Below are 115343 nucleotides of genomic sequence, written 5' to 3'. Positions count from 1 at the left end.
GACGGATCCATCCCGCGGCTGCCTGGCGGCCGGGTGCCACGCCGTCGTCAGGGCGCAGGCACGGACGTGTCAGTCGAGGACGAGGCCGCTGCCGGTCCCGCGGGCCAGCGTGACGGGCTGGACCTCCCCGAAGCCGCGGACCTGCCGCGGTTCGTGCGGGGTGAGGACGAACTTCTCGTTCTGTCCGAGGGTCGCCGCGGTGATCGAGTCCACGAGGACCTCCCCCGGATCGGCGAGAGCGGTGAGGCGTGCGGCGAGGTTCACGGTGGGCCCGTAGATGTCGCCGAGCCGGGAGAGCACGCGGCCCCAGACCAGGGAGCAACGCGCGGAGGGCAGGAACTCGTCCTCCGTGAAGGCCTTCGCGAGCGCGAGGGAGATCTCCGCGCCGGCCTCGGGCGACTCCGCGATGTACAGCACCTCGTCGCCGATGGTCTTGACGAGGCGGCCGCCGCCGACCGAGATGATCTCGGCGCTCTTGTTCTCGAACCGCTGGACGAGCTGTGCCAGGGTGCGCTCGTTCATCTGCCGGGAGAGGCTCGTGTAGGAGACGAGGTCCGCGAACCCGACGGCGCGGGCGAGCGGTAGCGGGGCGTCCTGCTCGTCGCCGTCGCGCCCGGCCTCGCTGGAGCGGAGCCCCGATTCCGCGCGCAGGGCCAGGCGCTGCACGGCGGCGTTCATCTGCCGGCGCCACGCGTAGACCAGGGTCTTCTCGAGCGGATCGATCAGGTCGGGGAGTTCGGACACGAGGGTCTTCCGCGCCTCGGCGTCCGCGAGCCCACGCTGCGCCACCATCTCCTCGACGATCGCCTCGATCTGCCACACCACCATGCGGTCGGTCATCTGGCCGACGGCGCGCGTGATCGAGATGGCGGCATCCTCGGTGAGCTGTTCGCGGCGCACCATGTCGATGATCGTGATGAGTGCGCCGAGGTCCTTCTCGGTGAACGCGATGTCGTCGTCGCCGATGTTGGGGAAACCCATGGCGCGCCAGAGCTTCCGCGCCGAGAGGAGGGACACCCCGGCGCCCGCGGCGATGTCGCGGCGCTTCAGGGTCCGTTCGGCTCCGAGGAGTTCACGCTCGAGGCGCCGGATGGTCTCCCGGTCGATCTCGATGGGCCGCGCGTCGTCGTCCGCGTCGGTGGAGCCGTGGCGCTGGTGCGACGGCACGCCCGTCGCCATGTCGGGCTGGAGCTGCCAGACCGCCTTCGATGCCGTGGACGCGGCGGCGTCGGGGGCGTCGTCGTCGGCTGCGGCGCTCAGCGCTCCCGCGAGTGCGTCGTCGGTCGGATCGGTGTCCGTGTCACTGTCAGCGGGGGTGTCAGCAGCGGTGTCGCCGCTGGGGTGGGCGCCGGCGTCAGCAGGGGTGTCAGCGGCGGTGTCGCCGCTGGGGTGGGCGCCGGCGTGCGTGTCCGTGTCCGCATCCTCTGGACGTGGGGCGTCCTCCTCGGTGGCGGGCCGGCCCGCGTCGTGGCGGTCATCGACTGTCACGGTCGCTCGCCCCTCCATTCCTGCTGCATCCACTCCTGCCGCGTCCTGGACGCCCCGCCCCGGGCGTACTGCGGGTCTGTTTCCATGTCTACACCATCGAACATGCGGGTCAGCGGCAGTTCACCGATGGCCTGCACCACGAATTCCCTGAACGTTGCAATCTGCGGGACGTCACAGTACCGGTGGGCGCGGTCGTAGCCGAGGTCCACGATCAGGGTCCCGCTGCCGACGAGGCGCTGCACGAGCCTCTGCTCCGTCTGCAGCTGGTTGATCGCGGCGAGGTTGAGCTGGTGTTCGGTGCGCTTCGTGGCCCCGCGCCGGTGGATGATCCGCATGCTCGTGAGGACGTAGCGGTTGCCGGCCCAGCGCAGGAGCGGGACCACGAGGACGCGGAGCAGGAGAAGGACGACGGCGACGGCCACCGCGACGACGAACACCGGCTGCCAATCGGTGAGGTCGCCGGGCAGTTCGCGGTGCACGAGGTAGCCGAGGCCGAAGGCACCGACGGCGAGGAGCACGAAACCGAGGGCGAGCGGCAGGACCAGCGGCAGCGGATTGGGGCGCGTCCGCACCAGCACGCGCTCCCCCGGCAGGAGCCTGATGCGCACCGCTACGCCTGCGGGCGGAGGTGCACGACGTCCCCGGCGGTGACGGTGTGCCGTTCGCCGTCGTCGTCGCGCACGATCAGGGCGCCGCTGGGATCCAGGGCGAGGGCACGTCCGCTCAGCGCCGCGCCTCCGGGCAGCTCGGCCCGCACGTCCTGCCCGAGCGTCGCCGTCCGGGCGGCGACGCGCTCGTGGAGGGAGAGCCCCGCGGCCCAGGGAGCGGAGGCATCGCCGTCGACGTCGCAGAATGCGCGGTAGTGATCCGCGAAGGTCCGCAGGAAGGATTTGAGGAGGATGTTGCGATCGGTGGTGCCTGCGTACTCGAGCAGCAGGCTCGTGGCCGTCCGCACGGGGAGCTCGGCGTCGGTGAGGCTGACGTTCAGGCCCACCCCGACGACGACGGCGGGCGGTTCGGCGCCCGGTCCGGGCACGAACTGGCCGAGCACACCGGCGAGCTTCCGCCCGTCCACCGTGATGTCGTTCGGCCACTTCAGCTGGGGCGCTATCTCCGTGCGCTCCTCGATGCTCTCCGCGAGCGCAAGGGCTGCGAGGAGCGTGAACCACGAGTAGGAGGTGGTGGGCAGCGGTCGGCCCTGCCGGTTGAAGGGCCGCAGCAGCACGCTGACGAAGAGGGAGGACCGTTCCGGTGCCACCCACACCCGTTCCAGCCGCCCACGGCCTGCCGTCTGGTCCTCGGTGGCGAGCACGCTGAGGTCCGGCCATCCGGCGGGTTCCTCGACGGCGTGCCCGGCGAGGTCCGTGTTGGTGGAGCCGGTCCGTGGCAGCACGTCGAGTCGCGGGAACGGGCCGGAGGGCATGCAGAGCGCGGTCCTCAGGGCACCCAGATCGAGGCCGGGGCGCTCGAGATTGGAGTAGCGGGAGGACATGCTCCCGATCCTATCCGGCACGCGCGCCTGACTCCTGACCGCGTTCGCTTGACCTCGTTCGCCGCGGCGGCCGGAGGAGAGGCCGGTCTCGTCGATCTCGCCGGTCCCGTCGGTCTCGCCGGTCTCGCCGGTCTCGCCGGTCTCGCCGGTCTCGCCGGTCTCGCCGGTCTCGTCGGTCTCGTCGGTCTCGTCGGTCTCGTCGGTCTAATCGCTCAGAGGAAGATGTCGGGGACGAGCTGGTCCTCGGGGGCGCCCAGGCTGTAGGGCGTGAGGTCGGTGATGCCCTCCTCCCTCAGCACCTGCTCATCGGTGTAGAAGTTGCCCGTGCAGCTCCTCGAGGGCCGCACGAGCACGGCGTGCGCGGCGTCGGCCACGATGTCGGCCTTCCTCGCGGCCTGCACCATGCGGCTGCCGCCCGGCATGTTGCGGATGGCGGCGGTGTCGATCAACGTGGCGGGCCAGAGCGAGTTCACCGCTACGCCCTCCTCCTTCAGTTCCTCGGCGAGGCCCAGGGTGGTGAGGCTCATGCCGTACTTCGCCATGGTGTAGGCGAGGTGCACGCCGGCCCACCGGGGCTCGAGGTTGAGCGGCGGCGAGAGCGTGAGAATGTGCGGGTTCGAGGAGCGCTGCAGTGCCTCGAGCGCGAACTTGCTCAGCATGAAGGTGCCGCGCACGTTGATGTCCGCCATGAGGTCGTAGCGCTTCATGTCCACGTCCGGCGTCTTCGACAGGTCGATCGCGGAGGCGTTGTTCACCACGATGTCGATACCCCCGAACGCGGCGGCGGTCGCCTCGACCGCGCCGCGGACGTCGTCGTCGTTCCGGACGTCGCCGACGATCGGGAGGGCGCGGCCGCCTGCCGCCTCGATCTGCTCAGCCGCGGTGAATACCGTGCCCTCGAGCTTGGGGTGCGGCTCGCCCGTCTTGGCCATCAGCGCGACGTTCGCGCCGTCGCGCGCCGCCCTGAGTGCTATCGCCAGACCGATCCCCCGGCTGCCGCCGGACATGATCATGGTGCGGCCCGCAAGCGTTCCGGACGCTGCGGCGTGGTCTTCGGTACGTTCAGTCATGCCCTCAGCGTAGACAGCGGTCGACGGCGTGGCGCCGTGCGACGCACCGGTGGTTACCGGTCGGTAACATCCTGTGGTCGGCCAAGTCGCTGCGGGGGAAACTGTAGGGCCTCTACAACCGCATGCCGGAGGGCGCTCACTAGACTGGGGGAATTGCGCCGTTCGTTGTCGGAAACCTCCAGTCAGGTCCTTCGGGCCGAGCGTGCGTCCCCGTTCCCCGCCGACCGGAGTATCGATGCACCAGGATCTGCAGACCAGCCTCACCACGACGGCCGGGAAGCTCGCCGACTTCCGGAGGCGCCAGGCGCTCTCGGAGCAGCCCTCGGGTCCTGAGGCCGTCGAGAAGCAGCACGCGCGCGGCAAGAACACGGCGCGCGAGCGCATCGACATGCTCGTGGACGAGGACTCGTTCGTCGAGTTCGACGCCCTCGCGGTGCACCGCTCCACCGCCTTCGGCATGGAGAAGAAGAAACCCCTGGGCGACGGCGTCGTCTCCGGGTACGCGACGGTCGACGGCCGGCTGATCGCCATCTACAGCCAGGACTTCACCGTCTACGGCGGATCGCTGAGCCAGGTCAACGGCGAGAAGATCGTCAAGGTGCAGGAGTTCGCGTTGCGGAACGGGTGCCCCGTGGTGGGCATCAACGACGGCGGCGGTGCGCGCATCCAGGAGGGCGTCGCGTCGCTCGCGATGTTCGCGGACATCTTCCGGAACAACGTGCACGCCTCGGGCGTGATCCCGCAGATCTCCCTCATCATGGGCCCCTGCGCGGGCGGCGCCGCTTACTCCCCCGCGCTGACGGACTTCGTGGTGATGGTGGACAAGACCTCGCACATGTTCATCACCGGCCCGGACGTCATCAAGACCGTCACGGGCGAGGACGTCGACATGGAGACCCTGGGAGGCGCACGCCAGCACAACACGACCACCGGCACCTCGGCCTACCTTGCCACCGATGAGGCCGACGCCGTCGGTTTCGTCCGTGAACTCCTCGACTTCCTGCCCTCGAACAACCTTGCGGAGGCGCCCCTCACCGAGTTCGTCGAGGAGCTTTCGCTGAACGACGACGACCTCGCGCTCGACGTCCTCATTCCCGACGCCGCGAGCCAGCCGTACGACATGCACGCGGTGATCGACGCCATCGTGGACGACAGCCACTTCCTCGAGATGCAGGCGCTGTACGCGCCGAACGTCGTCACCGGGTACGCCCGCGTGGAGGGCCACACCATCGGGATCGTGGCCAACCAGCCGCTGCAGTTCGCCGGGACGCTGGACATCAGTGCGTCCGAGAAGGCCGCGCGCTTCGTGCGGCACTGCGACGCCTTCAACATCCCGATCCTCACCCTCGTGGACGTGCCCGGCTTCCTGCCGGGCAAGGACCAGGAGTTCCAGGGCATCATCCGCCGCGGCGCGAAGCTGCTGTACGCCTACGCCGAGGCCACGGTGCCCAAGCTCACGGTCATCACCCGCAAGGCCTACGGCGGCGCGTACATCGTGATGGGGTCCAAGAAGCTCGGCGCGGACCTCAACCTCGCGTGGCCCACAGCGCAGATCGGCGTGATGGGTGCCCAGGGCGCCGTCAATATCCTGTATCGCGGGCAGCTCAAGGCCGTGTCCGACGCCGGCGGGGACGTCGAGGGGGCGCGCGCCGAGGTGGTGCAGCAGTACGAGGAGGAGTTGCTGAACCCGTACCAGGCGGCTGAGCTCGGGTACGTGGACGCCGTGATCGCGCCGTCCGACACACGTCTGCAGATCGTCCGCGGGCTGCGCGCCCTGCGGGACAAGCGGGCCACGAACCCGGTCAAGAAGCACGGGAACATCCCGCTGTGAGTGGCGTTCCTCGTGAGGTTGCTGCCGCGTCCGAGGATGGCGGCACGTCCAGCCCCGGGGATGACTCGAGTACCGGCGCATCCGAGGGTGCTGGCGGCAAGACCGGCGGGGTGTCCGGCGTCGCGGGCGGAGCGAGCGGCGGAGTGTCAACGGCTGCTGATGGCAAAACCCGCGGGGCATCGGGCGTCTCGGGCGGAGCAAGCGGCGGGGTGTCCACGGCTGCTGACGGCAAGACCGGCAGGGTTGCCGGCGTCTCGGGCGGAGCAAGCACCGCGGCATCCGCGACTACTGACGGCAAAACCGGCGGGGCATCGGGCGTCTCGGGCGGAGCAAGCACCGCGGCATCCGCGACTACTGACGGCAAAACCCGCGGCGTGTCCGGCGTGTTGAGCGGCGTAGGCGCCGGAGTATCCGAAGTAGTGAGGGGCGTGACCGGCGGTGTGGCAGGAGTTGTGGGTGGCGTGAACGCCGCAGTGTCCGGGCTCTCGGGGGGACTGTCCGGCGCCGCCGGCGGTGGGAGCGCCGGGAGATCCGGCAAGGCCGGGGCGGCTCCCGGTGCCGATCATCATGCCGCCGCTGGCTACGAAGCTGCATTGGCTGACGGCGAATCCGACGCTCCGATCCTCACCGTGGTGTCCGGTCGGCCCACCGACGAGGAACTGGCGGCACTCACCGCCGTCGTCGTCGCGCTTCAGGCGGAAGCCGCCGAGGACGACTCCGCCGGTCAGGCGCGGTCCTGGGTGCGGCGTGCCCTTCTCCGACTCGGCCCGACACCCGGCCCGGGATCCTGGCGTCGCAGCTCGCGCTGACCAGCGCTCCGGCTTTTCAGGACACGTTGCTTCGACGGAAGACCGGCCAGGGCGGGGCGCCCGGCAGGCGCAGAACACAGTAGCGCGCGTGATGCAGCAGACCCTGGGTGATGGACGTCGTCGTGCGCGTAGAGAAACCATCTCCACTCCAACACGGTCAGCGCCTTCATTCTCCTTCGCACATAATCGCTGATTTCGCCGTATCCCTCTATGCCTGAATACACACGCAGCGCCGGTTTGAGTGTGACGCACGAATACGTCCTGTGGCCGCAGATACCGTCGCGAGTCATTTGCTCAGCTCGAATGCTACGAGCCTCTCTCGTGGTGCCGCCTGGGAATTTTCGACTCCCTAGAATGTCAGTGGTGTCGGGGAGAATCATTGTATGAACAGCGTCCCGGAAGTCGATGAGTATGAACTCATCGCTGACCGCATCAGGGCACTGAATTCCGAGAAAGCCCGTATCGAGTCCGAGATCGCGACGAACACCGAGCAACTGCGTGAATTGTTCGAGAACCGACTGATCAACCGCGGCCACCTGCCCCGACCCCGCTCCGGGCGGACACGCACCAACTTCGCCGACACCGTCACCGCAACCGAGATCGCGGGCCTGCTGCGCATTCCTGAACGCTCCGCCCACCGCCTCGTGCAACACGCAGCGGTCCTGGTCAACCATCACCCCAAAACCCTCGACGCCCTCCGACAAGGCGTCATCTCCTGGTCACACGCAACAGCCCTCGTGCACGAATACGCAGGCCTACCCGAGGCCACCTCCCACCTGCTCGAAGAACAACTCCTCCCCATCGCCGCCGACACGACCGCGCCTCGCATGGCCTACCGCGCCCGGAAACTCAGAGCCGACCTGCATCCCGTCACCCTCGAAGAACGAGCCCGCACCGCAACCCTCGAGCGACGGGTCACCCTCGAACCCGCCGACGACGCCATGGCCTGGCTCCACATCCTCCTCGACGCCACCAACGCCACCGCCATCGACGCTCGCCTCACCCACGCCGCCCGCGCCCTCCAGAGCCCACAGGAGCACCGGGACCTGGCGCAGCTACGCACGGACGTCCTCACAGACCTCCTACTCACCGACGCCCACCACGCCCAACACACCCACCTCACGGACGCCCAACTCACCGACACGCAGCTCCCAAACCAGGAGATCGGACAACAGGTCGGGCAGCACCAGGTCGGACAACAGGTCGGGCAGCCGGGTGGGCATCCGGTCGGGCATCCGGTCGGGCATCCGGCTGGGCATCCGGCTGGACAGGCCTCCAACCGGCCCTCGGTCCGCGCGCATATCAACGTCACTGTTCCCGTGCTCACCCTGCTCGGCGTCGATGACGCACCAGCGGACCTTGAAGGCTACGGACCCATCCCCGCGGAAATCGCCCGCCGGCTCGCCGCTCACGCACCGTCCTTCACCCGGCTACTCACCCACCCCGAGACAGGCACCGTCCTCAGCGTCGGCCGCACCACCTACGCCGTCCCCTCCGACCTGAGAAGGTGGCTGCGCGTCCGCGACCGAACCTGCCGACACCCCGGATGCTCCGTCGCCGCCTCACGCTGCGAACTCGACCACACCACACCCTGGTCCCACGCCGGCAACACCTCCCACGACAACCTCGCGCATCTATGCCGCAAACACCACATGCTCAAAACCGAAGGCATATGGCACTACCAACACCACCCCAACGGAACACTCACCGCCACCTCCCCCGGCGGAGCAACCTACGCCAGCGCCCTGGAACCACGAACCGACTGACTCGCTATCCGGTCGTCACTGCGCGTGAACTGGGGCTTGATGGTGGCCTACCGGCCAACCACCAGTCCGGTGGGCGCGGTCAGCGGGTGGGTGGTTCGCAGCCGATACCGGTCGGGTTCTCGATGCAGTTCTCACTCACGCTATGACCCTCGGTCCGCCAGATACTCATCACATGAGGCTCCGAGACCACCGCCGCTTCCCCCGCGACCGGCTGGAACGGACCCCCGTCCACCGAGTAATCCCCCGCGAAGAACGTCGTCAACGTCACCTCGTAATCACCGGTCTCCGACCACTGATGACTCGTCGCCGTCTGCGTATCGAACGCACCCTCCGGAACAGGGCCACCCGGCGTCGACGTCGTCGCACCCGACCCGTCCCCGTACCCCCACACGAACGACACCGGGCGGGCCTTCAACACGATCGTCGCGTCCTGGAACTCGAACGTGAACTCCTGCTCCACAGCCTGCGCGAACACATTCGAATGCGCGTTCCGCAACCCGAAATTCGACGGCTCAGACACGATCGTCGCCGCCAGCACCGGCTGCTTCTGGAACTCCTCAAGAGTCAACACAACCGGCAGATCCTCCACGGCGACCTCACCCTCCACCGGAGGCTCCGGCGGCTGATTCGGATACATACACGACGACCGACCCGTCGGAGTCTCCGACGTCGGCTGAACATTGCTGTTCACCTCAATCCAATTCACCACCACCCCACCCGGCTCCGCATCACACCGCGCATCCACCCGAGGACACTGACCAGGATCCAGCGCATCACCCGCGTCAGCAACACACGCCCGCTCATACCGGTACGAAATGCCATCATCCTGAGGAAGTGGCACCGGATCAGAATCATTCGGAATAGCGGTCAAGGCTTGGTCGGCATCAACTGGCTGACGACCCGCAGTTGTATTTGAGGCTTCAGCTGTATTTCCCGAAAAGCGAATACCTGCCCCCTCAGCCAATGCTTGCGTGGCTCCAATTGCTAACAGTGAGGTGGTAAGAAGTACGCAGGCATATGAACGAAGGCGTTGCATTACTGCGTTCCTTCCGGGGCACCGAAGTCGAGCATGATCCATCTGCCATTTTCGTACACCGAGAAGATTGCATTGAAAACTGGTTCTTCATCTGGTTCATCGGTCAGCAAAGCGCCCGTGTTCGAGTAGGTCCTAGATGCACCTTGAGCCACCTCAACAAGAGAACCGACAGACCCTTGAGTATTCACGCGGAAGTCAGGTCGAAAGGCGGTCACCATCGACTCTGCTCCTTCAACCCAACCGCCATCTTTGTATATTTGGCTCACTGCCGTCTTTACATTCGCGCAAGTGGCACAGTCTGGATCTGTAACAGCGTCAAACGGAGCCCAGTCATTGGTCTCGTAACCATAGGAGAAGAGTTCGAACCAGTATTCGGTGAACGCCTCCAGCCCCTCGGCGGTGTTCTCGTCCGCGAGCGCGGGCTTCACGGGAACAGGGATGTTGGCGGCTGGGCCCAAGGACGAAGCAGGAGACGGCTCGGGCGTCGACGCCGCAGTTGGAGTTGCTGACCCGGAAGCGGCAGCGGACGCTGAGGCAGACTGCGACGGAGCATCCGACGTCTCGGTGGCGGAAGGATCGTCAGAGCCCTGGCAGCCGGTCAACGCCATCAACACCACAGCACTACCGGCCACCACCGGACCGAACCGGCGACGCACCATCGAGAACGCGAACGACATACAACTCCCCCACTCGTGACCGGCCACCCGAAATCGCCCTCAGCATAGCCCGAAGCACCTGATCCGGTCCCGGTTGTCCACAGGCCATTGCGCACGCGAAGTCCGCCGCCGTCGAGCGACCGTCGGGAGCCCGCCGAGAGCCTGAGAGCTCGTTAGCCGTCGAACTAAACGTGGGATCAAAGGAGGAAAACAGGCCCGGACGGGACACGAGAACGAAGCGACGAGAAGACGAGAAGCAGCCGCCGAAGAGCCGGCAATAAGGACCAGCGGTCGAGAGCGCTCACACCACAGCCGACCCACATGATGGCTCGCGGCAACGGTCCGGCGATAGGCTTCCCCCGTGACTTACACCACTGATGACACCGAGCAGCCCACCCGCGCATCCACAGCGATCGACGCCGTCGCCACCTCCTACTACGAGACCCTGCTGGAGTTGATGCCGAACTTCGCGACCGAACTGGGCATCCCCGGCCACGAGACGGAATACCAGGACTACTCCCCTGCCGGACTGGAGGCACTCGCCGAAGCGACCCGCGAGACGCTGCAGCGGCTCGAGGACCTCGAACCGACCGACGACGTCGACGCCGTGACCCTCGACGCGATGCGCGAACGCCTGGGCCTCGAACTCGAGATCCACGACGCCGGGCTCGACTACTCCGAACTCAACAACATCGCGTGCCCTGCACAGAGCATCCGCGCCATCTTCGACCTCATGCCCACTGCGACCGCAACCGACTGGACGCACATCGCTGGCCGGATGGCGAACATCCCCGCAGCCATCGACGGGTACATCTCCTCCCTCCGGGCCGGGCGCGAGCGCGGTCTGGTCGCCGCCCGCCGGCAGGTCGCCATCGTGGTGGAACAGTCCACGAAATACGCGGAGGACGGCGGCTTCTTCGACACCCTGGGCGCCACCACCAGCGCGGACGACGGAGACCTGTCGGAGTCGCTACGCGCCGACCTCAGGGCGGGTGCGGACGCCGCGCGGACCGCCTACCGGCACCTCGCCGCCTTCCTGCAGGACGACCTCATGTCCACCGCTCCGGAGAAGGACGCCGTCGGCCGTGAGCACTACGCGCTGATGTCGCGACGCTTCCTCGGGTCCGCCGTTGATCTCGAGGAGACCTACCAGTGGGGCGTCGAGGAGCTCGACCGCGTGATCGCCGAACAGGAGGCCGTGGCGAACGAGATCCGCGAGGGCGCGAGCATCGAGGAGGCCATGCGCCTCCTCGACGAGGACCCCGCCCGCCAGCTCCAGGGCACGAATGCATTGCAGGCGTGGATGCAGGAACTCTCGGACAAGGCCGTGGACGCCATGGCCGGCGTCCACTTCGACATCCCCGACATCATGCGCAGGCTCGAATGCAAGATCGCCCCGACCAACGAGGGCGGCATCTACTACACCGGACCCAGCGACGACTTCTCCCGCCCGGGCCGCATGTGGTGGTCCGTGCCCGAGGGCGAGGACTCCTTCACCACGTGGAAGGAGACGACGACGGTCTACCACGAGGGCGTTCCCGGTCACCACTTGCAGATCGCGACCGCCACCTACCAGCGCGCCCTCCTGAACCCCTGGCGTCGCAATGCCATCTGGGTCTCGGGCCAGGGCGAGGGCTGGGCCCTGTACGCCGAGCGGCTCATGGAGGAGCTCGGTTTCCTCGCGGATCCGGGCGACCGCCTCGGCATGCTCGACGCCCAGCGCATGCGTGCCGCCCGCGTGGTCTTCGACATCGGCGTGCACCTCGAGCTCAACGTCCCGGAGCGTTGGGGCGAGGGGACCTGGACGCCAGACAAGGGGTACGAGTTCCTGAAGCGCAACATCGCCATTAGCGAGGGGCAGCTGAACTTCGAGTTCACGCGCTACCTCGGCTGGCCCGGACAGGCGCCGTCCTACAAGATCGGCCAGCGGCTCTGGGAGCAGATCCGCGACGAGGTTCGTGCGTCGGAGGGCGACGCCTTCGACCTCCGCGCCTTCCACACGCGCTCCCTCAACCTGGGCTCGGTGGGCCTCGACACGCTGCGGCGTGCGCTCACGGGCCACACCGGCTGAGTAGACATTCGTCACGGGCGGGGCGGGAATACTTCCCGACCCGCCCGCCGCGGCCCGGAATGACGCGGAAGTGCGCGGACGGACGTCGACCGCGACGACGACGGCGGTCGGTGCCGACGTAACATTTCGCAACTCGGGCTTCGCTCGTGTAAGGGCTGGCCCCTAGTGTTTCGGCCGTGCCTACTGAAACGACCTCCCCCACCTCCCGCCGGAGGCTGCCCCGCTGGGCGACCTCGTTCGGCCCCCAGATCATCGCCGCCCTCGTCGTCGGGCTCGGCCTCGGATTGCTGGCCAAGGACACCGGCCACACCAGCGAGACACCCACGCCCCTCGGCACGACGCTCGCCACCATCGGCTCGAGCTACGTCGCCCTGCTGCGCGCCGCCGTCGTGCCCCTCATCTTCACGGCCGTCGTCAGCTCCATCGCCAACCTCCGCGCGGTCAACAACGCCGCACGCCTCGCCGGCCAGACGCTTCTCTGGTTCGCGATCACGGCCCTGATCTCCGTGGTGATCGGTATCGCGCTCGGTGTCATCCTCCAGCCCGGCGCCGGCACCGAAGCCACCGAGCCCGCCGAGTACACCGGAAGCACGGGCAGCTGGTGGGCCTTCCTCACCGGGCTGATCCCCGCGAACTTCCTCGGCCTCCAGGCCTCCTCGAACGTCGCCGAGTCGGGCGCCGTCACGACGGCCCTGAACTTCAACGTGCTGCAGGTCCTCGTCGTCGCCGTCGCCGTCGGCATCGCGGCGCTCAAGGTCGGCAAGCAGGCCGAGCCGTTCCTGACCTTCAACGCCTCCGCGCTGGCCGTCATCCAGAAGGTGCTCTGGTGGATCATCCGGATCGCGCCCATCGGCACCATCGGCCTCATCGGCAACGCCGTCGCGGTGTACGGGTGGGACACCATCGGATCGCTGGGCAAGTTCACGCTGGCCATCTACGTGGGCCTCGCGCTCGTGCTGTTCGCCGTCTACCCGGTGCTCATCAAGGCGCACGGCCTGTCCGTCCGGCAGTACTTCTCCGGCGCGTGGCCCGCCATCCAGCTCGCTTTCGTCTCGCGCTCCTCGGTGGGCACGCTCCCCCTCACGCAGCGCGTCACCGAGCGGAACCTCGGTGTTCCCCGCGGCTACGCCTCGTTCGCCGTGCCGCTGGGCGCGACGACGAAGATGGACGGCTGCGCCGCGATCTACCCGGCGATCGCCGCGATCTTCGTCGCCCAGTTCTTCGGGATCGAGCTGACCCTCACGCAGTACCTCCTGATCGCGCTGGTGTCCGTGCTCGGTTCGGCGGCGACCGCCGGCACCACCGGCGCCGTGGTCATGCTGACCCTCACCCTCTCGACCCTGGGGCTGCCCCTCGCGGGCGTCGGCCTGCTGCTCGCCGTCGATCCCATCCTCGACATGGGCCGCACGGCCGTGAACGTGGCCGGTCAGGCGCTCATCCCCACGATCGTCGCCAAGCGCGAAGGCATCCTGGACCGCGACCTGTACGACGCCGAGCGCACGGGTGACCCCTTCGCCGATGACAGCGTCTCCGAGACCGCCGCATCCGACGACGTCGCCGATGCCCCGAACGACGGCATCTCGACCGCCGTCACCCGCTGACCGGACGCCGTCACTCGCTGACCGAGCAGCGCTGATCGAACTCCGCTGTTCGGACCCCGCTGATCGACACGGCGGCCCGCCCACCCAGGGCGGGCCGCCGTCGTCGTTAACGATTCGGCGGCGTTCCTCGCCCATCCGGCGCTTTCGCCAGTGAGCGGGCGCATCATGGACGCACCTCTCCAGCTCGACAAGGTGGTGCATCATGAATCGACCGCACCTGACGGGGAAAGTCCCCGCCACACTCGCCGCCCTCGCCCTCGCCGGAGGCCTCGGCCTCGCAGGGGCACCGCCTGCATCCGCCGCCTCCTGCGGCATCACGTGGGGCTCCACCGCCAAGGCCTCCCCCACCTACTCCTCCGCTCCCATCACCGACGTCCGATCCGGCAGGCACTCCTGTTTCGACCGACTCGTCATCGACGCGCGCGGACCCGTCTCCGGGTACCGCGTCGGCTACGTGGACCAGGTGACCCAGCCGGGCTCCGGCGCCTCCGTGCCGCTCCGGGGAGGAGCGCGGCTCTCGGTCACGGTTCTCGCTCCCGCGTACGACGCCGCAGGTCGGGCCACGTACTCGCCCGGAAACCGTGCGGAACTCGTGGACGTCGCAGGCTACTCGACCTTCCGCCAGGTGGCCCTCGCGGGCAGCTACGAGGGCCAGACGACGCTCGGACTCGGCGTGCGGGCGCGCCTTCCGGTCCGTGTCACGGTCCTTCCCGGACCGGGTACCGGTTCCAGGGTGGTGATCGACGTCGCTCACCGCTGGTGAAGGTTCCCGCCCGGTCCCGGCGCAGCGTCGCCCCGGGACTTGGCGGGTGACTCCGCGCAATCACCTTCCAACCCGCCCGCCCTACGCTATGAGCATGACCCTCCGCCTGATCCTCGCGTCGAAGTCCCCCGCCCGCACGAAGCTCCTCCGCGAGGCGGGCATCCGGCACGATGTCCTGGTGTCCGAGGTCGACGAGCCGGCCGTCGCCGCCTCCTACGGACCGCTCGACCCGTACGACACCGCACTGCTCCTCGCGCGCGCGAAGGCCGAGGCGGTCGCCTCGCTCGACGCCGCCGAGGAGTCCCTCGTGATCGGCTGCGATTCCGTGCTCGAGTTCGACGGCGAGGCGCACGGCAAGCCCTACGAGCCCGCCGTCGCCATCGAACGCATCAGCCGGATGCGCGGGCGCTCCGGCGTCCTGCACACCGGGCACTGGCTGGTGGACACGCGCGACGACGGTTCCGGCGCGACGATCGGCGCGGTGTCCTCCGCGACCGTGCACTTCGGGGACATGACCGACGCCGAGGTGCACGCGTACGTCGCCACGGGCGAACCTCTCCAGTGCGCCGGATCCTTCACCATCGACGGGCTCGGTGGTGCCTTCATCGACCGCGTGGACGGCGACCCCCACGCCGTCGTCGGTCTGAGCATCGCCACCCTCCGCGGCCTCCTACAGGCGGCAGGGGTGTCCGTGACCGCGTTCTGGCCGGATGGAGGCTCCTTGTAGGTTCCCTACAAGACACGGGGTGCCAACACTCCTTCTCAGCACGATTCATGGGCGGAAGCCACAAGACCGGGCTAGGCTCCGAGCTGAGAAGAAGGAGCCACACGCCTCATGAGTCAGCACCCCCACGTCCCGTCCGAGGTCACTGCCCACCCCAGCGCGAACGGCACCGGTGACGCCGGTACGGCCACCACCGCCGGGACGCGGAGGACGATCACGAAGGTCCTCGTGGCCAATCGCGGCGAGATCGCCGTCCGGGTCATCCGGGCGGCCCGCGACGAAGGCATCGCATCGGTGGCCGTCTACGCCGAGCCCGACCGCGAGGCGCTCCACGTCCGCATGGCCGACGAGGCGTTCGCGCTCGGTGGCTCGACCGCCGCGGACTCCTACCTCGTGATGGAGCGCATCCTCGACGCGGCCGCCCGCAGCGGGGCGGACGCGATCCACCCCGGGTACGGCTTCCTGTCCGAGAACGCCGAGTTCGCGCAGCGCGTCATCGACGCCGGCATCACCTGGATCGGACCGTCACCCAGCTCGATCTCGCAGCTGGGCGACAAGGTGCAGGCGCGCCACATCGCCGAGCGGGTCGGCGCCCCGCTGGTCCCCGGCACCAAGGACCCCGTGGCCTCCGTCCAGGAGGTCATCGACTTCGCGGACGAGTTCGGGCTGCCCCTCGCGATCAAGGCGGCCTTCGGTGGTGGCGGGCGCGGCATCAAGGTGGTCCGCAACCACGAGGAGATCCCCGAGCTGTTCGACTCCGCGGTCCGGGAGGCGACGGCGGCCTTCGGTCGCGGGGAATGCTTCGTGGAGCGCTTCCTCGATGCCCCCCGCCACGTCGAGACCCAGTGCCTCGCCGACGCGCACGGCAACGTCGTCGTCGTCTCCACCCGCGACTGCTCCCTGCAGCGCCGCAACCAGAAGCTCGTCGAGGAGGCTCCCGCGCCGTTCCTCACCGACGAGCAGAACACGCGCCTCTACGAGTCCTCGAAGGCGATCCTCACAGCAGCCGACTACCAGGGTGCAGGCACGTGCGAGTTCCTCGTGGGCCAGGACGGCACCATCTCGTTCCTCGAGGTCAACACCCGCCTCCAGGTGGAGCACCCCGTCTCCGAGGAGGTCACCGGCCTGGACCTCGTGCGCGAGCAGTTCCGCATCGCCCGCGGCGAGGCCCTCGGGTACAGCGACCCCGTGGTCCGCGGCCACTCCTTCGAGTTCCGGATCAACGGTGAGGACGCCGGCCGGGGCTTCATGCCCGCACCCGGAACCGTGCAGACCCTGACCCTGCCGAGCGGACCCGGCGTCCGGGTGGACTCCGGCATCGAGGCGGGCGAGGTCATCGGGGGCACCTTCGACTCCATGCTCGCCAAGCTCATCGTCAGCGGAGCCACCCGCGAGCAGGCTCTGCAGCGGGCCCGTCGTGCCATCGGTGAGATGGTCGTCGAGGGCATGCCCACCGTCCTCCCCTTCCACGCGGCCGTCGTCGTCGACCCGGCGTTCGCCCCGACGGACGGCCCGTTCTCCGTCCACACCCGGTGGATCGAGACCGAGTTCGCCAACACCATCGAGCCGTGGTCGGGACCTGCCGAGGCGGGCGCGGAGGAGGACTCCCGACAGCGGGTGACCGTCGAGGTGGGCGGGCGTCGCCTCGAAGTGGTGCTGCCCTCCGGTCTCGGAGCGGCATCCAACGGCAAGTCCGGCGCACCGGTCAAGTCCAAGAAGTCGTCGCGGGCGAGGGCCGGCAAGGCCGCCGTCAGCGGGGACGAGCTCACCTCACCCATGCAGGGGACCATCGTGAAGGTGGCCGTCACCGACGGTGACGTGGTGTCCGAGGGCGATCTCGTGGTGGTGCTCGAAGCCATGAAGATGGAGCAGCCCCTCACGGCGCACCGGAGCGGCACCGTGACGGGACTCGCCGCGGCGGCCGGGGACACCGTCTCCGCGGGATCGGTCATCGCCAGCATCAAGGACTGACAAGGGCAGGCACCGCTGCCTCCTGCCCACGGGCCCTCGCTGCACTCCGCATGGCTCACCCATGAGCACGCATCACCGACGACGACGGCGCCGCCCCCGGTGAGGAGGCGGCGCCGTCGTCGTCTGTCGTCAGCAGGCCGGGAAGGCCGTCAGGCGACGTCGTTCTCGTAGTCGTGATCGCGCGTCTCACGGGAGAGGAACAGTGCGACGAACGTCACGACGGCCGCGACGCTCAGGTACAGGCCGACGAGCACGGTGCTGCCACCCGCGCGCTGCCAGAGGGCGACGGCGATGAACGAGGCCGGGGCGGCACCGATCATGCTCGAGACGTTGTAGGCGACGGCGGAGCCCGTGTAGCGGACGTTCGCCGGGAACAACTCGGGCAGCACGGCGGCCATCGGCCCGAACGTGAGTCCCATGAGGGTGAAGCCGATGATCAGCAGCGCCATCGCGCCGACCGTCCCGGCCCCGAACAACGGAGCCCACAGCAAGCCGAAGACTGCGATGCCGACGGTGGTGGCGAGAAGCATCTTGCGGCGGCCGAAGCGCTCGGCCAGTGGACCGGAGACGACGGTGAAGATACCGAAGAACACCACGCCGATGATCAACATCCACAGGAAGTCGGGGCGATCGAAGCCGAGGCCCGGCACGAACGCTGCCTCCTGAGCGGGGCTGAAGGTTCCGCCAGCCTTGGCGGCTCGTTCGCGGGCCTGCTCCACGCTCGACGGCGCCGTGCCGTAGGTCAGGGTGAAGGCGGTCATGAAGTAGAACAGCACGTAGATGGCGAACATGATGAAGGTGCCGAGGATGAGGCGCCGCCAGTGACGCGCGAACGTCGTGCCGAGCGGCATCTTCACGACCTTGCCCTCGCTCTGGACCTTCTGGAAGGACGCGCTCTCGATCAGCTTGAGGCGCACGTACAGCCCGATGATGACCATGACGGCGCTCAGGAGGAACGGCACGCGCCAGCCCCAGGCGAGGAACTGCTCCGGCGTCAAGGTGGTGCTGAGCAGCACGAACAGCAGGTTCGCGAGGATGAAGCCGATCGGGGCGCCGAGCTGCGGGAAGGTACCGAAGATGGCGCGCTTGCCCTCGGGGGCGTTCTCCGTGGCCAGCAGCGCGGCACCGCTCCATTCACCGCCGAGTGCGAGGCCCTGCAGGAAGCGGAGCACCACGAGCAGCAGCGGGGCGAGGAACACCCAGCCGGGTGTGGTGGCCGCGGGCAGCAGGCCGATCAGGAACGTGGCCACACCCATGGTCAGCAGTGACGCGACGAGGGTGGCCTTCCGTCCGATCTTGTCGCCGAAGTGACCGAAGACGATGGAGCCCAGCGGCCGCGCCACAAAGGCGACGCCGAAGACGGCGAACGAGCTGAGCAGCTGGTTCGCCTCGGTCTGGTTGGGGAAGAAGAGAGCCGGGAAGACGAGGACCGCGGCCGTCGCATAGATGTAGAAGTCGTAGAACTCGATGGTCGTGCCGATGAGGCTGGCGAAGATCACCCGACCCCTGGAGTTCAGTGGCGCAGTGGTTCCGCTGGTGCCAGCGGAGGTGGAGGAGGTCATGGCGTCGGCTTTCTCGGGTGGGCGCCGGGCCGTGGCACCTCGCGGCGCAGCCCGTCCCGGGACCGGTGCTTCTGATCGATCCTGATATCAGACCACCGGCGTCCACCAGACGGATAAGAGTGTCCACAGTGTGGACACTGGGAACTCTTCCGCGACATGAGGCCGCCGGCCCTCCGCCTGCCGGTAGGGACGCCCTACAGAAGCACCAACTCTCCTGGTGGATGTGGTTCCACCCGGCCGTGACCTACAGGTGGACGTGCAGGCGCCGGGCCGCTTCCGAGATGGACCCCGTGAGCGAGGGGTAGACCGTGAAGGTGTTCGCGACGTCGTCGACGTGAAGCTTCTTCGTGACCGCGAGCGCCAGCGGGAAGATCAGCTCGGAGGCGCGCGGACCCACCACCACTCCGCCGATCACGGTTCCCGAACCCTTCCGGGAGATCACCTTCACGAAGCCGTCCTTGACGTTCATCATCTTCGCCCGGGCGTTGGTGTGCAGCGAGAGCTTGACGACGTCGCCCTGGTACCTGCCGGACGCGATGTCCTCCTCCGTGACGCCGACCGTCGCGATCTCCGGCGAGGTGAAGATGTTGGAGGCGACCTGCTTGAGCTTGATCGGGCTCACGGAATCGCCCATGAGGTGCGCGATCGCGATGCGGCCCTGCATCGCGGCAACCGATGCCAGGGCGAAGACGCCCGTGCAGTCGCCCGCCGCGTAGACGTTCGGCGCGGTGGTGCGGGAGACGCCGTCCACCTGGATGTGGCCGGATTCGCCGACCGCCACCCCGACCTCCTCGAGGCCGATGTCCGAGGTGTTGGGTACGGCACCCACCGCGACGAGGCAGTGACTGCCCTCGACGGTGCGCCCGTCCGCCAGCCGGACGATCACGCCGTCCTCCGTGCGGTCCACGGCCTCGGCGCGGGACCTCGACAGGACCGTCATGCCGCGGTCGGTGAAGACGCCTTCCAGCACCTCTGCGGCGTCGGCGTCCTCGCCGGGCAGCACGCGGTCGCGGCTCGAGATGAGCGTCACCTTGGATCCGAGGCCGTTGTAGGCGCTCGCGAATTCGGCACCCGTGACGCCCGATCCGACGACGATGAGGTGCTCGGGGATCCGGCGGAGGTTGTAGAGCTGGGTCCAGTTGAAGATGCGTTCGCCGTCGGGCATGGCACTGGGCAGTTCGCGGGGCGTGGAGCCGACGGCGAGCAGCACGGCGTCGGCCTCGACGATGGTCGTCTCACCCTCGGAGACCACTTCGAGTCGGTGGTTGTCGAGCAGCTTGCCGGTCCCGATGATGATCTGCACCCCGAGGCGCTCCAGGGTGGCCCGGATGTCGGAGGACTGCTCGACCGCGAGCTTCAGCAGACGCTGGTTCACCTTGTCGAGGTCCGCGTACACCGCGCTGTCGGCGGAGAAGTGCACGCCGAGGCCGCTGGCGTCGGTGAAGCGCGTCATGGTGTCCGCGGTCGCGATCAACGTCTTGGACGGCACCACGTCCGTGAGCACGGCCGATCCGCCGAGGCCCTGCCGCTCCACGATGGTGACCTTCGCCCCGAGGGAGGACGCCACCATCGCGGCTTCGTACCCGCCGGGTCCGCCGCCCAGGATGGCAAGGCGCAGTGAACTGAGATCGAGTTGATTGGTCACGTGTCAATCATCGCCCATGCCACTGACACCGCGGAAACAAGCCCCTCGGAGGCGAGCGGCGGCGTCGCGCCCGTTCGGGCCAGGAGGTAGGTTGATGCGGTGACTTCTGATCCTTTCGACCTGGCCCGCGACGCCGCCGACCACATCATCCGTGCCACCGGGATCGCCCGACACGACACCGCGCTCGTCCTCGGCTCCGGCTGGGGCGAGGCGGCCGAACTTATCGGCGAGACCACGCACACGCTCGATGCCGCGGACATCCCCGGCTTCTCGGCCCCCGCCGTCGTCGGCCACACCGGGACCATCCGCTCCGTCCTCACACCGAACGGGAAGCGCGCCCTCGTCCTGGGTGCCCGCACGCACTACTACGAGGGCAAGGGAGTGCGCGCCGTGGTGCACGGCGTCCGGACGGCCGCTGCGGCCGGCGCGTCGACGATGATCCTCACCAACGGCTGTGGAGGGCTGCAGGAGCACTGGCAGCCCGGCACCCCGGTGCTCATCAGCGACCACCTGAACCTCACGGCGACCTCACCGCTCGAGGGCGCCACCTTCGTGGACCTGACGGACCTGTACTCCTCCCGGCTGCGCGACGTCGCGCGCCAGGTGGATCCCACGCTCGAGGAGGGCGTGTACGCGCAGTTCACGGGCCCCCACTACGAGACCCCCGCCGAGGTGCGGTACGCCCAGCGCATCGGCGCGGACCTCGTCGGGATGTCCACCGCGCTCGAAGCCATCGCCGCGCGTCATGCGGGCATGGAGGTGTTCGGGATCTCCCTGGTCACGAACCTCGCGGCGGGCATCAGCCCCGTGCCGCTCAGCCACGCGGAGGTCATCGAGGCGGGCCAGGCCGCCGGCCCGCGGATCTCCCGCCTGCTCGCGGACATCGTCGCCGCGATCTGACCACGCCCGCCTACGCCGGGATCCGCCCCGGACCCCGCTGCACCCCACACGACGGCAGGCCACCGACGGCCGCCTCCGATCCACGATTGGGACTCCCATGATCACGACGGACCTCAGTGCCCTCCTCGACACGGCCGGGGAGTGGGCGGACACCGACCCCGATCCCCGGACGCAGGTGGAGCTGCGCGACCTCATCCTCCGCGTCCGTTCCGGCGACGCGGCGTCCGCGGCCGCCGAGCAGGATCTCCGCGACCGCTTCTCCGGGCAGCTCGCCTTCGGCACCGCTGGCCTCCGCGCGGAACTCGGCGCGGGCCCGCAGCGCATGAACCGCGTCGTCGTCCGGCGGGCCGCCGCCGGCGTCGCCGCACACGTCCTCGAGCTCGCCGCGGGCGCGTACGCACCCCGCGCCGTCGTCGGCTTCGATGCCCGCCACAACTCGCGGATCTTCGCGGAGGAGACCGCGGCCATCTTCACGGCGGCCGGGATCGAGACGTTCCTCCTGCCGCGCGAACTGCCGACGCCGGTGCTCGCCTACGCCCTCCGCGCCCTCGAGTGCGAGGCGGGCATCATGGTCACCGCGAGCCACAACCCGCCGCAGGACAACGGGTACAAGGTGTACCTCGGAGGGCGCGCGGTCGAGGAGGAGGCGCGGGGCGTGCAGATCGTCGCGCCGCACGACGCCCGGATCGCGGCACACATCGCTTCCGTCGGCGCACTCGCCACTGTGAAGCTGGCCGACTCGGGCTGGCAGGTGCTGCCCGAGAGCATCGAGACCGACTACATCGCCTCGGTGTCCGCCCTGACGGATCCGGCGATGACGCACCGCGACCTGCGGATCGTCCTCACCCCGCTGCACGGCGTGGGCGGCCGGACGGCCTCGGCGGTCCTCGCTGCGGCAGGATTCGACGACGTCACCCTCGTGGAGCGCCAGGCGGAGCCCGACCCGGACTTCCCCACCGTCGCCTTCCCCAACCCGGAGGAACCGGGCGCGCTCGACCTCGCATTGGAGACCGCCGGGCAGCTGGACGCGGATCTCGTCATCGCCAACGATCCCGACGCCGACCGCGTGGCCCTCGCGGCACGGGAACCGTCGACGAGCGCTTGGCGCATGCTGCGCGGCGACGAGGTGGGCACGCTCCTCGGCTTGCATCTCGCGGCCCGCCACACGGCCACACCCCACGACGACGCCGGTGGCGGCACCGCTGGCGACACCGCCCTCCGCCCCGTCTTCGCCAACTCCATCGTGTCCTCGCGGATGCTCGGGCGCATCGCGGCAGTCGCGGGCGTCGAGCACGTCCAGACGTTGACCGGATTCAAGTGGATCGCCCGCGTGCCGCACCTCTCCTACGGGTACGAGGAGGCACTGGGTTACTGCGTGGCCCCGGAGGTCGTGCGCGACAAGGACGGCATCTCCGCCGGCCTGCTGCTCGCCGAACTCGCTGCCGCGACGAAGGCCGCCGGCCGTACGCTCTTCGACCTGCTCGACGATGCCTTCCTGGTGCACGGCCTGCATGCCTCGGACCAGGTCTCCGTCCGCGTCGGGAGCCTCGGACTGCTCGGCGCGATGATGAACCGCCTGCGGGAGAATCCGCCGACGTCCTTCGCCGACTCCCCCGTCACGGTCACCGAGGACCTCGCCCAGGGTTCGGCGCAGTTGCCGCCGACCGACGGGCTGCTGTACCTAACGCAGGACGAGACCCGCGTGATCATCCGCCCGAGCGGCACCGAGCCGAAGCTCAAGTGCTACCTCGAGGTGGTGGAACCCGTCGGTTCGGCCGCGGAGCTCGACGCCGCCAAGCTCGCCACCCGGGCCCGCCTCGATGCCGTGAAGCGCGACGTCGGCGAGGCGCTCGGGCTCTGACCCGTCGGGCCGGGCAATCGCAGTTCCGGCCGGACGCCGTGTCAGGACCAGGTGAGAGCCGGGCCACCAGTATCCGGGCTCATGGAAGGATGGTCCGCATGTCTACCGAAGCATCCCTCGCCTCCTACATCGACCACACCCTCCTCAAGCCCGAGGCAAGCCGTGAGCAGATCCTCACGGTGTGCCGCGAGGCCGTGGAGCACTCCTTCAAGTCCGTCTGCGTGAATCCCGTCTGGGTGAGCACCGTGCGCACCGCCGTCAAGGACACCGGCGTCCTCACCTGCTCGGTCATCGGCTTCCCGCTGGGCGCCTCCACCACGGAGGTCAAGGTCATCGAGGCACAGGGCGCCGTGGCGGATGGCGCCGACGAGATCGACATGGTGATCAACATCGCCGCCGCACGCGCGAATGACAGGGACGCGCTGGTGCTGGACATCCGCGCCGTCGCCGAAGCGGTGCACGCCCACGGTGCCGTGCTGAAGGTGATCATCGAGACCGCACTGCTCGACGACGCGCAGAAGGTGCTCGCCTGCGAGGCGGCCGTCGAGGCGGGAGCCGATTTCGTGAAGACCTCCACGGGTTTCAACGGTGGCGGGGCCACCGTCGAGGACATCGCGCTCATGCGCCGGACGGTGGGGCCCGACCTCGGGGTCAAGGCATCCGGCGGCGTTCGCACACTCGAGGACGCCCGCGCAATGATCGGCGCCGGTGCCACGCGTATCGGGGCGAGCTCGGGAGTCGCTATCGTTAGAGGTGAACAGGGCGCCTCGGGCTACTGATGCACAACCGGTAGGACCACCGACACGCCGATCGCAGGAACACGAAGGAGATCCCCGATGTCACACGAAGTCGGCGCCGCCCCCGACCGCGACAAGCACTCCAAGCCGGCTTCCGCGCCCGAACGGCAGCCCTCCCACGCCGGCAAGGGCCACCTCGTCGAGAACATCATCGTGTTCGCGATCATCTTCGGCGGTTTCTGCGCCGGGATCTACCTCCTGACCTGGTTCACGCCCCAGAACATCTGGCCCATGGGCGCGATCGTGGTCATCGCCTTCCTCGTCTTCTACATCCCGCAGGGCATCCTCGGCCGCGCCGACACCGGCTACAACCTGGCCGAGGGCAACAGCACGGACGAGAAGGAAGTCTCCACGACCGTCAGCTCGTAGCGAAGGCAGCCCGCCGCGCACCGCGCCCGGGCATCGTCCGCACAGCATCGAAGAGGCCGTCCCCGGAGGGGGCGGTCTCTTCGCGTCGGTGGGTCGGCCCGGCTCAGGGCGTGAAGACGGCGTCCAGCACGTTCTTCGCCCAGCTGAGCATCTCGGCGTCCACGAGGTCCCGGCCGCCGATCTTCGCGGTCTTCGGTTTGGGGACAAGCACCGCGTTCATGGCCGGTTTGATCGCCGATCCCGGGTACATGCGCGTGAGCCGCATCTGCTTGGACTCCGGCAGGTCCGCCGGGGCGAACTTGATGAAGTTGCCCTGCAGGGCCACATCGGTGAGCCCGAGGGCGCGGGCAGCGACCCGGAAGCGCGCCACGGCGATGAGGTTCACCACCGCTGCCGGCGGCTCGCCGTAGCGGTCCTTGAGCTCGGCGACGACGGCGTCGATGGCCTCGTCGGTCACGGCGGAGGCGAGCTTGCGGTACGCCTCGAGGCGCAGCCGCTCCCCCGGCACGTACTCGTGCGGCAGGTGCGCGTTGATCGGGAGCTCGATCTTCATCTCGGCGGCCTTCTCCTCGGCCTCGCCACGGAAGTTCGCCACGGCCTCGCCGACGAGGCGGATGTAGAGGTCGAACCCGACACCCTGGATGTGGCCCGACTGCTCCCCGCCCAGCATGTTGCCCGCCCCGCGGATCTCGAGGTCCTTCAGGGCGAGCTGCATACCGGCGCCCAGTTCGTTGTGGGACGCGACGGCCTTGAGACGTTCGAGAGCCACCTCGCCGAGGGGCTTCTCCGACGGGTACAGGAAGTAGGCGTACGCCCGCTCACGCCCGCGACCCACACGGCCACGGAGCTGGTGCAGCTGTGAGAGACCGTAGGAATCCGCGCGGTCCACGATCAGCGTGTTCGCGTTGGAGATGTCGAGGCCCGTCTCGATGATCGTGGTGCACACGAGGACGTCGAACCGCTTCTCCCAGAAATCCACGATGATCTGCTCGAGCCGTGACTCCGTCATCTGCCCGTGCGCCACCGCGACCCGCGCCTCGGGCACGAGCTCCTTGAGGTGCGCGGCCGTGCGGTCGATCGAGGACACGCGGTTGTGCACGAAGAACACCTGCCCCTCGCGCATGAGCTCACGGCGGATGGCGGCGGACGCCTGCTTGTCCGTGTACGGGCCCACGTAGGTGAGCACGGGGTGGCGCTCCTCGGGCGGCGTCGCCAGCGTCGAGGTCTCGCGGATACCCGTGAGGGACATCTCGAGCGTGCGCGGGATGGGCGTGGCGCTCATCGCGAGGACGTCCACGTTGGTGCGCATCTTCTTCAGCGCCTCCTTGTGCTCCACGCCGAACCGCTGCTCCTCGTCCACGATCACGAGCCCGAGGTCCTTGAAGGAGATCTCCTTCGACAGGAGCCGGTGCGTGCCGATCACGACGTCGACGGCGCCCGAGGTGAGCCCGTCCGCCGTCTCGCGCGATTCCTTCGCTGTCTGGAAGCGGGACAGGGCCTTCACGCGCACGGGGAAGCCGGAGAAGCGCTCGGAGAACGTCTCGAAGTGCTGCTGCACCAGCAGAGTGGTGGGCACGAGCACGGCCACCTGCTTGCCGTCCTGCACGGCCTTGAAGGCGGCACGGACCGCGATCTCGGTCTTGCCGTAGCCGACGTCGCCGGAGACGAGCCGGTCCATGGGGACCTCGCGCTCCATGTCCGCCTTGACCTCGTTGATGGTGGTCAGCTGGTCGGGGGTCTCCACGTAGGGGAACGCCTCCTCGAGCTCGCGCTGCCAGGGGGTGTCCGGCGCGAAGGCGTGTCCGCGGGAGGCCATGCGCGCCGAGTACAGGCGGATCAGCTCACCGGCGATCTCCTTGACGGCCTTCCGCGCCTGGTTCTTGGTCTTGCTCCAGTCGGAACCGCCCATCTTGCTCAGCGCGGGGGCATCACCGCCGACGTAGCGGGTCACCTGGTCCAGCTGGTCGGTCGGCACGAAGAGCCGGTCGCCGGGGGCGCCGCGCTTCGAGGGCGCGTACTCGAGCACGAGATACTCGCGGGTGGTCCGCGTGGGGCCCGCGCCGGTGGAGCGCTGCAGGAGTTCCACGAACTTCGCGACGCCGTGCTGCTCGTGGACGACGAAGTCGCCTTCCTTCAACTGCAGGGGGTCGACGGCGTTGCGGCGCCGTGACGGCATCTTCCGCATGTCCCGGGTGCCGGAGGCGCTCGTGCGTCCCAGCAGGTCCGCTTCGGTGAGCAGACCGATCTTCAGGCCGTCCACCACGAAACCTCGCCCCGCGCAGGCCGTGGTGATCTCGATGATGCCGGGCTGCGGCGGCTGCTCGAGCGAGTCCACGCGGCTCGTCGGGATGTCGTTGTCGTGGAACAGTTCCGCGAGTCGCTGCGCCGGACCGGGCCCCTCCGTGGCGACGACGACGCGCCACTGGTCCCGGACGCGGCCGCCGATGAACTCCATCATCTCCGCGACGTCGCCCTGGTAGCCGCGCGGCTCACGGGCGCGCACGGTGAAGCTGTCGACGTCCGCGAGCTCCTCGTCCGCACCGAAACTGGTGATGCCCCACCACGCCACCGAGTTGGCGAGCGCCGTGGAGCGGGTGTCGGTGAGCGAGCGGAAGCTGGCCTCCTGCAAGTCCGTGCCCAGGGCGCCGCCGAGGTCGAGCGGCGCCGCGCCGCCCTCGGACGCCGTCGACCACGCAGCCGCGAGGAACTCCTCGTTGGTGGCCGCGAGGTCGTGGGCGCGCGCCCTGACCTTCTCCGGCTCGATGACGACTGCGATCGACCCCGGTGGCAGCTCGCCGGCGAACGGCACCATGGCGTCGACGAGCACGGGGGCGAGCGATTCCATGCCCTCGACCGCGATCCCGCCGGCGATCTTCTCCAGCATGGACGCCGCGGCAGGGAGGTCCGCCCGCAGCTTCGCGGCCCGCGACATCACCGACGGGGTGATGAGGATCTCCCGGCAGGGAGGCGCGTACAGCGCCACCGGCGGCTCACCGGTGGTGAGCGAGCGCTGGTCGGCGACGGCGAACCAGCGCATCTGGTCCACCTCGTCGCCGAAGAAGTCGACGCGGACTGGGTGGTCCTCCGTGGGCGGGAAGACGTCGATGATCCCGCCGCGCACGGCGAACTCACCGCGGTGCGTCACCATGTCGACGCGGGCGTAGGCGGCGTCCGCGAGCGCGGTGACGACGTCGGTGAAGGCGACCTCGTCGCCGACCGTGAGCGTGACCGGCTCGAGGTCGCCGAGGCCCGCGACCAGTGGCTGCACCACGGCGCGGATGGGAGCCGTGACGACCTTGACCGGGTTGCCCTCGGGATGCGCGAGCCGGCGGAGCACCGAGAGCCGGCGGCCCACGGTGTCGGAGCGCGGCGACAGGCGCTCGTGGGGCAGCGTCTCCCAGCTCGGGAACTCCTCGATGGCGCTGTCCGGGAGGTAGCTCCGCAGCGCCGTCGCGAGGTCCTCGGCCTCACGCCCGGTGGCCGTGATCGCGAGCACCACCGGCGTGGCTTCCCCGCCGTCGGACCCGGAGGAGGATCCCTGAGCGAGGCCGTCCACCATCTCGGCGATCAGCGGCGCACGCAGACCGGCCGGCGCGCCGATCTGCAGGTCGGCACTCCTGTCCTCCACCGGGCGCGACGCGTTGGTGCGCACGCGCGCGAAGGAGGCGTCGTCGGCCAGCGCGGTGCGCAATCCGTTCAGGCTCATGGTGCGGTACTCCTCAGGCGTGGATTGCCGCTGCCCGGGATCACCGGGGCGGCGCAGACAGCACGAAAGCCCGGAAAGGGCGAAGCTCTTCCGGGGAGAATTCCACAGTACCAAGGGGGCCTGACGCTTTCGCCGCCGTCGTGGGGCTTGCCCGAGCCATCGATGATCGGGCGTGACGGTCCGCCCCGCTCATCCCGTCCCGACGGCCGTCCGACCCGCCTGCACCCCACCGGTCCGCGCCACCACCACGCCGTAGGATGGCCGGGAGAACCAGCCCCCGCCCGACGGCGTGGCAGCCCCTACGCACCTGGAGACACCATGGCCCTGAACGCTTCCACCACGCTCCCCTTCGACGCACCGACCGTGCTCGGCGTCTTCACGGACGAGGGTTTCGTCCGCCACATGAGTGAGTACGTGGGCGGCACCCTGGAATCACTGACGGTCGACGGCGACACCGCCGGCGCGTTCACCCTCACCGCCGTGCGCACCATGCCCACCGATCGGCTGCCCGACATGGCACGGAAGTTCGTCGGCGAGACCCTCTCCGTCACGCAGGTCGAGCACTGGAGCGCGCCGGACGCGGACGGCTCACGGCAGGCCGACCTCAGCATGTCCGTCGCCAACGTGCCGCTGTCCGTGACCGCGGTGCAGCGGCTCGTCGCGCAGGGGACGGAGACCGTCGTCGACCTGCAGGGCACCGTCTCGTCCTCGATCCCGTTCCTCGGCGGCAAGATCGCCGGGGCCGCCGAGCCGATGATCGGCAAGGCCCTGAACGTCCAGGCCGTCGAGGCCCGGAAGTGGCTCGAGAGCCGCTGACAACGCAGGCGGTCGTGTCGGCAGACCCGCCCGCCGCTCCCTGAACTCCACCGACCCGCTGACGTCCGAAAGGGACACGATGCAGCTCCCCACACCCCTCGCCCTCATCCTGATCCTCGCCGGGGTCTGGACCCTGATCGTCTGGCCGCCGTTCCTGAAGCGCATCCTCAAGGACCCTCGCGCCCGTGACGCGAACGGCGCCGCCACCCGCTTCCTCACGGTCCACATCATGCTGATCTCCACGTCGATGATCCTCGGGGCGGCCACCGCCGTGATCGGCGTCCGCACGCTGCTCGCGTAGCGGGGCGGACGGCGCACCGATGCTCCACGACGGGCCATCCCTGTCCGCCCTCGTCGATCCCGCGGCCAGGCCACGGCGGACGAGGCGTCGGCGGCGCGTGCTCCTCAGCGAACTCGCGCTGACCATCACCTTCACCCTGACGACGGCGCTCGTCCTCGCGGACAGGCGGGACCTCGCCTCGGTGGAGCTGTTCCTCGTGGGCTGGGCCCTCCACGTCCTGGTGCTCGTCCTGTGCTTCTGCCTGCCGTGGTCGGCCATCGGGACACGCTGGGTCCTGCTCGTTCCCCTCGTCGACTTCGTGGCGATCGGCATCTCGCGCGCAGCAGCCGGGGAGAGCCTCAGCGGGATCGGGCTGCTCGCCGCGTTCCCCGTGGTCTGGATCGCGGCGTCGAGGATCCGGACGAGCACCGCGATCATCATCACCATCCTGGCCTCCCTCGCCATCATCGCGCTGCCCTTCGCCGTCGGCACCGAGGAGATGACGATCGACGCCCTCGTGGATCCCATCCTGCTGCCGATCATGCTGACGGGCCTCGCGGGCTTCGTCAGTGCGCTCACGAAGGAGAACCGGCGGCGGCAGGAGGCGCTCCGGGCGTCCCAGGCGGCGCTGCAGGAGAGCGTGGACGCCGGCCGGTCCCGCGAACGCCTGCTCGGGACCGTGCTCGAGGCCCTCGGTGTCGGGTTGCTCGCCGTCGACGCCCAGGGCAACGACATCCTCATGAACGCACGGCAGCGGGAGGCCCACGCAGCCGCCGCGCCCGCGGGGAACGACGATCCCACGGAGGCCGACCTGCTGATCTTCGGGCCCGACCGCGTGACTCCCGTGCCCGTGGAGCAGCGGCCCGTGCGGCGGGCGATCCGCGGGGAGCAGCTCGAGGCCGAGCAGGTGTGGGTGGGCGCCGGCCGGTCCCAGCGGGCCCTCAGCATCTCCTCGCACGCGATGACGGACGACGACGGCGCGTTCGCGGGCACGATCGTCTCCTTCAACGACGTCACCGAACTGGTCCTCGCCCTGCAGGCCAAGGACGACTTCCTGTCCAACGTGTCCCACGAGTTCAGGACGCCGCTCACGGCCATCCTCGGCTACCTGGACCTGACCCTCGAGCGGGCCGACGCGCTCCCGGACGGCGTACCCGGCCACCTCGAGGTGGCACGGCGGAACGCCCTGAGGCTCGAACAGCTCGTGGAGGACCTGCTCGCGATCAACGCCGGCACCTTCGAGGTCAACCCGGTACCCGCCGACGTCGGCAGGATCCTCACCGACGCCGCCTCCTCCGCCCAGGTCCGAGCGGACCGCGCCGGTGTCGTTCTCCGCAACGAGGCTCCGGCGTCGCTCCAGGCCGTGGCGGATCCGGTACGGCTCGCGCAGGCGGTCGACAACCTGCTGAGCAACGCGATCAAGTACAACCGCAGGGGCGGCAGCATCACCCTGCACGCCTCGGTCGACGAGGCCGAGCTGACCATCGAGGTCGCCGACACGGGGATCGGCATCGAGGCCGACGAGCTGCACCAGGTGTTCGACCGGTTCTTCCGGTCACCGTCCCTGCGGGCCACCGCCGTACCGGGCGTCGGTCTCGGTCTGCTCATCACCCGCAGCATCGTGAGCGAGCACGGAGGAGTCATCACCGTGGTCAGCGACCCGGCGCGCGGCAGCCGGTTCACCCTGTCCATCCCGCAGCCTCAGCGGTGACATCCACGGGCTGACCCCCGTCGCTGACGTTCCGTCGCATGAACGCGCGAACCATCTCGACCGGTCCGGCGCCCGACCGACCGGTCCCTGGGACGGGACGGGAGTATCGACCAGTCAGGCGTTCGCGGCGAGCAGTGACTCCTCGAGAGCGACCCAGGCGAGCATGGCGCACTTCACCCGCGCCGGGAAGCGGGACACCCCGGAGAACGCGGCGGCATCGCCGAGGACCTCCTCGTCCGCCTCGATGCGCCCGCGCGAGCGCATCACCTCGCGGAACGCGTCCACGAGGTTGATGGCGTCGTCGCGGGGCACGCCCGCCATCAGGTCGGTGAGCACGGAGGCCGAGGCCATGGAGATGGCACACCCGTCGCCCTGCCAGCTGACGGATTCCACGACGCCGTCGGTGACGGCCGAGCGCAGCGTGATCTCGTCGCCGCACACGGGATTCAACTGGTGGGACTCCCCCACCCGGCCCGCGCCGTCGTACTCCGCCAGGGGTGCGCCGTGGCGGGCCTTCGCGTGGTCGAGGATGATCTGCTGGTACAACTGCTCGAGGCCAGTGCTCATCTAGTGCGCTCCGAAGTAGGGGCGGACCTCGGCGACCGCGTCGAGGAACGCGTCCACCTCGTCCGTCGTCGTGTACAGGTAGGTGCTCGCCCGGGTGCTCGCGGTGAGGCCGAGGCGGCGGTGCAGGGGTTGCGCGCAGTGGTGACCGACGCGGACGGCGATGCCCTTGTGGTCGAGGTACTGGCCGACGTCGTGCGCGTGGACGCCGAGGACGTCGAAGGCTGCGAGACCGGTGCGAGGGTGGCCCGCGGCGGGTCCGAGCAGTCGGATGCCGTCGATCGCGGCGAGACCCGTGGCGAGCCGCGCGCCGAGCTCGGACTCCCACGCCTCGATGCGCTCCATGCCCGTCTCCGCGAGGTAGTTCGCTGCGGCGCCGAGCGCCACGGCCTGCGAGATGCGCTGCGTGCCCGCCTCGAAGCGGTTGGGCGACGGCAGGTACTCCGCGCGCTCCATGGTGACCGTGGTGATCATCGAGCCGCCCGTGAGGAACGGGGGCATGGCGTTCAGCAACTCCCTGCGGCCGTACAGGGCGCCGATGCCCGTGGGGCCGAGCATCTTGTGGCCGGAGAAGACCAGGAAGTCGACGTCGAGAGCCTTGACGTCCACCGGCAGGTGCGGCACGGACTGGCAGGCGTCGAGGAGCGTGAGGGCGCCGACTTCCTGCGCGAGCCGCACGAGCTCCGCCACCGGGCTGATCGAGCCGAGCACGTTCGAGGCATGCGTGAACGCCACGAGCTTCGTGTCCGGGGTGATGATGCGGGCGGCGTCGTCCATGCGCAGCGCGCCGTCGTCGTCGACCGGAATGAAGCGCAGTTCGGCGCCGGTCCGCGCGGCGAGCTCCTGCCACGGGATGAGGTTGGCGTGATGCTCGAGTTCCGTCACCACGATGCTGTCACCCGGGCCCACGGCGAAGCGGCGGGCTGCTTCTCCCCCGCGTCCGAGCGCCGCGTTGGACATCGCGTAGGCCACCAGGTTGATGCCCTCGGTCGCGTTGGACGTCCAGACGAGCTCGTCGGTCCTCGCGCCGATGAAGCGGGCGACGGCGGCACGGGCGTCCTCGTAGGCGTCGGTCGCGTCGACGGCGAGCGAGTGTGCGCCGCGGTGGACGGCCGCGTTCCGCTGCTCGTAGAACTCCTGCTCCGCCTCCATGACGCTCAGCGGGTTCTGGGAGGTGGCGCCGGAGTCGAGGTAGACGAGCGGTGCGCCATTGATCTCCGTCCCGAGGATGGGGAAGTCGTTCCGGATGCGCCGCACCTCGGCATCGGTGAGCCCGGCCCCTGCCCCCGGGGTGGAGTGCGTGAGTGTGACGGGCGTTTCGACCACGGGCACGTCGGTCTCCTCGGGTGGGTTGGTGCGCCTGACGGCAAATACGTCAGGATTGTCTGCGCTAATCCTCCCACCCGGTGGGTGACACGGCACCGCAGGGGAACCTAAGAAGCTGTTGCCTGTCCTGTGGGTGAACGGTGTGGCCGTGGGGTGTTGCTACACTTGCCCGAGCTTCGGCGCAATGCGCCGCCCGGATGTGTCGTGCACCGGGGGTCTCAGGAGCGGTGCCTTTGACGCACACTCACACCCAAGCCTTGGAGATCACCATGACCCCCACGCGATCCACTGTTGCCTCCCGCCCCTCAACGAGCCGTCGTTGTGCCGTCGCCCTGACGTCGGCCTTCGTTCTCACCTGCCTGTCAGCACCACCAGCCACCGCGGCGCCAGAGGACTTCCGTCCGACCGCGGTGGTCCTGAGTGACGACATGAATCGCGAAGCGTCCGGCTCGTGGGGCTCAGCGGCTACGGGCGCCTCGTACTCCACCTCCCCTGATGGCACCGTCGGCGTGGCGCGAGGGGCCGCTTACGTCGACTTGCAGAGACCGGGCCGCCTGCAGACGGTCACGATGAACGCTGAACCCCTGACCGACATCCGCACCGGCCTCGACGTCTCGGTCGACACTCTGCCGGTCGCCGGAAACGGCGTGTACTCCACCGTGCAGCTTCGAGCCGCTGGTGGTTCCTCCTATCAGGCGACCCTCAGGGTGCTTCCGCAGGGGCGCGCCACCGTGGAGATCTTTCGCTACGACGCATCGACCGGGCAGAAAGTCTCCCTCGGAGCCGCTCAGCCGATGCCGTGGACGGCACAGCCTGGGCAGAATTACCGCTTCGAGTTCGAGGCTGCAGGTTCCGACGTCGTCGAGTTGCGCGCGAGGTCATGGCCTGTCGGCACCACGGTGCCCGCGTGGCAGAGCTCTTCCGCTGACGCAAGTCCGATGCGCCTGACCTCGAAGGGCGCGACGGCCGTCGACAGCTATCTATCGGTGAGAAGCGCACCTACGACTGTCCGATACGACAACCTGCTCGTGCAGCAACTCTCACGGGTTGCACCCGCTTCGCCGATCGCGCCTGCAGCGGGGTATCTGCCGGGTTGGGGGTCGCCCACCTGGAGCGACGAGTTCAATGGGTCGACGACTCAGTGGAACGTCCGCGACCAGGAATCCCTCTCCTACGACAAAGCTCGGATCCTTGCTCGGAACGTCACGGTCTCCGACGGTTTCCTCAATATCACGGCCAAGAGGGAGGACGCCGGCGGGCGTGCTTTCACCACCGGCTATCTGGACACGAACAACAAGTACGAGCAGCAGTACGGGCGCTGGGAGATCCGCGCGCAGATCCCGACCATCCCGGGACAGTCGCGCGGGATCTGGCCCGCGTTCTGGTTGAGGAACAACACCGTCGGCGAGATCGACATCATGGAGGCCTGGGGGGATCCCTTCACCAATCCGACACGTATCGGGACATCCACTTTCACGGCCCACGAATCCACCAACGGAGGCGGCCAAAGAGCCGCCTTCAACTGGGAGCAGCGCGTGGGCGCGACGGAGCACTCCTCACTTGCCTTCCACACCTGGGCCGTGGAGTACACGCCGACCGAGCTGCGAGGCTATTTCGACGGGAAACTCGCTGTGACCATGACCAAGGACCGGTACCCCTGGCTGTGGGGCTCCAGCTTCAACACCCCGCTCGAGATGCGGCTCAACCTCCAGATCGGGTCGCCATACCACGGCTTCCCTGTCGGCCCCGGATACACCGACACCAAAATGCCTGCGACCTTCAAGATCGATTACGTAAGGGCCTGGGCGTTCCGCTGATGCCGCCGTTCCGGGTCAGTGCCGGATATGCCGATATGCTCTCCCTCACGTGTCCGTCGACTGACGGGACGTGGAAGAGCGAACGATGGGGAATGACAAGTGGCTGAACAAGACCGCGACCAGTCTGTTCGGCTGGGCGACGTGCTTCGGCGGATCGTCCGGCGGTGGAAACTCATCGCCCTCGTGACCACGATCCTCGCACTCGCTGGAGGCGCATACTACTTCGTGCAGGACGAGGTCTTCACAGCATCGGCGACCTTGACCGTTTCGCCGATCACCACGAATCCGTTCAATGCGGGAGCCGTGAATCAGCAGATCAACATCACCACCGAGCGGGAGATTCTCAGTTCACGGGAGGTAGCACGCATAGCGGCGGAGAAACTGAACCGGAACGTGAGTCCGGCGCAGCTGTTGGCCGGATCAGAGGTCGCGGCTCCCTCGGGCTCGCAGGTCCTCGAGGTCACGGTGACTGCGTCTTCCCCGACCGACGCAGCCGATTTCGCGAACGCCCTCGCCGAGGCCTACCTGGAATTCAGGGCAGAGGGCGCATCGGAGGTCGCGCTCGGATTCATCGAGGAGCTCGACCGGCGCATCTCGTCCCTCGAGCAGTCGGACACCCTCGATCCGGCCGACCGGTCGGAGCTGTCGTCGCTCAGGGACCAGAGGGCGAGCCTCTCCTTGGTAGCTGAGAATCCGGGCCGCATCATCGGTGAAGCTGCGATCCCCGCATCCCCGTCCTCGCCCGGGCTGCCGGCGTGGACCGCGATCGGCGGTGCTCTCGGCCTCCTGATCGGCATCGCAATCGCCTTTCTTCGTGACAGCTTCGATCCCCTCGTCAGGGACTCGTCAAGGATGCGTGAACGCACCGGAGGTCGGGTGATCGACTTCGAGAATGAACTCGACGAGACGGCGGCCCGCGCCACGCTCAGAGCGGTGATCGAGAGGCGTCGCGCCTCGAATCACACAACCGGGCCGTTCTCGATCATGGTGGTGGGGCCGGACCGGCAGATCATGGACGGGTTGACGCAGACCCTCATGTCCGTGGCACATAAGTCCCGCTTGTCGGCACGATCAGCGCAAGTGGACGGCATTCTTCTCACCCATCAGGACGCCGACAACCTTTTTGACGATGCCGAGACCGATCTCCTGTTCCTCGACGCCTCGAGTGTCACCGAGAGCTCCGCACTGGCCACCGTTGCTCGTGAAGCAGGCTGCGTGATGGTGGTGGCTTTCCGCCGGACACGTGTGAGTGCGCTCGAGGGTTTCCTGCGCGATGTGTCATTCTCGAACGGCGCGCCCGTCTGCATTTTCCTCGAAGGGCACGGCCGGACCCGTGGCGAGACGTCTGATGCGCGGCACGCGAATCTCAGCACGGCCGGGACGCGCCGACCGGAGCTGTCATGAAGGTACTCCTCGTGGCTTCGACAGGAGGACATCTGGCGCAGTTGATTGCACTGCGTGAGGCGTTCCAAGGGTCCGACCTCCACTGGGTGACCTTCGACAAGAAGGATGCCCAGACGGCTCTTGCCGGCGAGGACGTGACGTGGGCCTTTCATCCGACGACGCGGAACCTGCCCAACGCCGTCCGGAACCTGCTCCTCGCATGGCCGACGCTGCGGAAGGTGAGACCTGACGTCATCGTCTCCTCGGGTGCCGGGGTCAGCGTCCCGTTCTTTCTCGTCGCTCGAGTTCTCCGCATCCGGACGATCTACATCGAGGTCATCGACCGCATCGAGCAGAGAACGCTGAGCGGCAGGATGTGTTATCCGATGGCGGACGCGTTCTGCGTTCAATGGGCCGCCCAGCAGGAGCTGTATCCGAACTCGACAGTCATCGGTCCGTCGCTATGACCCCAGGCGCTGCTCCTGTCATCATCGTGTCGCTCGGTACCGACCATCACCGCTTCGATCGCCTCGTCGGCTGGATCGACGACTGGCTCGAGTCCAAGGACGACGCACCTCTCTGCCTCGTGCAGCACGGGGCGACTCCGCCTCCTCGCACTGCCGAGGGCGTGGAACTGTTGTCACGCGACAGCATGCTGGACCTGTACTCGTCCGCTCGCGTTGCCGTGGTCCAAGGCGGCCCCGGCTCGATTTTCGACGCACGAAGCACGGGACTCGTCCCGATCGCCGTCCCACGACTGGCTGCTCTGCACGAAGTTGTCGACGACCATCAGGTGGCATTCTGCCGCCAGCTCGAGAAGGAAGGGGAGGTGGTCCTTGTCGAGACCCGTGAGTCACTCTTCGATACCCTCGACACGATGGTGAACTCCGACCCCGCGCCACGCGTCCGCAGAGTTTCCCCCGCTCCACTGGCAGCCCAGGCACTTCGACAGGCGCTCGACACGGTCCGATCCGAGCCTGTCGGCCTGTTCTCACTGCGCCGGGGCCTGCAATCCGTACGACGTCACGTAAGAGGAACCCATGATCAGTAAGTCTTCTGCAGGCACGGTGGTTCTGTGTGTCCAAGGCGGTCTGGGTAACCAACTGTTCCAATGGGCCTTCGCTCGATCGCTGCAGGCGCAAGGAATACACGTGATTCTCGACGTGGCTCGGTGCAGGGGAGATCGACCCTTGATGCTCGGCGATCTCACACAATCCTTCCCGAGATCCCCGCGGGCGCTCGGTCTCGCACTTGCAGCAGCCGACAAAGCGCCGTGGATCTGGAGGCTGGCCGACAGAGCGGGTATCGGCCGCGTGCGAGAAGCAGGATTCGGCCTCGACCTCGATGTCACTGCACGCCTTCGTCGGTTCTCGATCCTTACCGGTTACTTCCAATCACCCGGGTACTTCTCGACCGTCGAGGATTCGATACGCACCGAAATCAAGGCCCATCTCACGGGAATGCTCACCGCCGAGGGCGAGCGTGTCGCAGGGGAGCTGGAGAGCGCAGAGGACTCGATCGCCGTACATGTCCGCCGTGGTGACTACGTGAGTAATGCTTCCGCAGCATCCCATCATGGGGTACTGGGCAAGGAGTACTACAAGGATGCGCTCGCCCGCCTCGATCCTTCGGGTTCGAGCCGCCGTGTCTGGTTCAGCGATGACCTCGACTGGGTAGGCCGAGAGTTGGCCTCACCCGGAGACACGTTGTGCCCCTCCGGTCTGACCACAGCTGCCGGTGGCGAGATCGCCTTGATGGCAGCGTGCCGCTCCCGAATCATCGCGAACAGCAGCTTCAGTTGGTGGGCTGGATTCCTGGGCCCACAACCGACCGCGACGAGCGGAGTCATAGCGCCTGTGCGATGGTTCGCCGACGAACACGATGATGCCAGACACCTCGTACCCACGACGTGGACGAGGGTCTAGCGTCCAACGGCAAGCGTTGCGACCGCCCCACGTCGATTCTTGAAGCTGTTCCAGCCGAGAGCGCTGCGATTGAGGAAGGCGGTGCCCAGCAGGCAGAGCCCGGCCACCGCGCTCCCCAGGACGTCGAACTGCACGCCGGAGGGCAGAAGCACGTCCAGGGCGATGAGCGGCACGGCGAATCCACCGAGCGCGACCAGGACCGGACGTCCGAGTTGCGCGAGGGGCAGCGGGACGTCCATCTTCCGCGAGACCTGGAACGAGGCGAGCGAGGTGTCCACGAGCACCGCCGCCGCCCATGCGACTGCACCTCCCGCGATCCCGAGGCTCGGAACCAGCGTGATGTTGGCCACGATGGCGACGACCAGTGCGATGGACTTGTTCAGGACCTGCCATGCGCTCTTGCCTCCCATCAGCAACATGCTCTGCACGCCGCCGGCCGTGACCGCGACGAGCAGAGCGCAGCAGATGATCCTCAGCGCTGTCACACCCTCCTCGAACTCCGGGCCGAAGAGCCCCAGGATCGTGGGCGCGTGCACGATCAGCAGTACATAGAAAGGCCATGCGAGGAGCACCAGTACGCGGCCGGAGAGGATGAAGATCGTCGCGGTGCGAGCACGGTCACCGAGCGCGAAGGCGCTGCTGATCAAGGGACTCGATATCGTCCGCACCGCATGATCGACCATCTGGCCCACTCGAACGCAGCGGGTCACGACCGCGTAGACACCGGCGGATTCGGCACCGAGCAGGATCGCCACGGCGAGCACGTCGATCCATTCGAGGATGATTTCCAGCACCGAGGAGACTCCGCGTGCGGACGCGAAGCTCCAGAAGCTCATCGCCGAACCTGCACTTGGTGGCCGTCCCCCGGCCATGGGGCGATCCGGTACGGAAGCCGCGCGAGGAGGCAGGATGCGCCTCATTTCGACAGCGGCGAGGACGGCGACGAGGATCAGTGGGAGGAGCCATGCCACGAGAAGGCCATCGACACCTGCCCCCGCGAGCAGGACGGCCGCGATGGCGACCAACCGAGCGAGAGGCAGGGCGATGTTCTGCAGAGCGGTGAAGGCGACGAGATGCCCGAATCCCCGAAGTGCTCCGAGCATCAGTGCAAGCAACGTCGCAGTCAGCAGTAGCGGTCCAGCGAGCAGCAGACCCGTGCTCGTGAAATAGTCCCTCAGCCAACCCGACGCGGGCAGGAAGGACAGAAGGACGATGGCGCAGGCTACGACTACCCCGATACACACGACAGGACGGGTTGCCGTACGGAGTATGCGGCGCGCATTCACACCGCCGTCCGCTGCCCGATCGGCCGAGAGGAATCTCACCAGTCCGGTGTCCCCGCCAAAGGTGAGCACCGTCGTCGCGACGGAAAAGACGGCGACGAATTGGAAGAATTGACCGACGGCTGCCGCACCCGCTCCACGACTGATGACAACAGTGGTGGCGAAAGCGAGAGAGGCCCCTATCCCAATACCGAGGAACGCGAAGACCGGACCATGCACTCGGGAACTCCCACGGGTCCTCATAGCGCACGACCGTCGATGTACCGGTCCCTCAACAGGACGGCAGCGACCAGAGCGATGGTGGTCATCTGCATGACGTCGAAACTGTAGAACAGCATGATGACCGCGGCAGCGATCAGTGTGCTGTGAAGCCACAGGCCTGGAGCAGTCCGGACCGGTAACGTTCTGATGGTGGTGCCCCAGAGGAACCAGCAGAACAATGCCAGACCGACGATCCCGTACGAGAACATCAGCATCCAGAGGTAGCCCTGAGTCCCCAGCGAGATACCAATGCTCTCGTCCAGCCGCGGTGCGCCGTATCCGACGATCGGTGACCTCGCCACTGCCTCCAACGTTGCTCGGTAGATGGATGCCCGCCCTGACGTACTGTCGCTGTACTGCTGGCGTCCGAGGATCTCGGCCGCAGCCCCCGTCAGGATCATCGCGGCACCACCCACCACGGTCAGCCCCACCAACCCGATCAGCGCACCGAAGCGGCGAAGCGCAGCAAGTCGCAGCGCGACGTACACCACCGCTGCGGCGAGTCCGACGAACATGCCTCGATTGCTGGTGGCGAGCGCCGGATAGAAGGACGCAATGACCACGGCTCCGAGCAGGAGCTGGGACCAGCGTCTCTTCATCGAGGCGATCTGTGCCACGACCACAGGAGTCAGCAGGACGAACGCAACGCCCCAGCTGTTCGCATAGGGAAACGGCGCGGATGGTCGGTTGAAGGGTTCGGGCGCCCCGAATGGCTGCTGGATCTCCGCGAGTCGCGGAAAAACGAGGTCGTAGACGAGTGGGTTGGAAGTGAGCACCGACGGTAGGAGCGTACCGATCGGCGTCATCAACCGGAACGAGGGGAAGAGAGTAGCGACGAAGCCCATGAGAACGATGAACACGTAGAAGCCGGAGAGGGCGCGGATGACCCTCACCGACGTCAATCGCTCGCGCGCGTTGACGTAGTAGAGCATGAATACGCCCACCGACATCAGATTCCCCCATCGTTGCCCGAAACCGACGAAGGCGATCGCCGTCTCCAAGCTGATGGACGTCACACCTATCCAGCCGATGAGCGCGAACCAGGGAAGCAGACCGGGCGTCAGACGTACACCGCCGCGTTGGATCAGCAGAAGAACCATGATCCCCGCAAGCGCCAGAGGCATGAACGGAACAGCCCCTGCCGCCCACCACACCGGGAACCCCCAGAGGAGGATCATCATGGGCCAAGCGGGCAGTTGCGCCCTCAGAGGGCGAGAACGCAGCCCGGAGTTGGCGGCGCCGCGATACCGGAGAGCCTGCGAACTCACAACCCGTGGCCGGTGGTCTGTACGGCCTTGAGCAGTCGGGGTGCTGAAACGAGGCGACTGGCAACGATCAGCGATGCGTACGCCCTCAACTGTGTTCGGTCGTTGCGTAGCGCTTTCTTCGCCCATGCCACCGCCTCACTCCTCCTCCCGAGCGCTGCGTGTGCAAAGGAGATCTGCCCGGCTATACGGGACGAACCCTCCTTGCTTCCCGCGAACTCCGGATACTTGGCGAGGATGTAGGTGAGGCCCGCAGCAATCTTCTCCCACTTGCCGGCGAACTCGGATCCCGCGCTCCAACCCACGGCGGTGAGGGCCTCGGGGATCGCTCGCACAGATCCGAACCGGGTAGCTCGAAGGAGAAGCTCGTAATCCTCTCCATATGCATGGGGAAGGTCTTCGTCCACGAGACCTATCCTCCCGAGGAGGTCCTCACGCCGGTACAGCAGGGACGACGGGTGAATTTCAGTCACGCGAGAGCGCAGGAAATCGGTGAACGAGGTTTCGCGCGGCGCGCGTCGAACGGTCGTCGTGGTGCCATTCTCGATCGCGATGCCCGTCGCATGCGCGATGGCTTGCGGAGCCTGCCGCCAATCCTCGATCTGTCGATCGATCTTCGTCGGCTGCCAATGATCATCGTCGTCGCAGAAGGCAATGACCTGCCCACTCGCCCTGAGGATGCCGGTGTTCCGCGCACCGGCGAGGCCGCTCGCGCGGTTGTTCGGCATCGCGGTGAGGCTGCGCCCCGCCCGCTCCAGCTCGGGCTTGATGTCGTCGAGATCCTCCGGCTGCACCTTGTCGAAGACCACGACGATCTCCAGCTCGCCTCGGTAGTCCTGGTGGGCTGCAGCAAGAACAGCGCGCCTCAGGAGTTGAGGCCGACCACAGGTGGCGATGACACAACTGACTTTGGGATATCGGCCCGCCTCCAGCGTCACGCGACGGCTCCGACGCCCTCGATGAAGCGACGCAACACCGTTGACGACGTGTGTGCGGTGTACGGGAAGTACTCGACGCGCGCTCCGACCTCCGACATCTCGAGCTCGAGCCTCGCTCCCTTCGCTGTTCCCTTCCAATCGTCCCCCTTGAAGAGAACGTCGAACTGGTTCAGCTGCCAGGCAACTCTCTTGTCGATGGAAACGTCGAGAACAACCGCATCGACGAAACGCATACCGGCCACGATCGCCATCCGCTCAGCCTCAGGAATGACCGGGAGCCGCCCCTTCATCGCGTACAGGGAGGCGTCCGACGCGACGCCGACGATCAGCGTCTCGCACCGCGTACGCGCGGTCTGGAGGATGTTTAAGTGACCGACGTGGAACATGTCGAATCCGCCTGGAACGTAACCGGTTGTCATGATTCATCGCTTTCCGCAGAGCCAAGAACGCGTAGTTCGGCGTACTTGCGCCGCATTGAGACCACGGAGATCGCGAGTTGCGCTCCGGCCAGCAGTGCATAGAACAGTGTGAAGAGAGTCGGGAAACCCCAGAGTACGAAGGTCCAGCACAGTACTCCAGTGTCCACGGGGAGAAGCATGAAGGAACGGCCTGGTCCAGGAATCTCCGGAGAGGAGGGCACTGATCCGTTCTTGTGCCTCAACTGCTCCGCCAGGATCTGGGACATGAAATGGCCCACGGAGCTCAAGCAGAAGATGACAGGGACGGCGAGGAACGGCGTCCATCCGTACTGGGCGAGGAGTACCAGAAGCACCGTGAGGTGGAGGGCGGGAGTCCTGATGGCGTCGACCACGTGGTCGAGCCACTCCCCGGCCGGCCCACCCGTGCCGGTCAGACGGGCCAGCTGCCCGTCTGCGGAGTCCAAGGCGAAGCCGAAGGCAAGGAGCACTGCTGCAAGCACCCCTGAAGCAGGCACCGGATCGAGAAAGACCAGAACGGCCAGCCCGCCGGCGGAAGCAAGGGCGCTGGCAGCGGTCATACCGTTCGGCGTCATGCCGAGGACGTAGCCGGCGGCCGCAAGGGGCCTCGCCGCACGCCGATTGACCCAACGCATGTATGCAGGCACTCCGTAGCCCGGCTTCTGTGCTCTCTGCAGGGCGTTCAAGGCCTGCACGAAGGTCAGTGGGCGCCCCCCGGAACTCGTGTGGTGCTCGCTGAGGAGCGAGTCGGAACTCATGGCGCCGTTCCAGTCGACGGCCGAAGTGTGGCTTTCGCGGACAGTTCCATGGTGCTGTTCGGTGTGGACCTGTAGTTCGAGTGGACCTCCGTCGTAATGACGTTCTTTCCGTTCCTGAACGCACTCGCAGGCACGACGACCCGGACGACCGGAGCAGACGCTGTCGAAGGCGCAGAACTCGCGTAGGTCGAGAAAGTCGGCGTTCCGGCCGGCATGTTGGCACGCGCCACCTCGGCGCCGTTCACGAAGACGACTATTCCGTCATCGGCGCGGGTCACGAGTTCCACCTGCTGGATCTGACTGATGTCCGTGATGTCGAAGGACTTCCGGTAGTAGGCGGCCAGAGGTTTGGTGCCGCTCGCGGTGAGAGGCGTACCGACGCTCGGATGACCGAATCCGAGTGGTGCCAATCCACTCGGCCAGGCGGTGTCATCGAAGTCGGGGCTCGACCAATCCGCGGGTGGTGCGGAGTTCTCGAAACGGTACCGCCATGCTGAGCCGTTGACCACGAGCTCAGTCGGCTGCGTAGCAACGGGCGGCTCCGGATCAGGCTCGGGCTCGGGCTCGGGCTCGGGCTCCGGCTGAATCGCCGTAGCGATGACAGCTGCGGTGCTTGCTGACCGATTACCGGAGGATTCCGAAGCTCGAACGAAGTACCGCGTCCCCTGCTCCGCTGCCGGCAGAGCAGTGCCCAACGAGGTCGTCAGTGCAACAACGCGGTCATTCCTCAGCACTTCGAACATGGTGTTCGACGGTCCACTCCACTTCAGCGTGTCATTGATGCCGTCAGTGGTGACGGTCAGAGCACTCGGAGATGCCGGGGCGGATACGTCTCGAGGAGCGAATCGGGTGAATCCGCCCGACCACTGGTTCTGACCATCCACACGCAGCGAACTGACGAAGTCACCACCGATCCACAACACACCGTTGCTATCGGTGAAGAGTCCCCATGCGCCAATGCCCTTCCGACCCTGCATCACAGGAGCGAAGTCAGGAATGTACGCGCCTGTGGCTGCGTCCCACGCGCCGACGAAGCCGATCTTGTCCGCCTGGGTCCAGGTATTTCCGACATTCGACCAGGTGAAGGCATTCGAGTACGACCAGTCGTCACAGTGGCAACCAGCGAAAACGACGCCCTTGCTTGCAGTCATGACCTGGAAGTCGCCTCCGTTGAGCGTGATGTTGCCGCTGAGACGGGCGAAATTCGTCGTGTCGAAGGTGAACAGCGAATGCTCGGACCCTCCCACCCAGACGCGGTCACCGACCTGCTGGATGGCCTGCTGATAGTTGGCGCGGTCTCCCGCGCTGCCGGTGAAGGGCCATGATGCTGCCAGCGCCGCCGGCTGTCCCGGGTTGGCGCGAACTGCGGCGACCCTGTTCGCCGTCTGCCCGTTGGACAGGGTGAAATAACCGGACGCGTAGAGGCGCTGATCTGCTGAAGCGTCCACCGAGATGACCGTCCCGTTGAAGGCCGGGTTCCAATTCTGATCCGGGGTGCCATCGACCACCGAGACTCGTGCGGCTCCCCTGGCGTAGGTCGGGTTCGGCCGCGTCCCACCGCCGAGGTGTGTGAATGCGCCCCCGAGATAGAGGTAATCACCCTCGACGGACAGGCTACGAACCGACACCGAGCCCCCGGTGAGCCTGTTCTCGATCCGCAGGGTCCAGGAAGTGTTGAGTTCGCCGGTCTGAGGGTTCACGGCAGCTACACCCGGGGCAGGTTTGCCGTTGACCGTCGTGAATTCTCCAGCCAGGACGAGAAGCCCGTTGGGCAGGGCAGCCGCGGCCTTCACCTGACCATTGAGAACAGGTCTGAAGGTGGGGATGAACTCTCCCGTATTGACGTCGAACCCTGCCACGTAGGGCTGCTCGACCTGGCCGTCGCCGGCCGCTGATCGTTGCACGTACCGGAAGTTACCGACCGAGAACACCGTCGATCCCACTTGAGCGAAGCCCTGCACCTCCGCGTCGAGTTCGGTTGCCCGCCCGTTGGCCAGGCCAGTGACCCCCCATGAGGTGCGTTCCGCTCCCGACTGCGGCAGCGCTGACTGCTGCGACACGGTCGTGCCGCTCTCAGCGATGACCGGGAAGCTCACAGAGCTCTGGAGGAGCTTCGGTCGGAGGAACATCTGCGTGAACGGTCGCGCGCCGCCCGTAGTCGAGGTCTCGGCCCACAGGTAGCTCGAGGGGTCGCTCGAACCCCGGACTTCACTGCCGAACGCCCAACCAGCCGGTCGGAACACATTGTTGACGTAGTAGCGGGTGTCCACTCGCTCGAACCGGCTGTCGCGTCCGAAATCGCTTGTCGATCCTCCTGATCCGGTGCTCGCACCGAAGCGATAGGCGCCGACCGGATGGGAGGCGGCCGGAGTCCATACCCACCGGTCCCGCTTCGAGTACTTGAAACGACTCTCCTGCCAGGTGCTTCCCGCGGTGTCCGTTGCTCGCCGCAGCCGGACACCGTCCTCCAGCTGATCGACGCGCGTGAAGTTCAGAAGGGCATCGACAGTCCGGGCGGGCAACTGAGCCACGCGGAAGGCGCTCGGTCCGGTCACCGTCTCACGGAGGCTCGTCGCGCTACCGGAGCCGCTGTAGGTCTGGGTCCACCCCTCCCTGCCGCGCCCGACGAGGACCCAGCCGCCGCCGTCGGTTTCCTGGTCGCAGTAGAACTGCTCAGGCGCAGGCATTGCCGGCGTGAGGAGCCAGTAGATGCCACTGGCTGCTTCGGGACGGGTCTGCTTGACCTCCCAGCAGGACGCCGCCGCGCTGCTCGGAGTGGCCCCATCAACCAGGGGTGGAGCGGCGGACGCAGGAACCGCAGGCATGAGCACTCCCACGAGCAGCACTCCCACCATCACGAGGATCTGCAGGACGGTCATGGTGGATCGTTGATTCTTCACAGTCGGGCTTTCGGTCAGCAGTCGGCGTCGTCTGGGAACGAGTGGTCAATGACCACCCATGCCTGATCGCGGGGTTCGAGAGTGTAGATGTTGAGCGAGCGGCGCGATCCGGGTGGGGCGACCGCCTGAATTGTGGCGCCGTCCTCGTCGCTGAGTGAGACATTGGATGAGTCGATGCATGCAAGAACCTGCAGGGTCCCGGGGGTCTCTGTCGGGAGCACCTCGGTTCTGATGACGGTCGCATCGCCTTCGAAGCGCCATGCATTGGCGCTCACTTCCGCAGCCTGAGCCTGCAGCTCCAACAACGCCGGCCCCTCTGCGATACCGTCGAGAGCGGGCGAGTCGCCCGTGATCACACTTGGGTCGGTGGCGAGTTGGAAGGCATTGACGAAACTCACCACAGCATCTTCCACAGGAGGTGCGGGTGGTGCGGCTGGTGCGGAAACCTCGGGCAGTGGCAACACGTTGTCGACGGGTTCGTCGGGAGACTCGACAGCTGGCTCCTCTCCGGCGAGCGGCGTCTGGGTCGCATCCGACGGGGATGGGTCGCCGGCGTCGGGCGCCGGGCGGGCTGCCACGTCGTCCTGAGCCAGAGTTCGTGCCGGGGCCTCGGGCGCAGTGTTCGTGGTCACGGCCCAGCCGGCACCAAGGATCAGCGCGCCCGAGATGACGCAGATGCCGAGCACCTGTACGCGCCGCGTGCGCCGGGCCGGAGTGTTCTCGGCTTCGGTGTCCAGGGGGCGCATCAGTACGCACCGACGGGCTTGAACATCACCTTGAAGGTGCGCCAGACGATGATGAGGTCGCCGGTGACGGACCAGTTCTCCACGTAGTAGAGGTCCAGCCGCACGCTCTCGTCCCAGTCGAGGTCCGAGCGTCCGCTGACCTGCCACAGGCCCGTGAGTCCCGGCTTGATGAGGAGCCTGCGGTGGGTGTGCTCCTGGTAACCCGACACCTCGCTGAACAGCGGAGGCCGCGGCCCCACGAGGGACATGTCGCCCCGCAGCACGTTCCAGAACTGGGGCAACTCGTCGAGGGAGTACTTGCGGATGACCCGGCCGATCCGCGTGACCCGTGGGTCGTCGCGCAGCTTGAAGAGCATGCCGTTGCCCTCGTTCTGCTCCTTGAGCAGCTCGAGCTCGTCCTCGGCCGTCGTGACCATGGACCGGAACTTGTACATGGTGAAGACGCTGGAATCCTTGCCCGCGCGTTCCTGGGCGAAGAACACGGGCCCCGGGGAATCGCGACGGATGGTCACGGCGAGGGCCAGGAACAGTGGCGAGAGGATGATGAGCGCTGCGGCGGACACGACGACGTCGAGCGCCCGCTTCAACAGGTGGCGGCCGCCCGTGAACTGCGGCAACTCGACGTGCATGAGAGGAAGGCCCTCGACGGGCCGCATGGTGATGCGGGGGCCGGCCACGTTGGTGAGCGTGGAGGCGAGCACCAATTCCGTGGACGTGGCCTCGAGGCGCCAGCCGAGTTCACGGATGTACGAGCTGCCCTTGCGGAGGTGGCCCGCGACGATCACGGCGTCCGCTCCGGTGTGCGCGACGAAGTCCTCGATCTTGCGGAGCCCGCTGACCACGGGGACCAGGCGGTCCCCGGTCTGGAGCGCCGCGGGATTGGACTTGCCCTCGTACACGGCGCCGACCACGGCATAGGCCGCACCCGACTTCTTCGCGAGCTGACCGGCGACGTACCGCACATCGGACGGACGCCCGACGACGACCACCTTCGAGAGGTAGTGGCCGGCCCGGCTCTGCCGGATGAGCCACTGACGCCACAGCCAGCGGCTACCGAGCAGCAGCAGCGTGCCGGCGGGCATCGCGAGGAGGAGGAGGTTGCGGAAATGCTCGAGGTCGGCGAGGACCACGACCACAGCCGTAACCGCGAAGGTGGCGATGCTCGCTCGTATGACCTTCTTGTACTCTCCCGCGCCGGTCCCGACGAGACGGGAATCGCGGGTACGCATGGCGGCCATCATGGCGATCCAGCCGGCAGCGACGGCCGCGCCGAGCCCGAGGACGTCGGCCATCCGCGCGACGCCGGCGTCAAGCGTCAGGAGGTTCACGGTGAGCAGCAGCACACCGAGGATCAGCACCGAGTCCGTTGCGGCGAGCGAGATCTGATAGCGCTTGCGCCAGGCGGTGCCGGAGAGGGAGAGCGAGCGGCGATCAACACTGAGTGACCGGACGCTCGCGGGAGCGCCGAGTGCGCTGTGCAGCTGGGTCATCGCGAGCCCGCTTCCTTCTGCCCGATGCCGGCTTCGTTGCCGGTCCTGGGATGGATCAGGGGAGCCGACGACGACTGGGGACGGACCTTGGTCTCAGAAGGTCCTGACGTCGCCGGCTCCGTCTCTGGGTGCGACACAACGACCGCGGTGCCGGTGCGCTGCTCGCAGGTGGCGGGAGCGGGCAGGACCGATGTACGGCCGCCCCCCGTACCCGGGAGGAAGTGGTGGGAGATGCGTGTGTGCTTCGGAAGGCGAGTGCCGCGGGACGGACAACCCATGAGAGACCCAATTCGTCAGTATTTCCCCAGCTTTTTCAAAGCTCTTGAGAAGAACACTAGGCAAACGGGACTTCACGCACACGAGTACGACCTACGTGTTCAAACGCGGGTGGTTACGCATGGATTACGCGCGAGCTACTCGTAAGTACTGGTGAACGGTACGTGGATCTACGCACCGGAGCAGGTCAGGACTCCCGGAGGTCCTCGCGTCGGTTGACTCCGAGCTTCGCGAAGATCCTGTATAGGTGCCCCTCGACTGTTCGCACGGAGACACTCTTCGCCTCTGCGATCTCGCGGTTGGAGTAGCCCTCCCGGACCAGCGAGACGATGCGCTTCTCGGTCGGCGTGAGGCTCGGTGTGGCGGCTGCGGGCGAGGCCGCGGCGAGCGGAACGGGCACAGGGCCCTCTCGCTGCTCGCCCAGGGTCACCAGACGGCGCTGCACCGCGCGTGTCTTGCGCTCGGAGCGCTGCTCCCCCATGCTCTGCAGGGCCAGCGAGAGCCCCGCGAACTCGAAGGCGATGTTGCCGTGCTGACCTGCGAGGGTCGCGGCGTCGATCATGGCCTCGGCGTCGCCGGCCCGGGCCGCTTGGGCGAAATCGCGGAGGTCCGCCGCCCCCTGGCCCTCGAACCCGTCCAGAACGCGCAGCAGCGGCTCGATGGCGCGCCGATCGCCGAGGAGCAGGGACAGCCGCAGGGACGTACCGGCCACCTCCTTCATCCCCGCCTTCTCGGCTTCGGCGGCGATCGAGATCAGCTCCGTCCGCGCCCCGGGAGTCTGGCCGAGCAGCGCGGCCGTCGCCGTGATGAACACCCGCCCGGCCAGTCGCATGCTCCGGGACCCCCGCTCGGGGGTCCGGTCGAACTCCCGGACCAGCTCGGCGGCCTCGGCGGTGTCCCCCGCCAGCGCGCACGCGTAGGCGGTCATGCCCATCAGCAGTGTCAGGACCTTCGTGGAGTCGGTCTCGCGGAGGGCCTCGAGTGCCAGGAGGAACCGCTCGCGGGCCAGCCCGTTGCGGGCAGCCCGGAGTGCGCCGATACCCTCCACGAAGTCGCCCCAGCCGGCGAAGTAGGACGAACTGGACGCGTTGGCCGAGAGGTAGGTCTCGAGGACCGCCTTCCCCTCCTCCGCGCGCCCCACGTTGGTGAGCAGGAAGACGTGCCGCGCGACGGCGGCCTCGCGGTACCTGAGCAGCAGGGCTCCGTTCGCCTCGACGAGTTCCACGGCCCGCCCGGAATAGGTACTGCCCTCCAGCGAGCGTCCGGTGCTGCCGAGCAGGTCGGCGAGCAGGATCATGCAGCCAACACGTGCCTCGGGGGTGGCGTCGGCGTCGGCGAGCATGGCCCGAAGGTCATCCTCCACACCGTCGTAGTGTCCGTCGAGGACGAGGATCCTGCTCTCCAGGATCTTGAGACCGAGGCGGGAGCGCGCAACGTCGACGGGCGTCATGGTGCCGCCGTCCGTGGTCTGAAGGGTGGTCACGAGAGTTCGCCAGCGCTCGACGTCGGCCCGAAGGTCCTCGCTGGGCGCTCCCTCCTTGAGTCTCATCTCGAAGGAGAGCAGGGTGGCCTCCTTCGCCACACGGGCATCGGTGCAGCGGGCCAGCACCTCGTCGACGAGCTCGCGTGCGTAGGCGGAGTTGCCGCGCCCGGCCTCCACCTCCGCTATCTGCGTCATCGCGCTGCCGCGGAGCGCCGGTGCGGTGACCGCGCGCGCGGCCCGGAGCGCGAAGTCGTGATCGCGTAGACCATTGGCCACCGTTGCAGCCGTGAGGAGTGTGGCGTCGTCGGCCTGTACACCGCAGTCGAGCCCCCAGGAGACGAACCGCAGGAAGCCCTCGAGCGATTGCACCGTCGGGTCGAGGACGGCCAGTACCGCGCGCCGGATGGCCATGCTGCGGGCGGCGGGTACCTGCGAGCGCAGTACCTCGCCGTAGAGCGGATGCTCGAGGGAGACGGATTCCTCCGGCCCGGGGCCGACGGCGACGAGCCTGTCCTCGCGCAGCCGCGCGAGCACGCCGACGTCCACGCAGCGCGAGAGCGTGTCGAGGGCGATGGGTTCCGCGAGCGCCACCACCTCGAGGACGGCCATGTCCTCTGCGGTCCTCGAACGCAGCCGCGCGCGGATGAGGTCGCCGAGCTGGAGGTGCATCATGCCCTGGTCGCCGGTGAGGCGCCACACCCCGTTGCGGCTCTCGAGGTACCCCTCGGACTCCCCCCGCTCGAGCACCGTGCGCAGGAACATCGGGTTGCCACCGGTTGCGCGTGTCAGCGCCCGCGACGTCCCGGTGAGCACGGGGCCGCCGAGCACCTGCCGGCACAGCAGGCCCACCGCCTCGGCGTCGAGCGGTTCCAGGTCGAAGCGGGCCAGGAGCCCGTCCGCGCTCAACGTGGTGAACTCGGCGGGCGCGGACGGAAGGTCGCGGCTCATCACGAGGACCTTCGCGCGCCGGGCGCTCACGAGCTGCGCGAGGAGGGCGGTGGAACTCTCGTCGAGTTCGTGGGCGTCGTCGATGACCAGGAGCGGCGGGTGCTGGGGCCGCACGGTGCTGCCGGCTCGCGCGGTCTCCGACCCGAGGTACTCCATCACGGCACGGAGGATGGCGACGGGCGATTTCGCGTCGCTCACGGACAGCGTGTGGAGATAGGGCGCGAGCGCCCCGAACGGGATGGCGCGGAGGGAGGAGCCGCCCGTGACGGTGACCACGGGGGCGGTCCACCGCAGGCCGCTGACGACGGCACGGGCGACGGCGGTCTTCCCCACCCCGGGCTCTCCCATGAGGAGGGCGCCGAAGCCGGCGCGGTCGGACAGTGCGGCGCTGATGTCCTTGATCAGGCGGGCGCGCCCCACGAGCTCGGCGCTGGCAACTGCACGACTCATGGTTGCGGCCCGAAGATCAGCCCGAGCTGCTTGCGGCTCGAGAGTCCGAGCTTGGTCATGACCTGGTGCACGTGGCCCTCCACGGTGCGATGGGAGATATGTTCCTGCTGCGCGATCTCCTTGTTCGGCACGCCCCGCGCCACCATCCGGGCTATGGCCCGCTCGCGTTCGCTGAGGAGCTTTCGGCGCACGTGCCGACGCGCCGGGGTGGAGGTACGCCGCAGGATCTGCTCGGCGTGCACGCGGATCATGGGATCGTCCGTCTCGTCAAGGTACTCGATGCTGAGCGCCGCGATGTCCCCGGCGAGGCAGTAGTGGCCGGTCTCGAGCACCGCGAGGGCCGTCTCCTTGAGTGCGTGCGGGTTCCTCGCCGCCAACGCCGTCGCGAACGAACCGCAGAGCGTGGCGAACCGGCCTTCCGTGGCGGAGCTGATCGTCGCGAGGGAATCGGCGGCGTCCCGTCCGCCGAACTGGACGCCCTGCACGAGGAAGAACAGTTCGATCCCGTGGTACCCCGCAGCGTTGAGCTCGCGCGCGCGCTCCAGGAGGCCGGCGACGGCGACGGCGGGGCCGTCCAGCCAGGCTTCCGAGAGGAGGCGGAAGTAGTGCACCGCTTCCCGGACGTGCCAGGCGTGGCGCTGGGTCGTGAGGTCGATCGCGCGGAGGTGGTCCTCGGCGGCGTCCGGTTCGCTCTCGAGCACCAGCGCGTAGGCTGCCGCCGCCTCGGCGAGCGGCAGCATGCCGTGCCGGTCGCGGATGCGCAGTTGGCTGATGGCGGGGACGAGCTTCGCGAGCGCAGCGCTGCTCCGTCCGAGGAACGCGAGCAGCACGCCCTCCGCGCTCTCGGTCGGCGAGCCGGCGAGAAGCAGGGCGCCCCCCGGGTCGGCGGGGCTGCCGGCCAGTCCCAGTGCCTCCGCCCACTCGCCCGCCAGGACCAGCGAACCGAACAGGTGCGCGGAGGCGCGCTCACGGTCGATCGAGCTCGCGGCGGGATCTGCGAGGCGGGCGCCGACACTCCGCGCGAGCGCTACGGCCTGGTCCTGCTGACCCAGTGCCGACTGCGCCACACCGAGGATGCTCCTGATCCTCGTGGACCAGCGTGAGGTCTCGGCGCGGCCTGTCAGTGCGGCCGGCACGCGCTCGACGATGCGGTGCAGCTCGCCCTCGAAGAGGTGCAATTCCAGGCGCAGCACCTCGGCGCGGCCGGCGAGGTCAGCCACCTCGGCGGTGGCCTGGTGCTCGGCGAGGCGGCGGACCACGTCGTCGAGCAGTGCCGGTGCCTCGCGAACGCGGGCGTGCGTGCGCGTCAGCAACCCGGCGGCGAGCAGCCGCGCGGCGACCCAGAGATCGAGCGGGAGCTCTGCGCCGGGATCGTCCAGCAGACCGTCGACGGCGGCGATCGCGTCGGTGAGCCGGCCGTCGCCGATCAGGTGGCGTGTCCTTTCGATCACCGCCGCTCCCCCGAGCTCGGCGGGCGGAACGGCGTCGAGGAACCGCTCGGCGGCGCCGTCGACCCGGTGGTCGTTGGCGTTCCTCGCGAGCGCCACGAGCTCGTTCGCGCCGAGGAGCTCCCCCTGCTCGAGCAGCCAGAGCGCCAGCGCGATCCGCGAGCGGGCAGGCATGTCGGCGTGCTCGCGCTGGGCGGCGAGGGCGGTGAGCGCCGCCTGGCCGGCCTGGGAGATCAGCTGGCTGCGGACCACATCGGCGAGGACGTCGTAGGTGATCCGCACCAGCGGGGTGCACGCCACGTCGAGGGTCAGCACCCCTTCCTCCTGCAACGTGTCGAGGGCGGTGGAGGGGGCGGCCTGCAGCAGGAGGGCGAGCGGCGCGGCGCCGCTGACCGAGAGGACCTCGATGACGGCGCGGTCCTCGGGGTCGAGATCGGCGAGCCGCGTCATCGTCCAGTCCGTGATGGAGCGCCCGGACCCCGGCCGCGGCGCGTCCCGGGAGACCCACACGCCGTCGCGCTGGAAGAGGTAGCCGGAGGCGACGTCGGCCTTCGTGGCGAGCTGCAAATACCGGGGGTTGCCGCTGCTCGCGGACCACAGTTCGTGCGAGGCCGAGCGCGAGACAGGCGCGCCGAGTGCGGCCGTGAGCATCGCGGTGGCGCCGTCGGGTGTGAGGGGCTGGATGTCGAAGCGTTCGAGGACGCCGTCCTTCCAGAGGTCGAGGAACTCACCCGGGGCACGGAGAATGTCCTCGCAGGTGACCACGAGACGCACTGCACCCACGCGGGCGAGGTGCGCTATGACGGTCGCGGACAACTCGTCGATGTCCTCGGCGCCGTCGATGTGCATGAGGGTGCGGCGCGTGGCGGAGTCGCCGTCGAATCTGCGCTGCAGCGCGCTGAGGACCAGCAGGGGGCTCCGTGCGGTGTCCTCGTCGAGTTCGGCAAGGAGCACGTTCAGCGCTCCGTAGGGAGTGGTGGCGTGTGCGGCGGAACCGCGGAGGTACATGTGGTCCACGTGGCGTGACATCGACGCGAGCACACGCTGCGCGATCATGGTCTTTCCGACACCAGCCGGGCCCACGAGCACCACGCCGTGTCCGGCGTCCGCGGTGAGGACCTGCTGGATCGCGGCGACCTCGGCGTCGCGGGCTGCGAAGGGCCAGCGGCCGTCGACCACCGTCACCCGAAGGACCCGAGGGAAGCGCTGCGCGCAAGGGCCATCCACGCGACCTGATGTGGTCCGCTTCCTCGCTCCCAGCTCACCATGACGCTTCGCCTCACCACGCTTGTCCCCAAGGTGCTCACACTACCGCCCGGGGGTTCCTCCAGGGAGTGACCGGCGCGGGCCGTGGGGCGGTTCTTTCGGACCTATTTCGGCGGGTGGAACTTCTGCTGCGCGGCGGCGAGGCCGTCGGTGATGAGGAGTTCGACGGCGTCGGCGGCGTCGTCGAGCAGGAACGCGAGCTCCTTCTTCTCGGCCGTGCCGAAATCTTTCAGCACGAAGTCCGCGGCGTCCTGCCGACCGGGCGGGCGGCCCACGCCCACGCGGACGCGGTGGTAGTCCTTGGTGCCGAGCGCCCGGGTGATGTCACGGAGCCCGTTGTGCCCGCCCTCGCCACCGCCGAGCTTCAGACGCACCGTGGCGAAGGGGATGTCGAGTTCGTCGTGGACGGCGATCACGTGGTCGGGAGCCACGTCATGGAAGCGAGCGAGCGCGCCCACGGGCCCGCCGCTCAGGTTCATGTAGGTGAGGGGTTTGGCGAGGACCAGCCGGGGCCCGCCGATCCCGAGGCGGCCCTCGAGGCTGACGGCCTGCGCCTTCGACGACGAGAAGCGGCCACCCACGCGGCCGGCCAGCAGGTCCAGGACCATCTGGCCGACGTTGTGGCGGGTGCCCGCATAGCCGGGCCCGGGGTTACCGAGCCCGGCTACGAGCCAGGTGTCAGAGGACACCGTGCGGGTACTTACTTCTCGTCGGCGTCAGTGACGACGGCGTCCGCGTCGGCCTGGCCGGCGGTGGCGCCCTCGGAGGTGCCCTCGGTTCCGGCGTCGGTCTCGTCGGTCTCGCCGAGGTCCTGAACGGTCGGCGCCATGAGGTTGACGATCAGCGTCTCGGGATCGGTGATGAGCGTGACGCCCGCCGGGAGGACGATGTCCGAGGCGTAGAGGTGCTCGCCGATGTCGCGGCCCTCGATGCTGACGGTGAGGGTCTCGGGCAGGTGCGTGGCCTCGGCCTCGACGAGAACCGTGTTGGTCTCGAGGTTGGAGACGACCTCGGGCAGCGGCTCGCCCTCGACGTGGATGGCGACGTCGACCTCGACCTTCTCGCCACGGCGGACCGTGAGGAGATCAAGGTGCTGGACGATCTGCTTGATCGGGTTGCGCTGGATGTCCTTGACCAGGGCGAGGTGGTCCTCACCGTTGATGTCCAGGGTCAGCAGCGCGTTGGGCGTACGCACCGCGAGCGTGGTGGCCTTCGCGGGCAGGAGGATGTGGATTGGATCGGCGCCGTGACCGTAGACGACGGCGGGGATCATGTTGGCGCGGCGGGCCTGGCGGGCGAAGCCCTTGCCGAACTCGGTGCGGACGTGTGCTGCGAGCTTCTGCTCGGACATGGTTTCTCCTGAAGTGGTGGGCGGGGTGTCGCCCGGGCGGGGGAACACGTTGGTCCAGCGCACCGCCTCCGCAGCTCTGTGAGCCGGAGATCCGTAGCCAGCCACCGTCGATCACGGAGTTCGCCGCTGATCCCCGGTCATCCGTGGATCTGCAGGCCGCTCCCTCGCCTAGGCATCGCCGTCAATGCTACCGCACGGGACCTCGCCCTGAGGACCTGCGCTAGCATCCAGGATGGGGGAACGATCGCCTGCCCGCACGCTACCGAAGGCCCCGATGCGCACAGCGTTCCCCGTGCTCCCTGGTGGTGACCCGTCTCGGCCCGCATCCCAGCAGAATCCTCCAGCCCTGAGGCCGGACATCCAGGGACTGCGCGCCCTCGCCGTGTCCGCGGTGGTGCTGGATCACCTGATCGGGTGGCCGAGCGGCGGCTTCGTCGGCGTAGACATCTTCTTCGTCATCTCGGGGTTCCTCATCACGGGGCTCCTCCTGCGGGAGTACGAGAAGACCGGGCGCATCTCCTTCGGCGGGTTCTACCGCCGCCGGATCAAGCGCATCATCCCGGCGTCGATCACCGCGATCGTAGCCACCCTTCTCGGTGCCTTCGCCATCTTCGGCCCCTCCCGCTTCCTCGAGACGGCGCTGGACGCCGCGGCAGCGGCACTGTTCGGCGCCAACTGGCGTTTCGCGGCCCTCGATACCGACTACTTCCGGGCGAACGTCCCGGTCTCCCCCCTGCAGCACTTCTGGTCACTGTCGGTCGAGGAGCAGTTCTACTTCGTGTGGCCCGCCGTGATGCTCGTGGTGTTGGCACTGGGGGCGAAGCGCGGCGCCGGGCCTGCGCGGGCCCGGCTGGGCGCCGGCCTGGTGATCGGTGTGATCTCGGCCACCTCCTTCGGGTGGGCGCTCTGGGAGACGCACACCGCACCCACGGTGGCGTACTTCTCCACGTTCTCACGCGCCTGGGAACTCGGCGCGGGTGCTGCCCTGGCGTGCGCCGCACCGCTGTCCACCCGCCTTGCTGCAGGTGTACGCCCCGTGCTCGCGTGGCTGGGCATCGGACTGATGGTGTCCGCACTGTTCCTCGTCGACGCGTCCTCGGCCTTCCCGGCGCCGTGGGCGCTCCTCCCGGTCCTGGGTGCGGTCCTCGTGATCCTGTCCGGCACCGGTGCGGACCATCACGCGCTCCTGCTGCCCCTGACCAACCCCGTGAGCGGGTACCTCGGCACCATCTCCTACTCCCTGTACCTGTGGCACTTCCCCGTGATCATCCTCGGCGGCGCGGTGTTCCTCGGACGGACTCCCCTGTTCCACCTGGGCTGCGCTGTCGCGATGCTCCTCCTCGCGGTGTTCTCCTACCACCTCGTCGAGGACCCCATCCGCAGGTCCTCCTGGCTGTCCGGCCGGAGAGCCAGGACCGCGGGGGCGACGACGGCGGGAAGCAGGGCGGTACACGGCGCCGGCTTCCGACGGGCCGCAACAACGGCCGCAGTCACCGCGATCGTGTGCGCGGCGAGCATCCCCCTCATCCCGGCGCATTCGAGGAGCATCCAGCTCTCGGACTCCCCCGCCGTCGATGTCCCGGAGGAGACCGCGGCCCTGCAGGAGCAGATCCGGACGGCTCTCCGTCAGAGTGACTGGCCGACATTGGACCCGACCATCGACGAAGCCATCAACGGTGCCCTGGCGCCGGGTGAGGTCAGCGCCTGCGACGGCATGGAGCGAGTGGACCTCGACGAGTGCACCTGGGGCGATGTCGATGCCACGCGGCACGCGGTGGTGGTCGGCGACTCGATCGCCGTCTCGTGGGTCTCGTCCGTGCGGAAGGCGTTCGGGTCCGCGGACGGCTGGTCGGTCACCGGCCTGGGGACCTCCGGCTGCACCTTCACCGAGGTCCTGATCCGGAACCCCGAGCCGGAGCTGGTGCAGGCCTGCGAGGACCGGAAGACGCAGGCCGTGGACGCCATCAACGAACTGCAGCCCGACGTCGTCATCATCGCCAACTCCTACGAGCCACGGTTCCCCACGGGCCGGCAACAGGCGCTGACTCCCGAGGAGTGGAAGGAGAGCACGCGATCCATCGTGTCCCGCTTCAGGGACGCGGCGGGCGCCGTGGTGTTCCTCGCTCCCCCGCCGCTCTCCACGGACATCACGGACTGTTACTCGAAGATCGCCGAGCCCTCCTTCTGTGCCGGGCAGGTGAGCGAACAATGGCATACGGTTGCCGCCGCGGAGCAGCAACTCGCCGGTGAACTGAACGGCTACTTCATCTCCCCGGAACTCTGGTTCTGCGCGGAGGGGTGGTGCCCGAGCTTCGTGGGGAGCACCCCGGTGATGCGGGATCAGGTCCACATGACGCCGTCGTACCAGCTCAAGATCGCGCCCGCGCTGCGCCGTGAACTCGAGGACCGGGGCATCGTCGAGTTCTGAGGCCTCCCTGGCGCGGCGGAACGACGTGGGCGCACAGGGCCCGGACAGCCGCATCGGGGATACTTCTGGGACACCCCCGCGGCTCTTCCGCCGCCGCTGAACTCTCGAGGACTCCCTGATCACCGCTCCCCTGCCGTCCCCGCGCTACCGCCGGGTCACGCTCGCGCTCTGCGCGCTGTGGCTCCTCGCGGTCGCGCTGATCGTGCTCTCGCCGTCGCCCGTGGACTCGGGCGCCAATGGGCTGGTGGTGCGGGCGCTGGCCGCGCTGCACCGCCGGGGCGTTCCCGCCTGGTTCGACTTCGCGTTCGTGGAGTTCACCGCGAATATCGTGATGTTCGTGCCGCTGGGCCTGTTCTTCTTCATTCTCGCGCCGCGCGGGTGGCGGTGGCTCGGTCCGCTCGGGGGGCTGGCGCTCTCCGCCGCGATCGAGCTCACGCAGCTCGTGGTCCTGCCGCAGCGGGTGGCAACACCGTACGACGTCGTGGCGAACGGTTTCGGCGCGCTGGTGGGCACCGTCGTGGCCTGGGCACTACTCCGGGCACGACGGCGGCGCCCCCGTCTGTGACGGGCGTCGCGTCACAGCCGCGCCCGCGAGGGCACCTGACGCTGACGGGACCGGGCGCGCCGCTACAATCGGCGTGGTCCCATTCCTCGTACAAGGACACGTCTACATGCGCATTTCCGTGATCGGTTGCGGCTATCTGGGAGCAGTGCACGCGGCATGCATGGCGAAGCTCGGACACGACGTGGTGGGGATCGACGTCGATGCGCGGAAGATCAGTGAACTGCAGGCGGGACGCGCGCCCTTCTTCGAGCCCGGACTGCCAGAGCTGCTGCAGGAGGTCCTGGCAACGGGACGCCTGACCTTCAGCTCCGACATGGCGGATGCTCGGGGCGCCGAGGTGCACTTCCTCTGTGTGGGCACGCCGCAGCGCAAGGGCGAGTACGCGGCGGACATGCGGTACGTGGACGGCGCGTTCATGTCCCTGCTCGATTCCCTCGAGCCCGGCAACCTCGTGGTGGGCAAGTCCACCGTGCCGGTGGGCACCGCCGCACGGCTGGCCGACGACCTCGCCGAGCGGCACCCCGACGCCATGCTGGCCTGGAACCCGGAGTTCCTCCGCGAGGGCTTCGCCGTGAAGGACACCCTGGCGCCGGATCGCTTCGTGTACGGCATCCCCGCAGGCGATGCGGGCGCGCGCGCCACCGAACTGCTCGACGCCGTCTACGCCACACCCCTCTCGCTGGGCACGCACCGCCTCTGCTCGGACTACGCCACCGCGGAGCTCGTGAAGGCGGCAGCCAACTCGTTCCTCGCCACGAAGATCTCCTTCATCAACGCGATGGCGGAGGTGTGCGAGGTGACCGGCGCGGACGTCACGCTGCTGGCGGACGCCATCGGCATGGACGAGCGAATCGGCCGGAAGTTCCTCAACGCCGGTGTGGGCTTCGGCGGCGGCTGCCTTCCCAAGGACATCCGCGCGTTCATGGCCCGCGCAGGCGAGCTCGGCGCTGACCAGGCGCTGACCTTCCTCCGCGAGGTGGACGACATCAACGTCCGCCGCCGCATCCGCGTGGTCGAGCTGACCCGCACGCTGGTGGGCGGCTCGCTGCTGGGAAAGCGCATCACCGTGCTCGGCGCGGCGTTCAAACCCAACAGCGACGACGTCCGCGACTCCCCCGCCCTCAGCATCGCCGCTCAGCTGCAGCTCCAGGGCGCCGACGTGACGGTGACGGACCCCGAAGCGATCGACGGCGCCAGGCACCGCTTCCCGGAACTCGCCTACGAGGCGGACCTCGAGCAGGCCATGCAGAAGGCGGACGCACTACTCCTCCTGACCGAGTGGAAGGAGTATCGCGAACTCCTTCCGGAGGTTGCGGCAAAGGCGGTGCGGACCAAGAACATCCTCGACGGCCGTAACGTCCTGGATCCGAAAGCCTGGCGTGCCGCCGGCTGGACCTACAAGGGGATCGGCAGACCATAGACCATGACTGTGCATGACGCTGGGGCGTCACAAACACCTTTCCGGATTCTCACCGTCTGTACCGGCAACATCTGCCGGTCCCCCATGGCCGAACGCCTACTGCAGGTGGGGCTCGACGAACGCTTCCCCGGGCAGTTCGAGGTGCGCAGCGCCGGCACAGGGGCGCTCGTCGGCAACCGGATCGACGCGCGGGCGGCCGGCTACATCCGTGACCTCGGCGGCGACGCCGACAACTTCTCCGCGCGGCAGCTCACCCCGCGCATCCTCGAGGGCCAGGACCTCGTACTGGCCCTCACGCGGGAGCACAGGAGCCGAGTGGTCGAGATGTCACCGACGATGCTGCGGAGGACCTTCGCTCTGCGCGAGTTCGCGCGGCTGCTCCCCGGTCTGACACTCGACGAGTCACTTCAGGGAGCGGACCGCTGGCGTGCGGCGATCCCAAAGGCTCTTCGGGCCCGCTCGGCCCACGCGGGTCCACCTGAGGACGACGACGTCGTGGACCCTTACAAACGGGAATCCGAGGTTTATGTAGAGAGCATGCAAACCCTTGCAGATGCGCTACTCCGGATTCGCTTCTCGGTCCTTTCTGACAGTCTCGGGCCTGACTTGGCCGCATCCGTACAACCTGAGGAATGACGACTTGAATCCCTTCCTCATGCTCGCAGGGGCACTGCTCTTGGTTGCGCTGTTGCGTTCAAGCTCCATCCGATTAATAGCTTTCGTCCTCGGAGCCATGCTCGTTCTCCAATCAAATCAAGGCTTGAGCACAAGTAAACTCGCATATCTCGGAGTACTTATCGTTTGTGCTACCCTCGGCGTAGTCCGACTATCTCGATCTGATTCTCCGCGCTGGCTCGGAGCTTATCGCAGCGCATTTTTTGGTAGCGCACTTCTGCTTCTGGTAATCGTGCTTAGTTGCACAACCTCCCTTCTCGCTGGTGAGAGTCTCCAACGAGTCGCGCGGGACGCTCTGACATACGTAATGATCGTTGTCGCGCCGGTCGTAGGTCTCGACGCCGCACTCGACATGTCCGAACGGACCGGCCGCCGTGTACTTACTGCCCTCACCGCGCTTGCCGCCGCAGGATTCGCGGTGTACTGGCTCGCGGCACGAGGTGTAAGTACATTAGGGATTGACCGCTTGATACTGTCATCTATGGCGCTGGCGGCACTCGGCGTGATTTATGGCTTTGTAAGGGCTCTGAGCGGGCGGCTTAGAGTTGCTTGGCTCACGTTGAGCATTTTCGGGATCGCCTCCATCCTCGTAACGGGCGCACGCACGGGCCTCGTGGCCATCCTTGCGCTAGCCGCTACTCTCGGCGCTAAGTCTAAGAACCGGGTACCACCCATTATCGCGCTGCTCGGCGTGGCGGCAATTGCTCTAGTATCGTGGGTGGCTCTCCCGCTCATGTCAGCGCAGCTTGCTTCCGCTGACTTCTTGGAAGCACGCCTCGGTGCTTTGTCCCGAACATTCACAGACGGCGTTAACGCAGACGCTTCTGGTGTCATCCGAGCCAGGGCTTACGGATATGCCCTCGACGAGTTTCGTGAGAGTCCCCTGTTTGGCGTCGGACTCGGACACGCTTTCCCCAACCCTAATCCGAATCGTGCAGATGCAGATTTTCAACTCGACACCCCAGCACTGTACCTTGCGAAGTTCGGGATTATTGGCACCACACTAATCGTCGTCAGCATCTTTCTGATGGCCCGATCATTCCACGGATCTAGCAAAGTATCATCCGGGTTCAGCAATGAGCGCACGGTCGCTCGGGCAATGGTTTTCTTATGGATCTTGATCCTGCCATTTGGAGCTCCAACGGAGGACAAGGGTTTCGCGTTGTCCTTATGCCTTCTATTTTTGATTCTCGGCATCCGCCTAAATAAAGACTGGAGCAGTCGGATAGATGCGCAACCCCGTGCCGACAGGCCAGCCGCTAGTGCTAAGCCCGGCCGGCGACCCTCAAATCAACTTCGTCGAATAGATTAACGTATTTCTCCGCGCATGCGCTGATTCCGAACGATATCTCCGCCCGACGTGCCCGGCTCTGAGATTCCAGGCGGACACTATCAAGTTGCCCTAGCACTTGCATAAGAACTCCAGCAGCCTCGCTGGGTTCTGAGTTTTCACTAAATGATCCAGAAATCAACTCCTGACCTATAGCGTCAGCAATATTTGACGAGCAGACTATGGGAACACCACTCAGAATCGCCTCTATCAGGGCAACACCTTGAGCTTCCCGATTAGACGGGTGAAAAAGAACATCAGTCGTTGATAATATAAATCCGACATTGTTGGTTGCACCTCGAAACTCACCGGGGGCCTGTGACGCGATGTGGTCACGAACGAAAGCGGCTGCGACTTGGTCGTGATCCCAGGGTCCGTACCACTCGAAAACAACATTTGAGCCGCGACACAAGGCAGCGACTTCCGCCCAAAATTGCGGTCGCTTCTCCATCGCAACCCTCGCGACTGTAACGACTCTTCTCGGCTGGGCGACACGTTCCACTGGCTGGTCAGTAAGTGAACTCAGTGGACGTTGCACCCCGTTTTCAATGATCCTAAGCGGCCGACGCTCGAAACGCCGAGAATACATCCGAGCCGCAACTTCGCTAACAGCCACTCCAACGACGCTTCGTCGGCTCGATAAGAGTTCGACTACCCTTAAAGGCACCGGCGCGTAGTCGTCACCACTACTATGAATTACGTCAACGATTGGCACAGATAAAGGAGCCGCGAAGCGAGAATAAATGATCGGTAGAGCAGTATGCGCGACAATTACGGTAGGATTAAAATCGCGAATACTTCGCCGCAGTCTTAGAACTCGGCTTATCGCTCCGCGCGATCCAGATTGAGTGTCAAGATAGGTAGTTGTACATACAAAATTTCGCGACCATTGACCCTGAAGTGACACNGACAATTACGGTAGGATTAAAATCGCGAATACTTCGCCGCAGTCTTAGAACTCGGCTTATCGCTCCGCGCGATCCAGATTGAGTGTCAAGATAGGTAGTTGTACATACAAAATTTCGCGACCATTGACCCTGAAGTGACGCAGCAAGCGTTTCCGCACCACCGATTCGATCACTGAGCAAAACTTGTAAAATCTTGTGGTCTTTCATCGAGAAACGCCTCGGTTGAATTTAGTCATATCTACGACCTTTTCCGTATGGTAAATATAAAAGAGACTAATAATATTAAAATACTAGACTGGCCGACTATCAGCGCAATTGCACCTCCAGAAGCTCCAAGGAAAGGAACGAGAATCGCGACGGAAGTAAGCTGAAGTAGCACGGAGAAGATAATGACCTTAGCAACAGTTCGCTCGTGATGAAGCGCCTGCAGCGAGGTAGAAATTGGTTGATTCAATATTCCAGCGATCGACGCAATGGCCAGAATCCGGAGCACACTACCCGCCTGGTCATATGTTTCACCCAGCAGCATAGCTACGATCTGGTCGGCAAATGAAATCACGAAAAAGCAACCAGCGATGCCGATCATTAGGAGCACGAGACTCTTCCGGACGGCGCCAAATGCTCCACGAAGATCGCTCTGCTGAGCGATGAAGGGAACAGCAGCGACCGAGAAGGCGGTTGCAAAGAGTCCTAACGGCTGTGTCCAGCGGCTTACCGCTCCGTACACGGCCGCGGTGGCCGGTCCCCCAACCGCACCCATGATTGGTAGGTCCAGGCTCTGAGCCGAAACCGCAAGTGACGCCAGACCGAAACCACCAGCCCGCTTCCAGGGTTTAGCTCGGTGCGGCCAGACCCCTTGCGTCCGTCCGCCGCGGCTCGTCAAACACCAAGCTAAACATGCACTTGTTATAGACCCGGCGATTAGGGATGCCAGTAGACAATTGACGGAGCCAATCTCCAAGGCGAAAAGGGAGCCGAAGACGATAAGCGCGACGAGCCGATCCACGAGAGCGATGCAGGCGACGAGGGTTCCACGCTTGAGAGCCCTGAGAGGGACCTGGAACGCTTGGGATGCAGCGAGAGCGCATGCAAGCAATCCTGCTGCCCAGAGTGGCTTCGGGGAATCTGCCAGTATCAGAGTAGATGACCACAACGCGCTGGCGCTTGTGATCAGGAAGATTTTCATCTGACTTCTCATACGGACCTCGGCGAGCGTCATTCTGTTCGAAGCGAGCCCCCGTACCCACATCGTATTACTACCGAAATCACCGATACCCGCACCAGCGATAGCTAGAGCAATGGTCACAGTCGCGATACCGAATTCGGAAGGCACCGAAGTCCGAGCGGTTACGACATAAAGTGCGGCCACCAGGACTTGCCCGAGTATATTGGCCAACGCGAGAGCTAAACCCTGTCGAGCGAGGCTAGCGTCTTTCAAGGTACGGCTTTCATGATTGATTCGAGCATAATCAGCTCCGCTATGCTCACTGGCAACTACCCACAAGGAAGAACTTTCCCACCAGTTCCTTTAGGGTAAATCGATGAGCTACAAGAAAGCCCTTCAGCGTAAGGTCCCCGTTCGACCCCTCCGACCAAGAGCCGGGGCTGCGCGCTAACTTCAAGTCTGAGGATTTGATTCCAAAAGTGTTCAATTTTTCACGCATCTTGACCTAAATCTAGGAATCATTTACGGAGGGATAGAAACCGAGCGGATACAGCATCTGGAACACCTCCAGTGCGTGAAGATCGAGCCGGTAGCGAGTCAGTAGCTAAACGCGAGGCTCATTGCTCAACATCTTCGTCAAGCCGTCACCGAGCGGCCTAACCAGAGCCAAGGGCGGCGCCTCACGTGTCTTCATCATACGTAGTCCTTCGGCTATGGATTGTTCATTGAGACGAACCCACTGAGCACCCGGAACAGAAGAAGTATCTTTTCGTAAAGAACTAGCCCCGGCAGCAAGAATGTATGTTCCGAGAACAGAGGCTTTCCCTAAAATCCCACTAGAACCTTCATTTGAATGCGCAAGAACCACACAGCGCAGGCCTGCGATGAATGCATCCATTTCTACGTCATCCAGCAGGCGGTCAAGCACGAGCACGCGTACGTTCTGCGCGGTAAGCCGCTCTATGCACTGTCTGAGCTGATCATCGTCAACTGTGCTGTCGATCTTCCCGGCAAGTAGAAAAGCGTCATTCTCACCGAGAACTGTCTGCGCGGCAGAAAGGACCATGAGTGGATTCTTTCGTGCGCTGATTGCCCCAACCACCCCGAACCAGTTTCGGCCGTCATCTAAACCAAACTTTTCCGCAACTGCGGCGTGTTCCTCTGACGAACCACTGATGACGATCGGATCACGAATTTGCCATCGGCGAACGAAACCGACAGAATGACTCACTAAAGTGAACACCCGGATTCGTTTCCGGCGACGAGCAAGCAGGATCGTGAATCTTTTGGCAAATGTTCTTAGCATAGGAAGGTGCCTAAGCGCACCTTTCTGACTGGCCGGTCGCATGATCAGAAGAGCCAAATACCCGACTCGCCATCCTCGTAGCGCTGCAATTGACCGGAATGAATCTCCTTCGGGTACTAGCGTTTGGTCAGCACCCAATTTGGCGGCTAGTTTCTCGAGGCTTGCCAAGCTGAACTCGTCTTGAACGATAATTCGCACCGATTCTCGAATAGGAGCCAAGTGCAGAATGAACTCCTCCGATAAAAGAGCTGGCGCAGTCAAAGCGATTGATACTTGACCACCCTCTATCAGCCCTGCTTGAGCGAGAATCTTCACATACATCAACCGATGACCGGAGAACAATCGCTGAGCGATTAAAGTCGAATTGGCCGAGACACCCGTCAGGGTGGCCATTATGATTCTCCATGAAGTGGTTTGTCGGGGTCATGCGTCGCAGTCCTGGCATCGAGTAGTTGTGTGTGTCGGAGTTCAAGTTCTTGATTCGTGAACCGCCTACGAATCATGGTCGCAGGGTTTCCTCCGACAATCGTCAGTGCTTCAACGTCCTTCGTTACGACAGCCCCGGCCGCGACAATCGCACCGTCTCCGATGTGCACGCCACTAAGGATTACCGCCGAGGCGCCGATCCACACGTCCCTCCCGATTCTGACGGCGTCGGCGGCTGTCGGTTCGCGATCGCCGATCCAAGTCGAATAAATGATGGGCGTGCCAACTTTATCAGTAGCGTGATCATGTTTGCCAACGATTTGTACATTCATTCCGATCACAGTCCAACTTCCAATCGTCCCATTAACTTGAATCACGGAGTCGGGCCCAATTGATACTTCGTCACCGATGACGAGTCCGTGGGCAGACCCCACGCGCGTTCGCATCCCAACTCGGAGATGGCGCCCGTAACTCACCGAACCGTGAACTGCTAATTGCCGCAACACCGAGCGGCCCAAACGCGCGATTGGCTTCGGTAACCGGGTACGCATAACTTCATTCGATGTCATCGTCGTCCTCGTGCACAAATAGTCGAGCCCCTCAATCAACCCTTCAGCCATGGCCTCTGCGGAATAGAAACGCTTAACATGTTCGACCAAATGATTCAGAGGCAGCTGGCTTCGCATGTTATACAAAGAGAGTAGAGCATCTGCCATCGACGCTGCGTCGTCTGAGGTGAAAAAAACTACCCCACCGGTATTCTTCAGCTCGATCTCTGGTGAATGTGGTTCATTGTCTGCAATCACCATAGGCACTCCAAAGCCTAAACTCTGCGTTAAACCGAGGCCTGCAAACCCCGGCGACACCGATGCGAAGGATTCGCTGTATAACGCCTGCAACTCCTCGACGTCATCGATCCATCCGTGAAACCGCACCCGCTCAGATATGCCTAGCTCGCGACTCATCGCCCTCAGTGGTTCTTTCAAAGAACCACTTCCTACGATTGCCAGTTCAACATCTACCTCCCGTCGAATCATCTCGGCGAGTGCATGCAGCATCAGGTAGGGCTTCTTCGATACCTCAAGGCGACCTACGTATATGAAGCCACTTCGTCGACTAACTTCACCAGATGAAAGGCTTTCGATGTCATCGCGTCGGTATATCGCGTTGGGTGCAACGAAAACTGGCTGCGCCGGAAGATCAATGAGGGCTTTTTCACGGTCCTCATACGTGTAGGAGATCGTTCCCATCGCTAATCGACGCATCAATCGGCGAAGTGCGGCTGTCCTCGACCTACCTCCAGCCTGTGGATGGATATGACCCCACACAAGAGTCGGCTTACCCGTCGCCCTCCGGACCGCTAATAGAGCCCAAGCGCTCAGACTGCGAGGATTGAGATCAACCACTAGCCGACCCGCGCTGAGCGAGGCGCCCAGCCCTCCGACCTGCACGAATACACCCTTCACCCGCACCATCGCAACAGACCTCGCCCACTGCGGCGGCAGACCACTTCGAACGGTTTGGTCGAGGTGAGCTTCGCTCACGAATAGTTGGAGGCGATCTCCGTAATGAGCGCGAAGTAGACGGACGCATTCGGTCCTGTACTTCGGAAGGACTGCCAGATGGAAGACGACATTGTCGATCATCCCGCTCTCCAACGCAGGCTGCGTGCCAGACACACGCATCATGCTGTGAAGCGCTTGCGGGTCACCTCAGGCGTACGAAGCCCAAGTACAGAATTCTCGGCAACCGTCATGTTCGGCGGTACGACGGTGTTCGGCGAAACAACAGACGATCTGCCAACCGTCGAACCGCCAAGGACCATGGCACGCGTCGCAATCCAAGCGCCGTCAGCGATAACGACGGGCCGCGTGATTAGAGCCATGTCTGCCGATAGAGCGTGACTCCCCGTGGTGATAAACACTTCCTGCGAGATCACGACGTCGGATCCGATCGAAACCTGATCTTGATTATGAATCCAAGCACCCTCGCCGATCCACGATCGGTCGCCGATGGAGAGCTTCCAGGGCAGCTTGAAGCGAGTCCTCGGTCGGATCAGCACGCTTTCTCCCATTTTGGCGCCGAACGCCCGGAGAGCTGCAACTCTCAATCGAGAGCTGATCTGCCACGGGTTGTAGATGATAAGGAGCTCCACTGCCGACCAGGCGTAGACAACGATCGGCGATTTTCCCCAAGCCTGCCGTTCACCCGGCGCGTGGGCGAGGTTGATCACGCGAGCCATCTCCTGCCGTGCTTCCTCGTTGATGGATATGTTCATTGAGACCTCCATGAGGGTGAAGTCGTTTCGGCTGCTGCTTCGACGTCTCGCCTAGTGTGGCACCCGTGACTTCATCCCCAGTGCACGTGACGATTGCCGGTCTTCATTATTCGCCGGAGAAGACCGGCAACGCGCCCTACACCACTGGACTTGCCGAGGGGCTGCTTAGCAGAGGTGGCCTGCCCGCGGTGCTCACCGGCATGCCCCATTATCCGGAGTGGAAGCGGCGCGAGGGTTACGGTGGCTGGCGTTCGACCGAGACCATCGACGGTGTCCCCGTCACCCGCCTGAACCATTTCGTCCCCTCCAAGCCACGCGGCCTGGCCCGCCTCTGGATGGAGGTTTCGTTCGGCCTCCGTGTAGCCACCACCAACTGGGGGTCACCCAGCGCCGTCGTGCTCGTCAGCCCGGCGCTCTTCTCCACCGGAATCGCGCTCCTGCGGGCTCGTTTGCTTCGCCAGAAAGCCCCCATCGTCATTTGGGTGCAGGATCTCTACAGCCTCGGCATGACGGAGACGGGTGCCTCCGGATCCACGGGTGCCAAGCTCATGACCTGGATCGAATCACGGATCCTCCGGTCGGCGGACGGCGTCGTCGTCATCCACGACCGCTTCCTGAGCTATGTCACCTCGCGGTTGGGGGTGGACCCGAGCCGCGTCGAGGTCATTCGGAACTGGACCCACCTCAAGCCGTTCCACCTCGAGGATCGCACCGCTTCCCGAAGCTCGTTCGGGTGGCAGCCGAAGGACATCGTGGTGGTCCACGCCGGCAACATGGGAGCTAAACAGGGCCTCGACAACGTGGTGGAGGCTGCCCGGCTGGCTGATGCTCGAGGCAGCGAAGTGCGCTTCATCCTCCTCGGCGACGGTAATCAGCGGCAGCGGCTCGAGGAGCTGGCAGCGGGCATTCGGCGGATTGAGTTCGTTGACTCGCTTCCGGGCACCCGGTTCCAGGAAGCGCTGGCAGCAGCGGACGTGCTGCTCGTCAATGAGCTTCCTGGCGTGAAGGAGATGTCCGTTCCCAGCAAACTGACGTCGTACTTCAGCTCGGGTGTGCCCGTTCTCGCGGCGACGGACAGCGGAAGCGTCACCGCAGAGGAGGTCACCACTGCCGAGGCGGGGCTCCGCGTCGATGCAGGACGCCCCGCAGCGCTCCTCGACGGAGCCGAACTACTCGCTGCTGATCCCGCTCTGCGACAACGTCTGTCCGAGAATGGGCGCCACTTCATGGTGACGACACTGTCGGAAGACGCGGCAGTAGCCCACTATGCTCGGTACCTCACGCACCTCGCCGCCGGTTCTCGCCCGGATCGCACGGCCCATCACTCTGGGGAACATCATGCCTAAGCGCGCTCTCATCACCGGCATCACGGGCCAGGACGGCTCCTACCTCGCCGAACTGCTGCTGCGGAAGGGCTACGAGGTCCACGGTCTGATCCGCCGGGCGTCCACCTTCAACACCTCGCGGGTGGACCACCTGTACGTGGACCCGCACGACCCCACCGCGAAACTGTTCCTTCACTACGGCGACCTCAGCGACGGCTCCCGCCTCGTCACGCTGCTCGCGGACATCCGCCCCGATGAGGTCTACAACCTCGCCGCGCAGTCCCATGTGCGGGTGTCCTTCGACGAGCCCGAGCACACTGCGGACACCACGGGCATGGGCACCGTCCGTCTCCTGGAGGCTGTCCGGCTGGCCGGCATCGAGACGAAGTTCTACCAGGCATCCTCGTCCGAGATGTTCGGCGCCACTCCCCCGCCGCAGAACGAGGACACCCCGTTCTACCCACGTTCCCCCTACGGCGCCGCGAAGGTCTACAGCTACTGGATCACGAAGAACTACCGCGAGGCCTACGGCATGTACGCGGTGAACGGCATCCTGTTCAATCACGAATCACCCCGCCGCGGCGAGACCTTCGTGACCCGCAAGATCACGCGCGCCGTGGCTGCTATCAAGGCCGGCCAGCAGCAGCACCTGTACATGGGCAACCTGGACGCCGTGCGTGACTGGGGCTATGCGGCCGAGTACGTGGAGGGCATGTGGCGCATGCTGCAGGCCGACGAGCCCGATGACTTCGTGCTGGCAACCGGTGGCAACTACACGGTGCGGGACTTCCTGCAGATCTCCTTCGAGCACGCCGGCCTCAACTGGGAGGAGCACGTCAAGTTCGACGAGCGGTACCTCCGCCCCACCGAGGTGGATGCCCTGGTGGGTGACGCCTCGAAGGCGGCGGCGAAGCTCGGCTGGAAGGCCACCATCCACACGCCGGACCTCGCACGCCTCATGGTCGACGCCGACATCGAAGCCCTGAAGCACGCGGGCCGCCAGTGGATCGACACCGTGGATCTCGACTGCTGGAAGGCCTGAGATGACCGACTTCACGCCCGGCGTCCTCGATCGCGACGCCGCGTTCTACGTAGCGGGCCACCGCGGCCTCGTGGGCTCCGCGATCTGGCGCACGCTCGAGGCCGAGGGATTCACGAACCTCCACGGTCAGTCCTCCACCGAGCTGGACCTCAAGAACCGCGAAGCCGTGTTCGCCTACATCGGCGCCGTGCGGCCCCGGTACCTGGTACTCGCCGCTGCGAAGGTGGGCGGCATCATGGCGAACAACACCTACCCGGTGGATTTCCTCACGGAGAACCTGCAGATCCAGGTCAACGTGCTCGACGCCGCGCGCGAGTACGGGGTGGAGCGTGTGCTCTTCCTCGGCTCCTCCTGCATCTACCCGAAGCTCGCCGAGCAGCCCATCCGCGAGGACTCCCTGCTCACCGGGCACCTGGAGCCGACCAACGACGCCTACGCGATCGCGAAGATCGCGGGCATCATGCACATCCAGGCCGTCCGCCGGCAGTACGGACTCCCCTGGATCTCGGCGATGCCCACCAACCTCTATGGGCCCGGAGACAACTTCTCGCCGGAGGGCTCCCATGTGCTGCCCGCGCTCATCCGCCGCTACGACGAGGCGGTGCGTGACGGCGTGGGGACCGTGACCAACTGGGGCACCGGCTCACCGCGCCGCGAATTCCTGCACGTGGACGACATGGCGGCCGCCTGCCTCCACCTGATGGAGCACTACGACGGACCCGAGCAGGTCAACGTGGGCACCGGCAGTGACGTGACCATCAAGGAGCTCGCGGGCCTCGTGGCCGGCGCCGTCGGGTATCAGGGCGTCATGGAATGGGACACCACCAAGCCGGACGGCACACCCCAGAAGCTGCTGGACGTGTCCAAGCTCGCCGACGCGGGGTGGACGGCGTCGATCAGCCTTGAGGACGGCATCCGCCACACGGTGGAGTGGTACCGGACACACCGCGCCGCACTGCGCGGCTAGACTCTGCTCGAACCCTCGGGTACACCAGGAGCGGCAGGAGCTGACTCCCTTGCTAGCGGTCTCATGGGCACAGCCCAGCAAAGCATTCAGAGAGGTCTCCTGTGGAGCTCAGCGACTACCTTCGGATTCTGCGGCGTAACTGGCTGCTGATCACCGTCTGTGCCCTCGTGGGCCTGCTCGTGGGAGCGGTCGCATCCTTCGCTGTGCGCCCCACGTACACCGCGCAGACCAAACTGTTCGTGGCCACGCAGAATTCGGGCAGCGTGCAGGAGCTCCAGCAGGGCAACACCTTCACCCAGGCCCGCGTGCAGTCCTACGTGGAGACGGTCACCGAGCCGATCGTCCTGCAACCAGTGGTGGACGCCCTCGGTCTCGATCTGACGCCGCGCGATCTGGCGTCGCAGGTGACCGCCACCGCAGACCTCAACACCGTGATCATCACCATCTCCGTCGATGACACCTCCCCGGTCCAGGCCGCTGCGATAGCCCAGGCGACGGCGGACAGCCTCGTGCAGTCCGTGGACGGACTGGAGAGCACGGAGGAGGGTGGCGGATCCCCCGTCAACCTCACCGTGATCACCCCTGCCTCCGCACCCTCGGACCCCTCGGCTCCGAACACGAGGCTGAACCTGGCACTCGGGCTCCTCGTGGGCCTCGCCCTCGGAGTCGGCGCCGCCGTGCTCCGCACCACCCTGGACACCCGCGTGCGTGGCGAGTCTGATCTTCGCCGCATCAGCGAAGCGCCCGTGCTCGGCGGCATCACGTTCGACGTCGACGCCACCAAGAAGCCACTGCTCACCCAGGTGCCGGGGCAGAGCCCCCGCGCCGAGTCCTTCCGGCAGATCCGCACCAACCTGCAGTTCGCCCACGTGAGCCACAAGTCGAAAGCCGTGCTCGTCACGTCGTCGCTCCCCGGTGAGGGCAAGAGCACCACGGCCACGAACCTTGCCATCGCGATAGCCCAGGGTGGCCAGTCCGTGGTGCTCGTGGATGCCGACCTCCGCCGCCCCCGCGTGGACGAGTACCTCGGGCTCGAGCGCAACGCCGGCCTCACCACCGCGCTGATCGGCCGTGCCGACGTCGAGGACCTGCTCCAGCCCTGGGGCACGGACGAGCTGTACGTCCTGACGGCCGGGCAGATCCCCCCGAACCCGAGCGAACTGCTGGGCTCTGATGCCATGAAGCAGCTCATCACGCGCCTCGAGAACAAGTTCGACGCCGTGATCATCGACGCCCCTCCCCTGCTCCCGGTCACCGATGCCGCCGTCCTCTCGCAGCAGGTCGGTGGCGTGGTGCTGGTCATCGGTTCCTCCAAGGTTAAGCTGCCGGACCTCCAGAAGTCCCTCGGCAACCTCGAGATGGTGGACGCCGATCTCCTCGGCGTGGTGATCAACCTGCTGCCGTCCAAGGGCCCGGACGCCTACTCCTACACGTACTACTCCTACGACTCCGTGAAGGAGCCGGAGCTGCATGCCGGCTCCGGGGACAACCGCCTGCACACCACGGAGGACGACGCCCCGCCCCGCCGCAGCGGCGCCGTGGCCGTGGACGCCTTCGACGAGGCGGTGCTCGGCCTCCGGCGTGGACAGCCGGCTCGCCGCGACCGCACGAGCTGACAGGACCCGGACGCATGTCACCGACGGGTGGCGCCGAGGTGCAGCACCGTCCGGCCGGCCATCAGCAGCCAGGCACCAGCTGGATGGTGCGCTACCCGCGGCGGCTCGCGATCATCGACGCCCTCGTGATCCTGTGGGCCACCTCCGGCGCACTGCTCATCCGCTTCGGGTTGCAGGACGACACCCGGGCCGATTCCATCACCATCTACGCCTGGATCACCGCGGCCATCAGCATCACCTGGTGGGTGATGCTCTCTGCCTGGGACACCCGCAACCCACGCGTGCTCGGCTCCGGCCCCGAGGAGTACAAGCGGGTCTTCTCGGCCTCGCTGTGGCTCTTCGGCATCATCGCGATCCTCTCCTACGCGCTCCAGTACGACACCGCGCGCGGGTACGTGGGGCTGGCACTGCCCTCCGGCGTCGTGGGCCTCCTCCTTGCCCGCTGGATGACGCGCCAGTTCCTCAGCACCGAACGCAAGCATGGCCTCAGCACCTCGCGGATCCTCCTCGTGGGCGGACGGGACGCCGTGGACCACCTCGCCACGTCACTGCGGAAGAACCCGATGGCCGGCTACTCTCCCGTGGCCGCCTACGTGATCGACGACGAGGACCGTGCCCTCCGTGCCAACCGGGATCTGCGGATCATCGGGTCCACGCCGGACGTCGAGTCCATCCTCGAGGCGCTCGAGGACTGCCTCGCCGATTCGATCGCCGTCTCAGCCGGCTCCAACCTGCACCCCGACGTCCTCCGCCGGCTCGGCTGGGCGCTCGCCGAGCGTGAGGTGCGCCTGATCCTCGCACCGGCCCTCACCGACGTCGCCGGCCCCCGCATCCACACCCAGCCGGTCGCCGGCTTGCCGCTCGTGCACGTCTCGACGCCGCGCCTCACCGGCGGCGCGCGGGTGCTCAAGCGCCTGTTCGACATCGTCGGCAGCGCCGCGCTGATCGTGGTCTTCTCCCCCGTGCTGCTGGTGGTCGCGCTGCTGGTGCGCGCCTCCGGCCCCGGTTCCGTGCTCTACACGCAGGAGCGGATCGGGGTGGGCGGCGCCACCTTCAGCATGTTCAAGTTCCGCTCCATGAACCAGGACGCCGACGCGCAGCTCGCCGGCCTGCTCGACGCCCAGGGCCGCTCCGACACTCCGCTGTTCAAGGTCACCGACGACCCCCGCATCACCCCCGTGGGCCGCCACCTCCGCAAGTACTCCCTCGACGAACTGCCGCAGCTGTTCAACGTGCTCCGCGGCAGCATGAGCCTCGTGGGCCCCCGCCCGCAGCGTGCGGGCGAAGTGGCACTGTACGACGACGCCGCGCACCGCCGCCTCTACGTGAGCCCCGGGATGAGCGGGTTGTGGCAGGTCAGCGGCAGGTCGAACCTCTCCTGGGAGGAGTCCATACAGCTGGACCTCTACTATGTTGAGAACTGGTCGCTCATGCAGGACGTCATCATCCTGTTCAAGACCTTCCGAGCCGTCTTCGCCTCGCGTGGTGCTGTCTGACCGCCTGGGAAACACGCGGTGATCAGCGAGACAACAGGGGTACGTGGGTGGCACGCAGGACCAGCAAGGGCCGTCGGTTCACGGAGGGCAGCGCCTACTACTTCGGGAACGACGGCGGCGAACGCCGCACGGGGTCCCGTACGAAGCGACGGTTCGCCCGGCTGGCGCTCGCCGTGGGGGTCCTCGCCCTCGTGGGCGTGCTGTGCACCGCGTGGCTCGCCTACCGCGCCGATCAGGTGCGGACCAACCTGCAGGCAACCGCCGACGTCCTGCCCCGGCTCCAGGCCGAACTCCAGGCGGGTGACGGTGACGCCGCCCAGGAGACCCTCGCCACGCTGCAGAACCACACCGCGACGGCGCGGACCGCCGGCACCGATCCGCTCTGGAAGGCCGCGGCGATCCTCCCCGTCATCGGCCCCAACTTCTCGGCCATCACCGAGGTGACGGTCTCCGCGGACGACGTCATCAACCGCGCCGTGGCCCCGATGCTCAACACCTTCGACTCGCTCGACTGGGACAGCCTCACGCCCACTGACGGCCGGATCGACGTGGCGCCGCTGCAGGAGGTCTCGCCCCTGCTGACCTCCGCCGCCTCCACAGTGCAACTCAGTTACGAACGCCTCGCGGACATCGACCGCGACCGGCTCCTCCCGCAGGTGGCCACGCCCCTGGAGGAAGCGCTGGTCACCATGGACGAGGCACGGACCGCTCTCAACAGCGCCTCCTCGGCCGCGCAGATCCTGCCGCCGATGATGGGCGCCGAAGGCCCCCGGACCTACCTGGTGCTCATCCAGAACAGCGCGGAGATCAGGGCCACCGGCGGTATCTCCGGCGCCTTCGCGCTCATCAGGACCGACGCCGGCGCGATCGAGCTCATCGGTCAGGGCAGCCCGGGCGATCTGGGGCGCTTCGACCCGCCGCTGGACGTGGACCCGCAGCAGGAGCAGATCTACTCGACCCGCCTGGGCGGGTTCTTCCAGAGCGCCAACCTCACACCGGACTTCCCCACGGTGGCGCAGACCACCAAGCGCATGTACGAGGAGCGGAACCCGGGCACGGCGATCGACGGCGTGATGGCCCTCGACCCGGTGGTCCTCGCGAACATCCTCGGCGCCACGGGCCCCATCGAGCTCGGCGCCTTCGAGGACCCGGCCGTCGAGGGGCTGATCGCCCAGGCCGGCCTGCCCAGTTCCCTGACCTCCGAGAACGTGGTGCGCACCCTCCTCTCCGACACCTACGCGCAGATCGAGGAGCCCAGCCTGCAGGACGCCTACTTCGCAGGCGTGGCCGCGCGGATCTTCTCCGCCCTCGCGGACGGGCAGGGCGAGAGCACGGCGCTCGTGGAAGCGCTCACGCGCAGCAGCGAGGACAACCGCCTGTTCCTGTGGTCCAACGAGTCCCGCGAGCAGGACATCATCCGCGGCACGCGCCTCGGAGGCGCCGTCACGGGAGCCGCGAAGGGCGGGGCCGCGTTCGACGTCTACTTCAACGACGGCACGGGCGCCAAGATGGACTACTACGTCACCCGCACCGTGCAGGTGCTGAAGCCGTGCGCGAGCGGCGAGTACCAGGACTACACCGTGCGGGTGACCTTGACGAACACGGCACCGGCCGACGCCGCCGAGAGCCTCCCGGCCTACGTCACGGGTGCGGGCGCGTTCGGCATTCTACCCGGAGAGGTCCGCACCAACATCGTGGGGTACGGCCCGGCGCAGTCCTCCCTGGGTACTGCCACCGTGGACGGTGCCGAGGTTCCGGTGGGCTCCTTCCTGCACGGCAATCGTCCCGTCGGCGTCCTCACCACGCAGCTCGCTCCCGGTGCGAGCACCACCATCGAGTACCGATTCGCCCGGGTGGTGCAGGCCGACACCCCGGTGCTCTCGGTGACGCCCACCATCCAGCCCGTTGCCGACGTGGTACTACCCATGACGGAAGAATCCGAGTGCGAATAACTGGCGCATAACCTGCGCTGAAACTGCGTTCCCCCGGCCAGACGGCTCCGAATGCGTTAACAATGGGTTACATCAGCGCAGTTCCTCCCATCTCGCTACCCACTTCCGGATTCCCCTGCTACTTTCATAAGCGGTAGCCGAACGCAGACGTTCCGGGCGTACTGGTTAACACCGGTCCGGTTGCCACGAGGGTTCGTTCAGCTGGGGAAAAGCGGGCCGATCTCCCTCTTCGTCACTCACACACTTTTTCGGGAGATAGCTATGCAGAAAACCGTCTCAGTCCTGGCCATCGCCGGGTCCATCGCATTCCTGGGCGCCGGTGCAGCTCAGGCTCAGTACCCCGCCCCGATCGTACCCGGCACCGTGAGCGACAGCTCCGTCACCGCCGGCGAGACCGTCGTGTTCAGCGGCACCGGGTTCACCCCTGGTGAGCAAATCCTCATCACGGTGGACTTCACCGCTGGTGACCCCGCCGCAGCGGGAGCCGGCGCAGGTCGCGTCGGCGCCGTCCGCACCGGTGTGATCGTCCTGAACCAGATCATCGGCACCTACGAGACCACCGCCGCCGCCGACGGCAGCTTCTCCTTCCCCGTCACACTCGAGGAAGAGGGCACCTACACCCTCACCGCGCGCGGCGTCACCTCCGGTACCACCGTCGTCTCGGTGGTCACGGTCGCCGAAGCAGCACAGACCGGCGGAACAACGGGCGGCACCACCGGCGGAACCGCCGGCGGAACCGCGACTGGCACCCGTGGTGGCCTGGCCAACACCGGTATCGACTCGGCCATGTTCCTCTGGGGCGCAGCCGGTATCGGCGCGCTCGGCCTGGGTGCCGGCAGCATCGTGGTAGCCCGTCGCCGTAGCGGCGCCGAGGCGTAGCACTTCCTCGATCACGCATGGAAGCGGACGGGCCCCTCGGGTCCGTCCGCTTCCGCGTTCAGGGCCGTACGCGGTCTTTCGAACCCCCTTCGTGTGGGTAGGGTGGTGACCTTGAGCGAGTACCTGACGCCGGCATCCTCCGGACCGCTGCCGAGCGAGTACACAACTCTCCCCACGTGTTTCCGGGCGTAGTACGCGCGGCAGACTCCGTCCGAGTTACGTCCCAGCGTGTGCGCCGTACTCGTCTTCACCCGCGCCGATACCCGTTCGATGCTCAGCCCCGCACAGCCGCTCCCAACGCGGAAAGAATGGCCTAGAAGACTTTCGGTCTCTCGCGAACCATTACACGTTGGGAAAACTTCATGAAGAGAATTCTGGCCACTACGGCCCTCGCGGGCATGCTCGCCCTGAGCGGCGCCACCGCTGCGTCCGCCTTCGAATACCCCGCGAACCCGGCCCAGACCGGCGTGGACACGGGTACCACCACGCCCGGCGGATCCGTCACCCTCACCGGCTCGGGCATGACGCCGGGTGAAACCGTCACGGTCACCACCACGTGCACTACGGGGAACGGGGCCGCGTCCACCACCTCGGGCACCACCGTGGCCGGCGCGGACGGTTCCTTCTCCTACACCGCCGTCATGACCACGGCCGGTCAGTGCACGCTGACGGCCGTGGGCGCCGGTTCCGGCGCCGCTGCCCCCGCCCAGGTGAGCGTCACCGGTCAGGTCACCACGCAGGCCGTCTCGAGCTCCGGAGCGGGCCTCGCCACCACCGGCGTCGACTCCTCCACCGCCCTGTGGGGCGCCGCCGGCGTGGGCGCCCTGACGCTCGGCACGGCCGCGGTGTTCGTCGCCCGCCGACGCAGCAGCTCCGCCACCTCCTGATCCACACATGGCATGCACAAGGCCCCGGGAACACCACCCGGGGCCTTGTGCATGCAGTGTGGTGACGCCCGGCGATGTTCGGATTCAGCGCAAGGGCCTACGGTCAGCGGCAGAGTAATCGGAATAATCAGGACATAAACGGAATAATCACGACGAAAAGCCCCTCATCTCGTGGTGAGGGGCTTTTCGTTACCGTTACGTGATAGGGCTGAGGGAACCCTGCCGATAAGGTGAGTCTGAGGGTCGGCGGCGGCTGGGGACGAAGTCCTGGTCTCAAGAGAACTCCTACGCCGCCGACCCAGTTCGTGGGCCGTCCATGGTTCGTTCCGGAGCATTCCGCACTGACGCGGTGACGAGCTCCCGGATCACAACCCTGTCCGACAGCTTCAACTCTAGGCTCCCCGCCACTGGTGATCACGAGTAGTCCCGACCCTATTGGCGCGCGGGACTACTCGGGCGGGCTCCTTCAAGTACCTATGTACCGAATGGGCCCTACGTAGCTCTGAGCAACGGCTCCATCTCGGCCGTCAACTCCTCGCGCCGGCTGATGCCGAGCTTCACGTAGATGCGGTACAGGTGACCCTCCACGGTCCGTGTGGACACCGTCAGGGCCCGCGCGATGTCACGGTTCGTGAGCCCTCGCACCGCGAGCAGGGCGATCTCCCGTTCCCGGGCGGTGAGCGGCGTCGCTCCACCTGTATGCGTCGGCTCCGCGACGGTGCCGCCGTCGATCATCGCCCTGCGGCGCCTCACCACGGGCGCGAGCGCACGCTGCGACCGGGCGTCCCCCGCGACGGCGTAGGCCTCCATGGCCCGGGCACAGGCGTCCGCAGCCAGGAGGTACTTCTGGAACACTTCAGCGCGCTCGCCCGCCATCGCCATGGCAGCGGCGTCCTGTTCCACGAGCGCGGTGGCGTACTGGTGCAGCACCGACGCCTCCGCGCCCTCGAGCGAGCGGGTGGCCTCGGCGAGCAACGCGGCGGAACGCTCCGTGCCCAGCGAGGTGGCCAGCTCCAGCACGTCCTTCTCACAACTGAACCATCCGAGGTCGCGCGCTTCCGCCGCGAACAGCAGGAGCGTCTCTCCGGCGTCACCCGTGGCGAGCAGTGCCCGTCCGGCGGTGTCGAACGCCCGGGCCAGGAGCGCGAACTGACGAGGGCCCCGGTGCTCCACCCGTGCGAGTTCCTCCGAACAGCGGGCGGACAGCTCACCATCCCCGAGCGCGGCAGCGGCCCATCCGGTGGTGCCCAGCGCATAGGCGAGCACGCCGTCGGGATCGAAGACCCGCAGGGAGGCGAGCGCGGGGAGCAGTGAGTCGAGACCGCTGCGGAATCGTCCGCGGCGGACGTCGAGTGCTCCGGCCAGCACGGCGAGGCTCCCCCCGACGAAGGCGTAGTCGCGGCCCTCCCCCGGGTCGTAGGTCCTGAGTGCCTCCTCAGCCGCGGGGAAATCGCCGGAGTGGATGAGCAGACCCACCTGCCGGAAGAACACGAGCCGATGCAGGTCCGCTGTGGTCTGCGGGTGGTGCCCGATCACCTCGAGTGCACGCACGCCGTGGGTCCTGCCCTCGGCGCTCCGACCCACTGCTCCGAGCGCCTCGGCGAGCGCCGCCTGCGCCAGCACCTCGACGCGGGGATCGGACGGAGCATCCGCGATGATGCCGCGTGCCGCCACGATCGCCTCACCATAGCGTCCGGCGACGTTCCAGCCGAGGGCCTGGACGCTCCGCCGGAGCAGGTCGGCGCGGGCAGCCGGGCCGTCGTCGTGCGCCGCGAGCGCCGCCGCCCACCGCGCGGTGGTGGAGTCGATCGCCGCGGTGCCCCCACCGGTCGCCAGCGCGAGCCTCAACTCGAGTACCCCAGCGAGGCCGATCAGTTCGGTCTCCCCGACACGCTCCAGCAGGCCCGCGGACGCGGACCGGGACTCCGCCACGCGTTCGAGCTCGAAGAGCGCGACGGCGTGCAGCAGGCGCGCCGCGAGGTGGTCCTGTGCGGTGACGGCGTCCGCGAGGCGAAGCGCCGCCACGCCGTCGAGGAGACTGAGCGCGAGGCCCGCGAGCTCCAGCAGCACCTGGTCCGGCACCGCCTCGCCGCACTCGAGCGCCCAGAGCGCGTGACGGATGCGTGCCCGGGCGGGAAGCGGCCGTGAGGTGGAGCTTGCCGCACCAAGCTCCGCGCGCAGCATGATGCTGCGGCCCACGGGCACCTGGGCCCTGATGATCCTGCCGAACAGGGTGTGCGCGTGCACGGCGTACGCCGTCGCCTGCGGGTAGATCCTGACGAGCCCCCGGCCCAGCAGCGCCGACACGGCCCGCTCAGTCCCGATCCGGACGAGGTCGGCGAAGGCGACCGCTCCACCGAGCGCGAGGAGTTCGAGCACCGTCTGTTCCTGCGCATCGAGCTCCAGCAGGATGGAGCGGACGAGGTCTCGGAGCGCCACGGGGATGCTGAGTTCCTGCGGCGCCAGCACCCAGACACCCTCGGGGCGCGCCAGGCTGCCGTTGGCGAGCGCCTCATCGATGATCGCCTTCAGGAACAACGGATTGCCTGAGGCCTCGTCGCACAGGCGGTCGCTCGCGCCGCGGACCACGGCTCCGCCGAGGATGAGCGTGCAGAGCTCGAGGGCCTCCCCGTGGCCGAGCGGGTTGACGTCGTACCTCTCCAGCAGTCCGTCGCGGCCGAGGGAGACGAGTTCGTCCGAGACGGGCGTGACAGGACGCGCGAACGCCACCACGCTGATGGTCCTCGATGTGACGAGCTGCGCCAGGAGGTGGCTGCTGGCGTCGTCGAGGAGGTGGGCGTCGTCGACGATCACGAGGACGGTGCGGCCGGCCGGTGCCTGCGCACGGAAGAACGCGAGCACTGCGCGCAGCACGGACAGCGGCGAGGCCATGTCCGCGGCCGAGGCGGAGGCCAGGAACGGTCCGAGGGCTCCGTAGGAGATGGTGCTCAGCGCGGAGGCGGAAGTCACGAGGAACGGGACCACGCTGCTGCGGCGGTGCTCGAGCAGGTGGTGGGCCAGCGCCGTCTTGCCGGTTCCCGTGTCCCCGTACACGAGTGCCCCGAAGGCCTCGCCGTGGTGCACGAGGTCGGAGAGATCCGACACCAGTGCACCGCGCCCGACGAGAGGGATGTCGCCGGAGAGTGGGGAGAACATCAGGGCGCGCTCTCCGCGGGGATGAGATCAGCCAACTCGGCCCTGCTGCTCACGTTCAGCTTGGCGTAGACCTGGTAGAGGTGGCCCTCGACCGTCCGGACGGAGACGAACATCTGCGCGGCGATGGCCCGGTTGCTCCTGCCCGCGGCGGCCAGGACGGCCACCTCACGCTCCCGCGCGGTCAGGAGGTCCAGGTGGGACGCAGCGGCTTCGGCGGGCGCCGGCTCCGGCGTCAGCTCACGGAGCCGCCGCTGGATCAGCCGGAGGCTCGCCTTGTCCTGGACCCTCGTGGTGGCGTTGATCCCGGATTGCGCGATGTCCGCGACGAGCCTGAGGTCGTTCATGCGTGCAGCCGCGTCCATCGCTGCCACGAGCTTCTCGACGTCGGACTCCAGGAGGGCCCCCGAGTACAGCTCGAGCGCTCGTGCCATGGCACCCTCGAGCCTTCCCGCCAGGTCACGCAGCGCGGGGACGGCGTCCTGGCGCCCCATGCGGACCGCCGCTCCGAGGCTCAGCAGTGCCCAGGCGTCCGCGCCCTGCTCGAGGTCGCGGCGGGCATGGTCCTGCAGCGCGAGAGCCGCACCCGCGCGGTCTCCCGTGCGGGCCATTGCCAGCAGTCGGTAGTGTTCGGAGGCGCGATGGACCAGCCAGGGGCCGTGATCGGCATCCGCCGGTGTCACCTGGACCGCCGGGTGGTCCGCCGTCCCGGTGAGCGCGGCGCAGTAGGAGAGCACCGACGCCGCGATCGGCAGCACGCTGTGCGGATCGGTGATCCTCAACTGTTCGACCGCGGGGGTCAGCACACCGACCGCCTCGAGCACGTGATCCTGCATGAGCAGCAGCAGTGCGTCCGCCAGGGCCGCGAGGGAACCGCGCTGGAAGGCCCAGAGGGAGGAGGAACCCGCGAAGTCCGCGAGCGCCTGACTTCCCTCGCTGATCCGCCCCGATGCGATGTAGGCGATGCCGGCGCGGACCAGGGCGTCATCGGCGGTGCGATGATCGACGCCCGGCCGCGCGAGGTCACCGGCGAGCGACGCGGCGAGTGTGTCCGCCACCGACTGGCGGTTCATGAAGATGTTCGCCTCGAGCGCGAGGGCTTGCACCGCAACACGCAGTGCGGGTGCGCCGGGATCCTGCAGGGCGCCGTCCACACCGACCTCGTCGAGCAGTTTCAGGCAGTCGTGGAACCTGCCCTGGAAGGAGGCCGTCTCGGCACGGGCGAGGACCACGCGCCGATCGAGGGCGGCGAACTCCGCCGCCCTCGACAGGTCACCTGCGGCCAGCGCGTCCTTCCGCCAGACGGCCAGGCGGCGCTCGGCCTCCGCGAGCGGTTCCGCCGGATCGGCTCCGGGTGCCCCGCCGGAACGGCGCAAACGGGACTCCTGCACCTTGTAGAGCGTCCACGCGCCGGCATCCAGCTGACCCTCGGAGCGGGAGAGCACCGCTGCGTGCTCAGCGGCCTCCCTGATGCGACCGAGCCCGAGGGCCGCGACCAGCGCCTGATGGGCGAGCTGCGGTGAGGCGCCCACGCCGACGCTCTCGAGCAGGTGGGCTGCCCGCTCGTGCTCGCCGTCCCGGTTCAGTGCCTCGAGCGCGGCCACGGCACGCTCCTCGGGCACGGGCTCACCGGCGTGCAGGAGCCACTCGACGTGCCGGGCGGGGTCGGCGTGGAGCCGTTCGCCGGACTCCGGGACACGCTCGATCCGGCGCAGGAGGTCCGCCGCCTCCCGGCGTCCCACCACCTCCGCGACCGCCGCGGCGAGGCCGGGCGTCGCGAGGGAGGCGCGGGGTTCGGACAGGGAGTCGATGACGAGCAGGCCGGCGTCCTGGAGGACGTCGACGTCCTCCGGCCGGGTGCCCTCGGCCAGATCGGCCCACGAGAGCGGCCCTGCGAGAGCGAGCAGGTCCACGACGGAGCGCTGCCCTGCGGTGAGGGTCTGCAGCACGGTCGCATGGGCCACGACGTCCTGGCTCGTACCGGGCCGGCCCGGGAGCAGCACGTGGGCGGCACCTCGCCGCGCGATCAGGCCGCGCTGCGTGTAGGCCTGGATGGCACCGCGCACCGCCTGCGGATTCCCGCCGCCGACGGCCCGGGCGGCGTCGACCACCTCCCGGCTCGCCGGCCCGGCGAGGCGCGACTCGACGAACAGGCGTGTCTCCTCGAAGGACAGCGGGGGAAGTTCGATGCGCCGCAGCGCGGACGTGCGCCAGAGCGCCATGAAGGCGGCGTCGGCCTGCGCGAAGTCCGTCACCGTGAGGATGACGGACGCCGTGCGCCCGGCGACGAGCTGGCCGATGAGCGTGGAGGACGACTCGTCGAGGTGCTCGGCGTTGTCCACCGCGAGGACGATCCGCCGGCCGCCGGCCTCCTCGCGGAGGTACTTGGCGACGGCGTTGACCACGAGGGCCGGGTGCATGCTCGCCGAGGGCACCTCCGAGAGCAGGAAGCTCAGCGCACGGTAGGGGAACGATGCCGCGGACGGCAATCCGCGCACGCGGACGATGTAGCTGTCCGCCAGGGATCGCTGGACGTGGTGGAGGAGGGAGGTCTTCCCGGAACCGGGTGCACCGACCACCACGGCCCCGGCGGCGATGGGGTGACGGACCGCCCGCAGGATCGCCTCGGTCTCAGCGGACCGACCGATGAAGGGCACATGAGTACCCGGCGCCGCCGACCGAGTGAGGCTCGGGGCGGGCGGGGGTGGAGCGGACGGTGCCTTGGGTCGGACGGTGCTGCGAGACCACATCGAGTACCTACTACTTCCCAGCTGAAAACAGGTGTCTGAATCCCACCCTAGGAAGAGTGTGAGACGGCAGCACGAGTGGCGGCTACGGAATCATCAGTACTCTTACGTGTTTCTTTCACGTACGCAGAAGGGCCACTACTCGTTTTACCACCGCAAAATACCTAGCGAGGGGTAGTGGGCGCAGGACACGGTCAGGCGTTGCCGTCGAACAGGCTGGTCACCGATCCGTCGTCGAACACCTCCCGGATGGCCCGGGCGATCAGGGGGGCGATCGAGAGCACAGTGAGCTGCGGGAAGCGCTTCTCGGACGGGATGGGCAGCGTGTTGGTCACGACGACCTCCCGTGCACCGGATTCCGCGAGCCGACGGGATGCCGGGTCCGAGAACACCGCGTGCGTCGCGGCGATGATGACGTCCTTCGCGCCGGCGTTCTTCAGCACGGCCACAGCTCCTGAGATGGTTCCGCCGGTGTCGATCATGTCATCGATGAGTACGCAGGTACGGCCCTGGACCTGCCCCACCACCTGCTTGGACACCGCCTGGTTGGGGACCGTGAGGTCCCGGCTCTTGTGCACGAACGCCAGGGGCGCACCGCCGAGACGCTCGGCCCACTGCTCCGCCACGCGCACCCGCCCCGTGTCCGGGGAGACGACGGTGACGTTGTCGGCGTCGACCCTCGTGCGGATGTAGTCCGCCAGCAGCGGGATGGCCATGAGGTGATCCACCGGGCCGTCGAAGAAGCCCTGGATCTGCGAGGTGTGCAGATCCACGGACATGAGGCGGTTGGCACCGGCGGTCTTGTAGAGGTCCGCGACGAGACGGGCGGAGATGGGCTCGCGGCCGCGACCCTTCTTGTCCTGGCGCGCGTACGGATAGAACGGCGAGACCACGGTGATGCGCTTGGCCGACGCCCGCTTGAGGGAATCCACCATGATCAACTGCTCCATGAGCCAGTTGTTCAGCGGCGCGGGGTGCGCCTGGATGACGAAGACGTCCGTGCCGCGGACACTCTCCCCCGACCGGACGTAGATCTCCCCGTTCGCGAAGTCGTAGGCCGAGACCGGCAGGAGCTCGGTGCCAAGCCAGGACGCGATCTCCTCCGCCAGTTCGGGATGGGCGCGCCCGGAGGCGAGGACCAGTTTCTTCTCGCCGCGTGCCGTGATCTCGCTCATGAGTGACTGCTTTCGTCGAAGTGCTGTTCTTCTGCTGAGGGGGTGGGCCGCGCTGCTGCCGCCGCGTCCGCCGACGCCGTCCCGGGACGCTTGGTCTCGGTCCAGCCGTCCACGTTCCGCTGCGGTGCCACGCTGATCCCGAGTGCGCCGGCCGGCAGGTCCTTGCGGATCACGGCGCCGGCGCCGGTGTAGGCGCCGTCGCCCACGGTGACGGGAGCCACGAACACCGTGTTGGAGCTGGTCCGCACATGCGAGCCGATCACCGTGCGGTGCTTCGCGACGCCGTCGTAGTTGGCCGTGATGTTGCCGCAGCCGATGTTCGTGTACTCGCCGATCTCGGCGTCACCCGCGTAGCCCAGGTGGGAGAGCTTCGAGCCGCGCCCCACCGTCACGTTCTTGGTCTCGAAGAACGCGCCGATCTTGCCCTCCTCGCCGAGGACCGTGCCGGGCCGGAGGTAGGCGAAGGGGCCCACGCTCGCACCGGCGCCGATGCGGGAGCCGCTGGCGTGCGTGCGGACCACGTGCGCGCACTCGCCCACGACGACGTCGGTGAGCGTGGTGTCCGGGCCCACCACGGCGTCGCGCTCGATACGCACATCGCCGTGGAGCTGCGTGCCCGGCAGGAGGGTGACGTCCTCCGCGAGTTCGACGGTCACGTCGATGCGCGTGGACGATGCGTCGACGACCGTGACGCCGGCCCGCATCCAGCGCTCGACGATGCGCCGGTTCAGTTCGTCGCCGAGCTGCGCCAGCTGTACGCGATCGTTGACGCCCTCGACCTGCCAGCGGTCCGCCACGGCGAGCCCGGCCACGCGACCGCCGTCCGCCCGTGCGATGCCGAGGACGTCCGTGAGATAGAGCTCGCCCTGCGCGTTGCCGGCGTCGATACGCCCGAGGGCACTGCGCAGCACCGCGGCGTCGAAGGCGTAGATCCCGGAGTTGACCTCACGGACGGCGCGCTGGGATTCGTCGGCGTCCTTGTGCTCCACGATGCCGAGCACCGAGGTGTCCTCCGCGCGCAGGATGCGGCCGTAACCGGTGGGGTCCTCGAGGATCGCGGTGAGCACCGTGACCGCGTTGCCCTCCGCGCGGTGTGCGTCCACGAGGCCCTGCAGCGTCGCGGTCGTGAGCAGCGGGACGTCACCGTACGTGACGACGACGGTCCCCTCGAGTACGCCGTCCGCGGGGGCCGCGGCGTCGAGCGCCTCGACGGCCACCTGCACGGCGCGGCCCGTTCCCGGGATCTCGTCCTGGTCGACGAGCAGTACGTCGGGTGCGAGGGCCGTCAGATGGCCGGCCACGAGCTCACGCTCGTGACGGACGACGACGGCGAGGTCGCGCGGCGCCAGCCCCCGGGCCGCGTGCACGGCGTGACCGAGCATGGACCGCCCGGCGAGCGTGTGGAGGACCTTGGGCGTGCGTGACTTCATGCGGGTCCCGGCTCCGGCCGCGAGGACGATGACCGCCGCGACCTCCGAGTGCTGGGACGGCGCTGCGTGCGGGCTCGTCATCGCTGGATCGTCGGTCTGCGGGCTCACGAGACGGGCACTCCTCCTGGGATTGGGGCTGGTGCGGCGTGGACACCGTTCCGCCCATAGGATTCGAACCTATACTCCACAGCTCCAAAGGCTGGGGTGCTGCCATTACACCAGGGCGGACCACGCGCGGCGTCCCTGACGGGAGCACCCGCGCACGGTGTACAAGTTTGCCATGAGCACCGGGGATCGGCGACCGGCCAGGGCGGCCGCCACGGGCTGGGCCGGGTGCACTCCGAGGACCAAAGGAAATGCAAGCATTCGCACAGGTTGCGGAGTTTCTTGCAAGGACGGCGCTCCCGTGGCAGGCAGGTGACCGAGCACGGGTTAGCGTCGCTGCACTGACCCGCGCAGCGCGGGTAGGTCTCACGAGAGAAGAACCCGCATGCACCCCTCCTCCATGTTGCGCAGCGCCCTTTCGCGCACCGCAGCGGGCACCGTGGCCGCCGTGATAGCGGTCTCCACCCTCGCCGTACCCGCTCTGGCGGACGTCCCGACGGTCCTGGCCGACGGCGCGGCGCTGGCCGGCAGCGCCCAGCCCGACGGCGTCTTCACGGCCTCGATCGCCGCACCGGCCGGCTCCACCGTGAAGTTCAAGCTCGACGGCGAGTACCTCGGACAGGACGGATCCGCACCGTACTCCTGGCCCGTGTCCACGAGCGCCGGCTCCCATACACTGAACGCTCGGTGGGAGACACCGGCCGGTCGTCAGGAGGCCACCGTGACGTTCACCGTAGGCCGGACCGGAACCCAGCCCGTCGTCGTGCCGGCGCCTGCTCCCGCTCCCGCTCCGGCTCCCGCTCCCGCACCGGCTCCCGCTCCCGCTCCTGCTCCGGCCCCTGCTCCCCTGCCGGGCCCCTCCGGCGTCGTGAAGGTCTCGACGGCCGCGGGCCTCCGCAGCGCCCTCGCCGCCGCGCGTCCGGGACAGGTGATCGAACTCGCCGACGGCCGCTACGTCGGAGCGTTCTCGGCGTCCGCCTCCGGCACTCCGACCGCGCCGATCACCCTGCGGGGGTCGCGGAAGGCCGTGCTCTCGACGGGCTCGACGTCGTCGGGCTACGGCCTCCACATCACCGGCTCGAACTGGCGCATCACGGGCTTCTCCGTCGCGTCCTCCGCCAAGGGGATCGTGCTCGACGGCTCGAGGAACACCGTGATCTCCTCCGTGGACGTGGGGATGATCGGCGCGGAAGCGGTCCACTTCCGCGCGGGCAGCAGCGACGGCGCCATCCTCGACTCCCTCATCCACGACACCGGGCTCACCCAGCCCGAGTACGGCGAAGGCATCTACCTCGGTAGCGCCAAGAGCAACTGGGCGGGCGGCCTCCCGGACCGTTCGGACCGCATCACCGTCCGGGGGAACCGGATCGTCAACACATCGGCCGAGGGCATCGACATGAAGGAGGGGACGACGGGCGGCACGGTCACGAGCAACGTGTTCTCCGCCTCCGGCACCTCGGGCGCCAACTACGCGGACTCGTGGGTGGATGTGAAGGGCAACGGGTACCGCATCGAGGGCAACTCGGGCTCCGGCACGAAGCTCGACGCCTTCCAGGTGCACTCGGTGCTGGCGGGCTGGGGTACCGGCAACGTCTTCACGGGTAATACGGTGCAGGGCGGTGTTCCCGGGTACGAGGTGTGGGTGCAGTCGGCATCGCTCGGTACGGTCATCGCCTGTAAGGCGAGTGGGGCCACGAAGGGCCTCAGCAACATCGCCTGCCGCTGAACAGCTCCGGGGTCCACGGCCCTGCAGCACGAGGAACGGGCCGGACGGGTCTCCCCGTCCAGCCCGTTCTGTTGTGTTCCGGTGGACCTTCGAACGCCACGGCCTTCGCCTGGCGCAGGTCCTCGAACGCGCCGCTACACCACGAGCGTCGGCGTCTCGTCACGGACGTCGGACGCGAGTGCCACGGTCGAGGCGTGGGCCGGGCGCCCGAGTGCGCGGTACTGCCACCCCTTGGCGACGTAGTCGTCGGCGTTGAGCGCGTGCCGGCCGTCCAGGATGCGGCGGTGCGAGACGAGCGCACCGAGCAGATCGGGGTCGGCGTTCCTGAACTCCGACCACTCGGTGAGGAGCGCCACGACGTCGGCGTGGTGCACGGCCTCCGCCATGGTCTCGACGTAGTTGAGGTCGGGGTAGAGGCGGTGGGCGTTCGCGTTGGCCTCGGGGTCGTACACCGTGACGATGGCCCCCTCGAGATAGAGGAGGCGGGCGACGTCGAGCGCCGGAGCATCGCGGATGTCGTCGGAATTGGGTTTGAACGCCGCACCGAGGGCGGCCACGCGCACGCCCGCCAGGCTCCCGCCGGCCAATTCGCGGATCAGGTCCACGGTCCGGACGCGACGCCGGTTGTTGATGGAGTCCACCTCGCCGAGGAAGCTGACGGCCTGCCCCACCCCGAGTTCCTCGGCCCGGTGCTTGAACGCGCGGATGTCCTTGGGCAGGCACCCGCCGCCGAATCCGAGACCGGGCTTCAGGAAGCGTCCGCCGATCCGGTCGTCGTGGCTCAGCGCCTTCGCGAGGTGGTTCACGTCCGCGCCTGTGGCCTCGCAGACCTCGGCCATGGCGTTGATGAAGGAGATCTTCGTGGCGAGGAACGAGTTCGCGGCCACCTTGACGAGCTCGGAGGTGGCGAGGTCCGCCACGATCACGGGTGTGTCGAGGTCGAGGATGGGCGCAAAGACCCGGCGCAGCTGCTCCTCGGCCCACGCCGAGCCGACCCCGAAGACGAGCCGGTCGGGGAAGAGGGTGTCCTGGACGGCGAAACCCTCCCGGAGGAATTCGGGGTTCCACGCGAGTTCGAGCTCCGCGCCGAGTGGCGAGAGCGACTGCACGAGCTCGGTGATACGGGCCGCCGTGCCGATGGGCACGGTGGATTTGCCGACGAGCAGGGCCTTGCGGTCGATGCGCGTGGCGAGGGCCGTGAAGGCGGCGTCCACGTACGTCAGGTCCGCCGCGGCGGAGTCGGCAGCCTGCGGGGTGCCGACGCACACGAAGTGCACGTCACCGAAGGCGGCGGCCTCGTCGAAGTCGGTGGTGAACCGCAGACGCCCGGAGGCGAGGGCCTCGGTGAGCTTCTCGGGCAGCCCCGGCTCGAAGAAGGGCACGCGGCCCGTGGACAGGAGGTCGATCTTGCGCTGGTCCACGTCGACGCCGAGGACGTCGAAGCCCATGATCGCCATGCAGACCGCATGGGTTGCACCCAGGTAGCCGGTACCGATGACGGTGACGCGGGGCGGGGCGACTTGGTTCTGGTTCTGGTTCTGGTCGGCAGTGCTCATCGTGTGTCCTCATTTCGGGTAGGGAATAGCTCGGAATGTGGTGCGGGTGGTGGAAGAAGGGTGCGGGACAGCGCGGAGGGTGGTCCGGACGGGGATCTGGTGGTGGGGGTGTGAGGGCGGGTCAGCCGGAGGTGCAGGGTTCGTTGGACAGGCCCTCGCCGGCGGCGGTGGCCGTATTGCTGCAGTCGACGACGTTGTCGCGCACCGGTTTCAGCGAGTAGCCGAGCCCCGGTCCGTTGACGTCCGCCACGTTGTCGCGGAAGACGTTCTCGGTGCCCCAGCCGTCCACGATCTCGTGTGTCTGGAAGCCGTCGAGCGGCGAGTTGGCCCCGGTGTTCCCTGTGATGACCCAGCCGCGCCCCTTCACGTCCACCCAGGAATCGGCCTCGACGAGCCCGGAGCCGTCGAAGCTGTTGGCCCGGAGGATGCCGTCGGAGGTGCCTTCCTTGATGTCGACGTTCTCCGAGGTGGTGCCGGAGATGGTGTTCCCGGCGATCTCGTTGCGGTCGCTGCGGTCCGGCTCGCAGTTGCTGATGTCGCACCAGTTGCTCTCGGCCGTGCCGATGTAGATGCCCTCGCCGAACTTCGCCCTCCGCAGCCCGGTGTCGCTGATGGTGTTCCCGATGACGCGGTTGTCGGTGCTGAACGTCCGCAGGTGGATCGCCTCGTCACCGATGGTGGTGACGGTGAGACCCTGGATCACGGTGTTCGTGGTCCGGTCCACCATGACGCCCTTCTGACCGTTGCGGACGGTGAACCCCTGGAGCACCCAGTAGGACGAGTCCTCGAGATGGAACACGTAGCCGTCATCGGTGGTGCCGCCGTCGAGGATGGTCCCGGCGTCACCGCACAGCGTGATCGGCTGATCCGCCGTGCCGTCCGCGGTGGCGGTGAAATTGCCCGTGTAGGTACCTGCCGCGAGTCCGATGACGTCCCCGGGCGCGGCCGCGTCGAGCGCGTTCTCGAGGTCCGTGGCGTCGTCGACCCGCACGGTCGGCTCGGGGCACTCGACGGGTGTGGCCGCGGGTGCGGGGGCCGGTGCGGGCGCGGGGTCCGCCGTCGGCGTGGGCTGCGCGTCCCGCTCCTGGCCAGCGGATCCCCTGCCGCCGGTGGTGTCGAGTCCGACCACCACGACGACGGCGGCCACGGCGAGCGCGACGACGGCGAGAACGAGTGCGAGGAGCTTGCCGCGGCGGTTCATCGTGCCTGCCTGACGTCGTCGATCGTGATGATCCCGCGGCTCAGCGCGGTGAGTGGTACCCGCTCCTCGTAGGGGTTGCGGATGGTGCGGACGCGCAGGTGGCGTTTGCGGGTCACGGCCGTGACGAGCAGGAGCATCCCGAGCACCAGCCACACGAACGTCAGCGGCTGGAACACGGAGTTCATCACGCTGTGCACGGTGGGCGCGGGGTGCCACTCCAGGAGTTCGTTCTCCTCGACGAGTGCACCCGTCGAGGTCTCGTCCCAGATGGCCACGGTGCCGTACCCGCCGACGTCGTTGCCCGTGACCTCGGTCTCCGGCACGTTCCCGAGCAGCGACACCCCATGGCCGGAGATGGAGTGCATGCTGTTCCCCGTGACGTTCGCGGTGGCGTCGCGGACGTAGATCCCGGTGTGACTGCCGGAGATGGTGTTCCGCCTGATGTCCGCCTGCGCCCCGGGTTCGCGCACGGCGACCCCCTGGAGGCGCTGGTCGCTGATCTCGTTGTCGATGATGCCCACCTTCTCCGCGCCGTAGTTGACCACGACACCCACCTCGTTCCGCGAGAGCGTGTTGCCCGTGATGCGGAGGTTCTCCCCGCCGCTGACCTCGACGCCGTACCGGCCGTTGTCGGCCATCGTGCTGCCCACCACGCGGTTGGAGCCGTAGGTGACGACGGCCGTTCCCACCGCGTTCGGTCCGTCGGCGAGCGGCTGCCCGTCGAGGGAGATGCCGTTGCGGCCGTTACCGCTGGCCGTCACGTCGTCGAGTTCCACGCGCGTGCTCGATCGCCCCACGGTGATGCCGTCCACCGCGTTGTCGGAGGACGTCGTCGTCGTGATCGTCGCATTCGTCACCGAGCGGTGAAGCACCAGTCCGTCCACGAGGCTCCCGCTGATCGTGGTGTCGCGGATGGCGATGTCGCGGGCGTTCGTGACGAACAGGCCGAACGCGTTGTCCTTCACCGTCAGGCCGTCGATGCCCGCGGTGACCACGCTGTAGTCGAGTTCGGTCTGGTCGGCGAGTGATGTGAGGTCCTCCTCGGGCAGCAGCCGGGCGCCGGCGGGGGCCACCGCGCCCGCCGAGGCGTCCGCCGCGTCCCGGAACGTCCCGGCGGTGTCGGTCCCCGTGAGGGCGAGGCCGCCGGTGTTGCCGCTCCAGAATCCCAGGGAGGAGACGGTGGTGTGCGCGAAGGAGGCGTGCCCGCCGATCACGCGGACGTAGGCCCTGCCGTCGGAGGTGTCCGTATCGGCGCCCGAACCGTCCCAGCTGGTGATCTCGAGGTCCGAGGTGGGCGTCCCGGCGGTCGAGAGCGATCCGCCGAGTGCCACGATGGACACGAAGGCGTCCTCGTTGCTCTGCATCCGCAGCGTGGTGCCCTCCTCCCCCGCCAGGGACAGGGTGGCGCCTGGCAGCACCACGATGTTCTCGGTCAGCATGAACGTCGAGGACGCGAGGGGCTTGAACGTGTCCGGCGCGAGGCCCAGCAGGTCCGCCGTCGTGTAGGGGTCGGTCCTGGCCGGCAGCACGAGCGTGGTCGTGGCGCCGGTCCGCAGGCGGTACGGACCCTCGAGTCCGTCCACCCGCCACCGTGCCGCGGAGGCGATGGTCCGGACGTAGACGAGACGCTCCTCCTCGCTCTGCACGATGCGCGCCTCGCTGCGGGGGTCACCGGGGTAGAGCTCGCCCTGGACGTTGCCGTTGGCGGCGATCTCGTTCCGCCCGAAGGCATCCACCTCGGAATCCCGCCAGAGGTTGCCGACGGTCACGAAGGCCGCACCCGCGAGCACGATGAGGAGGACGGCGACGAGACCGAGGAGGAGCGGCTTGCGACCGGTCATGCGACGGCCTCCCGGGCGTCCTGTGCGGAGCCCTCGAGCACGTGGTCGGCGGTTTCGGAGGTCGTCTCGAGACTGACGGCGTCCTGACCGTCCCCGCCGATCTGGTTCGCATGCCGCGTGAGCCAGCCCTGCTTGTTCATGGTGGTGAACGCGTACAGCTTGATCGGCAGGGCGACCAGGATCACGGCGAAGGCGAGGACGGGGAGGATGAGGATGTCCTTCGGGTGGCGGCGGAGGTGTGAGATCCCGCGGATGCCGCGGCCCAGCAGCAGCCAGCTGAGCGCTGCAGCGACGCCGAGCACCGTGAAGTCCAGCCGGTTGAAGAGCAGGTAGAACATGGTCAGGCCCATGGTCACCGGCGTCAGCAGGATCTGCAGCACCGTCACCTTGGTGATGAACGGCACGCGCCACAGCCACCCGGTGCCGATCGCCGTCAGATAGCAGCGGTAGGAGTTGCGGCTCCAGCGGACCCGCTGCTTCACGAAGGCCCGGAAGCTGGCGGGGAACATCGACAGCGCACGTGCCGTGGACTGGTGGACGGTCTTGTAGCCGGAGGCGAGCACGAGCCAGGTCAGCCGCCCGTCGTCCCCCGAGATGCAGCGCTTACCCAGGAAGTACTCGTTCTCCAGGTGCTCGAGGACGGGGAGGACGGCGGCCCGCCGGTACACCGCGGTACGGCCGGAAACACACGGGACGGCGCCGGCCGCGCCCATGGCGGGGACGTAGTCGAGGTACCGCAGGTTCACGAGCCAGTCGGCCACGCGGCGCCACACGCTGGTGTCGCGCTTGTAGACGCTCTGGTGGGTACCGACGGCGCCCACGAGCGGGTCGGCGAAGGGCATCTGCACGTTCTGCAGCAGGTCCGGCTGCCACCAGGTGTCGGAATCGGTGAGGACCAGGATCTCGTACCGGGCGAGGCGGATCCCGGCCCCGAGGGCGGACCGCTTGCCCACGTGGTGGAACAGGACGGGGCGGATGGTCGGGTCCTGCAGCGCTTCGATGCGCCCATAGGCGTCGAGGTCCTCGACGTCGAGGACGATGATGATCTCGTCCGGGCGCTGCGCCCGCCAGGACTCGAGCGCGCTCATCAGGATGTCGGGGTCCTCGTGGAAGGAGGGCACCACCACGGACGTGCTGGCCCGGTGGTTGGTCACGATCGGCTTCGCCCGGTGGGAGAGGATGAAGCGGTAGAGCCACAGGGCCCAGACGATCGCGCCGGCGACAGCGACCGGGAAGTAGGGCGTCACCTCGGCCCAGAAGGCGCTGATGTCGGTGCGGTCGAACCCGGCGAACCGGGCGATGACGTGGTCCTTCAGGAGCTGGAACGCCACGTCGAGGGCGGTTGCGGGTTCGGTGATGAGCGCGTTCGGATGCATCGGGGTCCTTGAACGAGGGGACGGCTGTCGGGGCGCACGACGGCGGGCGACGGAACCGACGTGTCCAGCAGGAGTACCTGCGAACCGGACGTCGGCCCGTGGGCCTGAGAGATGATCAGGCCCCTTCGCACCGACAGTAGAAGGCGTCGCGAGGGGAGCCACTACGTGAAAAAACCGCTGATCTACTCGGGCCTACTTGCCTGCTGCCGCGCGACAACGCGCTCCGCGGGCCCTTCCCGGACCGACGACGGCCGGGGCGCACCGTTGGCGGGGAGGGCTGCCGCGGCGGACCGAGCGGCCCCTCGGGAGGGGCGTCCTGCGGACGTCACCCCCGTCTGACCTGCGGCTTTCTTCCACCGGCCCGCATGTCGATCGTCTCCCGGACGACGGCGGTGGCCCATCAGCGAGCCCGCTCGCTCGCGCGACGCGGTGACCCAGGCCCCTACCCGTAGCCCCCCGCGCGCGGCGCGACGACCTCCCGAAGAGTTAACGCAGTGCGCGCCGCACGGAAACCTGATAGACACACCGCGGAGCAGCGGCGCACCGGTCTTCGACCCTGTCCAGTCCCCGATCGAACGTCCGGTCGCCCGGCGAGCGTTACTCGCCCAGGATCTCGGCCGCTTCCATCCACTGGCCCTCGAGGTCGTCGATCTCCGCCTGCAGGTCCTTCAGACGCGCGTCGAGCTCCGCGATGTGCCCGAAGTCGGCCTCGGGCTTCGCGCCGGCGTCGTTCATCTGCTGCTGCAGCTTGCCCTTCTGGGCATCCACCTTCGAGATCTGCCGCTCGATCCGCTGGAGGTCCTTCCGCGCCTGGCGGAGATCAGCCTCCGAGGAGGTCGGCGAGCCCGTCGATCCGCCACTGATCGCGGGCGATGCCGCGTTGCCCGTCGCGGTCATGGGCCCCGCGGCGCGGCGGAGGTCCAAGTACTGGTCCACCCCTCCCGGCAGGTCCCGCAGGCGGCCGTCACCGAGCAGGGCCATCTGCGTGTCCGTGACCCTCTCCAGCAGGTAGCGGTCGTGCGAGACGACCACGAGCGTGCCGGGCCAGCCGTCGAGGACGTCCTCGATGGCGGAGAGCGTGTCCGTGTCGAGGTCGTTGGTGGGCTCGTCGAGCATCAGGACGTTCGGCTCGCCCACGAGCAGACGCAGCAGCTGGAGCCTCCGGCGCTCGCCGCCCGAGAGTTCGCTCACGCGGGTCCACTGCTTCTCGTTGGTGAAGCCGAGCTGCTCCACGAGCTGGCTCGCGGAGACCTCCTTACCGCCGACCGCGAAGACGCGCTTCTCCGACTCGATGACCTCGATGACGCGCATGTCCCCGACGTCGTCCAGCTCGCGGACCTCCTGCGAGAGCACGGCCGTCTGCACGGTCTTGCCCTTCTTGACCTTGCCCGACGTCGGCGTCAGCTCACCGTTGAGCAGACGCAGCAGGGTGGTCTTGCCCGACCCGTTGACACCGACGAGCCCGAGGCGCTGCCCCGGTGCCAGACGCAGGGTGATCTTGTCGAACAGCTGCCGGTCCCGGCCCTCGCCGTCCGTGATCGCGAGGCTGACGTCCTCGAGGTCCAGCACGTCCTTGCCCAGGCGCGACATCGCCATCTTGCTGAGCGCCAGCGAGTCGCGGGGCTCCGGGACGTCCGCGATCAGCTCGTTCGCGGCCTCGATGCGGAACTTCGGCTTGGCCGTCCGGGCGGGTGCTCCACGGCGGAGCCACGCGAGCTCCTTCTTCACGAGTTGCGCCCGCTTCGACTCCATCACCGCGGCAGAGCGGTCACGCTCGGCGCGGGCGAGGACGTAGGCCGCGTACCCGCCGTCGAAGTCGTCGACGACGGCGTCGTGGACCTCCCACGTGTGGTTGCAGATCTCGTCGAGGAACCAGCGGTCGTGGGTGACCACGAGCATGCCGCCCTCGGTGGGCCGCCAGCGCTGCTGCAGGTGACGCGCGAGCCACGCGACCCCCTCGACGTCGAGGTGGTTGGTGGGCTCGTCGAGCATGATGACGTCGTCGTCCCCGATGAGGAGCTTCGCGAGCGCCACCCGGCGCTTCTGCCCACCGGAGAGCGAGGACACCCGTGCGTGCCAGTCCACCTCGGAGACGAGGCCTCCCATGACGTCGCGGATCTTGGGGTTGGACGCCCACTCGTGGTCCGCCTGGTCTCCGACGATGGCGCGGCCCACCTCGAGGTCGCCGTCGAGGACGTCCGACTGGTCGAGGTAGCCGACCGAGACGTCGCGCCGCTTCGTGACCCGGCCGGCGTCGGGCGCCGAGCGCTGGGCGAGCAGGCGCATGAGCGTGGACTTGCCGTCGCCGTTGCGGCCCACCACCCCGATGCGGTCGCCGGCCTCCAGCCCGAGGGACACGGAGTCGAGGATGGTACGGGTGACGTAGGCGACGCTGAGGCTTTCGGCGCCGAGGAGGTGTGCCAAGGAAGAGCTGCTTTCGGTTGGAGCGGTGTGTGCGGTGACCTGCGGCCCCCGCCGTCGTCCCCGCCCGGTCAGCCGGCGAGGTCGGTGGCGATGCGGGCGCCGTGCGCCGGGCCGTGGACGGAGGTCGCCTGGAGGCCCTCTCCGGTGAGCAGGGTCTCCAGTTCGGCGGCGTGACCGGAACTCTGGGTCAGGAAGGCGACGGTGGGCCCGGAACCGGAGACGATCCCGGCCAGCGCGCCTGCCGCCTTCCCCGTCTCAAGGGTATCGCCCAGCGCGGGGGCGAGTTCCAGGGCGGCCTGCTGGAGATCGTTGTGGAGCAGCGGCGCGAGTCCCAGGGCGTCGCCCGCGCGCATGGCGCCGAGGATGGCGGGGTCGATGTCCGGCTGGGGGTCCGGCTCGACGCCGTCGCGGAGCCGGATCTCGTCGAGCGTGCGGTACACCTCGGGTGTGGAGAGGCCGTAGTCGGAGGTCACGAGGACCCAGTGCAGCGGTGTCTTGGAGATGGCCGGCGAGAGCTGCTCGCCCACGCCGAGCCCCACGGCGGTGCCGCCCACGAGCGCGAAGGGCACGTCCGCGCCGAGGTCGACGGCGATCTTCGCGAGTTCGTCGCGGGAGAACCCGCTCCCCCAGAGGGCGTCGCACGCGAGCAGGGCCGCGGCGGCGTCGGCCGAGCCGCCACCCATGCCGCCGGCGATCGGGACGCGCTTGGTGATGTCGAGGTGCACGCCGGTGCGGCCGGGGCTCACCTCGCCGAGGAGCTCCGCCGCGCGCACCGCGAGGTTGGTGGCGTCCAGCGGGATGGATCGAGCGGGCAGGTTCAGCGTGCCCTGGCCGTTGACGGTGACCGTGATGGCATCCCCTGCCATCTGCGTCGCGGTGACGTCCTCGTAGAGGGACACGGCGAGGAACACGCTCGCGATCCCGTGGTACCCGTCCTCACGCGGGGGGCCGACCCTGAGCGAGACGTTGATCTTCCCGGGCGCCCGGACACGCACGGAGCGGGCACGCGAGAAGTCCGTGCGCATGTCGACTGTCCTGCCGGAGACCATACCCACCAACCTAGCCCACGGGTCAGATGTCGTCCGCGGTGTGTCCGCCCGCGTCCGGGCTCTCTGGCGCACCGCTCTGCAACGCCGCCCGGACCGTCGTCCGGGCCTCGGCGATGCGCGCGAAGGCGACGACGTCGAGCACCTCCCCGCGCGCGGTCGGGTCCACGCCCGCGGCGCGCAGAGCCTGCTCGGCGAGCACGGGACTCCCCGCCCAGCCGGCGAGCGCGGCCCGGAGGGTCTTCCGGCGCTGGGCGAACGCGGCGTCGACGACGGCGAACACCTCCTCACGCGAGGCCGTGGTCTGCGGCGGTTCCCGGCGGGTGAAGCGCACCAGTCCGGAGGCGATCTTCGGAGCCGGCCAGAACACGTTCATCCCGATCACACCGGCCTTCGCCATGCCGGAGTACCAGGCCGCCTTGACGGAGGGGACGCCGTAGGTCTTCGAGCCCGGCGGGGCCGCGAGGCGGTCCGCCACCTCGTCCTGAACCATGACGAGGCCGTGGCGCAGCGAGGGGAAACGCTCGAGCAGGTTGAGCACCACGGGGACCGCCACGTTGTAGGGGAGGTTCGCCACGAGTGCCGTGGGCGCGTGCGGCAACTCGGTCACGCGGAGGGCGTCCTCGAGAACGACGTCGAGCGCGTCCGCCTGCTCCGGACGCCACCTGGCCACCGTGTCCGGGAGCTTCGCGGCGAGCACGGGATCGATCTCCACGGCGACCACGCGCCGGGCGACGTCGAGGAGCCCGAGTGTGAGGGAGCCGAGGCCGGGGCCCACCTCGAGGACGGTCTCGTCCGGACCGAGGTGCGCGGCGGCGACGATCCGGCGGATGGTGTTGCCGTCGATCACGAAGTTCTGGCCGAGGGTCTTGGTGGGCCGGAGGTCGGCCTCCGCCGCCAGGCGCCGGATGTCCGCTGCGCCGAGGAGGGGGGCTGGAGGGGGCGAAGTCACCGTGTCATCGTAGCCGCGCGGGCAGCTCGGGTCGGCTCGGGCTGGTGTGGGAGGAGGCCGTGGAGCCGGCGACGCCTGGTGGGGACCCTGGTCTCAGGAGGGTCCCCGGCGCCGCCGGCCCACAGTACGGCAGGACCCCGGCTGGACGGGGCTGCCAGGGCACCGCGTTCCTCCGGTCTCACGGGAAGGACGGTGCCGAGTGGGGTTCCGGCCGGGCCACGAGGGCGGGCCGGAGAACACCCATGCCCACCACGCTACGAAGCCCGTCGCTGGTCGGCACGAGTGCTGTCCACGTGCCTTCCCCTCTCCGGTACTCGGTCACTGCTGAGCACTACCCGGTACCACCCGGCCCTGAGCGGTGCTCAGGCCTCCTCAGCAGTGGTCCTCGGTACTGCGCAGGGCCACGGACCTCCGCCGCGACCGCGCATCGGGGCCCCGATCACCCCCGGCACCTCAGGCCCAGGTGCCGTAGACCGCCTCGGTGTTGGCCGTCAGCCGGACGCAGAGCCGGTCGAGGTCCTCCTCGAGGACCCTCGCCATGGCCCGGACGGTGTGGGGAACGACGTAGGACGCGTTGGGCCGGCCGCGGTACGGCTCCGGCGTCAGGAACGGTGCGTCGGTCTCCGTGAGGACCAGCGCGGGGTCCGCCACGAGAAGAGCCTCGCGCAGCCCGCCGGCGTTCTTGAACGTCACCGTTCCCGCGAAGGACATGTACCAGCCGTGCTCGTTGCACGTGCGCGCCAGGTCGGCGTCGCCGGAGAAGCAGTGCAGCACCACGCGGTCCGGCGCGCCGGCGTCGAGCAGGGTGGCCACCACGTCCGCGTGGGCGTCACGGTCGTGGATCTGGAGCGCCTTCCCCAGCCGTTTCGCGATCTCGATGTGGCTGCGGAACGAGAAGAGCTGCCCGCCGCGGCCGTCCTCACCGGTCCGGAAGTAGTCCAGTCCGGTCTCGCCGAGTGCGCGGATGCGCGGCCCGGTGGCGAGCTGCTCGATCTCCGCGAGCGCCGCGTCGAGGGTGCCGGCCTCCGCGAGCAGGGGTGCGTCGTTGGGGTGCAGCGCCACTGCGCCCAGTAGCCGGGAATCCTGCTGCACCACCTCCGCGGTGAACCGCGAGGAGGCGAGATCGGTGCCCACCTGGACGGCGCCACGGACACCGGCGGCCTCCGCCGCGTCCAGCGCCTCGGAGACGGTCACGGACACGGGACCCTCGCGGAAGTCGATGTGCGTGTGGTTGTCGATCACCGGCACCGGAAGCGGCTCGGGCAGCGGCGGGTAGGCGCCCTTCCGCCGTCGTCGTGCCGCCGCACCGGCGCCGTCCGAGGGCGCTCCCTCGCCCGGCACCTCCTCGGGCTCCCGGTAGGGCTCCGGGATCTGCCCCGGGGCGTAGGGGTGGCCCGTGGTCGCTGCGCTGTCACACATGCCGCAAGCCTAGTCAGGAGGCGGAACTTATCTCCCCGGGAGCAAGTTGTCCTAGTAATCTGTTGAATCTCTCAGCCCGGCCTTCCTGCTCTCGGGAACCGGCCGCGGCCGTTCCCTGCGTGTCGGGTGCCCGGTGGGCGCGCGTCACGGCAGCCGCACGCGTGGAAGGTACCCATGGACGTCCAGCACAATGTCGCCGACGATGCTGCCGGTCTGGGAGCAGCCGAAGGCTCCCGCGCCGCCCGACCACGGACGGACCGGCCCCGCGCCGACCTCCACGAGATCAGCACCCGCATCCTCGACGCCATCACCACAGTGATCGACGGCAAACCCGAGGCGGCTCGCCTCGCGCTGACGGTGCTGCTGGCCCAGGGCCACCTCCTCCTCGAGGACGTACCGGGCGTCGGCAAGACGATGCTCGCGAAGACCCTCGCGAGGACCATCGACTGCAGCGTCAACCGCATCCAGTTCACGCCGGACCTGCTGCCCTCCGACGTCACGGGCGTCTCGATCTTCAACCAGGACTCGCGCCGTTTCGAGTTCCGTCCCGGCCCGGTGTTCGCGAACATCGTGATCGGTGACGAGATCAACCGGGCGTCGGCCAAGACGCAGTCCTCGCTGCTGGAGTGCATGGAGGAGCACCAGGTCACGGTGGACGGTCACACCCACACGCTCGGCGAACCGTTCATGGTGGTGGCCACGCAGAACCCGATCGAGATGGAGGGCACCTACCCCCTCCCCGAGGCCCAGCGTGACCGCTTCATGGCGCGCATCTCGATGGGCTACCCCGACGCCCAGGCGGAGTTCGACATGCTCGAGACCCACCAGTCGACGTCGCCCCTGGCGGCGGTCCGCCCGGTGGCCGACGTGGCCGACATCGCCGCCATGATGCGCCAGGTACGCGGCGTGTACGTCTCCCCCGCCGTGAAGGAGTACACGGTGGGCCTCGGCCGTACCACGCGCGAGCACCCGCGACTGCGCCTCGGCGCCAGCCCGCGGTCGCTCCTGCAGCTGCTCCGCGCCGCGAAGGCCGGTGCCGCCCTCGAGGGCCGCGACTTCGTGCTGCCGGACGACATCGCCGCCATGGCGCATCCCGTGCTCGCGCACCGCCTGCTGCTGGACCGCAAGGCCACGAGCGCCGGGGACACGGCGTCGTCCATCATCGCGGACGTCCTGTCACGCGTCCCCGTGGCGCGCGAGAGCCAGCGGCGCTGAGCCGCGCCCCGCGCGCGCCCCACTCCCCCTCCTAGACCCGGCGGTTCACCGATGGCCCTTCTCGACAGGCTCCCCTCGCGCTTCCTGACGGTGCGCGGCTGGGGCTTCGTCCTCACCGCCGTGGTCGCCCTCCTGACCGCGCAGGTCCTAGGGCGGCGCGACCTCCTGTACGTGGGCATCCTGCTGCTGGCCCTCCCCCTCGCGTCCGTCCTGGTCCTCAAGGTGCTCAAACCGCGTTTCACCGTCAGCAGGAGCTTCCAGCCGCAATCCATGGAGATCGGCTCCACCACCACGGTCACCCTCTCCCTCACCGCGTCGGTGGCCGGAGGCGCGAGCATCGCCATGGAGGAGCAGCTCCCCGCGCGGTTCGGCCAGGCGCCACGCTTCACCTATCCCTCGCGCAACCCCACACGGGAGGGCGTGTCCCTCTACGAGTACCGGCTGCGTTCCGCCTCCCGCGGCGTGTACGACGTCGGGCCCGTCACCGCGGAGTTCACCGATCCCTTCGGGCTCGGCAAGTCACGGCACGTGCTCGGCGAGACCGACGCCCTCGTGGTCACGCCTGCACCACTGGAACTGCTCGCCTCGCCGCTCTCGGGCGCCCGTGGAAGCGACGGCATGGCCGCCACGAGGCGCCAGGCCAACCCGAGCGACGACGACGTCATCACGCGCGAGTACCGCCACGGCGATTCCATGCGGCGCGTGCACTGGGCCGCGACGGCACGCCACTCGGAGCTCATGGTGCGCCAGGAGGAATCCGTCACCACGCCCCAGGCCGCCCTGCTGATGGACCAGCGGCACCAGAGCTACGGCTCCGGCTTCAGCGCGGCTTTCGGGGGAGACGCCGGCGGGCTCGCCACGTCGCCGACGTTCGAGTGGGCCGTCACCGCCGTCATGTCCATCAGCGCGCACCTCCTCGAACGCAACTACGCGCTCCGCCTCCTCGACCACCAGGGCGCCCCGGGACTCCTGCGCTCGCCGTCGGCACCGTTCCCGGCGGACGAGGAGCACCACGGCCAGGGTTCCGTGGCCGGGATCGCGGAAGGCCTGGCCGCGCTCGAGCTCGCACCGGACACCGGCCGCCGGGCCGCCGGCGAGGAGCAGGGCGGCAGTACCGCGGTCCGTGCCGGCGAACTGGCACGTCAGGCGGCGCGCCGCATCGGCCGCAGGTCCGACGCCGAGGCTCAGCCGGGCATGGCGCACGCAGCGTTCGGCGACCATCTGCTGGACAAGCTGGCCACCACACGCCATCGCGGCCCGTTGATCGCCGTGCTCGGTGTCATCACGGTCGAGGAGGCGCGTGCCCTCGCGTCCGCGGCGGAGTACGGCTCACCGTCGTACGCCCTGATCGTCGCCGAACGCCCGGCCGAGTGCCACCGGCAGCTCGAGCTCCTCCGCGCCGGGGGCTGGCACGCGACGGCCGCCTCCCCCGCCGCCCACCTGCCCACCGTGTGGGCAGGCCTGGAGCACGCCGTCGGACCGGAGACCTACAGCCCTGCCGAGCGCAGGAGAACCACCGCACCCGCTCCGGCGTCGCCCACGTCCTCGGACCCGTCCGTCAGCACCCGTTACCGCACCACCCCAGCCGGAGGCCAGGCATGACCGCGACCCTCTCCCGCCCTGCGCCGCCCGCGCCCGTGCCCCCCGCCGCCCAGCGGCGAGTGCTCCCGGCCGACCCGTGGCACTGGGCCGTGACCGGCGCCGTGCTCCTCGCGATCCTCGCGGCGGCGACGAGTCTCAACGGTGTGGTGGAGCCCGGGACGTGGTTCGTCCCCGTCCTCCGGACTGTCGCGCCGGTGCTGCTGGCCATGGCTCTCACCCGCACCCTCGGACTCGGTGGCGTCCTCACGGGCCTCGTGGGCGTCCTCGCGCTGATCGGCGCACTCACCGCGCAGTTCTTCCCGCTGCAGAGCATCCTCGGGGTGGTACCCGGCCCGGGCACGTCCGTCGAGCTGCAGGGCCTGCTCGCCCAGGCCGAGGAGACGGTCGTCTCGCAGGTGGCGCCCGTGCTGCCGAGCGCCGGCATCTTCCTCATCATCTGCGCGGCGCTGGGGCTCATCAGCATCGTGGTGGACCTGCTCGCCACCACCATGCGCATGCCCGCGGCCTCCGGCGTCGGACTGCTCGGGGTGATGGTCGCCCCCGCGATCGTCAAGCCGAACGGCGTGGGGATGGTGGCGTTCGTCGCGACCGTCCTCGCGTTCCTCCTGGTCCTCGCACTCGCCCAGTGGCGGGAGAACCGCCGCGCGTCCGGCGGTGCACGGGCGTCCTCCGGCTTCGCCGCACGGGGCGCGGTCATCGGAGCGGGCGCCCTCGCCGTGACCGTGCTCCTGCCCCTGCTGGTCCCCGGTTTCACCTCGGGGGCGTTCCCGCAGGGGTCCCGGCTCAACGTGTGGGGCAACGCCACCGGGCTCAACCCGGCCGTCACCCTCGGCAACGACCTCCGGAACCCCACGGGCTTCGGGCGCATCACCTACTCCACCACGTCGGACACCCCGCTGTACCTGCGGGCCGTCACGCTCGAGGACTTCACCGGCCGGCGGTGGGAGCCGGACCAGCGGCTCGACGACCGCGTGGACGACACCGACGATCTCGGCACCGAACCGGGCGCCCCGGAGACGCAACCACCCGGCCAGGACGTCATCACACGGATCACCACGCAGAGCTACGCGAGCCCGTGGCTGCTCTCGCCCTACGCACCGCAGAGCATCGGGAACCTCGCCGGGAACTGGGCGTGGGATCCGAACAACCTCTCCATCCTCGCCACCGACGGCGGGTCCACGGCGCGCCAGGAGTACGTGGTGGAGAGCAGGTCCGCCGAGCTCACGCGCGAGGGCCTCGGATCGGTCGGCCCCTCGGACGCCGAGGAGGTGCCGGCGGTGTTCAAGGAGTTGCCGGGGGACACACCGGAGATCGTCCGCACCACCACGCAGGAGGTCGCGGGTGAGTTCGTGAACCCCTACGACAAGGCGCTGGCCATCCAGAGCTACCTCAGGGGCCCGGAGTTCACCTACTCCGTGGAGGCCCCCGTGGAGGGCGGCTACGACGGCAGCGGCATGGACGTCATGGCCCGTTTCCTCGAGGCGAAGCAGGGCTACTGCGTGCACTACGCCGGCACCATGGCCGTCATGGCACGCGAGGCCGGCATCCCGAGCCGGATCGCCGTCGGGTACACCCCCGGCAGCCCCACGGGCGACGTCGACGAGGGCCCCGACGGGACGGAGCTGCGCGAGTTCGTGGTGGACTCGCGCAACGCGCACGCGTGGCCCGAACTCTGGTTCGAGGGCGTGGGCTGGGTCCAGTTCGAACCCACGCCGTCACGCGGCGTCGTGCCGACCTACGCCCAGCAGGCGTTCTCGCCCGTGGGTCCGCGCGCCGACGACACCGACGCTCTCAACCCGAACGCGGCACCGAACGCCGGCGTACCCTCCGGCGCCGCCACCGTCCCCTCGGACGAGGCGCAGGACGGCGGCAGCACCGGCCCGCAGGACGAGCCGCGGCCCCTCCAGGGCGTGCTCGGCGTGGCAGGTCTCGCGCTACTGGCGCTGCTGCCCATGATCCTGCGGTCCGCGCGGACACGGTCCCGGCGGAATGCGGTCGTCGCGGCGGACGTATCGGGCGGGATCCCTGGCACTCATGGCTCCCAAGGGAACCGCGGCGCGGCGACGGCGGCCTGGGCCGAGACCACCGAGCTCGCGGGCGACTACGGGTACCCGCTCGAACCGACGGACACACCGCGGACCTTCGCCGGACGGCTCGCGCGGACCGCACAGCTCGCGTCCGCACCCGCCGGCTCGCTGTCCCGCCTGCGCTCCGCCTACGAGTACGAGGAGTACGCGGACCACGATGCGGCAGCGGGTGCGCTGGCGGACCACCCGGCGGCGGCCTCGGCATCTTCGACGGTTCCGGTACCGGTGACCGTGACGGACGGCGGCCGGAACGGGGCCGCGACCGTCACGGCGGCCCCGACCCGCGCGGCTGTCGAAGCCCCGCGCTGGGAGGACGTCGACGCCGTCACCCGGGCGCTGCGCAGCCGGAGCAGTCTCGGGACGCGCCTGAGGGCGAGGCTGTTCCCGCAGTCGCTCTTCAACCGCTTCAGGGGTCGCTCGCCGCGCTGACCGTCACGCGGACCGTTCGCGCTGGACCGTGCGCGCTCGCCCGCGTCCGCTCGCCGGGCCGGCTCGACCGTGCGTGCTGGACCGTGCGTGCTGGACCGTGCGCTAGGACGCGTAGGGGTCCGCGATACCCACGTACTGGGTGACGAGGTACTCTTCGATGCCCTCGGCGCCGCCCTCGCGCCCGAGGCCCGACTGCTTCACGCCGCCGAACGGCGCGGCGGCGTTCGACACCACGCCGGCGTTGAGCCCGAGCATGCCCGTGTCGAGCCGCTCGCTGATGCGCAGGCCCCGGTTCAGGTCGCGGGTGAAGACGTAGGCCACGAGCCCGTACTCGGTGTCGTTGGCGAGCTCCACGGCCTCGTCCTCGGTGGCGAACATGATGATGGGCGCCACCGGGCCGAAGATCTCCTCCCGCATGATCCGCGAGGACCGCCGGACGTCCTTGAGCACCGTCGCTTCATAGAAATAGCCGTCGCCCGGCACGGGGGAACCACCCGTCACGGTCTGCGCGCCGTCGCCGACCGCCGCGGTCACGAGCTCGTGCACCTTGTCACGGCTCCTGCCATCGATGAGCGGACCGAGCGTGGAGCGCTCCTCGGTACCGCGCGCCGTCGTCATCGCGCCCATGCGCTCCGCGAGCGCCGCGGCGAAGCGGTCTGCCACGGACTCGTGGACGATGAACCGGTTGGCGGCCGTGCAGGCCTCGCCCATGTTGCGGAGCTTCGCGAGCATGGCCCCGTTCACGGCGGCGTCGAGATCGGCGTCCTCGAACACGAGGAACGGCGCGTTGCCGCCCAGCTCCATCGACGTCCGGAGCACGTTCTTCGAGGCCGCCGCGAGGAGATTGCGGCCCACGGGCGTGGAGCCCGTGAAGGAGAGTTTGCGGAGCCGGGAGTCCTCGATGAGCGGGCCGGTGACGTCCCCCGCGGTGGTGGTGTTGACGATGTTGAGAACGCCCGCGGGCAACCCCGCCTCCTCGAGCACGGTGGCGAAGAGCGACGACGTCAGGGGCGTCAGGTTGGCGGGCTTGAGCACCATGGTGCAACCCGCGGCGATCGCGGGGGCGATCTTCCGGGTGGCCATCGCGAGAGGGAAGTTCCACGGAGTGATGAGCAGGCAGGGCCCCACCGGCTTCTTCTGCACCAGGAGGCGTGACTTCCCGTCCGGGGACATCGAGTAGCGGCCGGACATGCGCACCGACTCCTCGGAGAACCAGCGCAGGAACTCGGCCCCGTAGGTGACCTCCCCACGGGCCTCCGCGAGCGGTTTGCCCATCTCGAGCGTCATCAGGAGCGCGAACTCGTCAGCACGGGCGGTCACGAGGTCGAAGGCCCGGCGGAGAATCTCCCCGCGGTCACGCGGCGCGGTGCGCGCCCACGCGGCCTGCGCGGCAACAGCGGCATCGAGCGCGGCCATGCCGTCCTCGGGCGTCGCGTCGGCCAACGTGAGGAGGGTACGGCCCGTCGCCGGGTCCTCGACGTCGAAGGTGGCCCCCGAGGAGGAGTCCCGCCACGTCCCGCCGATGAACAGGCCCGTAGGCACTTTCCCCAGTACTGCCGTTTCCTGGTCGGCGGTGACAGCCATCCTGAACTCCTTCGCGTGAGATGCCGGGCGGGCTCCCCGAGCGGTCCCGCTCACGCTAGTGCGCACGTCGAAAAGGTGTCCAGTGGACGCTGCACCGCGGAGCGCCGTTGCCCTTGGGCACCTGCACAGCGCTTCCTGGTTCCCGTACGCCGGCCTCGTGCGCCACGCGCGACGGCGCAGACGGCCCTGACGGTCCGGGACGGGAGTGTCAGCGGGCGGCGATGACCGCGGCGTAGAGCTCGCGCTTGCTGACCCGGCTCTGCGCGGCCACGGCGGCCACCGCGTCCTTCAGACGCATCCCGCCCTCCATCAGACCGGTCACCTCCGAGACGTGGTCCTCCGGCGAGGTCGGCAGGGAGTCGGGAGCCCCGGCGACGACGACGGCGATCTCGCCCCGGATGTCCACGGCCTGCGCCCACTGCAGGAGCTCGAGGAGGGAGCCGCGGACCACCTGCTCGTGCACCTTGGTCAGTTCCCGTGCCACGGCGGCACCGCGGTCGGAGCCGAAAGCCTGCTGGAGGGAGCGCAGCATCGCCTCGAGGCGGTGTGGCGCCTCGAAGAACACCATGGTGCGGCGCTCGGCGGAGAGATCCACGAGCCGCCCAGCCCGGACGCCCGCCTTCCGCGGTAGGAATCCCTCGAAGCAGAACCTGTCGGTCGGCAGGCCCGAGAGCGCCAGCGCCGCGAGCACGGCGGAGGCCCCCGGCACGGCGGTGAGGTCCAGCCCCTCGGCAACGGCGGCCTCCACCAGGCGGTACCCGGGATCGGAGACGGACGGCATGCCGGCGTCGGTCACCATCAGCAGGGTGGCGCCGACCCTGACGAGTTCGAGGAGTTCGCCGGTGCGCTCGGCCTCGTTGTGTTCGTGGTAGCTGATGACCCTGCCCGTCACGGTCACGCCGAGGGCCTGGACGAGCCGGTGCAGGCGCCGGGTGTCCTCGGCCGCGACGACGTCCGCCGTGTGCAGCAGACCGATGAGCCGTTCGGTGGCGTCGCCCATGTTGCCGATCGGTGTGGCCGCGAGGATGATCCGCCCGCGCCCGCTGCCGTCCCCGGCCGTCCCCCGGTACGCGGTGATGGTCGGCACGGCCTCCGCGCCGTCATCAGCGGACTCGCCGGTGCCGGGGTCAGTGGGGTCGTCAGCGGCGTCGTCTGTGGGTTCGTCTGATTCGTCGACGACGGTGCCGTCGGTCGGGAGGTCGTCCTGCGCGTGAGTCACTGATCAAGCCTAGCTGCCCCCCTCCTCCCGCCCCTTCGGACGACCCTGGCGTAACGCGCCCTCGGAACGTGGCGCCGGAGGGAGCCATCCGCGTGCCAGGCACGACCAGCGGGGCGTCCGCCCGGCACCTCGGGGACCCGCCGGTAGCATGACCCGTGTGAGCCACACCGCCGTCCGTCCCCGTCGGGATCGTCCGTCCGACGGCGCGTCCTGGGTCCTCCCCGCGCGAGAGGCCTACACCCGCGAGGCCCTGATGACGAGGCTCCTCGGCGTGGCGCGGGCCATCGGTCCGCTGCACTGGATGCTGCCTCTCGCCGTCGCCCTCCTCGCGGGCGTGCTGCGCTTCGTGCGCCTCGGCGAACCGGGTTCGCTCGTGTTCGACGAGACGTACTACGTCAAGGACGCCTACTCGATGCTGCAGTCGGGCTACGAGCGCGAGTGGCCCGAGAACGCCAACGACTCCTTCAACGCCGGCACCCCGGATGTCCTCCTCGACGCGCCGAACTACGTGGTGCACCCGCCGGTCGGCAAGTGGATGATCGCCTTCGGCATGCTGCTCTTCGGCTCGGACAACGCCTTCGGCTGGCGGTTCTCCGCCGCCGCCGTCGGGACGCTCTCGGTGCTCCTGCTCGCCGTCGTCGCGCAGCGCATGTTCGGCTCCGCCCTCCTGGGGGCCGCAGCCGGCCTGCTGCTCGCGGTGGACGGGCACCACCTCGTCGAGTCGCGGACGTCCCTGCTCGACATCTTCCTCAGCTTCTGGCTCCTCGCCGCCTTCGCGGCCCTGCTGCGCGACCGCGACGACGGCCGCCGCCGGCTCGCCGCACGTCTCGCGCGGCTGGCGGAGAACGACGACGGCGTGCCGGACCGCCGGCACCTCGCCTACGGACCGTTCCTCGGCGCGCGGCCCTGGCGGCTCGTCGCCGGTGTGTGCCTCGGGCTCGCCCTCGGGACGAAGTGGTCCGCACTCCCGTTCATCGCCGCGTTCGGTCTCATGACCGTCGCCTGGGACATGAGCGCCCGCCGCATCGCGGGCGTGCACCACTGGGTCCTCGGCGGCGCCGTCAAGGACGGGCTGCCAGCGTTCGTCGCGCTCGTTCCCCTCGCCCTGGTGACGTACCTCGGGACGTGGACCGGCTGGTTCCTCTCGAGCGACGCCTACGACCGCACGTGGGCCGAGCGGAACCCGTCGGCCGAGTGGGGCTGGGTGCCCGACGCCCTGCGCTCCCTCGCCGAGTACCACCGGAGCGCCTACACCTTCCACCAGGGGCTCGGATCCGACCACCCCTACGAGGCGAGCGCGTGGTCCTGGCTCGTGGTGGGCCGCCCGACGTCCTTCTTCTACGAGACGCCCGAGGGATGCGGCACCGACTCCTGCTCCCAGGCCGTGACGGTGCTCGGTAACCCGCTCATCTGGTGGAGCGCCGCGGTGTCCCTTCTGGTCCTGCTGTTCGCCTGGCTCGGCAGGCGGGACTGGCGTGCCGCTGCCATCCTCACGGGCGTCGCCGCCGGCTACCTGCCCTGGTTCCTCTACCCCGAGCGCACCACCTTCTACTTCTACGCCGTGGCCTTCGAGCCCTACCTGATCCTCGCCCTCGTGTACTGTCTCGGTCTGATCCTCGGCGACGTCACCCGCTCCCCTGCGCGGTGGCGCCTCGTGCTCGTGGGAGCCTTCCTGGCGCTCGCCGTCGCCCTCTCGGCCTACTTCCTGCCCATCTGGACGGCCGAGATCATCCCCTACGGGGACTGGCGCTCACGCATGTGGCTGCCCAGCTGGATCTAGGGCCGCTCCCCACCGCTCCACCTCGAACCTGCCCTGCGGCGCCCGTCCTCACCGCATTCACCCGACTGTCACCGAACTGCCACGCCGGCCCTGAACTCCCACGACTGCCCGCCGACCACGAAAGCGATCTCCCCCTGTGCGCGAAGCCATCACGGACCTCCTCGTCAGCCTGCCACCCGAGTCCAACACCACGGACCTGCTCCTGCGCACCCACGCGGATGACCCAGCGCGGCCGTTGTACGCCCGCCGGTCCGGCGGTCACTGGCAGGACGTCTCCGCAGCGCAGTTCCTGCAGGAGGTGCAGGAGCTCGCCAAGGGTCTCCTCGCCCTGGGCGTCGAGCCCGGCGACGCCGTGGCCGTGATGTCGAGGACGCGCTACGAGTGGACCGTCGCGGACGTCGCCATCTGGTTCGCGGGCGCCGTCACCGTCCCCATCTACGAGACGTCCTCGGCGTACCAGGTGAGCTGGATCCTCGAGGACGCCGAACCCGCCGTCGTGTTCGTCGAGGACCAGCGGTGCGCCGATGTGGTGGCCGACGCGGCAGCGCGCGCCGGCCGGTCAGCGACGACGACGCTCGTGCGGTTCGACCCGCAGGATGCGGCGCCCGCGGGAGGCGCCGCGAACGCGGCGGATGCGGGATCACCCGCCCCGCCCGACCGATCAGGTCGGGCGGACCTGGCGTCGGTGACCGCCCGTGGAGCCAGGGTGTCCGACGAGGCGCTCGAGGCCGCGCGGTCCTCACGGGCGCTCGACGACGCCGCCTCGATCGTCTACACCTCGGGCACCACGGGCCGGCCGAAGGGCTGCGTCATCACGCACGGCAACTTCGCCCTGTTCGCGGTCAACACGCTGGAGTTCCTCCCCGAGTTCCTCAAGCAGGAGAACGCACGCACCCTGATGTTCCTCCCGCTCGCGCACGTGCTGGCCCGGGCGGTCCAGGTGGTGTGCTTCACAGGAGGCATCACCCTCGCGCACTCGAGCTCCGCCGCCCAGCTGCTCGAGGACCTCACCACCTTCCGCCCCACCTTCCTCCTGGCCGTCCCGCGCATCTTCGAGAAGATCCACGCCTCGGCCGGTCAGAAGGCGGCGGAGGCCGGCAAGGGACGCCTGTTCGGGGCGGCCGAGCGGACCGCCGTCGCCTACTCCCGGGCCGTGGATGCCCGGGGACGCGGCGGCCGCGGACCCACGCCCGCACTGCGCGCGGCACACGCCGTCTTCGAACGCCTGGTCTACCCGAAGCTCCGCGCGGTCTTCGGCGGCGACGTCCGGTACACGGTCTCCGGCGCCAGCCCGCTCAACGCCCACCTCGCACACTTCTTCCGGGGTGCGGGCATCATGATCCAGGAGGGGTACGGGCTCACGGAGAGCACGGCGCCCTGCACGGTCAACACGGTGGCACTCACCCGGGTGGGATCGGTCGGCATCCCCATGCCGGGAACGAACATCCGGCTCGACGACGACGGCGAGGTGCAGGTCCGCGGCAGTGGGATCTTCGCGGGCTACTACCGCAACGACGCCGCGACGGCCGAGGCATTCACTGCCGACGGGTACTTCCGCACGGGCGACGTCGGGTCCCTCGACGAGGACGGTTTCCTGACCATCACGGGCCGGAAGAAGGACATCCTCGTGACCGCGGGCGGCAAGAACGTGGCTCCGGGGCCGCTGGAGGAGACCCTCCGGGAGTGCCCGCTCGTGGCCCAGGCCGTGGTGGTGGGTGAGGGCCGGCCGTTCGTCGCCGCGCTCATCAGCCTCGACACCGAGGCGGTGGCTGCGTGGGCGGCGTCGCGGGGACAGGCACCCCTCAGCTCGGCGGACGCAGCGGCCCATCCCCACGTGCTCGCCGAGGTGCAACGGGCCGTCGACGCCGCCAACGCGACCGTCTCGCAGGCGGAGCAGATCCGGCGCTTCACCGTGCTGGACACCGAGTTCTCCGTCGAGTCCGGGCACCTGACGCCCACCCTCAAGCTGAAGCGGGCCGCCGTCGTCGCCGATCACGGAGAGGCCCTGGAACTGCTGTACGGCACGGCGAGGTAGCACAGCAGCCCCGCCCTGCAGGCCTCGAATCGGTGAGGCGCCGACGCCGGACCCGCGCGGCGCGGCGCCCCCGAGGTGCTCAGGAGGCGGCGAGCGCCTCGCGGGTGCGCTGCTGCATCGCTTCCTGAGCCAGCATCGAGCGCTCACGCCGGGCCTTCGTGGGCCAGGTGGTGATCAGCGTCAGGAGGGTCGCGCCCAGCACGAGCACGGCGATGGTCACGGCCGAGTCGGTCCAGAACTGCTCGGGGAAGAGCCGGATGAGCGTGTCGTCCACCCGGAAGGTCCAGGTGCCGTCCGCGAAGAACAGCGCATGAACCTGCGTGAAGAACGTCTCCCAGGCGATCACGGCGAGGACCGTCAGCGTGATGATGCCCGCGAGCGTCAGCACCGCCCCGGCGAACAGGGCCCGCCGGATGCCTCCCTTGTAGCGCCGCGCGAGGTACACGCAGGCGAGGACGGCGAGGACGAAGAGAACCAGGGCGATGAAGAAGGACAGCCCGAGGACGCCCTTCACATCCTCCATGTGCCCCACCTCGGATGCGAGGAACAGCGGCTCCCCCTCCGGCGTGCGCAGATCACCGAGATAGCGTGCCGGGGCGAAGTTGACCACGTAGTCCAGGGCGTAGGACCCGTACGTCATGCGGTCGTCGAGGGTGAACCCGAACCTGTCCGCGGGGAAGCCCGGCCGGTGGTACTCGAACCACAGGAACGACGCCGTCGCGACGGCGCGGACGGCGGCCGCCACCACGATCACGGGGAAGAACAGGGCCACCACGACCTGCAGGAACCGGGCGAGGGCGGGTTTGGCGGTTGCGGCGTGATCACGCGCGGCGGCCCGCCGCGCTGCCTCGTGGTCCGGAGGACGCACGGACAGAGCCGCGGTGTCGGTGGACGGCTCAGCCCTCCCGCGCTCTACCCCTGACGTCGACGAGTCGGGCCGGTCATCGGCGGACCCGCCGGCTGCGTGAGAAGCGCCGGCGGCTGTTGTTGCGCCGGCGGCAACTCCGGCTGCGGCGGTCGTCGCTCCGGCTGCCCCGCCCGAGGGCTTGTCGGACGTGTCGGCGTCGGAGTCAGTGGTGGTGGGGACCAGTGGTGACTCACTGCCCGGTGTCCCCGACGTCATGTCGTCCGAGGAGTGGTCGGCGGAAGCAGCGCGCTCACGCACGCGGCCGTCGGCGGTGGCGTCGTCGTCGGACCCGCCCGCAGCGAGGGTCTCGCCCACGCCGGCCTCCGAAGCGGCGGTCTCCGACACGGGGTGACTCCCCGCTCTCTGCGCGGTCTGCGCGTCCTTCACGGAATCGTCAGCGTCGCCGTCGTCGTAGCGCGAGACGTCCGGCAGGGTTCCGGCCTTCCGCATGGGCAGGTGATGGCGCTGGGGGATATCCGGGGCCGCGGTCGACGCCTCGGGTACCGGGCGCTCGGCGGACGCATCGGCGTCGAGCTGTCGCGAACCCGAGGTGCTCCCTCGGGGATTGTCGCTGTCTACCACGTCGGGTTCTCCTCAGTCCTTGCCACGGGCGTTCTACCCACCTGGTCACGACCCTACTGGGCATGCACGGGTGAGGCGTGAAGACGCCCCGGGCCGGTGACCTCAGGCCGTGATGACGGCGTCTCCCCGATCAACGACGCCGAGGTCGCCGCGGTGCCCGGCTGCGGCGGCCCGCCGCCCGAGCACGAGCGTGTAGACCCAGTAGGCCGCGAACACGAGGAACCCGATGGTCAGCCGGAGCCACGCGGGCAGGCCGCTCGGTGTCACGAACCCCTCCACCAGCCCGGAGACGAGGAGCACCAGCACGAGGCCGAGGGCCACGGTGATGAGCGCACGCCCCTCCTCCGCGAGCGCCACGACCCGCGGCCGCCGCCCCGGCGAGACCCACGCCCAGAAGATCCTCAGACCGGCCGCCGCGGCGATGAAGATCGCCGTCAGCTCCATGAATCCGTGCGGGAGGATGTAGACGAAGAAGACGTCGAGGCTGTCGTAGGAGGCCATGGTCCCCGCTGCGATGCCGATGCCCTGCGCGTTCGAGTAGAGGATGTAGACCGGCCAGATGCCCGTGACCCCGAACGCCACGGCCTGCAGCGAGATCCAGGCGTTGTTGGTCCACACCAGCCCCGCGAAGGACGCCGCCGGGTTCTCGGAGTAGTAGTTGATGAAGTCCTCCTCCACGTAGCGTCGGAGGTCCTCGTCCGTCCCCAGCGCGGAGATCACGCCGGGAGTGTTGACCACCCACACGGCGTAGAGCGCCGTCACGGTGAGGAAGAGCACTCCCACCATGACCGTCAGCCACCGGATCCGGTAGAACGCCGCCGGGAGCGAGTGCACGAAGAACAGGGCGATGTCCTCCATGACGTTGGACCGCGCCCCCGTGAAGCGCGTCCTGGCGCGGGAGAGGCGCGTCGAGAGGGCGCCGGACAGCGCGCTCTCGGGATCGACCGAGCGGATGATGGACAGGTGTGTCGAGACGCGCTGGTAGAGGACCAGCAGTTCGTCCGATTCGGCGCCGTCGAGCCGGCGGCGGCCCACGAGTTCGTCGAGCCGCTGCCAGTCGCTGCGGTGCACCGCGATGAATGCGTCCACGTCCATGCGCCCACCTTATAGTCCGGCCCGTTCCGCGTACCGCCGGCCGGGCCGGGCGCGGCGCTAGGCTGGGCGGGAGCGGCACGACGACGGCGCTTCGGCCCGTCCCGACCGCCAACCATCCGTACACCGTCCGGTCAGCATCAGGGGGAGAACATGAGCACGGTCGTCACCGGCGAGGCCGTCGTCCTCGAACTGAAGCCTGCGGGGTTCGCCGCGCGCGGGCTCAGTATCCTCATCGATCTGATCGCGCAGGTCATCGTGGCCATCCTGCTCGTGCTGCTCATCGGCAACGTCTTCGGCGGGGTGCTGGACACTGCCCTGACCGGAGCGCTGTCGCTCGTCGTCGTGGTGATGCTGATCCTCGTGATCCCGGTGACCGTCGAGACCGTGACGCGCGGCAAGTCCCTGGGGCGCCTGGTGATGGGGCTGAGGATCGTGCGCGACGACGGCGGCGCCATCCGCTTCCGGCATGCGTTCATCCGCGGGATGCTCGCCATCCTCGAGATCTACATGCTCGCCGGCTCACTGGCGTTCCTCGTCTCGCTCTTCAACGAGCGGTCGAAGCGCCTCGGCGACCTCCTCGCGGGTACCTATGCGATGCGCGAGCGCGTGGTGGCGAGGCCGAGGGCGCTCGCGACCATGCCGCCGAGGCTGCAGGGGTGGTCCGAGACGGCGGACATCGGGCGGCTCCCGGACGCTCTCGCCCGGAGGATGTCCCAGTTCCTGGCGCAGGCCCCGCGTCTCACGCCGCAGGC

86 protein-coding genes and 1 tRNA gene (1 of these 87 running past the window's edge) are annotated in these 115343 nt (G+C 68.2%); 42 read left to right on the top strand and 45 right to left on the bottom strand.

The window, feature by feature from the left end:
- Window positions 1-69 precede the first annotated feature (69 nt).
- The 3 genes from AC4D16_RS11285 to AC4D16_RS11275 are packed head-to-tail and all read right to left on the bottom strand — an operon-like array spanning window position 70 to window position 2980.
- Entirely contained in the window at window positions 70-1488 is a 1419-nt protein-coding gene (locus AC4D16_RS11285) for an adenylate/guanylate cyclase domain-containing protein (RefSeq protein ID WP_490955061.1), read from the bottom strand.
- The gene (locus tag AC4D16_RS11280) at window positions 1485-2096 is read right to left on the bottom strand and encodes a PH domain-containing protein (protein ID WP_490955060.1); all 612 of its coding nucleotides are present in this window, start codon (window positions 2094-2096) and stop codon (window positions 1485-1487) included. Before AC4D16_RS11280 ends, AC4D16_RS11285 begins: the two co-directional genes overlap by 4 nt.
- Before the next feature lie 2 nt (window positions 2097-2098).
- A complete protein-coding gene (locus AC4D16_RS11275) occupies window positions 2099-2980 on the bottom strand; it encodes a biotin--[acetyl-CoA-carboxylase] ligase (protein WP_490950148.1) in 882 nt (293 codons plus the stop codon).
- Between the two features lie 48 nt (window positions 2981-3028).
- Between AC4D16_RS11275 and AC4D16_RS11270 the strand changes: the two genes are divergently transcribed.
- A complete protein-coding gene (locus AC4D16_RS11270) occupies window positions 3029-3244 on the top strand; it encodes a hypothetical protein (RefSeq protein WP_490955059.1) in 216 nt (71 codons plus the stop codon).
- On the opposite strand, the gene AC4D16_RS11265 is transcribed toward AC4D16_RS11270, so the two are convergent.
- Window positions 3193-4050 carry an SDR family oxidoreductase gene (locus AC4D16_RS11265; protein ID WP_490950150.1) on the bottom strand — a complete coding sequence of 286 codons (858 nt, stop codon included), beginning with the start codon at window positions 4048-4050 and terminating at the stop codon, window positions 3193-3195. The two genes, AC4D16_RS11270 and AC4D16_RS11265, sit on opposite strands and share 52 nt — an antisense overlap.
- Window positions 4051-4297: 247 nt before the next feature.
- On the opposite strand from AC4D16_RS11265, the gene AC4D16_RS11260 reads away from it, so the two are divergent.
- The 3 genes from AC4D16_RS11260 to AC4D16_RS11250 all read left to right on the top strand — a co-directional run bounded on the left by AC4D16_RS11260 (window position 4298) and on the right by AC4D16_RS11250 (window position 8456).
- Window positions 4298-5881 carry an acyl-CoA carboxylase subunit beta gene (locus tag AC4D16_RS11260; protein ID WP_490955194.1) on the top strand — a complete coding sequence of 528 codons (1584 nt, stop codon included), beginning with the start codon at window positions 4298-4300 and terminating at the stop codon, window positions 5879-5881.
- A 461-nt stretch (window positions 5882-6342) separates the two neighbouring features.
- On the top strand, window positions 6343-6690 hold the full coding sequence (locus AC4D16_RS11255) for an acyl-CoA carboxylase subunit epsilon (RefSeq protein WP_490955058.1): 348 nt from the start codon (window positions 6343-6345) through the stop codon (window positions 6688-6690).
- 383 nt (window positions 6691-7073) lie between these two features.
- Entirely contained in the window at window positions 7074-8456 is a 1383-nt protein-coding gene (locus AC4D16_RS11250) for an HNH endonuclease signature motif containing protein (RefSeq protein ID WP_490955057.1), read from the top strand.
- Between the two features lie 79 nt (window positions 8457-8535).
- Here AC4D16_RS11250 and AC4D16_RS11245 read toward each other — a convergent pair whose 3' ends face one another.
- Together AC4D16_RS11245 and AC4D16_RS11240 are read right to left on the bottom strand one after the other, a co-directional pair.
- Entirely contained in the window at window positions 8536-9045 is a 510-nt protein-coding gene (locus tag AC4D16_RS11245; protein WP_490955056.1) for a hypothetical protein, read from the bottom strand.
- Window positions 9046-9491: 446 nt separating this feature from the next.
- A complete protein-coding gene (locus AC4D16_RS11240; protein ID WP_490955055.1) occupies window positions 9492-10169 on the bottom strand; it encodes a DUF6318 family protein in 678 nt (225 codons plus the stop codon).
- Window positions 10170-10509: 340 nt separating this feature from the next.
- Between AC4D16_RS11240 and AC4D16_RS11235 the strand changes: the two genes are divergently transcribed.
- The 5 genes from AC4D16_RS11235 to AC4D16_RS11215 all read left to right on the top strand — a co-directional run bounded on the left by AC4D16_RS11235 (window position 10510) and on the right by AC4D16_RS11215 (window position 17278).
- The gene (locus tag AC4D16_RS11235) at window positions 10510-12219 is read left to right on the top strand and encodes a DUF885 domain-containing protein (protein WP_490955054.1); all 1710 of its coding nucleotides are present in this window, start codon (window positions 10510-10512) and stop codon (window positions 12217-12219) included.
- 176 nt (window positions 12220-12395) lie between these two features.
- Window positions 12396-13820: a dicarboxylate/amino acid:cation symporter gene (locus AC4D16_RS11230; RefSeq protein WP_490955053.1), complete on the top strand. Its 1425-nt coding sequence runs from the start codon at window positions 12396-12398 to the stop codon at window positions 13818-13820.
- A 202-nt stretch (window positions 13821-14022) separates the two neighbouring features.
- The gene (locus AC4D16_RS11225; RefSeq protein ID WP_490955052.1) at window positions 14023-14583 is read left to right on the top strand and encodes an AMIN-like domain-containing (lipo)protein; all 561 of its coding nucleotides are present in this window, start codon (window positions 14023-14025) and stop codon (window positions 14581-14583) included.
- A gap of 94 nt (window positions 14584-14677) precedes the next feature.
- Window positions 14678-15310: a Maf family protein gene (locus tag AC4D16_RS11220; protein ID WP_490955051.1), complete on the top strand. Its 633-nt coding sequence runs from the start codon at window positions 14678-14680 to the stop codon at window positions 15308-15310.
- 108 nt (window positions 15311-15418) lie between these two features.
- A complete protein-coding gene (locus AC4D16_RS11215) occupies window positions 15419-17278 on the top strand; it encodes an acetyl/propionyl/methylcrotonyl-CoA carboxylase subunit alpha (protein WP_490955050.1) in 1860 nt (619 codons plus the stop codon).
- A 149-nt stretch (window positions 17279-17427) separates the two neighbouring features.
- On the opposite strand, the gene AC4D16_RS11210 is transcribed toward AC4D16_RS11215, so the two are convergent.
- Together AC4D16_RS11210 and AC4D16_RS11205 are read right to left on the bottom strand one after the other, a co-directional pair.
- Window positions 17428-18840: an MFS transporter gene (locus AC4D16_RS11210; RefSeq protein WP_490955049.1), complete on the bottom strand. Its 1413-nt coding sequence runs from the start codon at window positions 18838-18840 to the stop codon at window positions 17428-17430.
- A gap of 244 nt (window positions 18841-19084) precedes the next feature.
- Window positions 19085-20485: an NAD(P)H-quinone dehydrogenase gene (locus AC4D16_RS11205; protein WP_490955048.1), complete on the bottom strand. Its 1401-nt coding sequence runs from the start codon at window positions 20483-20485 to the stop codon at window positions 19085-19087.
- A gap of 99 nt (window positions 20486-20584) precedes the next feature.
- On the opposite strand from AC4D16_RS11205, the gene AC4D16_RS11200 reads away from it, so the two are divergent.
- The 4 genes from AC4D16_RS11200 (at window position 20585) to AC4D16_RS11185 (ending at window position 24412) form a co-directional block, all read left to right on the top strand.
- Window positions 20585-21385, top strand: coding sequence for a purine-nucleoside phosphorylase (locus AC4D16_RS11200; RefSeq protein WP_490955047.1), 801 nt, complete (start codon window positions 20585-20587; stop codon window positions 21383-21385).
- Window positions 21386-21482: 97 nt separating this feature from the next.
- A complete protein-coding gene (locus tag AC4D16_RS11195) occupies window positions 21483-23246 on the top strand; it encodes a phospho-sugar mutase (protein WP_490955046.1) in 1764 nt (587 codons plus the stop codon).
- Window positions 23247-23344: 98 nt separating this feature from the next.
- Window positions 23345-24025, top strand: coding sequence for a deoxyribose-phosphate aldolase (gene deoC, locus AC4D16_RS11190; protein ID WP_490950164.1), 681 nt, complete (start codon window positions 23345-23347; stop codon window positions 24023-24025).
- Window positions 24026-24082: 57 nt separating this feature from the next.
- Window positions 24083-24412, top strand: a complete 330-nt coding sequence (locus tag AC4D16_RS11185; protein ID WP_490955045.1) for a hypothetical protein — start codon at window positions 24083-24085, stop codon at window positions 24410-24412.
- 103 nt (window positions 24413-24515) lie between these two features.
- Here the strand turns inward: AC4D16_RS11185 and mfd are convergent, their stop codons facing one another.
- Complete coding sequence (gene mfd / locus AC4D16_RS11180) at window positions 24516-28118, bottom strand: transcription-repair coupling factor (RefSeq protein WP_490955044.1); 3603 nt, start codon at window positions 28116-28118, stop codon at window positions 24516-24518.
- A gap of 318 nt (window positions 28119-28436) precedes the next feature.
- Between mfd and AC4D16_RS11175 the strand changes: the two genes are divergently transcribed.
- From AC4D16_RS11175 to AC4D16_RS11165, 3 genes are all read left to right on the top strand, one after another.
- Window positions 28437-28934: a DUF2505 domain-containing protein gene (locus tag AC4D16_RS11175; RefSeq protein WP_490950167.1), complete on the top strand. Its 498-nt coding sequence runs from the start codon at window positions 28437-28439 to the stop codon at window positions 28932-28934.
- 79 nt (window positions 28935-29013) lie between these two features.
- Window positions 29014-29235 carry an SCO4848 family membrane protein gene (locus AC4D16_RS11170; protein ID WP_490950168.1) on the top strand — a complete coding sequence of 74 codons (222 nt, stop codon included), beginning with the start codon at window positions 29014-29016 and terminating at the stop codon, window positions 29233-29235.
- Between the two features lie 97 nt (window positions 29236-29332).
- Window positions 29333-30925: a sensor histidine kinase gene (locus AC4D16_RS11165; protein WP_490955043.1), complete on the top strand. Its 1593-nt coding sequence runs from the start codon at window positions 29333-29335 to the stop codon at window positions 30923-30925.
- A 114-nt stretch (window positions 30926-31039) separates the two neighbouring features.
- Here the strand turns inward: AC4D16_RS11165 and sufU are convergent, their stop codons facing one another.
- Both sufU and AC4D16_RS11155 read right to left on the bottom strand, forming a co-directional pair.
- Entirely contained in the window at window positions 31040-31492 is a 453-nt protein-coding gene (gene sufU, locus AC4D16_RS11160; protein WP_490950170.1) for a Fe-S cluster assembly sulfur transfer protein SufU, read from the bottom strand.
- Window positions 31493-32821 (bottom strand): aminotransferase class V-fold PLP-dependent enzyme, encoded by a 1329-nt coding sequence (locus AC4D16_RS11155; protein ID WP_490955042.1) that lies wholly within the window; start codon window positions 32819-32821, stop codon window positions 31493-31495. It lies immediately after the preceding gene.
- Between the two features lie 563 nt (window positions 32822-33384).
- On the opposite strand from AC4D16_RS11155, the gene AC4D16_RS11150 reads away from it, so the two are divergent.
- From AC4D16_RS11150 to AC4D16_RS11130, 5 genes are all read left to right on the top strand, one after another.
- Window positions 33385-34632 (top strand): glycoside hydrolase family 16 protein, encoded by a 1248-nt coding sequence (locus AC4D16_RS11150; RefSeq protein WP_490955041.1) that lies wholly within the window; start codon window positions 33385-33387, stop codon window positions 34630-34632.
- A gap of 99 nt (window positions 34633-34731) precedes the next feature.
- A complete protein-coding gene (locus AC4D16_RS11145; RefSeq protein WP_490955040.1) occupies window positions 34732-36036 on the top strand; it encodes a YveK family protein in 1305 nt (434 codons plus the stop codon).
- Window positions 36033-36482, top strand: a complete 450-nt coding sequence (gene pssD, locus AC4D16_RS11140) for a PssD/Cps14F family polysaccharide biosynthesis glycosyltransferase (RefSeq protein WP_490955039.1) — start codon at window positions 36033-36035, stop codon at window positions 36480-36482. The genes AC4D16_RS11145 and pssD overlap by 4 nt, the downstream gene beginning before the upstream one ends.
- Window positions 36479-37066, top strand: a complete 588-nt coding sequence (locus AC4D16_RS11135; protein ID WP_490955038.1) for a glycosyltransferase — start codon at window positions 36479-36481, stop codon at window positions 37064-37066. The genes pssD and AC4D16_RS11135 overlap by 4 nt, the downstream gene beginning before the upstream one ends.
- A gap of 100 nt (window positions 37067-37166) precedes the next feature.
- The gene (locus AC4D16_RS11130) at window positions 37167-37940 is read left to right on the top strand and encodes an alpha-1,2-fucosyltransferase (protein WP_490955037.1); all 774 of its coding nucleotides are present in this window, start codon (window positions 37167-37169) and stop codon (window positions 37938-37940) included.
- Here the strand turns inward: AC4D16_RS11130 and AC4D16_RS11125 are convergent.
- The 6 genes from AC4D16_RS11125 to AC4D16_RS11100 all read right to left on the bottom strand — a co-directional run bounded on the left by AC4D16_RS11125 (window position 37937) and on the right by AC4D16_RS11100 (window position 45437).
- Window positions 37937-39043, bottom strand: a complete 1107-nt coding sequence (locus AC4D16_RS11125; RefSeq protein ID WP_490955036.1) for an MATE family efflux transporter — start codon at window positions 39041-39043, stop codon at window positions 37937-37939. The two genes, AC4D16_RS11130 and AC4D16_RS11125, sit on opposite strands and share 4 nt — an antisense overlap.
- A gap of 419 nt (window positions 39044-39462) precedes the next feature.
- Window positions 39463-40665: an O-antigen ligase family protein gene (locus AC4D16_RS11120; protein ID WP_490955035.1), complete on the bottom strand. Its 1203-nt coding sequence runs from the start codon at window positions 40663-40665 to the stop codon at window positions 39463-39465.
- Window positions 40666-40748: 83 nt separating this feature from the next.
- Window positions 40749-41687, bottom strand: a complete 939-nt coding sequence (locus tag AC4D16_RS11115) for a glycosyltransferase family 2 protein (protein ID WP_490955034.1) — start codon at window positions 41685-41687, stop codon at window positions 40749-40751.
- Window positions 41684-42106, bottom strand: a complete 423-nt coding sequence (locus AC4D16_RS11110) for an FAD synthase family protein (protein ID WP_490955033.1) — start codon at window positions 42104-42106, stop codon at window positions 41684-41686. Before AC4D16_RS11110 ends, AC4D16_RS11115 begins: the two co-directional genes overlap by 4 nt.
- Window positions 42103-42882 carry a CDP-alcohol phosphatidyltransferase family protein gene (locus AC4D16_RS11105; protein ID WP_490955032.1) on the bottom strand — a complete coding sequence of 260 codons (780 nt, stop codon included), beginning with the start codon at window positions 42880-42882 and terminating at the stop codon, window positions 42103-42105. The genes AC4D16_RS11110 and AC4D16_RS11105 overlap by 4 nt, the downstream gene beginning before the upstream one ends.
- Entirely contained in the window at window positions 42879-45437 is a 2559-nt protein-coding gene (locus AC4D16_RS11100) for a hypothetical protein (RefSeq protein WP_490955207.1), read from the bottom strand. Before AC4D16_RS11100 ends, AC4D16_RS11105 begins: the two co-directional genes overlap by 4 nt.
- Window positions 45438-45621: 184 nt before the next feature.
- Here AC4D16_RS11100 and AC4D16_RS11095 point away from each other — a divergent pair, with 184 nt between their 5' ends.
- A complete protein-coding gene (locus tag AC4D16_RS11095; RefSeq protein WP_490955206.1) occupies window positions 45622-45774 on the top strand; it encodes a hypothetical protein in 153 nt (50 codons plus the stop codon).
- A 22-nt stretch (window positions 45775-45796) separates the two neighbouring features.
- Here the strand turns inward: AC4D16_RS11095 and AC4D16_RS11090 are convergent, their stop codons facing one another.
- From AC4D16_RS11090 to AC4D16_RS11065, 6 genes are all read right to left on the bottom strand, one after another.
- Window positions 45797-46528, bottom strand: coding sequence for a hypothetical protein (locus AC4D16_RS11090; RefSeq protein WP_490955031.1), 732 nt, complete (start codon window positions 46526-46528; stop codon window positions 45797-45799).
- Window positions 46528-48018, bottom strand: coding sequence for a sugar transferase (locus tag AC4D16_RS11085; protein ID WP_490955030.1), 1491 nt, complete (start codon window positions 48016-48018; stop codon window positions 46528-46530). The genes AC4D16_RS11090 and AC4D16_RS11085 overlap by 1 nt, the downstream gene beginning before the upstream one ends.
- 463 nt (window positions 48019-48481) lie before the next feature.
- Entirely contained in the window at window positions 48482-51175 is a 2694-nt protein-coding gene (locus AC4D16_RS11080; RefSeq protein ID WP_490955029.1) for a helix-turn-helix transcriptional regulator, read from the bottom strand.
- The gene (locus AC4D16_RS11075; protein ID WP_490955028.1) at window positions 51172-53808 is read right to left on the bottom strand and encodes a helix-turn-helix transcriptional regulator; all 2637 of its coding nucleotides are present in this window, start codon (window positions 53806-53808) and stop codon (window positions 51172-51174) included. Before AC4D16_RS11075 ends, AC4D16_RS11080 begins: the two co-directional genes overlap by 4 nt.
- Window positions 53809-53993: 185 nt before the next feature.
- On the bottom strand, window positions 53994-54578 hold the full coding sequence (pth, locus tag AC4D16_RS11070; protein ID WP_490950185.1) for an aminoacyl-tRNA hydrolase: 585 nt from the start codon (window positions 54576-54578) through the stop codon (window positions 53994-53996).
- 11 nt (window positions 54579-54589) lie between these two features.
- A complete protein-coding gene (locus AC4D16_RS11065; protein WP_490950186.1) occupies window positions 54590-55240 on the bottom strand; it encodes a 50S ribosomal protein L25/general stress protein Ctc in 651 nt (216 codons plus the stop codon).
- A 274-nt stretch (window positions 55241-55514) separates the two neighbouring features.
- On the opposite strand from AC4D16_RS11065, the gene AC4D16_RS11060 reads away from it, so the two are divergent.
- The 5 genes from AC4D16_RS11060 (at window position 55515) to AC4D16_RS11040 (ending at window position 61640) form a co-directional block, all read left to right on the top strand.
- Complete coding sequence (locus AC4D16_RS11060; protein WP_490955027.1) at window positions 55515-57668, top strand: acyltransferase family protein; 2154 nt, start codon at window positions 55515-55517, stop codon at window positions 57666-57668.
- A 115-nt stretch (window positions 57669-57783) separates the two neighbouring features.
- Window positions 57784-58233, top strand: a complete 450-nt coding sequence (locus AC4D16_RS11055; protein ID WP_490955193.1) for a VanZ family protein — start codon at window positions 57784-57786, stop codon at window positions 58231-58233.
- A 106-nt stretch (window positions 58234-58339) separates the two neighbouring features.
- On the top strand, window positions 58340-59653 hold the full coding sequence (locus AC4D16_RS11050; RefSeq protein ID WP_490955026.1) for a UDP-glucose dehydrogenase family protein: 1314 nt from the start codon (window positions 58340-58342) through the stop codon (window positions 59651-59653).
- A gap of 3 nt (window positions 59654-59656) precedes the next feature.
- A complete protein-coding gene (locus AC4D16_RS11045) occupies window positions 59657-60289 on the top strand; it encodes an arsenate reductase/protein-tyrosine-phosphatase family protein (RefSeq protein ID WP_490955025.1) in 633 nt (210 codons plus the stop codon).
- Between the two features lie 346 nt (window positions 60290-60635).
- Window positions 60636-61640, top strand: coding sequence for an O-antigen ligase family protein (locus tag AC4D16_RS11040; protein WP_490955024.1), 1005 nt, complete (start codon window positions 60636-60638; stop codon window positions 61638-61640).
- Here the strand turns inward: AC4D16_RS11040 and AC4D16_RS11035 are convergent.
- The 5 genes from AC4D16_RS11035 to AC4D16_RS11015 form a co-directional block, all read right to left on the bottom strand.
- Complete coding sequence (locus tag AC4D16_RS11035; RefSeq protein ID WP_490955023.1) at window positions 61594-62565, bottom strand: glycosyltransferase; 972 nt, start codon at window positions 62563-62565, stop codon at window positions 61594-61596. The two genes, AC4D16_RS11040 and AC4D16_RS11035, sit on opposite strands and share 47 nt — an antisense overlap.
- Window positions 62566-62804: 239 nt before the next feature.
- Complete coding sequence (locus AC4D16_RS11030; protein ID WP_490955022.1) at window positions 62805-63935, bottom strand: MATE family efflux transporter; 1131 nt, start codon at window positions 63933-63935, stop codon at window positions 62805-62807.
- 400 nt (window positions 63936-64335) lie between these two features.
- Entirely contained in the window at window positions 64336-65430 is a 1095-nt protein-coding gene (locus tag AC4D16_RS11025; RefSeq protein ID WP_490955021.1) for a glycosyltransferase family protein, read from the bottom strand.
- Window positions 65430-66713: a glycosyltransferase gene (locus AC4D16_RS11020; RefSeq protein WP_490955020.1), complete on the bottom strand. Its 1284-nt coding sequence runs from the start codon at window positions 66711-66713 to the stop codon at window positions 65430-65432. Before AC4D16_RS11020 ends, AC4D16_RS11025 begins: the two co-directional genes overlap by 1 nt.
- A 434-nt stretch (window positions 66714-67147) precedes the next feature.
- Window positions 67148-67741, bottom strand: coding sequence for an LbetaH domain-containing protein (locus AC4D16_RS11015; RefSeq protein WP_490955019.1), 594 nt, complete (start codon window positions 67739-67741; stop codon window positions 67148-67150).
- A gap of 65 nt (window positions 67742-67806) precedes the next feature.
- Here AC4D16_RS11015 and AC4D16_RS11010 point away from each other — a divergent pair, with 65 nt between their 5' ends.
- The 8 genes from AC4D16_RS11010 (at window position 67807) to AC4D16_RS10975 (ending at window position 77905) form a co-directional block, all read left to right on the top strand.
- The gene (locus tag AC4D16_RS11010; RefSeq protein WP_490955018.1) at window positions 67807-69087 is read left to right on the top strand and encodes a glycosyltransferase family 4 protein; all 1281 of its coding nucleotides are present in this window, start codon (window positions 67807-67809) and stop codon (window positions 69085-69087) included.
- Complete coding sequence (gmd, locus tag AC4D16_RS11005) at window positions 69080-70108, top strand: GDP-mannose 4,6-dehydratase (protein ID WP_490950198.1); 1029 nt, start codon at window positions 69080-69082, stop codon at window positions 70106-70108. The genes AC4D16_RS11010 and gmd overlap by 8 nt, the downstream gene beginning before the upstream one ends.
- Before the next feature lies 1 nt (window position 70109).
- Window positions 70110-71075: a GDP-L-fucose synthase family protein gene (locus AC4D16_RS11000; RefSeq protein ID WP_490955017.1), complete on the top strand. Its 966-nt coding sequence runs from the start codon at window positions 70110-70112 to the stop codon at window positions 71073-71075.
- A 101-nt stretch (window positions 71076-71176) separates the two neighbouring features.
- Window positions 71177-72691, top strand: coding sequence for a tyrosine-protein kinase domain-containing protein (locus AC4D16_RS10995; protein ID WP_490955016.1), 1515 nt, complete (start codon window positions 71177-71179; stop codon window positions 72689-72691).
- Window positions 72692-72705: 14 nt separating this feature from the next.
- On the top strand, window positions 72706-74187 hold the full coding sequence (locus AC4D16_RS10990; RefSeq protein ID WP_490955015.1) for a sugar transferase: 1482 nt from the start codon (window positions 72706-72708) through the stop codon (window positions 74185-74187).
- A gap of 47 nt (window positions 74188-74234) precedes the next feature.
- Complete coding sequence (locus tag AC4D16_RS10985; RefSeq protein WP_490955014.1) at window positions 74235-76139, top strand: DUF4012 domain-containing protein; 1905 nt, start codon at window positions 74235-74237, stop codon at window positions 76137-76139.
- A 261-nt stretch (window positions 76140-76400) separates the two neighbouring features.
- A complete protein-coding gene (locus AC4D16_RS10980; RefSeq protein ID WP_490955013.1) occupies window positions 76401-77018 on the top strand; it encodes an LPXTG cell wall anchor domain-containing protein in 618 nt (205 codons plus the stop codon).
- Window positions 77019-77380: 362 nt separating this feature from the next.
- Window positions 77381-77905: an LPXTG cell wall anchor domain-containing protein gene (locus AC4D16_RS10975; RefSeq protein ID WP_490950204.1), complete on the top strand. Its 525-nt coding sequence runs from the start codon at window positions 77381-77383 to the stop codon at window positions 77903-77905.
- Window positions 77906-78397: 492 nt separating this feature from the next.
- On the opposite strand, the gene AC4D16_RS10970 is transcribed toward AC4D16_RS10975, so the two are convergent.
- From AC4D16_RS10970 to AC4D16_RS10950, 5 genes are all read right to left on the bottom strand, one after another.
- A complete protein-coding gene (locus AC4D16_RS10970) occupies window positions 78398-81061 on the bottom strand; it encodes a LuxR C-terminal-related transcriptional regulator (protein WP_490955012.1) in 2664 nt (887 codons plus the stop codon).
- Window positions 81061-83715 carry a helix-turn-helix transcriptional regulator gene (locus tag AC4D16_RS10965; protein WP_490955011.1) on the bottom strand — a complete coding sequence of 885 codons (2655 nt, stop codon included), beginning with the start codon at window positions 83713-83715 and terminating at the stop codon, window positions 81061-81063. The genes AC4D16_RS10970 and AC4D16_RS10965 overlap by 1 nt, the downstream gene beginning before the upstream one ends.
- A gap of 284 nt (window positions 83716-83999) precedes the next feature.
- Window positions 84000-84980, bottom strand: a complete 981-nt coding sequence (locus AC4D16_RS10960; protein ID WP_490950207.1) for a ribose-phosphate diphosphokinase — start codon at window positions 84978-84980, stop codon at window positions 84000-84002.
- Entirely contained in the window at window positions 84977-86491 is a 1515-nt protein-coding gene (gene glmU / locus AC4D16_RS10955; protein WP_490955192.1) for a bifunctional UDP-N-acetylglucosamine diphosphorylase/glucosamine-1-phosphate N-acetyltransferase GlmU, read from the bottom strand. The genes AC4D16_RS10960 and glmU overlap by 4 nt, the downstream gene beginning before the upstream one ends.
- A gap of 75 nt (window positions 86492-86566) precedes the next feature.
- Window positions 86567-86638, bottom strand: a tRNA-Gln gene (locus AC4D16_RS10950).
- A 262-nt stretch (window positions 86639-86900) separates the two neighbouring features.
- Here AC4D16_RS10950 and AC4D16_RS10945 point away from each other — a divergent pair.
- Window positions 86901-88241: a right-handed parallel beta-helix repeat-containing protein gene (locus tag AC4D16_RS10945; protein ID WP_490955010.1), complete on the top strand. Its 1341-nt coding sequence runs from the start codon at window positions 86901-86903 to the stop codon at window positions 88239-88241.
- Between the two features lie 134 nt (window positions 88242-88375).
- On the opposite strand, the gene AC4D16_RS10940 is transcribed toward AC4D16_RS10945, so the two are convergent.
- The 8 genes from AC4D16_RS10940 to AC4D16_RS10905 all read right to left on the bottom strand — a co-directional run bounded on the left by AC4D16_RS10940 (window position 88376) and on the right by AC4D16_RS10905 (window position 100056).
- Complete coding sequence (locus tag AC4D16_RS10940; protein ID WP_490950209.1) at window positions 88376-89797, bottom strand: UDP-glucose dehydrogenase family protein; 1422 nt, start codon at window positions 89795-89797, stop codon at window positions 88376-88378.
- A 121-nt stretch (window positions 89798-89918) separates the two neighbouring features.
- Window positions 89919-90998, bottom strand: coding sequence for a right-handed parallel beta-helix repeat-containing protein (locus AC4D16_RS10935; protein ID WP_490955009.1), 1080 nt, complete (start codon window positions 90996-90998; stop codon window positions 89919-89921).
- Window positions 90995-92839: a right-handed parallel beta-helix repeat-containing protein gene (locus tag AC4D16_RS10930; RefSeq protein ID WP_490955008.1), complete on the bottom strand. Its 1845-nt coding sequence runs from the start codon at window positions 92837-92839 to the stop codon at window positions 90995-90997. Before AC4D16_RS10930 ends, AC4D16_RS10935 begins: the two co-directional genes overlap by 4 nt.
- Complete coding sequence (locus AC4D16_RS10925) at window positions 92836-94215, bottom strand: glycosyltransferase (RefSeq protein ID WP_490950212.1); 1380 nt, start codon at window positions 94213-94215, stop codon at window positions 92836-92838. The genes AC4D16_RS10930 and AC4D16_RS10925 overlap by 4 nt, the downstream gene beginning before the upstream one ends.
- 597 nt (window positions 94216-94812) lie before the next feature.
- Window positions 94813-96639, bottom strand: coding sequence for an ATP-binding cassette domain-containing protein (locus AC4D16_RS10920; RefSeq protein ID WP_490955007.1), 1827 nt, complete (start codon window positions 96637-96639; stop codon window positions 94813-94815).
- 68 nt (window positions 96640-96707) lie between these two features.
- Complete coding sequence (locus AC4D16_RS10915) at window positions 96708-97664, bottom strand: 4-(cytidine 5'-diphospho)-2-C-methyl-D-erythritol kinase (RefSeq protein WP_490950214.1); 957 nt, start codon at window positions 97662-97664, stop codon at window positions 96708-96710.
- Window positions 97665-97710: 46 nt separating this feature from the next.
- The gene (gene rsmA / locus AC4D16_RS10910) at window positions 97711-98637 is read right to left on the bottom strand and encodes a 16S rRNA (adenine(1518)-N(6)/adenine(1519)-N(6))-dimethyltransferase RsmA (RefSeq protein WP_490955006.1); all 927 of its coding nucleotides are present in this window, start codon (window positions 98635-98637) and stop codon (window positions 97711-97713) included.
- A gap of 453 nt (window positions 98638-99090) precedes the next feature.
- A complete protein-coding gene (locus AC4D16_RS10905; protein WP_490955005.1) occupies window positions 99091-100056 on the bottom strand; it encodes a TatD family hydrolase in 966 nt (321 codons plus the stop codon).
- Window positions 100057-100230: 174 nt separating this feature from the next.
- Here AC4D16_RS10905 and AC4D16_RS10900 point away from each other — a divergent pair, with 174 nt between their 5' ends.
- From AC4D16_RS10900 to AC4D16_RS10890, 3 genes are read left to right on the top strand one after another with little or no spacing between them, the layout of a single operon-like run.
- Window positions 100231-101271: an AAA family ATPase gene (locus AC4D16_RS10900; protein ID WP_490955004.1), complete on the top strand. Its 1041-nt coding sequence runs from the start codon at window positions 100231-100233 to the stop codon at window positions 101269-101271.
- 51 nt (window positions 101272-101322) lie between these two features.
- A complete protein-coding gene (locus AC4D16_RS10895) occupies window positions 101323-102873 on the top strand; it encodes a DUF58 domain-containing protein (protein WP_490955003.1) in 1551 nt (516 codons plus the stop codon).
- Window positions 102870-105389 carry a transglutaminase TgpA family protein gene (locus tag AC4D16_RS10890; RefSeq protein WP_490955002.1) on the top strand — a complete coding sequence of 840 codons (2520 nt, stop codon included), beginning with the start codon at window positions 102870-102872 and terminating at the stop codon, window positions 105387-105389. The genes AC4D16_RS10895 and AC4D16_RS10890 overlap by 4 nt, the downstream gene beginning before the upstream one ends.
- 102 nt (window positions 105390-105491) lie before the next feature.
- Here the strand turns inward: AC4D16_RS10890 and AC4D16_RS10885 are convergent, their stop codons facing one another.
- Window positions 105492-106973, bottom strand: a complete 1482-nt coding sequence (locus AC4D16_RS10885) for an NAD-dependent succinate-semialdehyde dehydrogenase (protein WP_490955001.1) — start codon at window positions 106971-106973, stop codon at window positions 105492-105494.
- Between the two features lie 208 nt (window positions 106974-107181).
- Window positions 107182-108051, bottom strand: a complete 870-nt coding sequence (rsmI, locus tag AC4D16_RS10880) for a 16S rRNA (cytidine(1402)-2'-O)-methyltransferase (protein ID WP_490955191.1) — start codon at window positions 108049-108051, stop codon at window positions 107182-107184.
- 289 nt (window positions 108052-108340) lie between these two features.
- On the opposite strand from rsmI, the gene AC4D16_RS10875 reads away from it, so the two are divergent.
- Together AC4D16_RS10875 and AC4D16_RS10870 are read left to right on the top strand one after the other, a co-directional pair.
- A complete protein-coding gene (locus AC4D16_RS10875) occupies window positions 108341-109972 on the top strand; it encodes a dolichyl-phosphate-mannose--protein mannosyltransferase (RefSeq protein WP_490955000.1) in 1632 nt (543 codons plus the stop codon).
- A 136-nt stretch (window positions 109973-110108) separates the two neighbouring features.
- Window positions 110109-112007 (top strand): AMP-dependent synthetase/ligase, encoded by a 1899-nt coding sequence (locus AC4D16_RS10870; RefSeq protein ID WP_490954999.1) that lies wholly within the window; start codon window positions 110109-110111, stop codon window positions 112005-112007.
- 79 nt (window positions 112008-112086) lie between these two features.
- Here the strand turns inward: AC4D16_RS10870 and AC4D16_RS10865 are convergent, their stop codons facing one another.
- Entirely contained in the window at window positions 112087-113496 is a 1410-nt protein-coding gene (locus AC4D16_RS10865) for a TIGR01906 family membrane protein (RefSeq protein ID WP_490954998.1), read from the bottom strand.
- Between the two features lie 102 nt (window positions 113497-113598).
- Window positions 113599-114591, bottom strand: a complete 993-nt coding sequence (locus tag AC4D16_RS10860; RefSeq protein ID WP_490954997.1) for a stage II sporulation protein M — start codon at window positions 114589-114591, stop codon at window positions 113599-113601.
- Between the two features lie 150 nt (window positions 114592-114741).
- Between AC4D16_RS10860 and AC4D16_RS10855 the strand changes: the two genes are divergently transcribed.
- Window positions 114742-115343 carry the 5' portion of an RDD family protein gene (locus AC4D16_RS10855; RefSeq protein ID WP_490954996.1) on the top strand. 199 nt of this gene lie beyond the right edge of the window, so only the first 602 of its 801 coding nucleotides appear in the window; its start codon is at window positions 114742-114744; its stop codon lies beyond the right edge, outside the window.

It is taken from the genome of Arthrobacter sp. TJ-236, from assembly GCF_058269235.1.
Note: the sequence above shows the minus strand (reverse complement) of the source record. Positions and strands in the feature narration are given on the sequence as shown.

Bases quoted from the DNA above. Each gene is read 5' to 3' on its own strand.
- AC4D16_RS11175 (WP_490950167.1), top strand. From the start codon at position 28,437: ATGGCCCTGAACGCTTCCACCACGCTCCCCTTCGACGCACCGACCGTG.
- AC4D16_RS11210 (WP_490955049.1), bottom strand. From the start codon at position 18,840: ATGACCTCCTCCACCTCCGCTGGCACCAGCGGAACCACTGCGCCACTG.
- AC4D16_RS11060 (WP_490955027.1), top strand. From the start codon at position 55,515: ATGCGCACAGCGTTCCCCGTGCTCCCTGGTGGTGACCCGTCTCGGCCC.
- deoC (WP_490950164.1), top strand. From the start codon at position 23,345: ATGTCTACCGAAGCATCCCTCGCCTCCTACATCGACCACACCCTCCTC.
- AC4D16_RS11105 (WP_490955032.1), bottom strand. From the start codon at position 42,882: ATGAGTTCCGACTCGCTCCTCAGCGAGCACCACACGAGTTCCGGGGGG.
- AC4D16_RS11015 (WP_490955019.1), bottom strand. From the start codon at position 67,741: ATGAACATATCCATCAACGAGGAAGCACGGCAGGAGATGGCTCGCGTG.
- AC4D16_RS11110 (WP_490955033.1), bottom strand. From the start codon at position 42,106: ATGACAACCGGTTACGTTCCAGGCGGATTCGACATGTTCCACGTCGGT.
- sufU (WP_490950170.1), bottom strand. From the start codon at position 31,492: ATGAGCACTGGCCTCGAGCAGTTGTACCAGCAGATCATCCTCGACCAC.
- AC4D16_RS10895 (WP_490955003.1), top strand. From the start codon at position 101,323: ATGGCCCTTCTCGACAGGCTCCCCTCGCGCTTCCTGACGGTGCGCGGC.
- AC4D16_RS10900 (WP_490955004.1), top strand. From the start codon at position 100,231: ATGGACGTCCAGCACAATGTCGCCGACGATGCTGCCGGTCTGGGAGCA.
- AC4D16_RS10990 (WP_490955015.1), top strand. From the start codon at position 72,706: ATGTCACCGACGGGTGGCGCCGAGGTGCAGCACCGTCCGGCCGGCCAT.
- pssD (WP_490955039.1), top strand. From the start codon at position 36,033: ATGAAGGTACTCCTCGTGGCTTCGACAGGAGGACATCTGGCGCAGTTG.
- AC4D16_RS11065 (WP_490950186.1), bottom strand. From the start codon at position 55,240: ATGTCCGAGCAGAAGCTCGCAGCACACGTCCGCACCGAGTTCGGCAAG.
- AC4D16_RS10890 (WP_490955002.1), top strand. From the start codon at position 102,870: ATGACCGCGACCCTCTCCCGCCCTGCGCCGCCCGCGCCCGTGCCCCCC.
- AC4D16_RS10875 (WP_490955000.1), top strand. From the start codon at position 108,341: ATGACCCGTGTGAGCCACACCGCCGTCCGTCCCCGTCGGGATCGTCCG.
- AC4D16_RS11275 (WP_490950148.1), bottom strand. From the start codon at position 2,980: ATGTCCTCCCGCTACTCCAATCTCGAGCGCCCCGGCCTCGATCTGGGT.
- gmd (WP_490950198.1), top strand. From the start codon at position 69,080: ATGCCTAAGCGCGCTCTCATCACCGGCATCACGGGCCAGGACGGCTCC.
- AC4D16_RS11195 (WP_490955046.1), top strand. From the start codon at position 21,483: ATGATCACGACGGACCTCAGTGCCCTCCTCGACACGGCCGGGGAGTGG.
- AC4D16_RS10925 (WP_490950212.1), bottom strand. From the start codon at position 94,215: ATGCATCCGAACGCGCTCATCACCGAACCCGCAACCGCCCTCGACGTG.
- AC4D16_RS10940 (WP_490950209.1), bottom strand. From the start codon at position 89,797: ATGAGCACTGCCGACCAGAACCAGAACCAGAACCAAGTCGCCCCGCCC.
- AC4D16_RS11040 (WP_490955024.1), top strand. From the start codon at position 60,636: ATGATCGTTGTCGCGCCGGTCGTAGGTCTCGACGCCGCACTCGACATG.
- AC4D16_RS11215 (WP_490955050.1), top strand. From the start codon at position 15,419: ATGAGTCAGCACCCCCACGTCCCGTCCGAGGTCACTGCCCACCCCAGC.
- AC4D16_RS11250 (WP_490955057.1), top strand. From the start codon at position 7,074: ATGAACAGCGTCCCGGAAGTCGATGAGTATGAACTCATCGCTGACCGC.
- AC4D16_RS11020 (WP_490955020.1), bottom strand. From the start codon at position 66,713: ATGGGAACGATCTCCTACACGTATGAGGACCGTGAAAAAGCCCTCATT.
- AC4D16_RS10885 (WP_490955001.1), bottom strand. From the start codon at position 106,973: ATGGCTGTCACCGCCGACCAGGAAACGGCAGTACTGGGGAAAGTGCCT.
- AC4D16_RS11085 (WP_490955030.1), bottom strand. From the start codon at position 48,018: ATGACCCAGCTGCACAGCGCACTCGGCGCTCCCGCGAGCGTCCGGTCA.
- AC4D16_RS10930 (WP_490955008.1), bottom strand. From the start codon at position 92,839: ATGACCGGTCGCAAGCCGCTCCTCCTCGGTCTCGTCGCCGTCCTCCTC.
- mfd (WP_490955044.1), bottom strand. From the start codon at position 28,118: ATGAGCCTGAACGGATTGCGCACCGCGCTGGCCGACGACGCCTCCTTC.
- AC4D16_RS11120 (WP_490955035.1), bottom strand. From the start codon at position 40,665: ATGATGATCCTCCTCTGGGGGTTCCCGGTGTGGTGGGCGGCAGGGGCT.
- AC4D16_RS11185 (WP_490955045.1), top strand. From the start codon at position 24,083: ATGTCACACGAAGTCGGCGCCGCCCCCGACCGCGACAAGCACTCCAAG.
- AC4D16_RS10905 (WP_490955005.1), bottom strand. From the start codon at position 100,056: ATGTGTGACAGCGCAGCGACCACGGGCCACCCCTACGCCCCGGGGCAG.
- AC4D16_RS11045 (WP_490955025.1), top strand. From the start codon at position 59,657: ATGACTGTGCATGACGCTGGGGCGTCACAAACACCTTTCCGGATTCTC.
- AC4D16_RS11135 (WP_490955038.1), top strand. From the start codon at position 36,479: ATGACCCCAGGCGCTGCTCCTGTCATCATCGTGTCGCTCGGTACCGAC.
- AC4D16_RS11090 (WP_490955031.1), bottom strand. From the start codon at position 46,528: ATGCGCCCCCTGGACACCGAAGCCGAGAACACTCCGGCCCGGCGCACG.
- AC4D16_RS11050 (WP_490955026.1), top strand. From the start codon at position 58,340: ATGCGCATTTCCGTGATCGGTTGCGGCTATCTGGGAGCAGTGCACGCG.
- AC4D16_RS10980 (WP_490955013.1), top strand. From the start codon at position 76,401: ATGCAGAAAACCGTCTCAGTCCTGGCCATCGCCGGGTCCATCGCATTC.
- AC4D16_RS11025 (WP_490955021.1), bottom strand. From the start codon at position 65,430: ATGGCCACCCTGACGGGTGTCTCGGCCAATTCGACTTTAATCGCTCAG.
- AC4D16_RS10860 (WP_490954997.1), bottom strand. From the start codon at position 114,591: ATGGACGTGGACGCATTCATCGCGGTGCACCGCAGCGACTGGCAGCGG.
- AC4D16_RS10935 (WP_490955009.1), bottom strand. From the start codon at position 90,998: ATGAACCGCCGCGGCAAGCTCCTCGCACTCGTTCTCGCCGTCGTCGCG.
- AC4D16_RS11150 (WP_490955041.1), top strand. From the start codon at position 33,385: ATGAACGCTGAACCCCTGACCGACATCCGCACCGGCCTCGACGTCTCG.
- AC4D16_RS11225 (WP_490955052.1), top strand. From the start codon at position 14,023: ATGAATCGACCGCACCTGACGGGGAAAGTCCCCGCCACACTCGCCGCC.
- glmU (WP_490955192.1), bottom strand. From the start codon at position 86,491: ATGACGAGCCCGCACGCAGCGCCGTCCCAGCACTCGGAGGTCGCGGCG.
- AC4D16_RS11170 (WP_490950168.1), top strand. From the start codon at position 29,014: ATGCAGCTCCCCACACCCCTCGCCCTCATCCTGATCCTCGCCGGGGTC.
- AC4D16_RS10975 (WP_490950204.1), top strand. From the start codon at position 77,381: ATGAAGAGAATTCTGGCCACTACGGCCCTCGCGGGCATGCTCGCCCTG.
- AC4D16_RS11265 (WP_490950150.1), bottom strand. From the start codon at position 4,050: ATGACTGAACGTACCGAAGACCACGCCGCAGCGTCCGGAACGCTTGCG.
- AC4D16_RS11000 (WP_490955017.1), top strand. From the start codon at position 70,110: ATGACCGACTTCACGCCCGGCGTCCTCGATCGCGACGCCGCGTTCTAC.
- AC4D16_RS11220 (WP_490955051.1), top strand. From the start codon at position 14,678: ATGACCCTCCGCCTGATCCTCGCGTCGAAGTCCCCCGCCCGCACGAAG.
- AC4D16_RS10960 (WP_490950207.1), bottom strand. From the start codon at position 84,980: ATGAGCGAGATCACGGCACGCGGCGAGAAGAAACTGGTCCTCGCCTCC.
- AC4D16_RS11125 (WP_490955036.1), bottom strand. From the start codon at position 39,043: ATGCTCGGAGCACTTCGGGGATTCGGGCATCTCGTCGCCTTCACCGCT.
- AC4D16_RS10970 (WP_490955012.1), bottom strand. From the start codon at position 81,061: ATGTTCTCCCCACTCTCCGGCGACATCCCTCTCGTCGGGCGCGGTGCA.
- AC4D16_RS10915 (WP_490950214.1), bottom strand. From the start codon at position 97,664: ATGCGCACGGACTTCTCGCGTGCCCGCTCCGTGCGTGTCCGGGCGCCC.
- AC4D16_RS11080 (WP_490955029.1), bottom strand. From the start codon at position 51,175: ATGAGTCGTGCAGTTGCCAGCGCCGAGCTCGTGGGGCGCGCCCGCCTG.
- AC4D16_RS10945 (WP_490955010.1), top strand. From the start codon at position 86,901: ATGCACCCCTCCTCCATGTTGCGCAGCGCCCTTTCGCGCACCGCAGCG.
- AC4D16_RS11240 (WP_490955055.1), bottom strand. From the start codon at position 10,169: ATGTCGTTCGCGTTCTCGATGGTGCGTCGCCGGTTCGGTCCGGTGGTG.